Origin of the sequence: Rhodanobacter sp. AS-Z3 (assembly GCF_029224025.1) — a bacterium.
In the GTDB taxonomy this organism is placed as follows: Bacteria; Pseudomonadota; Gammaproteobacteria; order Xanthomonadales; family Rhodanobacteraceae; genus Rhodanobacter.
Window position 1 is genome coordinate 277208 of the sequence record NZ_CP119392.1, and the last position, 115293, is coordinate 392500.

Below are 115293 nucleotides of genomic sequence, written 5' to 3' on the forward strand. Positions count from 1 at the left end.
CTGACCCAGCACCGCGCGATCGGCATAGCACGCTGGCAGGCCGTGGCCGTCCATGTAGCTCCGGAACCGCCGCAAAGCGGGCGTCAGCAAGGCATCCCGCCGCCATAGCAAGGCACGCAACGCGTCGGAATACGGCAACAGCGACCGCCCGCTCCAGCGCGAAAACTCACGCGCCAGGCAATGGTCAAACCACATGTCGAGCAAAATGCCGGCATAACGGCGATAGGGCACGGGCAACAACGCCTTGGCTGCCAACACGTCGAGATGGGCGTCGGTATAAACGTCAATCGCCCGATGCAGGCGGATGCCGGCAATCACCCGCGGCGAATACAAGGTCTGATCCGGCTGCCCGTGGACGAAGTCGCCGAGCATGCCGCCCAGTTGCAGTTCCTCGTCATCACCGGCCAGCAGGGTGTGCGCCAGATGGTTCACCCGCGGCTTCCGCAGCAACCGATGCGCTCGGCGGTTATCATCCTAGCCATGAATCCCACCGAACTCCCCGCCGCACCGGCCAGCTTTCCCGATATGCCGGCCAGTTTCATGCTCGACGGCCCGGTCGGCAAGCTGGAAGCGCTCAGTGACGTTGCCGAGCCGAGCAGCGCGCGCCGTGGCGTGGTGGTGCTGTGCCATCCGCTGACGGTGGAAGGCGGCAGCATGCACAACAAGGTCGTGGTCATGGCCGAACGCGCGCTGCGCGAATCCGGACTGGACACCGTGCGTTTCAACTTCCGTGGCGCCGGCAACTCGGCCGGCGAATTCGACAAGGGCGTGGGCGAAAGCGCAGACCTCGCCGCGGTGGTCGCGTGGGTGCGCAAGATGCGCCCGCACGATGCGTTGTGGCTGACCGGCTTCTCGTTCGGCAGCTACGTCACCATCAACAATGCGCTGCGCCTGCATGCCGATGCGCTGATCAGCATTGCCCCACCGGTCGGTCGGCGGGAGTTCGAGCCGACCTCGCTGCCAACTTGTCCTTGGCTGGTGATTCAGGGTGAGGCCGACGAAGTGGTCGAACCACAGGCGGTGTTCGACTGGATCGACACGCTGGAACACCAGCCCGAACTGATCCGCATGCCCGACACCAGCCACTTCTTCCATCGCCGATTGATGGACCTGCGCGGCGCGATCAAGCATGCCGTGCTCGGCTGGCTGCCGCCGCTGCGGCAGGCCTGACGCCTGCTCTCACCTACCTCACGACTGCCTGTTCCATGAGTGCAAACCCCTCGCTCGCGCCCAGCGCGCGTTACCTCGAAGGCGTTGCCGCGCATCGCTGGGAGTCCGACCCGACGCAGCTGGCGTTGCTGCCCGAGTTCGACCGCATGCACGCGGCGCTGTGCGCTGCGCCAGCCAGCGAAGGCGGCCTGTTCGGTCGACTGAAATCCCTGCTGGGCAATGATGACCCACCGGTTGCCGTGCCCGGCCTGTACCTGTGGGGCACGGTCGGTCGCGGCAAAACCTTCCTGATGGATCTGTTCGCCGCCAGCCTGCCGCACGGCGTGGTACTGCGCCGGCATTTCCATCGCTTCATGGGCGAAGTCCACGACAGCTTGCGCGAGCTGGGCGAACGGCAGAGTCCGCTGATCGAGGTTGCCGCCGGCATCGCCGCGCGCTGCCGCGTGCTGTGCCTGGATGAGTTTTTGGTCAACGACATCGGCGACGCGATGATCCTGGCCAACCTGCTCGACGCGCTGTTCGCGCGCGGCGTCACCCTGGTCACCACGTCCAACACCGCGCCGGCCAATTTGTACAAGGACGGCTTGCAGCGCGCGCGCTTCCTGCCCGCGATCGCGCTGATCGAGCAGCAATGCCACGTGGTGGAGATGGCCTCGTCGCGCGACTGGCGACTGCGCGCACTGACCCAGGCGTCGGTTTACCTGACGCCTCCAGGCGCTGAGGCACACCGCGCACTGGAAAAGATTTTCGCCGGCCAGGCTAGCGGCGATGTCGAGCTGGATGGCCAGTTGCACATCAACAACCGCGACATCCCGTTCCACAAGCGCGCCGACGGCGTGCTGTGGTTCGAATTCACTGCGCTATGCGAAGGCCCGCGCGCAGTCGCCGACTACATCGCGCTGGCCAAGGCCGGGCCGACGATCCTGATTTCCAACGTGCCGCAATTCACCGTCTACAGCGAAGACGCGGCGAAGCGCTTCGTGCAATTGGTCGACGAGTTCTACGACCGCCACGTGAAACTGGTACTGTCCGCCGCCGCACCGATCACCGAGCTGTACGACGGCGAGCGCCTGCGTGCCGAATTCGGCCGCACTGAGTCACGCCTGATCGAGATGCAGAGTGAAGAATATCTGGCGCTCGCGCACCTGCCGGAATAAGCCGCCCACACAGGGCGGAATCAGCTGGAATGTATGGCGCGCCAGCGCGACTCCAGCACCATGATCGTGAATACATAGATCACCACGATCACCGCCGGAATCACCACGAAGCGCTGGGTCGGGAACAGATACCACGCTGCCAGCACCAGCACCGTGCGGCCCACGGCATGCGCGATGCCGATCCAGTGGCGAATGATCCATGACACCGGCAACCACATCAGTCCGGTCAGTATGCCCACGCTCAATGGCAGCGAGCTGTAGTCGCGCAGGAAGAACGGCAGGGCGATCGCATACACCAGCACCGACATCAGCACGGTCAGCATGAACAGCGAATCGAACGCATTCTTAGGCCGCGACTTGTCGAGAAAATTCTCGCCGGTGAAGCGAGACAGAAATATGCCGAGATAGGCAATGCAGCCGGTGGCGATGAACAGCGCCCACACGGCATACAGCGGTGAAAGACAGGCGCCAGCCACGCCGGCAACCAGCCACGCGACACACCCTGCCAGTGGCATCGCCAGCAATCGCCGCCGCGCGAATTCCTCGCGCTGCTGGTCCAGCGAACGCGTCAAACCTTCTACATTCCGACTCATGCCGACTCCACCGAAGCGATCAAGCTGAAGGGCTTCATTCGAAGCGGGCTGTCGTTCCTGCAGACTGCGCACTCAAGAAGCGACGGTGATGAACCAGCACGCCGCTGTAGTAGACGATGTAGTAACCCACCAGCAAGCCGATCACCAGCATCGTCAACGGGCTGGAGGCATAACCCATCGGCCCGGCGTAGGCAGCGCCTGCCGAAGCGCCCTGGATCTGTGGCAACAGCACCATCAGCCGCCAGCCCAGTCGACCAAGCAGCAAGGCGGTAAGCAGCGCACCGACCCACGGATTGGGCACGTAGCAATCGCCCTTGACCGAATCAACCTCGAACCGGGTCAGGCGCAAACCCACCAGACCGATCGCGCTGCCGATCATGATGCCGCCCAGCAAGCCTTCAGCCAGCGCCAGCTTGTGCAGGCCACTGAGTGCCAGCAGGCAACCGATGAGTACAAACATCACGATGCGCGCGATCATCCGCTTGCGCCGGATCGGCTGGCGGCCGAACTGGCGGCTGACGCGCTTCCAGATGATCAAGGCCAGCAGCGGCAGCATGATCAGATAGCTGGTGAGATGGGCAGGCATGAGCATTCCGTTGACAAGGTTCGCAGGCAGCTTAGTCCAGCGACCGGGCCTATGACGACTGACGAATGTCATCCATCCGGTGTGGTGTGTGGGCGTGCGCTTAAGCCCGCACCGAGCTGTTGCGCAATCGAGCGCGTGCGGTCGGTGATCTGGTTGCCGGTATGCAAGGTCGATTTGCGTTCGATCAGCAGGATCAGGCATTCGGCGGCGGCCACCGGATTGTGACGAACACCCTTGGGCACCACGAACAGCTCGCCCTGATCCAGCTCCACCGCACCGGTTTCCAGCTCGATGCGCAGGTGGCCATCGAGGATCAGGAACAACTCATCCTCGTCCTCATGACTGTGCCAGCCGAAAGTGCCAAGCACCTTGGCCACCTTCAGATAGCTATCGTCCAATTCGCCAACGACGCGCGGCGACCAGTATTCGCTCAACGCGGCGGCGGCTGCCTTCGGCGAAACGGCCGGTGGCATGGGACTACTTCGCCTTGCCCTGATTCGCCACCGCCGCCATCTTCGCGGCGATCGCCTCGGCGTCGCCGAGGTAGTAGTGGCGCAGCGGCTTCAGTTCGTCGTCGAACTCATAAACCAAAGGCACGCCATTGGGGATGTTCAGCTCGACGATGGCTTCATCGGAAATGCCATCGAGATACTTCACCAGCGCGCGCAGCGAATTGCCGTGTGCCACCACCACCACGCGCTGGCCAGCACGAATCGCCGGCGCCAATACTTCATTCCAGTAGCGCTGCACCCGCACCACCGTATCCTTCAGGCACTCGGTATCGGGGATGTCGCTCGGAGCGAGTGTGGCGTAGCGCGGATCGCTCACCGATTCGTTCGCGGCACGATCCAGCGGCGGCGGCGGAATGTCGTAGCTGCGACGCCATATCTTGACCTGGTCCTCGCCGTACTTCAGCGCAGTTTCGGCCTTGTTGAGGCCGGTCAACGCGCCGTAGTGGCGCTCGTTGAGGCGCCAGTCGGTGACCACCGGCAACCACATCAACTCCATCGCATCCTGCACGCCCCATAGCGTGCGCACCGCGCGCTTGAGCACCGAGGTATGCGCCACGTCGAAACTGAAACCATCAGCCTGCAGCAGGCGGCCGGCTTCGCACGCTTCGGCCACGCCTTGTTCGGTGAGGTCGACATCGGCCCAGCCACTGAAACGGTTGTCGAGGTTCCACTGCGATTGGCCGTGGCGGATCAGGACGAGCTTGTGCATGGGAATGCCCGGAAGGTGGAATGAACGGCGAATGGTGAAGCCACGCTCCGACAGCGTCAAATGCGCCCCCTGCCACAGGTCATGGCAAACCGTTTGGCCGCGGGCTGCATCTCAAGCTCACTAACCCCTTCAAGGAGATTGCCATGCGTCGCTTCCCCACCCTTCTGATGTTTGCCGCCCTGAGTGCCAGCCTGCCCCTGCTGGCTGCCGCACATGACAATGACATCGACAAGGTCAACGGCGCGGTGCGGGTGGAAGCCGGCCAACAGGCTGGCGACGTCAGCACCGTCAACGGCGCGGTCTACGTCGGCGACAACGCCACCGTGAAGGAAGCCAGTACGGTCAACGGCGCGGTCGAGTTGGGTGCGAAGGCGCAAGCCACTGAACTGGGCACCGTCAACGGCTCGATCAGCCTGGGCAACGGCAGCCGCGTCAGCGGCAAGGTCGATGCAGTCAACGGCGCGATCCATCTCGACCCGAACGCCGATGTTGGCGGCCGGGTCGAGAACGTCAACGGCGGCATCGTGCTCGACGGCGCCCACGTCGGCGGCGGCATCGGCACGGTTGCCGGCGACATCACCGTCGGCGCGAACTCGCGCGTGGAAGGCGGCATCCTGGTCGACAAGAGCCACAGCTGGTTCGGCGGCAACCAGCGCATGCCAGTGGTGGTGATCGGCCCGCACGCCGTCGTGCAGGGCACGCTGGAGTTCAAGCGCGAGGTGGTGCTGAAAGTCAGCGACAGCGCGCAGATCGGCCCGGCAAAAGGCGCCACGCCGGTGAAGTTCAGCGGCGCGACGCCGTAGAAGGCAGGAACGAGTGGGGAGGAGTGAGAAACGAGAGTGGCTGCGGTGGGCTCACTCGTTTCTCACTCCTCCCCACTCATGTTTCCTCTCTACAGCCAGTCGCGCGGCTTCAGGTAATCAGCCAGCTTCGCTTCGGCAGAGTCTGCGTCAGGCGCGTACGCATATTCAAAGCGGACCCGGGGCGGCAGGCTCATCAGAATGGATTCGGTGCGACCACCGGACTGCAGGCCGAACAACGTGCCGCGATCGTAGACCAGGTTGAATTCCACGTAGCGACCGCGCCGGTACAGCTGGAATTCGCGCTCGCGTTCGCCGTAGGTCATGCCCTTGCGACGTTCCGCGATCGGCAGATAAGCGTCGAGGAAACCCTGACCCACGTCCTTGGTGAAGTCGAAGCAACGCTCGAAGCCGCCTTCGTTCAGATCGTCGTAAAACAATCCCCCGACGCCCCGAGTCTCATCGCGGTGCTTCAGATAGAAATACTCGTCGCACCACTGCTTGTAGCGCGGATAGACGTCCGCACCGTAGGGCTCGCACAAGTCGCGCGCCACCGTATGCCAGTGCCGCACGTCCTCGTCATGCGGATAGAACGGGGTGAGATCGAAACCGCCACCAAACCACCACACCGACTCCACGCCCGGCTTGCTCGCTTCGAAGTAGCGCACGTTGGCGTGCGTGGTTGGCACATGCGGGTTCTTCGGATGCAGCACCAGCGACACGCCAGTGGCGATGAAGCTGCCACCGACCAGTTCCGGTCGGTGCGCGGTGGCGCTGGGCGGCAATTGATGACCGGATACGCGCGAAAAATTCACTCCCGCCTGCTCGAACACCGCGCCATCGCGCAGCACGCGGGTGCGCCCGCCGCCGCCTTCCGCACGGGTCCACGCGTCCTCCTCGAAACGCGCACTGCCATCGACCTTTTCGATTGCACTGCAGATGCGTTCCTGCAGTTCACGCAGGAAGGTTTCGGCACGGTCGGCTTGCTGGCTGCTCATCACGGGACTCATCGCGGAAAGGTGGCCAGCTTAGCAAGTGCGCCCGCCGCCAGCGCTGCGACGCGGTGCCGCGGAAGCCTGCGCTGCATCAGGGTAGCGGCGGCGCATCAGCTGATCCTCGCCGTCATCCGCGTATTGCCGACGAGTGCAGCCCAGCGCAAGCCAAGATCAAGCCACATCAGGTAGCTGGCCTCGGTCAGCAAGCGGGCGAGATAGCGTGGGCGCAGCGGCAGTGTCGGCTCGGCAGCGATCGGCAGACCCTCAAACCCCAGCCTTCGCGCCAGCATGCAGCAGCGCGCGAGATGATAGCGACTGGTCAGCAGTACCACCGGTGGCAGGCTGGCGTCAGCCTGCAGCAACTGACGGGCATGCCGCAGGTTTTCCAGAGAATCCACCGAGTCCTGCTCCAACTCCAGCTGCACCTCGCCACGCAGGCCCTGCTGGCGCAACCACTGCGCACCGGCCGCCGCTTCGCTTTGCTGTCCACCGCTGCGACCGCCGAGCAACAGCAGGTGATTGGCATGGCCTTGTTCGACCAGTGCCAGCGCGCGCGCGAGGCGCTGCTGATAGTCCGGCCCCGGCGCATCGCGCACGAGGTGGCGACCAAACACCAGCACGATCATTCGCCGCGATGGCACCAGCGGGCTGCGCGCCGCAATACGCCAGACGTGAATCACATAACCCAGCCAGACCAGTCCCGCACTCAGCAGCAGCACCAGCACGGTCACGGCGGCCGCGACCTGTACGTCGCGATCGCGCAGGTAGCGCCATGGTTTTGCCGTCATCGAACGGTTCATCGGAAAGGACGGGGGACTCGGTCAAGCACGCAGCTTAGCGGTCGCGACCTGTTCGCAACACCTTCATGTGCGCCCCCGCACTCTTTCCGCTTGTCGACTTACAGGCTAGGCATTCCGCCGGGCCACCGTTAGGCTTTCGCAATGCCCATCAAGATGACCCCTCTGGCGATCACCGCCCACACCGCCACCTCGGCGCTGGGAAACGGCCTGACCGCCCAGCTCACCGCGTTGCAAAGCGCGCGCAGCGGACTGCGCCCGAACGACATCAGCAGCGTGCCGCTGGCCTGCTGGATCGGCCGCGTGGACGGCGTGGAGGCGGTGCAACTGCCGGCCGACCTGCAAGACTGGGATTGCCGCAATAACCGGCTGGCGTGGCTGGGCCTGAATCAGGACGGCTTCCTGCAGCGGGTGGAAGCGGCACGCGCACGCTACGGCGCCAATCGCGTGGCACTGCTGCTGGGTACGTCCACCGCCAGCATCGGTGCGACCGAAGAGGCCTACCGTGCGCTCGATGCGGACGGTGGCTTCAGCGACGACCGACTGTATGCGCCACTGCACGCGCCCCATTCATTGACCGCCTTCGTCGCCGCTGCACTGCAGCTGGAAGGTCCGTGCCTGACGGTTTCCACTGCCTGCTCGTCCAGTGCAAAAGTGTTTGCCAACGCCGAGCGGCTGATCCGGCTTGGGCTGGTTGATGCCGCGGTGGTCGGCGGCGTGGATAGCCTGTGCGACAGCGTGCTGTTCGGCTTCAACGCACTGGAACTGATTTCGGACGAACCGTGCCGACCGTTCGATGCGGCGCGCAACGGCATCTCGATCGGCGAGGCCGCCGGCTTCGCCCTGCTCGAACGCGCCGAGGCGGCACCCGACGCGCTGCAGTTGCTTGGCTACGGCGAAGCCAGCGACGCGCATCACATGTCGACGCCGCATCCGCAAGGCTTGGGTGCCGAGCTGGCGCTGAACGATGCGCTGGCACGTGCCGGGCTGGATGCCGGCCAGGTGGACTACATCAACCTGCATGGCACGGCCAGCCAGAAGAACGACGAAGTCGAGGCCGCCCTGGTAACCCGCGCGTTTCCGGCACGCACCCGCGCCAGCTCGACCAAGGGCTATACCGGCCACACGCTCGGTGCGGCCGGCATCATCGAGGCGACCATGGCGATGCAGGCGATCGAACACGGACTAATCCCCGGCAACCTTGGCGGCGACACCCCGGACCCACTCTGCGGCGCGCAATTCAGCTGGCAGAACGAGCATCAGCGGGTGGACGTGGCGCTCAGCAATTCGTTCGGCTTCGGCGGCAACAATGCCTGCCTCGCCTTCGCCCGTGCGGGGTTCGTCGCGTGAGCGCGTTGCAGGTTTTTGTCGACGGTGTCGGTGTGTGGTCGCCGCAGCTGGCTGATTTTGCCAGCTTGCGCAGCGTGCTCGAGGGCCAGTCTCCCGAACCACCAGCGCGCCGACCGGCTGCCGCCACGCTGCCGGCCAACGAACGCCGCCGCGCGCCGGAAAGCGTGCTGCTGGCGGTGGAAGTGGCCGGTCAGGCCATCGCCATGAGCGGTCAGGACGCCGCCAGCGTGGCCTGCGTGTTTGCTTCCTCGCATGGCGATCAGGCGATCACCGATTACATGTGCGCCACGCTGGCGAGCGCACCGACAGAGTTGTCACCGATCCGCTTCCACAACTCGGTGCACAACGCTGCCGTGGGTTACTGGACCATCGCCACCGGTTGCCACGCGCCATCCACGGCGATTGCCGCGCAACGCGCCAGCTTTGGCGCCGGCCTGCTTGAAGCCGCCAGTCAAGCCTGTGCCGAGCAGCGTCCCGTGCTGCTGGTGTGCAGCGATTTCACCGGCACCGGCCCGCTGCTCGAAGTCACCGGCTGTGCCCAAACCTTCGGCTGCGCGTTGCTGCTGAGTCCGCAGCAAAGCGGCCGCAGCATCGCCCGTCTGCGTTTGACCCTGACCAGTACGCGCCCCTGCAGCACACTCGGCCAACCGTTGGCGGACTGGTGCGAAGCCAACCCCTCCGCTGCCGCCTTGCCGTTGCTGGCATTGCTGGCGCAAGGCGCGGGAAGCTGCCAACTTGACGCAGCCGCCCAGCTTGGGTTGCAGATCGACATGGAGCCGGTCATTTGAACACCGCCATTCCACGCTGGTGCGTGTTGATTCCCTGCCTCAACGAAGAGGCCGCAATCCATTCCGTGGTCGAATCGGTGCTGGCGCTTGGCGCACCCGTCATCGTGATCGACGACGGCTCCGATGATCGCACCGCAGAGATCGTGGCCACGCTGCCGGTAACCCTGCTGAGCCACGAACGCCGCTGCGGCAAAGGCGAAGCATTGCGCCATGGTTTTCGCGAGGCGATGAAACTCGGTTACGACGCCGTACTCACCATGGACGGCGACGGCCAGCACCTGGCCGAGGACATTCCACGCATCGTGGCAGCGGCGGCGCAGTATCCCCGACACATCGTGATTGGCGCGCGTCTGCTCGACAAAGACCAGCAACCGAAGGGGCGGCGGCGCGCGAACGCGGTCGCCGACTGGGGTATTTCATGGGCCTGCGCGCAACCCGTTGCCGACACCCAGAGCGGCCAGCGCTGGTACCCGCGTGCCGCACTGGAACTGGTCGACCTGCCGGCAGAAAATTTTGTATTCGAAGCCGCCATTCTGATCGCCGCCTCGCGCGAGAAGAAGCTCGGCGTGGTTTCGGTGCCGATTGCCTCGCGCTACCACGGCAGTTTTCGTCCCAGTCACCTGAAGCCCGTGCACGACGTCACCCGCATCACCACGTACACGATTGGCCGCGTGGTCCACTACGGCAACATCGTGGCGAGCTATCGTCGTTCGCGCAAAGCGCCTACCCTGTTCGAAGGCAGTTCGACGCGCTGACGCGATCGAGCCACGCCTGACGGAGCACCCGTTCGATGCGCGACATGCAACATGAAGTGGTCATTCTCGGCGGCGGTCTCGCCGGGCTGTGCCTGGCGCTGCAACTGCGCGGCGAGTTCCCCGACATGGACATCATGGTGCTGGAGCGCAAGCCGCACCCGGTGACCGCGTCCGCGCACAAGGTGGGCGAGTCCACCGTGGAAATTGGCGCGCACTATTTCGGACACACGCTGGGCCTGCGCGGGCATCTGGAAAGTGCGCACATCCGCAAGTTCGGCTTCCGCTTTTTCTTCTGCGACGGCCGCGAGGATCTGGCCGCTGTGACCGAACTGGGCGTGCGCAAGGTATTGCCCACGCCGAGCTATCAGATCGATCGCGGCATCTTCGAAAATTTTCTTGGTGAGGAGGCGCGCCGACGCGGCATTGTGTTCCGCGACAGCGTGCGCGTGACCAAGTTCACCTTGGGCAGCCAGGGCAATCTGCACCGCGTGCACTTCAGCGTAGCCGATGGCAGCGAGCACGTGCTCGACGCACGTTGGTTGCTGGATGCCTCCGGTCGCGCCGGACTGATCCGGCGCAAGCTGGAACTCACTCGCGACAACGGCCATCACGCCAACGCCGTGTGGTTTCGGCTGGATGACCGGATCAGCATTGACGGCTGGTGCGACGACGCCGAGTGGCAGGGCCGCTGCACACCCGCCGAACGCTGGCGTTCGACCAATCACTTGTGCGGCCCGGGCTACTGGACCTGGTTGATTCCGCTGGCTTCCGGCGCCCACTCGGTCGGTATCGTCGCCGATGCGGCGATGCATACGCTGGAATCGATGAACACTTTCGAACGTGCCCAGACGTGGCTGACCCAACACCAGCCCGCGCTTGCGCGCGAGGTGGCTCAGCGGCAGGACAAGCTGCTCGACTTCGCCTTCTTCCGTGATTACTCCTACAGCTGCAGCCGCATGTTCAGCGCCGATCGCTGGGCGCTCACCGGCGAGGCTGGCGCCTTTCTCGATCCGTTCTATTCGCCCGGCAGCGACTTCATCGCAATCAGCAACACCTACATCACCGAACTGATCCGGCACGATCGCGCAGGCAAACCGCTGGCACCTTACGTGCGCCTGTACGAGCGCCTGTTCTTCTCGTTCTACGAGAGCACGCTGGCGCTCTACCGAAATCAATATCCCTTGCTCGGCAACGCCGAGGTGCTGCCGATAAAGGTGATCTGGGATTACACCTATTACTGGGGCGTGCTGTGCCAGTTGGTGTTCCAGCAGCGACTGACCGACGCGGCGCTGTTCGCCGAACTCGGCGCCGAGCTGGATGGTGCGCGCCTGCTCAACGAACGCATGCAGGCGTTCTTCGGCCGCTGGCACGCCTGCTCCGCCGGAAGCAATCCGCGCGCGATGCTCGACCAGGGCGACTTGCCGTGGTTTGCGGCGATGAACGCAACCCTGCACGACAGCCTGGACGATGCCGGCGTGCGTACGCGTCTGCGTGAAAACGTGGCGTTGCTGCAAGGTTTGGCCGCGACCATCGTTGAACGCGCTGCTGCCGATGGCAACGATTCACTACGCGACGAAATGAACGACCTCAGCCACGCGCAACAACGACCGGTATTGTTCGAAGCGGCCTGAGCACCGTCGGCAAAACGCGGTCAGCCCATGCCGCCGTTGACGCCGATGACCTGGCCGTTGATATAGCCCGCTGCGTCCGAACACAGAAAGGCCACCAGAGCGGCAACCTCTTCCGGCTTGCCGGCGCGCTGCGCCGGGACCACTTCGCGGATGCGCTCGGGCGGAAAAGCCGCCTCGGCCATGCGGCTTTCGATGACCCCCGGCGCGACCACGTTGACCGTGATGCCGCGTGAGGCCATCTCGCGTGCCAGCGACTTGCTGGCGCCATGCAAGGCCGCTTTCGCTGCCGCGTAATTGGTCTGCCCACGATTGCCCAGCTGTGCCGCCACCGAACTGATCGACACGATGCGACCGAAACGTTGCCGCGACATCGGCAACAGCAGCGGCTGGGTAACGTGAAAGAAACCATGCAGTGAGACGTTGATCACGCGATGCCACTGCTCGTCGCTCATGCCAGCCATCGGTGCATCGTCGTGGATGCCGGCATTGTTGATCACGGCGTGGATCGGGCCTTCGGTCAGCAGCGTGTCCAGCGCGGCACGGGTTACTTCCGCATCGGTGACGTTGAACGCCAGCGCCTGCGCGCTGCCACCTGCTGCATTGATGGCGGCGGCAATTTCCTCGGCGCGGGTCAGGCTGTGATGGCCGTGCACGATAACCTGCCAGCCGGCCGCTGCCAGCGCATGGCAGATCGCGCCACCGAGTTCGCCGCTGCCACCGGTAACCAGCGCGCGACGATGTTTGATGGTTTCTGCCATGGCACTCGCTCCTGATCAACGCGCCGGATGGATGACCGCGGCGCGACCACGGGCCAACAACTGCCCGCGATGCTCGACGATAAACGCATATTGCGCCCCGCCGTCATCGGCATAAAGGCATTCGCCGTGCACGTCGATCGCGCCTTCCAGCTGATCCACGTATTCGGCGAACAACTGCACGTCGCGCAGGCTGACCAGCATGCCCGGCCGCACTTGTTCGTCGCCACGCGAGCGCGCCAGCAGGGCGCCATGAACCGCCATCGCCTGCGCGCCGTATTCAGCCATGTGCACCGCATGCAGTCCATGCTCGCCGCGCAACGGATTGTCGGCGCGCGCATGCCCCGCACTTTGTGCGTGAATGTGGCGCTCGTCCCATGCGCATACCGCGTCCAGCAGACACATCGTGCCCGCGTGGGGAATCAGCGACGCCCAGTCAGTCTTCGGCAACATGGGGAGCCATCAGGATCGACAGACAAAAATGGAAGGCCACGCCCAGACTCACGGTAAGGCCAATTGCGCGCAACACGGGAATCGTCGCCCATGCCAGCATGCCGAACACCAGCAGGGCGGACAGCACGCAGACGATGGTGGCGTGCAAGGTGCGCCGCTGCTCAGCCGGGTCGCCGGTATCGCGTTCGAAGAACAACGCGTAATGCAGGCCAAGGCCGCCGGCAAGAATCAGCGCCACCAGATGGAACAGCGAAATCTCGATCCCCATCATTCGCTCGACTGCCAGCACCAGAAACGTGGCCAGCGTCATCGGCGCCAGCACATGCCACGCGCGTCGCACGCTGCGCAGGGCGAACGTAATCGTCAGCACCAGCAGCAAACTAGCCGCCAGCAATGCCTGCAAGATGCGCGTGCGGTAATCCACCACCAGTGATTCGGAAGCAGCCTTCAGATCCAGCAGGCGCACGCTGCCGTGGCTGTCTTTGCCCAACGCCTGCAGTGCGGCCACGTCATGCACGCCGCTGACCGTGCCCAGACCCAGCCAGTGGCCGTCGCGCTGCATCAGCATCGCGGCGAGGCGCTGGCCCAGTGGCGTCTGTGCATACCGTTGAGGCGTCAGTGGCGCTAGCTGGCGCGCGGTCTCCACGTCAGCGACAAACGGTTGAAACAACTCGGCGCGGAACGGCAGCCCCTGCAAGGCTTCGTCCAGTGCGTGTTGAAGGGTCGTGTGATCAGGCAGTTTCTGTTGCCGCGCGCGTTGCACGGCCACGCTCGGCAGGTAACGCGAAGGCAGTTCCAGCGCATCGACCGCATGCTTCGCCACCAGTGCATCGACTTGCGGCTGCAGTTGCTCCGACAAGGTCAGCACGCCCTGCTCGGTGGGTGCCTGCAATACCAGCAGGTAGCGTACGTCGGGAGCGCCCAGCGCCTGCCGCAAGCGAGCGTCGTGCTGCAACAAGTCCAGCGGCAGCGGTGTCAGTGCGGCGAGGTTGTTCTGCCAGAACGAACCGCGCGCCAGACCGAGCATCGCCACAATCGCCACGGCAACCAGCAACGGAATCCAGCGCGGTCGCGGCAGGTGATCCACAAAATGCCGCGCCCTTACCAGCCACGCCATGTCAGCCACGTCACGCACCCGACGCGGCAGCAAATGCGGCAGCAGATAGCGCGTGCTGAAACCGGCAACCAGCAAGCCGACAATGGTGAACACCGCCAGCTGCTTCAAGCCGTTCACGCCGGAGGCGTAGAACGCTAGATAGGCGATGCAGGCCGAAGCGATCGCGGTCAGCAACAGCGGCCACAGGTCACGCACGCTTTGCACCGCGTCCTCGCCAGCACGCCGGTGGCTGAGCACGCGTATCGGGTACTCCTGCGCCACCCCGAGCAAGGTGAAACCGAACGCCAGGGTGATGCCATGCACTTCAGGGAACGCCAGGGTCAGCACGGCAATGCCGGCCAGCGCCGCGCTGGCGATCGGCAGCGCACCCAGCAGCAGCGAACTGAAACTGCGATACGCGAGCAGCAGCAACGCGATGAAACCCACGGTGGAAATACGCCCGATCCAGTCCGCCTGATGCCGCGTCTGCGCGCCGACCACCACACTGAAATAGCCCGGGCCGCTCAGTTCCAGTTTCGCGGACGCACTGTCCGGCAGTGCGGCGAATGCCTTGCGAATGCCATCGATGGATTGTTCCTGCGCACCGGGGTCGAACCCGGCGGCGACGGTTTGCACCAGCAGCAGCGCTTCATTCTGCGGTGAGAACCACACCCCTTCGCGTACTTCAGGCGACTTTGCCGGCGCCCATAACTGGGCCAGCTTGAGCACCTCCAGCGTGGGGTCGCGTGGCAACAATCCTTTCAGCAAGCTGGCGGCCGGCGAGGACAAGTCATCCAGCCGCTGCTGCAACTGATCGGCAAGATACGCTTCGTCCAGCGGCTGCGTATCCAGCGTCGGCGACAGCAGGAAGCGGTACGGCAACAAGCTTGGATCAAGCGCGCCCAGATCGAAGCTGCCGTTGATCACCTGGCTGTAGCGCGGGTCTTTCTTGAGCGCGCCGGCAAGCCCCTGACTCAGCGCGGCCAACTTTTCATCGGACGCACCACCGCCGGCCATGGATGGCCCAGCACCACGAGCGCAGGATGCGCAGGAGCGGCTGATCGATAGCAGCAACAGGCGCGAGCCGGGACCTTCGCCCACCTGCTCCATCAGCAGGCGCTGATCCGGCGTCGTCGGCGCCGGCATGAAGCTGCGCAAATCGGTACTGATCTTCAGCCGCTGCGCGACCATCCAGCCCAGTCCGGCCAGCGCCAGCAACCAGAGGACCAGCAAGGTCGCGCGGGCGCCCCGACCCATGCTCAGGGAGCGCTCTGGCACAGCGCCTGCAGCGCTTCGCGGGTCGGCTCGGCGGGCATCTTCGTCGCCAACGGACCGAGCAGGTCGACCGCCACGTCGCCATCGGCTTCCTGCATGTGCATGCAGCGCGACTGATTGCCGGCGCCATCGATGCGAATGCTGGCCACCGTCTTTGCCACGCGCGCATCACGCGGCACCAGAGTCAGCGACCAGGCACCGTCAGCGTTGCCGGCCTGGGTGATCTCGAAGGACTTTTGCAGACGCTCCGCATCACCACTGAGCAAGGCCACGAAACTGTCCAGCAACACCTGCAACTGCGGCGCACGCTTCAGCGAAAAGTGCCGCGCACTTTTGCCCTCACGCTGCTGAGTGACCTCGCCATCAGCGATCGTGGCGGTCTCGCGCTGCGGCTGATCCACGCGGCGCTGCAACTGGTCGCCACCAAGCCATGACAATTCACCCGAGACCACCAGCGGCTTCTGCAGAATTTGCAGGAAGCGCGCTTCCGCAAACGCCGTATGCGCTGGCGCGGGCTGACCCAGCGCGGCAATCAGCGCGTGCGTTGCGGGAACCGCAGGTACCGACTCAGACGCCGACGCGCTCGCGCACAGCGTCAGCAGCAGGCTCGGCAGCAGGAGGTGCGTCTTGCCAGAAATCATAGAAATTGAACCAGTTGTAGGGAGCAATCTTGATGTAATGCTCGAGTCGTTGGGCATAGCGCGCAATCAGCGCATCCAGTGCCGGACCCCGATCATGCCGGGGAATCTCCACCCGTTCGCTGAACGGCTCGAACACCAGCCGGTAACGGTTGCCGCCCAGATACAAGCCGAAGCATAGAACCACCGGCGCTTTCAGCGCATGCGCGAGCAACCACGGGCTGATCGGGAACGGTGCCGGGGAACCGAGAAATTCGGTATGGCGCAGCACTTCGTGACCACGCCCGCGATCAGCCAGCATCGCCACCAGCGCACCACTCTGGCAGGCCTCGGCCATGGCCAGTGCGATGCTGGTGCCATCCTGCGATGCGTCGATCACGCACTGACCGACTTCCGGTGCCAACGCTTCCAGCAACTCGGTCATCGCCGGCGTCTTCTGCTTGTCCAGCACCACCCGCAGCGGCATGTCCGGGCGGCGCGCGCCCACGGCACGCAGCGCCTCGAAGCTGCCCTGGTGCGAGCCGAACAGCAACACGCCACCGCCACGCGCGTGGCGTTCATCGAGCAGATGCAGGCCGACGGTCTCGATCTCGAACGGCGTCTCGCCGCGTGCGAGGAGAAAGATCCGGTCCATGCTGCTGGCGGCGAAGCAGTGCATGTGCTTGAACACCTGCCAGGCCGTCACCGGTGCGCCGAAAACACGGTTGAGATACTGCCGTGAGGCCAGCCGCTCGGGCTTGCGGCGCAGATAGAAGTACAGCGTGATCGGATACAGACACGCGCGCGCGAGCCGGCGCCCGCCGTACAGCGCAATGGTGCGGATCAGCCAGATGGCGAAGCGACCGCCGCCTTCGGGCCGGCTCTGCCAATGCTCGTTGCTACTCATGTCGCCCCCTCGAGCATCCCGCGTGCCAGTAGTTGATCGCCGCGGCGGATCTCGAAACGCACGCGCGATCCACTCGGCGCGGCTTCGCTCAGGCTCAGCGTAGCGGTTTCCGCCGGCAATAGCGGCGCGACGAATTTGGCCTCGATCAGCCGCGCCACGCGCTGTCCACGCCAGGCACGCAAGGCCAACGCCACCTGTTCCAGCAAGACCACGCCGGGAACCAGCGGATGGCCGGGAAAGTGGCCGGGCAAGGCCGGGTGCCCGGCATCGATACACAGGCTCTGTTCGTAGCGCTCACTCATCAGCGCGCCACCCGCTCGCCACGTACCAGTTGCGGCCAGTGCAGCGCCAATCGCAGCAACATGTCGTGCAGCCCCGGATGTTTGAGATGGCGCAGTCGCCAGCGCCGAAAGAGATATTCCAGCAGGAACGCCACGCCGAGCATGATGTAGCTGCCCATGTGCAGCCAGATCGCGGCCCAGCGCTCGGGCACCGGCAGCGGTGACACCATACCGAAACGTTGCAGCAGGCCGCTGTGATCGGCACAAAGCAGCAGCACCATCAGCAGCAACGCCTGTGCGCCAAGCAGTAGAGCCCAGAACCAGGTGACCTGACGCGCATAGGCTTTCACACCCGGTTGTTGCAGTCGTTCGGCACCTTCGATCGCGATGATGAAACGTTCAACCAGCGGCTCGGGGGTAGCCAGCGTGCGGCCGAACCAGCTCGCCAGCAGTGCGTTGATCAACACCGGCACGGCCTCCAGCAACAAGCCGGCAAAACCGCTCTTCCAGAGCAACAGCAAGCCGACAAGCACAGCGCACCACGTCAGCCATGCGATGCCTCGACGTGCCAGCAGGTGCGGCAACAGCAGCACGGTCGCCAGCAGCGCCAGCGCCAGCAGTGAATAGATCTGCCGATGGCTCCACGCGCCGGCGATCGCCAGCAAGGGGTAGACCGGCAGCAGGCACAGCGAAGCGCCCCGCGCACGGTCAGGCAATGGAGAAGATGCCGTCATGCCGGATTCCGGGTCGGCTCACTGGAAACCGCCAGACTGCCAGTCGCGCGGGAAAACAGCGTGAACCGGTTGCGGCCAACGTGAACCAGCGCCGCGCTCAGCTGGCGCGGTTCTGCTCGACGTGCTCGGACAGATTGCGCAAGCTGGCGAAGATCTGCCGGTTTTCCGGATTGTCCGAGCGCAACTGGAAGCCATAGCGCTTGGATACGGCCAGGGCGATCTCCAGCGCATCGATCGAATCCAGCCCCAGCTCGCCACCGAACAACGGTGCGTCCGGATCGATCTGGTCCGCCGTGACGGATTCGAGATTCAGGCATTCGACCACCAAAGAGGCCAATTCGTGCTGTGCTGTGGTTTGCTCTGCCATGCTCGATTCCGTACGATGATTTCATTGCCTCCCCCCGGTGGCAGTGGGCGCGGAGTGTAACATAGCGGCCTTGTCGTTCCCGGTTGCAAAGCATGGTTCAAGGATGTGAAAGCCCGCTGATTGACCCGCTCGCGCGTCGCGCGCCGCAGGTGTCCTATCGCGTGACGCCAACGGCGTCGGTACTCGCTGAAGCGGGCACGCTGGCGGTCTTCGGTTTCGGCCAGGCTGCCCCGCACAGCGATGATCCGCGCTATCTGCGGGTGCCGCTGGAGGCTCTCGACGGCCCCGCGCCGCTGGAGCTGTGGCAAGTCGACGCCACGGTCAGCAGCGGGCAGGACGGCGCACTGCGTTGGTCAGCCGGCGGCGGCTGGCTGTTCGCGGCCATTGAACTCGACGAGGACGAACACGGCGGCGCCACCACCACGGCCCAACTCGCCTATGCGCGCCTGCACCAGTTCGTGGCCTCCCGCAGCGAGCAGCACGTGCTGCGCGTGTGGAATTATCTGGGCGCGATCAACCACGGCGACGGCGATGCCGAGCGTTACAAACACTTTTGTGAAGGCCGCGCCAGCGGCATGGGCGACTTCTTTGCGGAAGGTTTCCCTGCCGCCACGGCAATCGGTCATCTAGGCGAGACGCCGCGACTGCAGGTTTATCTGCTCGCTTGCGACCGACCCGGACAGCGGATTGAAAACCCGCGCCAGGTCAGCGCCTGGTGCTATCCGCGCCAGTACGGCCGCACGCCACCCAGCTTCGCCCGCGCCATGAGCCTTCCGGGCGGGGATGCACTGGCCATTTCGGGTACCGCGGCGGTGGTCGGCCATGCCTCGGCGCATCAGGACGATCTGGACGCCCAACTCGGCGAAACCATGCTCAACCTCGACGCGCTGCTGGCCAATGCCGGCATGAGCAGCGGTTTCGACAGCCAGTCGCCGCTGAAGGCCTATGTCCGCCATCACGCGGATGCGGCACGTGTGCGTGAATTCCTGGACGCGCGACTTCCGGGCGTGCCCGTACTCATGCTGCACGGCGATATCTGCCGCAGCGAACTGCTGTTCGAAATCGACGGCTGGCGCTACGCCTGAGAGCGAACAGTGAGTGCGGCGAAGTGAGCAAAGAGCAAGTACCCCCTCCTCTCGTTTCTCACTCTTCGCTCTTGCTACTCATTTCTGCTTCACCGGTCGCTGCCAGCCCTCAAATGTCTGCTGCTTGCCACGCGCCACGGTCAGTTCGCCGTCCGGCGCGTCACGGGTAATCACCGATCCGGCACCGATGGTGGCTTGCGCACCGATGGTGACGGGTGCGACCAGGGAGCTGTTCGAGCCAATGAAGGCGCCATCACCGATCCGCGTGAGGTGCTTGTTCACGCCATCGTAATTGCAGGTGATGGTGCCAGCGCCGATGTTCACGCCACTGCCCACTTCGGTATCACCGAGATAGGTCAGGTGATTGGCCTTGCTGCCCCGGCCGAGATGGGTCTTCTTGGTCTCAACGAAATTGCCCACGTGGACGCCCGCTTCGAGCTCGGTGCCGGGACGCAGCCGCGCAAACGGGCCAATCGTGCACGGCCCATGGGTAACCACGCCCTCCAGGTCACAATGCGATTGCACCACTGTCCCAGCCGCCAGCTGCACGTTCTTCAGGCGGGTGAACGCGCCCACGCGCACGTCATCGCCCAGCACCACCGTGCCTTCCAGGATCACGTTGATATCCAGTTCCACGTCGCAGCCGGCGGTGACCGCGCCACGCACGTCGATCCGTGATGGATCGGCCAGCCGCACGCCATCGGCCAGCAGTGCCTGCGCTGCGCGTTGGCGGTAAGCCGCCTCCAACTCGCAGAGTTGCAGCGGATTGTTGGCACCGGCCGCCTCGATCGGATCGGCGCATTCGACACTCAACGCAGGTGCATTCTCGTCTGCTGCCATGCGGAAGATATCGGTGAGGTAGTACTCGCCTTGCGCGTTGTTGCGATCCAGCCGGGCGATCCAGCTGCGCAAGGACTTGGCGGCGGTGACCAGGATGCCGGTATTGACCAGATTCACCGCGCGCTGCACGTCGTCGGCGTCCTTTTCCTCGACTACCGAACGCACATGGCCGTTGCCGTCGCAGAGCACCCGGCCGTAACCGCGCGGCGCATCCAGGCGCATGGTCAGCAGGCTGAAGCCGCCTTCGGTGCCCACCAGTTGCTGCAACGTCTCGACCCGGGTCAGCGGCACGTCACCGTAGAGCACCAGCACGCGCGCATCGTCTGGCACGTTGGCCAGCGCCTGTTCCACCGCGTGGCCGGTACCCAGACGCTCAGCCTGCAATACCCAACGCAGATCAGTCTGCTCGGCAAACGCCGCCTGCACCTGGTCGCCACAATGGCCATAGACAATGTGCAGCGCGGCCGGCTGCAGTGCGCGTGCAGCGGCAATCACGTGCGCCAGCAGCGAGCGGCCCGCCAGCGGCATCAATACCTTCGGGCGATGGGATTTCATCCGCGTCCCGGCACCGGCGGCGAGGATGACGACGTGCAGCGGAGCTGGATTCATGGGTGTCGACCCTGACGTGTTTCAATCAAAAAGCATAGCAGCCGGCTCGGCCTTGGCGCAGGCCAATCAGCCTCAGGACTTTGCCGCCGCAGCGGAAACCGTGGATTTCCCGGCGTGGCATTCGAAGCGAAATACATAGGTCAGGCTGAACGGCCGAGTCTCGCTATCCACGACATGCGTATTGCCGTCGGCATCGGCGGCCCAATGGTTGATCTGCAGTGGACTGAATTGCCATTGCAGCGCGGCTGCGCGCACGGCGCTGATGAAGCCCTGTCGGGCAGGGTCGGCTTGCGCCTCGTCAGCAATCCGCACGTCGGAGACCGCACCCTTTACGTCCACGACCAGCAAGGCCGATATCTCCGCAGGTGGCGGACAGCTGGCCAACTGGGCGGGCGGATACACCGGGCTGACGCGCTGGAACGGCGTGGCACCGCTGGAGACTTCACCCAGCGCCAGCTGATAACGCGCGGTACCGGGCGGCACTTCCATGCGCCAGGATGCATCGCCGATGGCAGGCGGTGGGGGTTGGGGCCGGCTGGTGGCGCAACCGCCAAGACTCAGCAGGATCGCCGCACTGGCGTATCGCAACACTGGCCCCGATCTACGCATCGCACTTTCCCTGTCGTCGACATGCGTTCATCGTGCCGACACAAGAACGCCGGCACAAGGCCGGCGTTGAATGACTGGGACACACAGCGGCGGTTCGTTCGAAGAGGCCGCAGCAAGACCGCGCAGACCGCTGCAAACGAACGCGCGTCAGCTACTCAGTGCTTGAGGTTCTTGCGCAGACGCTCCAGCGCCTGCAGCTGGGTCATTGCCTGCGCCAGCTTGAGCTGGGCTTCGGCAATATCCATCGCATCGGTACGATTGGCCAGCGCGTCCTCGGCTTCCTTCTTGGCCGCCTGCGCGGCAGCTTCGTCGAGATCGGAGGCGCGCGCAGCGGTATCCGCCAGCACGGTGATCACCTGCGGCTGCACTTCCAGAATGCCGCCGGATACCCAGAACTGCTGACGCTCGCCACCGTCCAGCAGCACGTCGACGTGACCGGGCTTGAGACGGGTGATCAGCGGTGCGTGGCGCGGCGTGATGCCGAGCTCACCGAGTTCGCCGGTGGCAACCACCATCGTGGCGTCGCCGGAGAAGATTTCGGCTTCGGCGCTGACAATGTCGACGCGAATGGTTTGAGTCATGGGGCTTGTCTCGCTTTGCTCGACGGGAATCCCGCAAGGGGACTACCTTGCGGTCGCAGGGAACAGGTAACAGGGAATCAAGAGCCGGGGAGCCGAAGCAACGCTGCTTTTGTACCCTGTTCCCCGCTCCCGCTTCTATGAATCAGGCCGCCTTCTTGGCGCCCATCTCCTCGGCCTTCTTGATCGCTTCATCGATCGTGCCGACCATGTAGAACGCCTGCTCCGGCAGATGGTCAACGTCGCCGTCAACGATCATCTTGAAGCCGCGGATGGTTTCGGCCAGCGACACATACTTGCCCGGCGAGCCGGTGAACACTTCAGCCACGTGGAACGGCTGCGAGAAGAAGCGCTCGCACTTGCGGGCGCGCGACACTGCCTGCTTGTCTTCCTCGCTCAGCTCGTCCATGCCGAGAATCGCGATGATGTCCTTCAGTTCCTTGTAGCGCTGGAGCGTGCCTTGCACGCGACGGGCCACGCCGTAATGCTCTTCGCCGATCACCAGCGGATCAAGCTGACGGCTGGTCGAAGCCAGCGGGTCCACCGCCGGGTAGATACCCAGGCTGGCGATATCGCGGGACAGCGCCACGGTGGAGTCCAGATGCACGAAGGTGGTCGCCGGCGACGGATCGGTGTAGTCATCGGCGGGCACGTAGACGGCCTGGATCGAGGTGATCGAGCCAGTCTTGGTCGAGGTGATGCGCTCCTGCAGCACGCCCATTTCCTCGGCCAGCGTCGGCTGGTAACCCACGGCGGACGGCATACGCCCCAGCAGCGCGGACACTTCGGTGCCGGCCAGCGTGTAACGGTAGATGTTGTCGACGAACAGCAGCACGTCCTTGCCCTTGCCGGTCTCGTCCTTCTCGTCGCGGAAGTACTCGGCCATGGTCAGGCCGGTCAGCGCCACGCGCAGACGGTTGCCCGGCGGCTCGTTCATCTGGCCGTAAACCATCGCGACCTTGTCCAGCACGTTGGAGTCTTTCATCTCGTGGTAGAAGTCGTTGCCCTCGCGGGTACGCTCGCCCACGCCGGCAAACACGGACAGACCCGCGTGCGCCTTGGCGATGTTGTTGATCAGCTCCATCATGTTGACGGTCTTGCCGACGCCGGCGCCGCCGAACAGGCCGACCTTGCCGCCCTTGGCGAACGGGCAGATCAAATCGATGACCTTGATGCCGGTTTCCAGCAGGTCATTCGCGGCAGCCTGCTCGTCGTAGCTGGGCGCCTCGCGATGGATGACCCACTGCTCCTTCTCGCCGATCGGGCCGGCTTCGTCGATCGGACGGCCCAGCACGTCCATGATGCGACCGAGCGTCTCCTTGCCGACCGGGACCTTGATGCCTTCGCCGGTGTTGCGCGCCTGCAGGCCGCGCTTCAGGCCTTCGGTGGAACCGAGCGCGATGGTGCGCACGATGCCGTCGCCGAGCTGCTGCTGAACTTCCAGCGTGATCTCGGTGCCGTCGATTTTCAGTGCGTCATACACCTGCGGCACCTGGTCACGCGGAAATTCCACGTCGACGACTGCGCCGATGATCTGAACAACTTTGCCCTGGCTCATGCTGATAGCTCCGGATGAATCTCTAAGGTTTATTGCGGCGCCGCTTCGCGTCGCCAAGAATTTTTCAAGAACCGCCGCGGTCAAACCGCTGCGGCGCCACCTACAATTTCGGAAATTTCCTGGGTGATCGCGGCCTGACGCGCCTTGTTGTAAACCAGCGTCAATTCACCGATCACCTTGTTCGCGTTGTCGGACGCGCTCTTCATCGCCACCATCCGGGCAGCATGCTCACTGGCAAGGTTCTCCAGCGCGGCCTGGTACACCACCGACTCGATGTAACGACCCAGCACGTGCTCCAGCACGGTCTGCGCATCGGGTTCGTAGATGTAGTCCCAATCGTGGCTCGACTCCAGCTTCACACCGGCATAAGCCGATTCGCCAGCCGCCTGATGCGCTTCCATTTCCGTCGCCACCAGCGGCAGCGGCAGCAGCGCGTCGATGGTCGGCTTCTGCGTCATGGTGTTGACGAAGTCGTTGTACGCCAGAAACACGCGATCCAGACCGTTGGACGTATAGGCGTCCATCATCACCTTGATCACGCCAACCAGCTGCTCCAGCTTGGGCTTCTCGCCCAGGTGCGTGACGCTGCCGATCAGGTTGACGCCCTTGAGGCGACGGAAGAACGCCACCGCCTTCTGACCCACCGCCACCACATCGACCTGCACACCCTTGTTCTGCCATTCGAGAATGGCCGGCAGCAGACGACGGAACAGGTTGGAATTGAGGCCGCCGCACAGACCACGATCGGTCGACACCACGATGAAACCGACTCGCGCCACGTTGTCGCGCTGAGTCAGAAACGGATGGCTGAAATCGGTACTGGCCTGGGCGACGTGCGCGATCACTTTACGCATCGAACGGGCATACGGACGCGAGGCCTTCATCAGGTCCTGCGCACGACGGATCTTGGCGGCAGAGACCATTTCGAGCGCGCGCGTCACCTTGCGCATGTTCTGCGTGCTCTTGATCTTGGTTTTGATTTCGCGTCCGCTGGCCATCTAGTCTCGCTCGCTTTGCTCACTTCGGGGAACGGGGAACGGGAAACGGGGAACGGAAAGATCAGGTGCGGAACGGGCTTGCTGTTGTTCCCAGTCCCTGTTCCCCGTTCCCGGCTTCACCAGCTACCGGTTTTCTTGTACTCGTCCAGCGAAGCCTTGAAGGTGGCTTCGATGTCCTTGTCCCAGTTGCCGGTGTCGACGATGGTCTTCATCAGGTCGGCGTGGTTCTGGTGCATGAACGCGTGCAGGCCCTTCTCGAACGCCAGCACCTTGTTCACCGGCAGGTCGTCGAGGTAACCCTTTTCAGCGGCGTACACCGACAGCGCAAGCTCGGCGATCGACAGCGGCGCGTACTGGCCCTGCTTCATCAACTCGACCACGCGCTGACCACGATCCAGCTGGGCGCGGGTGGCCGGGTCCAGATCCGAGGCGAACTGCGCGAACGCAGCGAGCTCGCGGTACTGCGCCAGTGCCAGCTTCACACCGCCGGACAGCTTCTTCACGATTTTGGTCTGCGCGGCGCCGCCGACGCGGGACACCGAGACACCGGCGTTCACCGCCGGACGGATACCGGCGTTGAACAGATCGGTTTCCAGGAAGATCTGGCCATCGGTGATCGAGATCACGTTGGTCGGCACGAACGCCGAAACGTCGCCGCCCTGGGTCTCGATGATCGGCAGCGCGGTCAGCGAACCGGTCTTGCCCTTCACTTCACCGTTGGTGAACTTCTCGACATATTCCTCGGACACGCGCGATGCGCGCTCGAGCAGACGGCTGTGGAGATAGAACACGTCGCCCGGATACGCTTCGCGGCCCGGCGGACGCTTCAGCAGCAGCGAGATCTGACGATATGCCACGGCCTGCTTGGAAAGATCGTCATACACGATCAGCGCGTCTTCGCCACGATCGCGGAAGAACTCGCCCATCGCGCAACCCGAATACGGGGCGACGTACTGCAGCGCGGCCGACTCGGAAGCCGAGGCCACCACCACGATGGTGTGCGCCAGCGCGCCGTGCGCTTCCAGCTTGCGCACCACGTTGGCTACCGACGAACGCTTCTGGCCGATGGCGACGTAGATGCACTTAACGCCCGAATCCTTCTGCGCGATGATCGCGTCGATCGCCAGCGCGGTCTTGCCGGTCTGGCGGTCGCCGATGATCAGCTCGCGCTGGCCACGACCGACCGGAATCATCGCATCGACCGACTTGTAGCCGGTCTGCAACGGCTGGTCGACCGACTTGCGCCAGATCACGCCCGGCGCGACCTTCTCGACTTCGGCCGTCAGCTTGGCGTTGAGCGGACCCTTGCCATCGATCGGGTTGCCCAGCGCGTCGACGACGCGACCAAGCAACTCGGGGCCGACCGGCACTTCGAGGATGCGGCCGGTGGTCTTGGCGGTGTCGCCTTCGCGCAGATGCTGGTATTCACCCAGCACCACCGCGCCGACCGAGTCGCGCTCCAGGTTCAGCGCCAGTGCAAACGAGTTGCCCGGCAGCTCGATCATTTCGCCCTGCATCACATCGGCCAGGCCGTGGATGCGCACGATGCCGTCGGACACGCTGATGATCGTGCCCTCGTTACGCGCTTCCGCGCCGAGCTTGAACTGCTCGATGCGGCTCTTGATCAGTTCGCTGATCTCGGACGGATTCAAAGTGGTGCTGGACATGGTCATCGATCCCGAAATTAAAGTCTTTTTCAAGAGTCCGACCATGGATGGTCGGGTTTTGCTCTTCGCGAAACGGACTTCGCGTGAAACCAAATTGTCCGGCCCGGATGGCCGGTCTTGCTCTTCGCGAGATGGACCTCGCGTCTAACTAATCTGTCCGGCCATGGATGGCCGGTTTTTGCTCTTCGCGAAATGGACTTCGCGTAAATCTTTAGTGGCTGAGGGCGCCGGCCAGCTGCGCGAGACGTCCGCGCGCCGAACCGTCGATCACTTCCGTGCCGGTATCAATCACCACGCCGGCCAGCAGCGAGGCATCGACCGTGGTTTCCAGTTCGATCTCACGCTTGAAACGGCGCTTCAACGAAGCCTTCAACTGCTCGGACTGCGCCGGATCCAGAGTCATCGCGCTGGTCACCTTGACCAGCAGCTGCGACTCGGATTCGCGCTTGAGCATTTCGAACAACTCCGCCACTTCCGGCAACAGAGCCAGACGACGCTGCTCGGCCATCTCGGTCAGGAACTGGCCGAATGGCGCATCGACGGTCACACCGGCCGGCAGATGCAAGGCCACCAGCTGAGCGGGCAGCACCCGCGGGTCGTTACCGAGACCGGCGACGAGCGCATCGCCTGCCACCGCCGCCGCAAACGCCAGCGACTGCGACCACGAAGCCAGCGTACCGGCCGCATGCGCCACTTCAAACGCGGCGCGGGCGTACGGACGGGCGAGAGTGATTGCCTGTGCCATGGATCAGAGACCTGCGGCGAGCTGGTCGAGCAAGGCCTTGTGCGTCGAGGCATCTACCTCGCGCTGCACGATCTTGCTGGCACCCTGCACGGCCAGCGCACTCACCTGCTCGCGCAGCTGGTCACGAGCACGCTGCGCCATCGAGGCGATATCGTCCTGCGCCGCAGCCTTCAGCCGGTTGATCTCGCTGACCGCTTCGCCACGGGCCTTGTCGATGATCTGATTGGCCTGTTGCTGAGCCTTGTCGATGATCTCCGAAGCCTGCAGGCGAGCCTGCTTGATTTCGCCAGCCACCTTTACGTCCGCGCTCTTCAGCTCGGCATGGGCGCGCTCGGCGGCATTCAGGCCTTCGGCGATCTTGACCTGGCGGTCTTCAATGGCCTTGTTGATGTGCGGCCAGATGAAGTGGACGCTGAACCAGATCAGGATGGCGAACGAAATCATTTCGCCAATCAGAGTGCCGTTGGGAAGCATCGCTGCGTTACCTGTAAATGCGGAACAAGACAAACGCGGGTACAAAAGACCCGCGCCAGATACGCGATGACGCCTTTGCGGACGCCATCGCGAAGTTGTTTCTTACTGACCCTTGCCAGCAGCCGTCAGCACGGCGCCCAGCAGCGGGTTGGCCACGGCGAAGTACATCGCCAGCGCCACACCGATCAGGAACGCGGCGTCGATCAGACCGGCCAGCAGGAACATGCGGCCCTGCAGCAGCGGCACCAGCTCCGGCTGACGCGCAGCGGCTTCAAGAAACTTGGAACCCATGATGCCGATACCGATACAGGCGCCGAGCGCACCAAAACCGATGATCAGGCCGAGCGCGATGGCGGTGAAGCCCTGGATTTGTGCAAACTGGACGAGATGTTCCACGGTAGTCTCCTGAGAAATTCAAACTGGAATAGATAAAACGGTTGCAACAGGTGATTCGAGTACGCCGATCAGTGGTGCTCGTGCGCCATCGAGATGTACACAATCGTCAGCACCATGAAGATGAATGCCTGGATCGAGATGATCAGGATGTGGAAGATGCCCCACACCGTGTAGCCGATGATGCCCATGCCGTACAACGCCCAGCCAGCCGCGCCGGCACCGGCGCTGAACAGGCCGGCGATCAGCATGAACACCAGCTCGCCTGCATACATGTTGCCGAACAGTCGCATCGCCAGGCTGACCGGCTTGGACAGCAACTCAACCAGATTCAGCGCGAAATTGGGAATCCAGAGCAGTGGATGCTTGCCGAAAGGGGCGGTGAACATCTCGCTCATGTAGCCGCTGAAGCCCTTCGCCTTGAAGCTGTAGAAAATGATCAACACGAACACGGTGATCGACATCGCGAACGTCATGCTGGTATCCGCGGTGGGTACAGCACGAAAGTGCTCGACGCCAAACATTTCGGTGATCCACGGAATCAGATCGACAGGCAACAGATCCATCGCGTTCATCAGGAATACCCAGACAAACACGGTCAGCGCCAGCGGACCCAACACGCGGCGATCGCCGTGGAACACGTCTTTGACCTGGCCATCGACGAATTCGAGGATGATCTCGACAAACGCCTGCCCCTTGCCTGGCACGCCGGCCGTGGCCTTGCGCGCCTTCAACCAGAACCACGCGCAGAACAACACGCCCAGCGCCAGCGACACGGTCATCGAGTCGATATGTACCGCCCAGAACCCACCCTCGCTGGCATGCGGGGTCAGGTGCGTGAGATGGTGCTGAATGTAGTCGGTAAGACCGCCAGTCGGCTCGCTTGCCATGGATCAACCCTTGAATCTGAACGCCAGCAGATAAACCGCGTAAGCCGCCGCCAACCCCGTAATGGCGGCCAGCGGTGGCAACTTGAGTTGGAACAGGATCACGACCAAGCCCCCGACGATCACGATCCATTTCAGGAGCACGCCCGTCAGCAACCGGCCAAACGCCTGGCCCGCGCCTGTCACGCCGCTGAAGAATCGCGCCGACATCAGCGCGGTACCCAGCGCCACCATCGTCGCGCCCGCAGCAGCCGAAACCGCTTCACGCGGCCCCAGTGCGAGAAACACGAGACCTACCAGCAACGCCACCAGCAACTGCAGCAGAACAATGCGCAGCGCGATGCGTCGACCAGAGGCAAGACTGTTAAGCAACGTAGCTTCTCCGCGCGGCCTGCACCAGGCGGCACCGAAACAGCTGCGGGCCACTATCCAATCCGTAAAAGTATAGCAGTTGCAAAGTTGCGGGGACAAGCCGCAAAAGCTGCGACATCGTGTCCAGGGAGACACTTAACGTATTGAAATGTGAGCCGGTCCGGTGCGAGACCACTATTTCTTTCGACGCCATATACAAGCAGGGCCGAACACGAAGTCCGGCCCTGCTCACGTCACGTGAAACGCAACGATGCCGCTTGATTACTTGGCGGCAGCCTTCTTGGCGGCCACCGGCGTGGCAACCGCGTCATTGGCAGCCTGACGCTGTTCCTGCACGAGCGCATTCAGCGACTCGGTGGTCTTCTGGGTCACCGCAATCACTTCCTGCGACACGGCCACAGCACGCTCGGCGTTCTCGCGGCTCAGGCTGCTGCCCTTCTCCCACAAGGTACGCAGACCGTCCATGTCACGGGTTTCCATCGCGTCGGCGACGAACTGGGCGGAGATCCTGGACTGCTCCTCGAGCGCCTTGAGCTGCAGCTCGGCGACCGTCTCCAGACCCTTCAAGGCCAGCGACTGCGCCTTGAACGCGCTATCGGAGAACTGCTTGGTGAAAGCGAAAAGCTGGTTGTTGAATTGCTGAGTCATGGCTTTGTCCTCGTTGAGGATGGGGTAGTGGCAGGAACTTTACCAAGAACTTTGCTGCAGTGCAATATATATTTTGATCGGCAGGCAAGCCATTGCGGAAATATTCATCAAAAACTATCGCTTGCCGCTGCGACAGGGCGAATTGCGCCGCGTCAAAGAGCCTCGAGCCAAGGGGTAGATCGCCGCCCGGCCGCGCTAGTTGCCGCGCCTTCCGCGGCACCGCGCACTGCCGGGCCAGCGCAGCTCCAGCCACGGCGGGCCCGCGGTGCACCGGCCGCCTCAGTGGCCGGCAAACGCTCGGCCCAGGAAATCCGGCACCTTGGCAGCACTTTGCCGGTTGATCGCCTCAAGCAGACTCGGCGCAATCGCCTGGCAGCGGTAACGACGCTGCATGGATTCCCCGATATGCAACAACAAGCGGGTAGACACTTCGGCATCGGCCTCGGCTCGGTGAGCCGCACCGCGATAGCTGATGTTCAAGGCGTGCGCCAACTCACCCAATTTGTAGCTACCCCGCCCCGGCAACATTCGGCGCGCCAGTTTCAGCGAGCAGATCAAACCACGATGACGCGGCGACAAACCCAGTCGCTCGCTCTCGGCCAGCAAGAACCTGGCATCGAAGCCGGCGTTGTGCGCCGCCAGCGCATCGTCACCGATAAAATCCAGCAACTGGGGCAACACTTGAGCGACGGCCGGCGCGCCATCGATCATCCGCTGCGAGATGCCTGTCAACGCGGTGATGAAGGAGGGAATGCGCACACCACAATTGACCAGCGTCACATAGCGCTCGGCCACCACCCCGCCGACAATCCGCAACGCTGCCACTTCAGTGATGCGATCGCCCGCCACCGGGCTGAGGCCGGTGGTCTCGAAGTCGAGCATCACAATCGGTTGGTCGAACAAGGCAGACCCCTGAGGGTGCGGCGGACAAGACGTCGCAAAGGTGCGGCGATACGACGAAGCAGCTCAGCCGGCGCAATCCACCACGCCGCTTCCTACGCTCCGCGGTAGCGACAGCCCGACGTGCAGGTTTCATGCACCACCACTTCAGACAGCAGTGGCAGCGCCGGCTTCAGCCGATCCCAGATCCACACCGCCAATCGCTCGCTGGTGGGATTTTCCAGCCCGTCAATGTCATTGAGGTAGTGATGGTCCAGCTGATCGTAGATCGGCTGAAACACTGCCTTTACATCGCCGAAATCCATCACCCAACCCGACTCCGCACCGATATCGCCAGTCAGATGCAGCTCGACCCGGAACGAATGCCCATGCAGGCGCGCGCACTTGTGGCCTTCCGGCACGTTCGGCAGCCGATGGGCGGCTTCCAGAGTAAATATCTTGAATATCTGCATGACGACATTCTACCGGATGCACCGGGTTGGCCGGCATCATCGCACTGGCGCGAGCGAGACATGGCTCGCCAGCACTGACTGTCCTCATCGCGAACAACTCACGCGATCACGCTACGGCGTAGTAATCCTTGTACCAGCGCACGAAATTCGCCACGCCCACCTCGACCGGTACCCGCGGGTTGTAACCCACCGCCGCCGCCAGCGAGGACGTGTCCGCTTCCGTGTCAGGCACATCACCCGCCTGCAGGGGCAACAACTCCATCTGCGCCTTGCGGCCGAGGCATTGCTCCAGTATCTCGATGTAGCGCAACAGCTCCACCGGTTCTTCATTGCCGATATTGAAGATGCGGTAAGGCGCCGCGCTTGAGGCTGGATCGGGCGCCATGCCATTCCAGGCAGGATTGCCGGCAGGAACGTCATCCAGCGCACGGATAACTCCCTCCACGATGTCGTCGACGTAGGTGAAGCTGCGTCGGTGATGACCGTGGTTGAAGACCTTGATGGGCTCGCCGGCAAGAATCGCCTTGGTGAACAGGAACAAGGCCATGTCCGGCCGGCCCCACGGGCCATACACCGTAAAGAAGCGCAACCCGGTGCACGGCAGGCCGTAAAGATGCGCATAACTATGCGCCATCATTTCATTTGCTTTCTTGGACGCCGCATACAGGGTAAGCGGATGCTCGGTGGGTTGATGCTCGGAAAAAGGCATCTGCGTATCGGCGCCATACACCGAGCTGGTGGACGCATACACCAGATGTTCGACGTCATGGTGACGGCAGCCTTCGAGCACATGCAGGAAGCCGGTGACATTGGTCGACACATAGATATGCGGATTCTCCGCCGCATAGCGAACCCCGGCCTGCGCGGCCAGGTTGATCACCCGCTGCGGCCGATGCTGCGCAAATACCGACTCGATGGCCGCGCGATCGGACAGGTCCGCCGATACATGCGTATAGCTTGGATGTTCGGCGAATCGCGCCAGGCGCGCCTTCTTCAGATGGACGTCGTAGTAGTCGCTGAGATTATCGATGCCGATCACCTCGTCGCCACGCTCGAGCAAGCGCAGCGCGACGTGTGAGCCGATGAAGCCGGCAGTACCAGTAACGAGAATCTTCATTGCAGGGCGACCCGATAGCAGTTCAATCTTTCCATGATACGCAGTAGCACAACCGAGGCGACCGCCCGCAGACCGGCGGTCGCCTCGTCAAGCGTGGTGACAGCTTACAAACGGCCATCCACCGCATCGCGCGGTAGCACGTATTTCACGTCATACAAGACGCTTTGCGGCTTGCCGAAAGCTCGGATGCCGGCACTGCCCAACTTGGCGAACTGTTGGTGACCCACCGCCACGATCACCGCGTCATACGTCGCCAGTGCCGGCTCATCGATGAGCTTGATGTCGTATTCGTGCGCGGCAGCCACGGGATCAACCCAGGGATCGAAGATCTCCACTTCGGCGTTGTAGCCGTGCAGCGCCTGCACGATATCGACCACGCGAGTGTTGCGCAGATCCGGGCAATTTTCCTTGAATGCCAGGCCAAGCATCAGGATGCGCGCGCGCACCGGATTGATGCCCTTGCACACCATCAACCGGATCACCTCGCCAGCGATGTACTCACCCATGCTGTCGTTGGTGCGCCGGCCCGCAAGGATCACGTCCGGGTGGTGACCCACTTCCTGCGCCTTGTGGGTCAGGTAGTACGGGTCCACGCTGATGCAATGGCCGCCGACCAGGCCGGGCCGGAACGGCAGAAAATTCCATTTGGTACCGGCCGCCTCCAGCACCTCCAGGGTGTCGATGCCAAGCTTGTTGAACAGCTTGGCCAGATCGTTCACCAGGGCGATGTTCAGATCGCGCTGGGTGTTTTCGATCACCTTGGCCGCTTCGGCCACTTTCAACGAGCTGGCCTTGTGCGTGCCGGCGGTAATGATCGAGCCGTACAGGGCGTCCACGAAGTCGGCTACCTCGGGGGTCGAGCCCGAAGTCACCTTGAGGATCGAGGTGACCCGGTGCAACTTGTCACCCGGATTGATTCGCTCGGGACTGTAGCCAGCGAAAAAGTCGCGGTTGTAGACCAGGCCAGAGACCCGCTCAAGAATCGGAACACAGACTTCCTCGGTGCAACCCGGGTAAACGGTGGATTCGTATACCACGATGTCGCCCTGCTTGAGCACCTTGCCCAGCGCTTCGCTGGCCTTGATCAGCGGGGTGAGATCCGGTCGCTTTGCGGTGTCGATCGGGGTTGGCACGGTGACGATGTAAACATGGCAGTCGCGGATATCGTCCAGCGCAGCGCTGAAGCTCAACCGCGACGCTTCGGCCAGTTCATGCGCATCGACTTCCAGCGTGTGGTCGACCCCACCGCGCAATTCCTCGACCCGTGCGGCGTTGATATCAAAGCCCACGGTGTCATAACGCTTGCCGAATTCCACTGCCAGCGGCAGTCCGACGTAACCCAGCCCTACAACGGCGATCGTGGTGTTTTCAAGTGATTGCATGTGACAAATCCAACGGTAGGTTTGCTTGCTTGATGTGGTGTGGAATCACGGCGGAGGACCCATGGAATTGCCACGACAATCCCGTAATCCGCCAGGGCGACAACGTTGCGGACAACATCGTGGTGATCCCGCGTGGAGACGGGACCACCACGATGTGAGGACGCTCAAGACTGATGCTACTTGGCTGATCCACCGGCGCCGCCCAGCTCGCGGTACAGCTTTTCTGCTGCCGCCTTGCCTTCGAAATCGGCGCCGGATTTTTGCAGTACCTCGAGCGTCGTTCGCGCGCCCGCTTTGTCACCCGTGCGCGCCTGAGCCACGGCCAGGTGATAGTGAATCGACGGCTCTTTGGGCGCCGCCTTGGCTGCCTGAACGAGAAGGGGCAACGCCTTCCCGACCTGATTGCCGGCAACCAGCGCCCACGCATAGGTGTCTTGCACGCTGGGCGAGGTCGGCGCCAGTTTATACGCGCGTTCGGCTAACTCCAGCGCCTTGGGATTGCCTTGCGCGGTATAGGCCCACGCCAGGTTGTTGAGTGCACCCACGTCGGAAGGATGGTCCTTGACGACACGCTCGTATTCCGTCACCGCCAGCGCGTTCTGCTTGTGGGTCAGGTAGTACTCAGCCAGCAGCGCCCGCGTGCCAGCATCATCCGGATGCTTGGCCAACCAGTCGCGCAGGACCGTTTGCGGCTCGCTGGAGCCATCCGCACTCATCGCCTGAAACACCTTGAGTACCAGTGGTCGCTCATATGCAATCTTCAAACCCTGCTGGTAGGCATTGACTGCTTCATGATGGGACTGGTTTGCCGTATACAGATCTCCTTCGAGCATGAAACCTGCAGCCTTGGTGGCAGGCTGCCCTTGCAGCGCGCGCGCCAGCGAGAGCGCACCGGGCATATCCTTGTTCTGCAACTTCACGAAGGCCAGCAAGTTCACCGCCTGAACCTGGCCGGGATCTGCCTTGATAACCTGCTCTAGATTGTCTTCGGCCTCCTTGGTGTTCTTGCCCAGAAGCTGTGCACGCGCTAGGTTGATGCGATACATCGGCGCCTGCGGAGCGAGCTTCACGGCCAGTTGCAGTGGCTTAAGTGCTTCGCTGGAATGGCCGGCATTGAGTTCCGCCGCACCTAGCGCATTCTGCGCGGCCGGGTTGTCAGGTTCGACATCCACCAGTCGCTTGGCGACACTCACCGCCTCGTCGAATTGACCCGTTCCGCTGTACAGCATCACCAGCCCGATGTACGCCGCCGGGGACTTTGGTGCTGCACCGATGGCCTGGTTGAACCACTTGATTGCAGCCGCCTTGTCGCCTTGCAACATGGCGAGCCGTGCCTGCGCCGTCATGGCGGTTTCGTTGGCGGGGTCCTGCTTCAAGACGCTGTCGTAACGACCGGCAGCATCCTTGTAGTTGCGTTCCAGCGAATCGAGGCTGCCCAGACTCAGAAGCGCGGCGATGTTCTTCGGGTCCAGTTTGTAAGCTTCGTCATACTGGACACGCGCCTTGGCGTGCTCGTTCGCCGCGACCAGTGCGGTTCCATAAACCAGATGCGCTGCACTGTCCTGCGGATGCGCGGAAACATAGTTGGCCGCGGCCTTGACCGCCTCGTCCGTGCGTTTCGAGCGCACATACGCCATGACCTGCAAGCTGTTGCGCCGCGCCTCAATGGCAGGATCACCTGCTGGAATCGCCTGCAGCAGACGCAATGCGGCTGCCCCGTCCCCGGACGCGATGGCTTGATCGACGTGTGCAAAGGCTTCGTCAGCGGGTGCGTTGGCAGCGACCGCAGGCACCTTGGCTGAGGAAGAAGCGATACCTTCGGCCGCCGCACTTTTCAACATGGTGAGCAGATCGGCATCGGATGGTGTGCCCTGCACGGCAGGCCGCAACATGCTCACGGCCTGGCTCGAACGCCCTTCGCGATAGAAGGTGAGCGCCAGCAAGCGGCGCGCTTCGAGATTGTCTGGCTTCAGGCCAATGATATTGCTGAGGTACATCTCGGCCTGACCATAGTTGCCCTGCGCGTAGTTCACCGCGCCCATGAGCATCTGCGCCTGGTCGTTATTGGGCGCACCCTTGAGTACCTGCTGCAATTGTGAAATGGCATCATCCAGATGCCCCTGCTTGTACAGAACCACCGCATGCAGGTAGTGCGGATAAGGCTGTCCAGGCGACATCTTTTCCAGTGTCTGGATGTTGCCTAGTGCTGCGTCAAGTTTGTCTTGCTGCGCCTGGGCATTGGCCAGACGCGTCAGCGCGTAGAAATGTTCCTGCGGCAACCAGTCCGCTTTTTTGAAGGCCAGTGCTTTCTGATAGTCCGCTTCGGCAGCCGCAAGTTGATGGGCGTCAAAGGCGAGGTCACCTTTCAGTACCCAGACCTGGGGGCTTTCGGGTGATGCGGCCAAGGCCTGCTGCACATAGTTGTCCGCAGCGGCCGGGTCACCGGCAATGGTGGCCAGCTTGGCTAGCCCCAACAGCGTTTCGGAGTCCTTCGGAGCAAGTGCCAGCGCCGCCTTGTAAGACTGCTCGGCCTGATCGAACTGCTTCAAGCCACGGTAGGCATCGCCCCGCAGTCGCAGCACATCCGTCTTGACCCCGGTGTCAGTCAGAGGTTCAGGCAACAGCGTCTTGAGCAACTGGTCGTATTGCTGGGTCACCAGCAACGCCTGTCCCATGGGCACCGCCCATTGGGTTTCCGGAACGCCATTGGCTTTGGCATTCTGCAGATCGTTCAAGGCGTCCTTCACATCGCCAAGCATCAGTGAAGCGCGACCCAGCAGCAGCCACGCCGCACCGTTCTTGTTGTCTTGCTGCAGGACTTTCTTGGCTTCGATGTAGGCAGCGCGGTACTTTCCTTCGGCCTGAGCCTTGGCACCTGCAGCCAGCCCGCCTTCCCGACCCGCCAGGCCGCAAGCACTCAACATCAGGCTCACGCAAAAGACCAGCAAGCCCTGATGGATGGCCTGGGTGTTCAACTTGATTTTGCGCATTCTCTCAACCCCTGTGGCACATCGAAACACGTGGAATCAATCGGCGTCTGCCGTCTTCTTCAAACCGTACTTTTCCAGCAGATCGTAAAGCGTCGGCCGGGTGATACCGAGCAATTCCGCGACGCGCGAGAGGTTACCGCCCGCCCTGGTCATGGCGTGCTGAATGGCCTGCTTTTCGGCGTCAACCCGCGCTTGGCGCAATGTCTGAAATTCTTCGCCACCGGCCGTCGCCAGGTGCAACTCGGCCAGCCCGATTTGATGGGTATCAGCCATGATGACCGCGCCGTTCACCGCATTTTCCAGCTCGCGCACATTGCCAGGCCAGGGATGCGCTTCAATCGCCTTGAGTGCCTTGGCGGAAAAGCCACGAATCGTGCGGCCATGGCGAGTGGCTGCCTGCGCCAGGAAATGGCGAGCAAGCAGCGCCGCGTCACCGACGCGGTCCCGCAGCGGCGGCAAGCGGATGCTGACTTCACTGACGCGGTAGAACAGATCCTCGCGGAAGCGCCCTTGCTGGATCAGCGCGCGCAAGTCGTGGTGAGTGGCGCAAATGATCCGGATATCCACCGGGATCGACTCGCGCCCGCCGATCCGCTCAATCACCCGCTCCTGCAGAAAACGCAAAAGCTTGGCCTGAAGCGCCGGCGGCATGTCGCCAATCTCGTCGAGCAACAAGGTTCCATTGACGGCCAGCTCGATCTTGCCCTTGGTCTGCTTGTGGGCGCCGGTGTAGGCACCTTTTTCGTAGCCGAACAATTCGGCTTCCAGCAACGGCTCGGGAATCGCCGCGCAGTTGATCGCCACGAACGGACCATCGCGCCGCGAACTCAGTCGATGCAAGGCGCGTGCGAACAACTCCTTGCCGGTACCGGTCTCCCCGAGCAGCATGACGGTAGCGTTCGAGGGGCCGACTTTTTCTACCAGTCGACACGCAGTCGCCATGACTTCACTGCTGCCGATGATCCCCTCCAGCAGGGTACTCGACTGGGTTTTGAGCGCGCGGTTCTCGGCCTCCAGTTGGTGCATCCGAAAGGCCCGACTCACCAGCAGGCGCAGCACTTCCAGATCCAGTGGCTTGGAGCAAAAGTCGAACGCACCGCAGCCGATCGACTTGACCGCATTGTCGCGGTCGCCGTTGCCGGTGACCACAATGACCTTGGTGTGTGGCGCCTGTTGCAGAATTTCCGCCAGCGTGGCGAACCCTTCGCTGGTTCCACTCGGATCGGGCGGCAACCCAAGATCCTGCAGCACCACGGCCGGCTGGTGACGAAGCATCAGGTCCAGTGCCGACGCCCGGTCACTGGCAAAGACAACGTTGTAGTCCTCGAAGCTCCAGCGCAACTGGGTTTGCAGGCCGGTGTCGTCTTCGACGATCAACAAATAGCCCTGTGGCGTACTCATGAAGTTGCCGCCAGCGGGCCTGGCCGCAGCGAATTTTCATCACGGTCAGCCAGCGGCAAGCGAATAGTGAACACCGTGCCCTGACCTGGCACGCTTGCCACGCTCACCGCGCCGCCCAGCGAACGCACGTATTCGCGCGCCTGATACGCACCGACACCCATACCCTTGCTCTCCTTGGTGGAGAAAAATGGCTTGAACAGCCGATCGCGGATGAATTCCTCGTCCATACCTGCCCCATCGTCCTCAATCTCGATCGCTGCATCCCCCGCCACACGTTTCAGCGTCAACGTCACATGGCCGTGGGCTTGCGCCGCGTCCTGAGCGTTACGCAGTACATGTCCCAGCACCGTGGCGAACTGTTCCGGGTCCGCCTGCACCCAGAGCCTTTCCTGCGCGGGCTCATACGTCGGCCGCGGCAACTGCGCCTGACATTCGGCAAGCGCCTTGTCGATCACCACATCCAGCTGCACGCGAGCCAGCGTGGCAGGCGTCACGCCTCCGCGCAACTGCTCAAGCAGTCGTGAAATGCGACCTACCGCATTTGCCACCGTGGTGAGCATGTCGTCGACGAACGCCGGGTTGCGCTTGTGCCGTTCGGCGTTCTGCAGCAGCAGCGATTGCTGGGCGGCAACATTCTTCAGATCGTGCATCAAAAAGGCAGTAAGTCGATTGAAGCCCTCGAATTGACGCGCCTCGGCGAGGCTGCGCGCATTCATGGCCTGCGCCAGCGTGCCGCTCACTTGACTACCAGCCGCCCGCACCAGGTCGATGTCCTCCCAATCGAAGCTTCGTTTGGCGCGCGCCTGCGCCAGCACCACCAGGCCAACCAGCCGCTGCTCCTGCACCAGCGGAACCAGCAGCCAGACACGTGGCAACGCCTGCAGCTCGGCTGGTGCACGCAGCTTCGCCTCACCCAGGGGCGGTGCATCATCCAGGTTGTAGATCCACTGGCGCTCACGCATGAACTCGAGCGCCGGCAGTTCGGTGGAAAGCTTCAAGTCGGCGGGTACCGGCATGTTCCAGCGGGCCTCCGGCACAAGCTGACCCTCGTCATCGCAGATCAGCAACGCACCCGCCGGGCTGTCCAGAATCTGCGCCAGCGCGCGAACCGCACGCAGCGGCAATTCGGTATCGCTGGCCGACAGCGTGGTGGTCAGACGCAGCCATTCCTCGCGATAGTCATAGCGAAAGCTGAAGAAATTCTTGTGCAGGAACACGCGCAGACGCGAGCGCGCCTGTCCGGAAGACGCGATCAACAACACCGACAGCAGTGCGAAGCAGGCCAGCGTAATCTCCGCCACGCGCCCCCAATCGCCGCCGTACAGGCGTACGTAATACCCGCCCATCGCCGTGGCAATGATGTAGAACGCGACCACCAACAGGCTGGTGGAATAGAACACCACGCGCCGAGACACCGCGACCTCCAGCGACCACACCGGGTTGCGCGCCGCCGCCACCAGTAACAGCGGTACCAACGTGGCAACGATGAAGCCGCGAGCTGCCCAGGCGCTCAGATTGAAGCGCTGATACAGCACCGCGTAGGAATACAAAAAAATGTCATAAGCGAACATCACGCCAAGGGCGATGACCAGAAACTTCATCGCCCAGCGGCGTTCCGGGCTGATATTTCGGTAAATCTGCTCAAGAAACACCACGCCAATCAGCGCCAGTACCAACATGCCAACCAGCGGCAAACTGATAGTGAACGGCAGCGCCGCCGAGCGCGCCAGGCTCGTCCCCGGCAACACACAGTAAAGCGCGAGTGCAACCCACAATACGTGTGCAGTAATACGCAAACCGCGCAGCAAACCGGCCATCGGCGATGCGCCGAACAAAGCGCTCAAAAATACCAACCAGGCGCCGTAACGCAGAACCTCGGCCAGCATGACCCAGCTGATCGCCACCGTGCGCTGCCATTCTGCGTAGGCCAGAAACACACCCCAAGCAGTCATGGCCAGGGCGGCCACAACCAGCAGGGCGCCGGTGCGCTGGCCGCGCCAGCTGACGCCGAGCAAGACCGATCCCACCAGAAACGCGGCTGCGGCGATCAAGTAACTGGCAATGACGATGACGTGCATGGTTTGTCGCCCCTGTCGCGCAGCCTGCTGCCTGCATTCAACCGGCAACGCCCCAAGGATTCGGGCGTTGCCGGCAGCCATCACACGGCGGCGCCGGACTCGACCACCGCTTCGGCAGCCAGCGGTGGCTCAACGCACAGGCGGCGACGTATGTCGGCTGCCACGCGCGATGCGGTATGACCATCCCAAAGCTCGGGCTTGCGGCCATGTGCTTCGTGACCTGCAAGAATCTGGTCCACGGCCGACCCCAGCGTGCTGACCGTCACCAGTTGGTTGGTGCCTTCGGTAATGGTGATCGGTCGCTCAGTGGTGGTGCGCAAGGTCAGGCAGGGTATGCCCAGATAGGTGGTCTCTTCCTGGACGCCACCAGAATCCGTGATGGTCAAACGCGCTCCACAAACCAGGTTCATGAAATCCACGTAGCCGAGTGGCTCGACCAGCTGCACGCCGGGCGCCTTCGACAGGCTTGCCCATAGCCCAAAGGCTTCAAGATTCTTGCGCGTGCGTGGGTGCACCGGGAATACCAGCGGTAGCCTGCTCGCCATGTCGGTCAATTGATTGACCAGCGCGGTGAGTGGCTCGCGCTCATCGACATTCGACGGCCGATGCAAGGTCACCACCGCGTATTCGTGATTCTTCAATCCAAGCCGCTGGCGCTCGCCGCTGGCCTCGATGCGCTCGCGCATCAACTCGTAGGAGTCGATCATGATGTTGCCAACCCGCGTGAACTTCTCCGGCGCCACACCCTCAGCGGTGAGATTCTCGTCGGCGTCGGGCGAGGGCGTCCACAGAATGTCGGCGATCGCATCGGTCACCAGGCGGTTGATCTCCTCGGGCATACGCCGGTCGCGGCTGCGCAAACCAGCCTCAAGATGTGCCACCGGTATATGCAACTTGGTACCCACCAGGGCGCAGGCAACGGTGGCATTGACGTCACCGACCACCACGATCAGATCCGGCCGCTCCGCGAGACAGGCCGTTTCATAGGCAAGCATCACGTTCGCCGTCTGCACGGCGTGGCTGCCGCTGCCCACACCAAGGTGCAGATCGGGCGACGGCAAACCCAGATCGTCAAAGAAGGCCTTGGACATGTTGTGATCGTAGTGCTGGCCGGTATGCAGCAGGCGCACTTCGCACCACGGTTGCGCGTGCAACTCATGAAAGAGCGGCGCAACCTTCATGAAATTGGGCCGCGCGGCCGCAATCAAATCAATCCTTAGCCGCTGCATGACGAAGCATCTCCCTTCAGTTTCAAATCGCATTCAGTGTAACAGTCAGCTTGTCTGCGGCAGGCTTTTTTGCCATCGCCGGAAGCTGCAGGCGAAGCCATCCGGAAGCTGTGGTCGGATGTTCATGGAGCCCAGGCAAGACAGAGAAAAAATTGGCCCGCCACAAGGGCGGGCCAATTCATATTCGTGCAGCGTTTGCAGGTTGCAAGTTCGCAACCGCTACCTGATTCAGGCATTTTCGCGGCGGCGACGCAGCCCGGCGAACAGGCCGATCAGCAAGGCGCCCGCGCCAAACATGCCCAACGCGCCCGGCTCCGGTACGGGGTGAACAGACTCCACCATGACCACAAAGTCGTTGTAGTCGAAGTCGGTACCGTCTTCCCACGCCTGCAGGTATTCGCCCGGAGTGAACCAGCCATGGGTCAGCGCGATCTTGTTCGATCCGTCGCCTGCGTAGGTCACGACACGCGGGGTGCCGTTGCTGTTCAGCGATTTGTCGGAGTAATAAAAGGTGTTTCCAACCTGCAGGTAGTAACCGAAAAGATTGCCGCTGTTGAAGGTGGCTACGGCGTGGCCGCTTGACGGGTCCAGCGGGTTCGAGGACGCGTAATACGTTGCAGCAAAGCCACCGGCGCCATTGGTTTTCAGCGACGTGGTGTAACCAGCCGCACCACCATTGAACAGCATGAGCTTGTTGTTGACGTCAGTCGGGTCAAAAATGCCGTACTGCAGGGTCGACGCGTTGCCCGTCAGGGTCAGCATGACCGTGTTTTCGCTGCCGCCGGTGCCACCAACACTCCAGTAGCTCGACGGATTCAGCTGCTGCGTATACGGGTTGATGCCGTTGCCCGCGGAAAAAATGCTGCCATGGGTGCCCGCGGCACCGAGCGACTGTTCCAACGTCGCCTCGCCATAAGCGTTGGTCGTGGCGATGCAAGTGGGCTGGCCGTGGAACCCCATCGGGCACATCGAGGCAAAAGCTTGGGACGCGAACAGACTTGCAGCAGCCAGCCCTGCGAGTCCGAGATATTTGATGGTCTTCATGACATGACACCTGTAAAAAAAGTGATGCAAACATATGGATTGCCAAAGCCCTAAAGCAATGCTCGTGCCATACATTCAACTTATTGTTTTACAGCGATATTATCTTCCGACATCCCCCGATCATGGCCGGGTGTGTAAAAAATATCGACGGTGATTCAAGGTCAGGTCTGTTCAATTTGCAGCGCTTCCTTCCCCCTGCCTTGTGCGTACCGCCTGATACCCACCACGAGCCTGGCAAGCGGGTCTCCGTTCCCGGTGCATGAATGCCTCCCACAGGAAGTGCAACGGAATCACGGCGTCCATTGGGCACGCCCTGACCAGCCTGATCGGCAGGCGTTATCTGCAAGCGGGATGCAACCTGGCGGGCAGGCAGTAGAAGGTGGCCACGCAAGAGCGCCATAAGTGTGCATGCCCAGCTCCATTCGTCCGCCGGCCTTTTCACCGGAAGGCGCGTTACCAAGGACACGCAGAAACAGCCGGGTCATCAGCCAGGCGAAGCTTCTTCGCTGCACGTGGCGCATGACATAAGCACGCAGGGCACGGACTGGGCAGCGTCGCCGCCAGGCAGTAAACGCTCCACAACGTATCGGTATTTAGCGGAAATCTCTTCGCCGAAACACCGTCGATATGGCAAGCATCGCGGCGTGCAGGCCCGCCATCGTCAACACGAACCAGACGCGCAGCGCCCCGAACCAGCAGCTCGGCGGTCTTGACGAAGCAAGCGTCGAAGACTCACGGGCAGGGCAATTCCGGCTTGAGCCAGCAACGCGCCCCTGCTGCGGATAGCCGCTCAGCCCCGATCGGCTTCGTGGACGGACCTGCATCACATTTCCGAACCATCCAGTACCGCCTTGTGACGAGCAGCACATCGCCGGCATGAATGTCAAGGGTACCTTGCATCCACGGTGACAACGGAGACAGCCGGCGCCAACGCCGCTCCGACATCGCACCGATACACCTCGAACAAAGTCATGTGATCCAGCACGGGTCACGAACAGTTGCAGCCAGTTAGCCGGACTTCGCATCGGATGCGCTTCCAGCCACCCCATCGATGCGGAATCAGAGAACACGGCAATGAAGACAAATCTACAATCACAACTACCAGCGCGCGGATATCGGCACCTGCGGGCCACCAAAACATTGATGAGCGCATCCGTCGCGTTGGCCTTGCTCATCGGCGCACCATCGCTTTACGCAGCGACGGTGGTGACGAACAACGTCGTCAGCCAGGCCTCGCAGGCGCAGAACAACGTACCGGTCACCTTTGGCCAGGTGTTCAAGGCGGGTGACGTGCCTGCCGGCACCACGCTGACCGCCAGCATCAACGGCCAGCCGGTCACCCTGCAAGTCGATAGCAAAGCAACCAACCCGGACGGTAGCCTGCGCCACGCGGTGCTGACGGCAATCGTTCCGTCGCTGCAGGGAAGCGCATCGCAAGCGCTGACGCTTGCTTCGACAGCCAGCCCTGCCCGGCAGAGCGCATCCATCGCGCTGTCGCAACTGCTCGCCACCAACTACGACGCCCAAGTTGCACTAACCGTCAACGGCCAACCGTACACCGCCAGCGCACGCAAGCTATTGCAAACAGCCGCCAGCGCCAATGCATGCGCGTCGTGGAATACGCAGTGCAACTTGTGGCTATCCGGCCCACTGGCCAGCGAGTGGGTCGTGAACGGTCTGGTGACCGCCGCCGATGGCACGCCCAATCCCAACCTGCGTATCTACTTTTCCGTACGTGCCTATGCCGGCACTTCGCCCGGTAGCGTGGGTGACGTGCGCACCGACATCATTGTGGAGAACACCTCGGCCTTTGCACCGCAGGCCCAGCCGCAATACACCGCCACCCTGACCTCCGGCAGCGCCAGCTACACCAGCCCCGCACTCACCCAATATGCCTACACGCGCTGGCACAAGCAGCTGTGGTGGAACAACGTCCAGCCGCAGGTCTATCTGCAGCAGGACACGCAGTACATCCAGGCAAGCAAGGCCGTGTCGCGCTACATGCCGTTGACGCCTGACGAATCATTCCTCGCCGGACTGCGGCAGTCCTGTGCACCGCTGGACAACTGCGATCAGACCAAAACCATGGCGAACACCGGCGCGCAGGCGTCGATAGGTCCGCTGCCACGCTGGACCAGTGTCTATATCGTCCACCCCGATGTTCGTGCTTACAACTGGATGCTGGCCAATACCGACGCGCTGGGCGCATACAGCATCCACTATCGCGACCAGACGACTGGCTTGCCAGTCAGTATCCAGAAACATCCTTACGTCACCGTTGCCGACTGGTCATGGGCGAATCAGGCATCGGCCGAAAAGAGTACGAAGGGCGCGGCCTACAAAGCGGATCTATTGCAAAACTGCTTCAACAACGCCGTGATCAGCAGCTGCCTGGCGGGTTCGTACGGAACGGGAAATCCCAACGTGTGGGACGACGCGCACCAACCAGCGGCAGCGTATGTTCCCTACATGGTCACGGGCGATTACTACTACATGTCGGAGCTCGCTTTTGGTGCGTCACACAACGAACTCTGGTCGAACGAAACCTATCGCGGATTTTCCCAAGGCCTGATCGACGGACCCCATGGTCAAGTACGGGGCAAGGCCTGGGTGCTGCGTGAGATGGCCGATGCCGCATGGCTGTTGCCCGATAGCCACCCCTTGCAAAGGGAGTTCACTACTAACGTCGAGAACTCCCTCGCCGACTGGAATACGAAATACACCGGCAATCCGAACGCCAATCCGCTTGGTGTGATGACCGGTGGCACCGTTTACAGCATGAACGGCGGCCACTCCAACGGCATGGCACCCTGGCAGCACAACTTCCTGACCTGGTCGGTCGGGCATGCAGCCGAACTGGGCTTCACCGGTGCGCCGGAGTTTCGCAACTGGCTGGCAAAGTTCGAGATAGGGCTGATGACCGACTGGCAGCACAACAACGGTGGTTATTGCTGGCTGGATGCCTCGGCTTACAACATCCAGGTCAAAGACTCCTCCGGTAACTGGCTGCCTTCGTATACCGCGGCCTATGCTGCAACTTATCCAACCCTCAAAGCCCTGACCTGCAACTCGCCGGCCATGGTGGCGGCACTCGGCAGCTTGACCGGCAGGACCCTGCAGTCCAACGAAATGACCGGGTACCCGGCCGAAAACACCGGATTCCCTGCCAATTTTCAAATTGGCGTCGCGACCGCAGCCGATAGTGAGTTGCCAGACGCGCACGCCGCGTGGACCCTGTTTGATTCGCGCAGCGTAAAGCCGTCCGGAGCTGGCTCTTATAACAACTTCCCCAACTTTGCTGTGATACCGCGTTTCGCAACCTCCGCCAGCGCTGATACACCTCCTGCCCCAAATCCGACACCACCCACATTCACTCCACCCACACCTCCGGCCCAGCCGACCACCCCGCCACCATCCACCACGCCAAGCGGCCTCGTGCAAACGCTCACCGCCAGCGAGAAGGTGATCGTTGTTGGTGACACGTTCACTGTCGCCGGAGCGCTCAATTATCCTGACGGAACAACCAAACCAGTCAGTGCGTATCGCATGTATGGATACAACACGGGGATCGTGAGTTCTGCAAATAGCTACAGCACCACATTCGTCGCGCACGCCGTTGGCACCACCACCATCAGCAACGACAATGGCGGCGTTACTGGGCATCTGACTATCACAGTCGTGGCAGCTGCGAGCCTCCCGGCCGTTCCACCCAGCTTGATTGGACAGACCATCACGATCAGCAAGCAAGTGATCCATGTTGGCGATACGTTCACCGTGACAGGGCTGCTCAATTACAGCGATGGCAGCACTAAACCAGTCTCTGGCTACCGCTTGTACGGTTTCGATAGCAAGGTCGTCAGCACACCAACCAGTTACACCACTACGTTCGTCGCTCGTGCAGCTGGCACCACCATCATCAACAACGACAATGCCGGCCGCACGGGGCACACCAGCGTCACCGTCTTGCCGGCAGGAGTTTGACCACGCCCCAAGAGGAAATTCATTGGGGTAAATCCCAGGCACCACCCAAACCGTTTGCTGCCATCTGAGCCTTTACCTGCAACGTCAGCCAAATAGCTTTAACTCTTGCAGGCGGGTTCAAATTTTCCAAAGTGCGCCCTTTCGAGGGCGCACTTTGCGTTTGCCGTCGGCAACCACACGGAGTCTGGCAATGACCAATTCAGTGTAGTGAGCCACGCTGCCAGGTTGCAGCCACCCGGCTCGCGTTAGCCGATGTGGTGATACCGCTTGCTCCCGGCATCCTCCTCTCAGGCAGGACTTCGCACCTGAAACCCCTGTTTCCCCGTCTCGATCCGCTGAACAACCTCGCGCCCGCGTGCAGGCGATCGACCGTAACTTGTGAAGCTACCGCGAAGCTGCGAGAGTTTTCGTCTGGAACCGTTGCGCGCGCCCCCGGCTGGGCGACAACAAGCTTTCGACAAAACAGCTGCAACGTCTCATTGGCAGCATGTTTCAATGGCCGCGTTGGCGTAACCACACCATCAGGCAAGCTGATATCGAAGCAGTTCACAAGAGCTGGGAGCGGCGAGCTGAAATGGATACGATGAACAGAAAGGCATTCATTACCGGCGCTTGCGGCGCGTTGCTTCTGGCTGCGGCGCAGGCCTGCTCAACGACAGTCGTGACGAACAACGTGGTGAGTCAGACATCGCAAGCACAAAGCAATGTCTCGGTCACCTTCGGCCAGGTGTTCAGGGCTGGTGACGTGCCACGGGGCATGACTCTAGCCGCCACCGTCAATGGCCAAGCGGTGGCATTGCAAGTGGATGCCAAAGCGAAGAATCCTGATGGAAGTTTGCGTCACGCGGTACTGACGGCGAGGGTTCCATCACTAACAGGCAAAGCCAGATTGCCTTTGACGCTTTCCGCCCAGGCCGCACCGGCAGTGACTGAACATGCTGAGCCGGTCGCCTTGGCGCAACTGCTCGCAACAAGTTACAACGCCAAGGTTGCCTTCAACATCGGTGGCACAAGCTACACATCGGACGCACGCTCTCTACTGCAGACAGCCAGCAAGACACATCCGTGCAAACCGTGGAACAACCAGTGCAACCTGTGGCTTTCCGGGCCTCTGGCCAGCGAGTGGGTGGTGAACGGCGTAGCGACTGGCGCTGACGGAGCGCCCAACCCGGCCCTGCGGGTCTACTTCGCGATACGTGCCTATGCGGGTACCACGCCAGGCACCGTGGGCAATGTGCGCACGGACATCATTGTCGAGAACACGTCGGCGTTTGCGCCCCAAGCGCAACCGCAGTACACCGCCACATTGACCTCGGGAAGTGCGAACTACACCAGCCCGGCGCTCACGCAATACGCCTACACGCGCTGGCACAAGCAGCTGTGGTGGAACAACGAGCAGCCACAGGTCTATCTGCAGCAGGACACGCAGTACATCCAGGCGAGCAAGGCCGTATCCCGCTACATGTCACTGACGCCCGATGAAAAGTTTCTCGCGACATTGCGGCAAACCTGCGCACCGCTAGACCACTGCGACCAGACCAAAGCCATGGCCAACACCGGCGCACAGGCTTCGATCGGTCCGTTGCCGCGCTGGACCAGCGTCTACATCGTCTATCCTGACACTCGCGCCTACCACTGGATGCTGGCCAATACGGATGCACTGGGCAGCTACAGCAGTCACTACCGCGACGAGAAAACGGGGTGGCCGGTCAGCATTCAGAAGCATCCGTATGTCACCGTGATGAATTGGTCTGGAGCCCATCAGATCGCGGGACAAAGTGGGCCAGAGAGTGCGGCGTACAAGGCGGATACCTTGCAGAACTGCGTCAACAACGCCGTGGTCAGCAAATGCTCCACCGCGTGGTATGGCACAGGAAATCCCAATGTATGGGACGACGCACACCAACCATCGGGTGCGTATGTGCCCTACATGGTGACCGGTGACTATTACTACATGTCGGAGCTTGCCTTCGACGCGTCATACAACGCGCTCTGGTCCAATGAGGCGTATCGAGGCTTTTCGAAGGGCTTGATCGATGGCGCACACGGCCAAGTCCGCGGGAAAGCCTGGGTGCTGCGGGAAATAGCTGATGCAGCCTATCTGCTTCCAGACAGCCATCCTTTGCAGCCGGAATTTGTGGCTGAGGTCGAGAACTCACTCGCCGACTGGAATACGAAATACACCGATAATCCGAACGCCAATCCACTAGGACTGATGAAAGGTGGCGCCGTGTATGGCGTGCACGGCGGCAGCAGCAACGGCATGGCGCCCTGGCAACACAACTTCCTCACCTGGTCGGTTGGGCATGCCGCTGAACTCGGCTTCACCGGCGCGGAAACATTCCGCAACTGGTTAGCGCAGTTCGAGGTTGGGTTGATGACCGACTGGCAGCACACTAGCGGTGGCTACTGCTGGCTACAGGCATCCTCCTACAACATCCAGGTCAAAGACGCTGGAGGCAACTGGTTGCCGTCGTACAGCGCAGTTTATGCCGCATCCTTTCCAACGCTTTCCGGCCTCACCTGCAACTCGCCACCCATGCTGGGAGAGCTTGAGAAGTTGCGGAAGAGGCCAGCAAAGTCCGGTGAAATGTCCGGCTATGCTTATTCCAACACGGGATTTCCGGCGAATTTCCAGATCGGCGTTGCCACCGCCGCCGATAGCGGGTTACCAAACGCACACGCGGCTTGGGCGCTGTTTGATTCCCGCAGCGTCAAGCCCTTGGGTAGTGATGCCTACAACAACTATCCCAACTTCGCGCTGCTCCCTCGCTCAGTGCAACCTTGACGTCGCAACTGCCTGGTCACCTTCAGCGCACTTCACTTAAAACAAGACATCTAATGTGACTTGTCGCGATTCGGTAGGCTCGGTCAAGGTGCAGCCCCGCCTTGCAGAGCGCGGCGATGAATGCATTGAATTGAGACACTTGACCCTGCCATAGTCAGGTCCGCCCACCGCTCCCTGGCATGCCCTGCAAGCCATCTCCATAAAATCGACGCGGTAGCCGATGCATGTCAAAATTCCCAACTTGTGATTTGAGCTCGGGTTCCCGCCAAAGATAGGATGCGCAGCCTGACGTTTTGGCTGTCTGCACAGGGCGGAAATCCATCTCGGATATCCAGTCAGACACACCCACGTGCCAAGTTGGACTTATTTCGAATGACTCTACGTAATGACGTCCTTCATTCGATGAAGTGGCTGGCCGGTGTACGCTTCGCCGGCCAGTTCATCGCATGGGCAATAACACTGGTCGTAATCCGCATCCTCAAGCCGTCCGACTATGGCTTGATGGCGATCGCCGAAGTATTGATCGGTTTTGCGGCGCTGTTCCAGGAACTGGGCCTGTATTCGGCCATGGTCCAGAAGCGCGACTTGACTGAACGTCAGGTCGAGCAGGCATTCGGGTTTCTGATCATCGCCAATACCGGCATCTACGTGCTGCTGTTTGCCATGGCCCCGCTGCTTGCGGCTTTCTTTGATGATCCACGCCTCACCAATATCGTGCGTGTGCTTGGCATCCAGTTTCCACTGGCATCCATCGGTGTTGTGCAGGATGCCATGCTCAGTCGCAGCATGCGTTTCAAGCAGAAGTCGCTTGCCACCCTTGCCATCACTCTCGTCAACGGCATCACAACGCTTGGTTTTGCACTGGCAGGCGCAGGGGTTTGGGCGCTCGTATATGGCAGCCTCGCAGGGTCTCTGATACGTCCCGTCGCGCTAAGCCTGGCAGCTCGACATTGGTGTCGACCGAGGTTTTCTCGTGCTGGCATGGCAGAAATGCTGAATTTCGGTGGCTTCATCACGGCCAGTGGTTTCATTTGGTATGTGTATTCGCAGTCGGACGTTTTCATCATTGGAAAAGTGTTGGGCAAGGAGATTCTTGGCTTCTACTCCATCGCCATGCAGTTGGCGTCGCTGCCCCTGCAAAAGATCGGGGAGACTCTCAATCAAGTCGGGCTTGCCGCGTATTCCTCCATCCAGCACGACATGGCCGCGATACGCTTTCATTACCTGAAGGTACTCAGGCTTCTCAATTTCTTTGGCTTTCCCATATTCTGGGGTCTTTCAAGCATTGCCCCGGAACTGGTTTCCGTCGTGTTGGGCGCGCGCTGGGAGCGCGCGGTGATCCCCTTGCAGCTCTTGAGTCTGGTCATGCCGTTGCGACTCGCCGGTCACAGTGGCTCACCGTTGTCAGCTATCGGGAAGCCGCAAGTCGGTACGCTGAACCACCTCATTGCCTTGATTCTGATGCCGCCGGCATTCTTAATCGGTGCCTATCTTGATGGCTTGGTCGGCGTCTCCATGGCGTGGGTAGTCATGTTCCCCATTGTCACGTTGATCCGACTGCGTTTTTCGTTGCGTCCGTTAAGTTTGAACAACCGTGATTACTTCAAAACCATGGCAGCGCCGGCAGCCGCTAGTGCTGTCATGTACATCATGGTCATTCTCGCCCGCCACACGATTGTTGATCATCTAGCCAGCCCAGCCATAGGACTGGCGTTTCTGGTCGCGACCGGCGCGGTGGTCTACTGTGCATACATGTGGTTGTTCCACCGCAAAGACTGCCGCGAAATCATTGCGCTGACCAAAAGGTGATCGTTATGTATGCCTATAAGGCTGTGCGACCGTTTTACCGGACAGATATTCCGTGACCGTCGAGCGAGCGTATCGCCACGATCCCGCTAACCCAACGTACATCCTTGTACAAAAGCGCGGTGAAGCGGTTGAAGTACGCGGCCAGGCGAGTGCGGAATTTGGTCACCAAATATCTTCAATGTCCCACTCGACGGCGGACGGAGTATTTGCGTGCTGGCACTGGGATGGAACACGACTTGTGGTCAACAACGACCGCTATGGCTTCTATCCCCTGTTTTGGTTCAGTCCTCCGGGCGGAGGAGTATGCGTATCACCTTCGCTCACTACCCTGATCGAACAAGGCGCGCCTACCAACCTTGACGTCGAAGCGTTGGCTGTCTTCTTCAGGCTTGGCTGCTTCGTTGGCGAGGACACACCGTTTTCGGCGATCAAGACGGTGCCGCCGAATGCCCTGTTCGAGTGGACGAACGGAAGGCTGGAGTGCCGTGGCCAATACCCTTCAGTGATCCAAACGACAACGCTTTCGCGCGACGATGCCATCGACCGGTATATCGAATTGTTCGCGCAATCCATGGCAAGGCGCGCGCCAGGTGCCGGCGCGTCGGTTGTTCCCATCAGTGGCGGCAGGGACTCGCGCCACATACTGCTGGAACTGCACCGGAGTGGACTCGAACCGAGCCTGTGCGTATCAGCCCTGGACAATCCGCCTGATCCCAATGAAGACCCGAAGGTGGCCGCAGCCCTGTGCCGGGAGCTCGGTTTCAAGTACACCGTGGTCAACCAGCAACTGTCGCTGTTGTCAGCAGAGCTGCGCAAGAACAGTGAAACCCACTTTTGCGCGGCAGCCCACGGCTGGTACCTCGCTCTTTCAGACGCTTTGAATGGACAGTTCGATTGCGCCTATGACGGCATCGCAGGCGACGTGCTTTCCCAGAGCAAATTCCTGAGACCGGACCTGGATGCGGTATTCCGCTCCGGGCGGGTCAAGCCTATTTGCGACATGTTGTTCGCACAGGGTGCTTCGAGCTTTGGAGGACTGCAGAGCCTGCTCAAGGGCGAGCTGAAGATGGCTGCCATGCATGAGGTCGCCACGAGGAGGCTTGCGGTGGAACTGGAAAGACATCTGGACTGCCCCAATCCCGTAGCGTCTTTCATCTTCTGGAACCGCACACGTCGAATGATCGCGCTTACTCCGTATAGCTTGCTTGCAGGAATACCCCGGGTCTATTCACCCTTTCTGGATCACGACCTGTTCGACTTCCTCACAACGCTACCGACAGACATGCTGATGGGACACTCGTTCCACGATGACACGATTGCTCGCGCTTACCCCAAATTTGCGCATATTCCCTACGTCGACAAGGATGCGCCTGCCAGAGACGATAGCGGGGTTCGAGCACGCTTGTTGAACGAGTCCGCCCAACGATTCCTGCTGAAGAGGCCTTCACGACTGATGAAGAACCTTCGCCCGAGGGCAAAAATGCTGGCGGGCGTTCTATCCGGTGGTCGGATCAACCCGTGGATTTCACCGCTTGTCATCTATCTGGATCAGCTCGAATCCATGATCGACAAGCACCATAGCGGCTCTGGCCCAACAACCATTTCCTGATACATCGATAGCTCCGGCTCGGTAATAAAATTATGACAACGCTTGCTGTGCAATTGGTGGTGCTCCTGCTCCTGTCAATACTCATCGGCATGTGGGCAACCCGCTTTCCCTACCCCGCCCCCTGGCTACGCCGTTTCCTGTCGCCAAAGCTGCGTTGGCCAGAGCGTCAGATCCGCGGATGGTTGCAAAACGGCCGCTTTCATCCGGGATTTCTTGGGTTCTTCAATCGGGACCCACATCGCGTGCCACCACCCGAGGCCGGTCTCGTTGCGCCAGCTGACGGCTTGATCACCAGTGCGGAGGTGCGAGATGGCGTCCGATACCTGGTCATCGCGTTGACCTTCTGGGATATGCACGTGCAGCGCAGCCCTGCCGCGGGGAGGGTCGTTACGGTCGAGCCGAGCGGCGACCAGCTCATGGATGGTGAGGGAAGGGATTTTTCCTTCCTGCGTGAAAAACACTGCCCGGTACAAACGCGCATCGTGATTGACACTGAGGAATTTGGACGTCTTGCCGTCCGATTGATTACCAGCATTGCGGCCCGACGAATAGAAGTCTGGCCCGAGGAAGGCAGCATGATCGAACGTGGACAACGGCTTGGACGAATACTGCTCGGAAGCACGGTGGTGCTGGAGATGCCGGAAGCGCTTCCGGTATGTGCTGTCGTTGGTCAGCGTGTGTGCGCGGGAGAAACCCTGGTGACTGCAGGAGCGACGCCATGACCACTTTTTTCTGGTCTGCTGGACACTTTGGTTGGTTATTCTTCGGCATCGTCGTGTTTTCGATACTGTGCCTGCTTGCAGCCGATGTTGCGTGGCGACTGGTTTCCATGTCGTCCCGCAAGCTGCTTGCGATCACGGCGTTGGTATGGGCAGCTGGCGTTACCGCGTTGGTTCTGATCTTGAATGTCTGATTACCATGCCCCGCGTGCTTTGGCACATGACAGGGTATTACTTTCGAGCAATCCGCCAAGCTTCTGTATCCGTCAGCGGCAATCGAGCCTTCTCTATTCGCGGCTTCCTAGGGCAAAGCTTTCGAACTAAGGGTCGCGAAGGTTGCATGGATTGAAGCGCAGAACTGATTGTAAAGTAGCTTTTTGTCGAAACGATTTAGCCCACTCCTTCGAGCACTAGTATCAGCGTCAGAGGAAGCCTCTTCCAGGCGACGCTCCTTACAAAAAGAGGTCGTATGAACGTCGTTCCGGCTACCCACATAGCGAAGAAACTCGCCATTCACATCGGCGCTGGTTCTGCGCTTCAAGTCGGCACGATGCTGGCCCGGCAAAACTTGCGCAATCTGTCTGTCAGCCAGAGAGAGTTGCCTTCCGCCACAATCGGATGCTTGGGTGCTGCGCTGCCGCTGGAAGGAAACGTCTGCTTCTTCACTGGCTTGCCAATCCATGGCCCCGCGATTCGGGACATCGTCGACGCAGAAAGCGCGGCTCGCCTGTTCCCACAGTATGACGGCGCATTTACAGGTGTTTTCTGGGACGCTCAGCAGCAGGTTTTGGTCGTCGCCACCGATTGCTTGGGCATGCAGCCACTCTACGTGCGTTATGCAGATGGTGAGTTAACGCTGACAACCGAGACCAAGGCGATAGCTGGTGACCCAGACTTGGCCGCGTGGGGCGCATTCATCTCGATGGGTCATCCAATCGGCGAGCGCACTCTTATGAGTGGCCTGCGACACGTCCCGCCAGCAAGCATCCTTACTTACGACTACTCAACGCGTCGATTGGAAATTCGTCGTTATTGGCAGTGGCCGACCCCCTCCGATGCGTGGCGCAACTATGACTTCCTGGGGTCGCTAGAACAGGACATGCGCGCGTATGCCGCTTTCGGCAACTCAGGAACGGTCTTGCTCAGCGGCGGATTCGACTCGCGCCTGCTGTTGTTCCTGCTTCGGCGCGCAAACATTCCAGTGGATGCCTTGATCGTCGCCCACGAGGATGAGTACGCTGACGCCGACGGTCGGCTCGCCGAGGCAGTGGCGATGCTTGCCGGCGTTCCGTTTAGAAAAGCGCACCCGGCAGCAGATTTTTTTTCATCGCGTGCATATCTCGAACACTTGCAAGCCAGCGACGCCGGCTACCCCAGTATGGATTTGTTCATAGCAAAGGTCGCCCCGCAAATTGATGCGACAGCTGTCTGGGAGGGCCTGGTTCCTGCGTTCGCGTTCAACACCCCGCACCAGGAGGAAGGTGGCTTCGACAGCTATAAGTTACGCGAAGTTCGGGACCCAACGAGTGCGGTCTGGCGCGCAGCGAAAACTCTGTTCAAGCCCGACGCAATAGAGGCGATGCTCGGGGGATTCTCGGACGATCTGCACAATGAAATCTCGCGAGTACCGCAAGACATGGCGGGAGTGCTGCAGTTCATCGTTGAGCACCGCAGCCGCAACCGTACGGGTATGAATCCGATGAAGGTGTTTTCGAACAGGACAAAGGCCTTTACGCCGGGACTGTCGAAGGACCTGATGGCACATGCGGCGACAATTCCATTCAAAGAGCGGCAAAACGCCCAGTTTTACAAAGGGATGCTTGGAAGACTGGACAAACGCATGCTAGCAATTCCGTTCGTCAGTGGAGGGGAACTGGTGAAAGGCGTCAGGTTCAGCCCCTCGTATTATCGCGAGCGTGCCCGGGCAGAATATTTGGGTTACCGCGCACGCCACCCGCGTCTCTTCATTGGAAGTCGGGAGCGTCAGCCCGAGTACTCCGCATTCCTCGGCGCAAATCTTTTTGAAGAAGATGACAAGTGGCTCAATCCAGGAGCACGAGAGCAGATGAAAACAGTAAGTGCAGACAACTACCTCGCATGGAAGCTGCTATTTCATTGGAAAACTTGGCAATGGGTCCACAAGGGAACATTGGTGCCTATGCTTGGAACTTACGCGAGTCGAGGAAGTAACCACGCCTTACCCGAATAGTTACCGTCTTCTTTTTTTGTCCAGCTCAACCCAGTTTGAGCTGCGACTGCGACTCGCGGGTTCATCGGCGATCATGTCGTTTGCTTTCTAGTTGGAACTTGCCGATGAGTGGTGACTAATATATTCGCCGGTCAAAACGTTCTTCAGTCCTGAATTGCACACTCGGCCATTCTGGGTGCGCATCACCATGGCGACGCAGCGAGATCTATGGCCGGGGAGTTTGGTCAGCGATTTGATCTAGTAGATTCGCCAGCAACGATGCTCCAGCTTGCCGGGAACGTTGCGCCACAAAGTCCTGGCTGGCTTTCGGAGCCGCTCCTTCGCGGATGTCATGAAGGAACGCGGCCAGATTTCTACTGATGTCGGCCACGTCGTCGGGTGAAACCAGGGTTGCGCCGCCAGACTCGCGCAGTACCGCGGCCGTATCACCCTGCTCCCCGACCAATGCAAAAATGGGCCGAGCTATGCGCAGGTATTCGTAGAGCTTGGCAGGAATCTGTCGATCGAACTTTGGTCCCTGGAATAACAGCAGTGCATCGGCCTTCGCTTGTTCGATCAACGCTTCGCTGCTTGAGATCGGTGGCGCCAACACCACGATATCTTCCAGACCCAGACGGCGTATTTCTTGTTCATAGACCGCTTCGGAGCCGCTCGCCCGCAGGACAATTCTTAGATTATCCGTAGACGCGGTTCCTGCTGCTTTCAGGTTCGCTATGGCGGCAAAGAACGGGAATGGATTGCGGCCATCCGGGTACAACAGACCACTGTGCAACAGCACCAGGGGTCTGCCACTCGGAATGGAAGGCGCCGGCGGCAGCCCTGTAAAGGCGGCCTCGTCGTAGCCGTTCTCGATCACCGACAGCCGCCCCTCGCGATACGGTTCTGGATAGCGCGCGGCGTAGTTGTTCAGCGCGCCGGGCGTTGTGAAAACAGTGCGTGCTGCTCGGCGAAGTACCCGACCTTCCCAACGGTGTTGTGAAGCAACGGCGAAGCGATTCGCCGCCGACACCGAACTTGCCACGGGGTCCCTGAAGTCTGCAATCCATGGCAACTTCGTCATGCTGCTCAAGGTATGGGCAATGCAATGCGAAGTCATGATGGGATACGTAGACCAGATGGCGCTGATCTGGTGTTTGCGGATCAGGTGCAGACCTTGTGCCACGGCTGCGGGCCACCAGGAACTCCAACGATCCGGCTGAGCCAGAACCCCCGGATACTTCCCAGCGATAGCCATGTGCCGGCTCGCATCCAGTGCAAATGCACGGTGCACTTGGCAACCTTCAGGAATCAGCTTGTTGTTTTCCACATCGGTACGCGGGAACGCCATGGCGTTTGCCGACAAGACTATCGGTTCCCAACCCAGCGGCGGCAGGTAGCGTACGAAGCCCAAGGTCCGCAAATGTCCGCTACCCATCGCGACGGGAGGAAAGTGGAACGCGATCATCAACACCTTGTTCACGGCTTCACTCCGGCAGCGCGTTTTGCATTGGGTTCGGTCGCGCAGGCAAGCCGTCACCGTAGTGGCTTTCTTCGGCAAGCGGACTCGCCTTCTGCAGTCCGTAATACTCAAGAAGCACGCAAAGAGCCATGAGCTGATAGGTAAGGTCGAAGTAGGTCATTGGCAGAAACGCGCCTGCCGCGAGGTACGCCACCAACGCCACTTGCAACATGGACGCCAGATCGAACGCCCATCTTTGCTCCGGCGAATTGCGCGTTTTCTTTCGGATACGGTTGCAACCGCGCCAACTCGTAACGAAGAGAGCAAGGAACAGAATCAGTCCCGGAAAGCCCTGCTCACTCAACACCCGAAAGTAGATGCTGTGTATGGCGCGTTGCTTGGCGCCTTCCGGGGCGAAGGCTTCCCAGAGTGATGTGCTTTCATAGTCGTTGAAACCACCACCCAACAGGGGATGATGGATGGCCACGTTTGCAGCGAACTTCCACGACTGTATTCGCGACTCACCGGAATCCGTCTGGCTGGCATTTTGCAATGTACCCATACGCGCCGTCCATTCCGGCGGCATGAAGTGATAGGCGACGAACCCGATAGCGACAGCGATCACGATGACCGCAAGGCGACCACGGCTCTTCAGGAACAAGGCCGCCGAGACGATGGCCAGCGCTATCAGCCCGCCACGGGAATAGGTGCCCAATACCGCGATGCCGGTGAACAGCATTCCCGCAGTCAAGCCGAGGCGAACGAACTTCCGTGACGAATGCAGTTGCAGGTAACGCATTAGCGGCAGCGTCATGCATAGCGCAAGTGCGAGGGCGTTGTTGTCAGTAATGAAACTTCCGGGCGGGCCAACCACATGGTCGGCCCCGCCACCGAGGATCGTGAACAGGCCGCCCCTGAAACCGTAGTACCCCAGTGAGACCACCATGATCCATACGAGCCCGTGCATACGCTCGCGAGTGGTGACCAATGCCAGCGTCACAAACACCATCACCAGAATTTTCGCGAATTCCAGCCACGCATCCCAAGCCGAACCGGGCACTACGGCAAATGCCGTTGTCAGAGTGGTCCAAAAGAGGAACGTCACCAACAGTACGCTTGTGGTGGACCACGGAATTTTTTTGCTTTCCTTGCTCAACAGGAAACTTAGAAGCGTAACGAGGGCAACCAGTTGTACCCACGGAAAGCTGATGGCGAAGCCGTAGCACAGTCGATTCGGATTCATATAGCCCAGCCACGACCATATGAGAAGGCCGACGTATGGACGTACCAGAACGTACGGAAGCATCCCGAAAATGAACAGGGCCAGGAGGATGTCGCGCATTGCGCTAGCTCGCTTCCAGTTGCAGCATCAGCGCGTCCATGAAGAATTTGGCCGCCCAATTGGGATAGCGATTTTTCATGTAGCCACCCGAGTGCGGATACGAACCAGGCATGCCGCCTCGTGCTCCCGCGTCGGCAGCGGACAGGTCCTGGATCGACAGGTTGAAGCGAATAGCATTTTCTGCCGCTGGCCTCCAACTGGTGTCACCGGTTTCAGCAGCCAGACGCTGCCAAATGATGGCCATCTGCGCATTGCCGGTCACGCAGGTCCAACGGGCTGCCGCGCGCCAGTCGGAATCGAGCCGGCCAGGTAGGGCGCCATCATTGCGCTGGCTTTGTGCTACCGCGCGGGCCATGCGCGTCGCCACTTCCACGAAACTGCTTTGGTTGGCGATCAAACCAACCTCGAGTATCCCGCGCGTCGCGTAGGCGATGGTATGCGTGAGCGGGCGTTTGTTATCTTCCAGATCGTTGTTTTCCAGCCAGCCATTCGCGTGCACCTGGGTGAGCGCCCACTGCACATTGCGCACGGCTGCTTCGAGATAGCGCGGCTCGTGCAGATCGCTTCCGGCTTTGGCCAGTGCGAAGGCCACACGGGTGTTGTAGGTATTGAGAGCGTGGGACGCGAACGGCGAAGCGAAACGCCGCCAGGCCCCGTCCGGATCTTGTGCCGCCACCAGCCAATCGGCGGCGCGCGTGGCAGAGTCGCGAAAACGTATGTCTCCCGTTTGCTTCCACGCCGCCAGCCAGCCAAACAATACCTGGCCGGTGTTGAATATAGTCGGCACCACCTGAGTCGCATCCATGGTGCCGGCGCGTACGCCACCGTCGGCTAGCTGGATGTCGGATTCCCATGCAGTCATGCGGATGGCCCGTTGACGATACTCATCGTCGCCCGAGAAATCGGCGTAACGGAAAAACGTCGGGATGATGTATCCCGTGGTCTCCGGATAGGCGCCGGTCCATTGCCGTTTCGTTGCATCGTAGGCAGCACTGACCCCGCCGCAACCACTGGCATCCTGTGCGCGCGCCAACCATTCAGCGGCAGCTTGCAGACCCTGGCGCGCGTCGATTGGGGCGTGCATCCGCCTTCCACGGAAAAATCTGGCGAAGACACTCACGACTTGCTCCCTTTAATTGACGACCCACCCAGCATTTTCGAGGTTCGACGGTGTAGTGCATCTCGCACGCGTCGCCCGTTTTCCCATAGAGACGGCATCGGATCCTCCCAACGCCACAGTGCATCGGTCACACGACTGCCACGCGGATAGCCTTGCATGAGCGACTGGCCCTGTGCCGCCGCTGACTGCATATCCTCGGAGCGCACCCGCCAGACCACCGGGCGGTCGTTCAAAACAGGTTCGGGGACAACATGATCGAGCTCGGAACACCACGCCGCATACGGCAGATTGACACCATTCAAGGTTGCCACTTCTTCCTGATAGTCCGTGCGCCCCACCGTAGGCTCCACCATCAGGAATTCGTTGGTGCGCACGTCGCGCTTGTATTCCATGCTGGCCATGCCGATAACGCCCGCGGCCTGAAAGAATTCTGCAGTCATGGCGGAGAGCTTTTCATGGACTTCCGGGGCAGACACGCAGCTCGCGGTGCCGCCAACCTGCGGTGGCCATGAACGGATTTTTTGGCCCGTGAATGACGCGACGACGCGCCCCTGGCGCCCGACGTACTGCAGGCAAAAGTAGATGCTTGAATCCGGCCCCTCGATCCACTCCTGCACAACCACATCGGACATGACCGTCAGAATGCGGCGAATCAACTCAGCCGCAGCTTCAGCACTATCCGCGCGATAAGCTTTCTTGAACTGCCTGGAATATTCGGTGTGTCGCACGCCGGGCTTGATCACCACCGGATAACGCAGGCTCTCGATCGCCGGAAGATCCGCCAGCGAGCAGACGTGGACCAGTGGTGGAATGGGACTACCTAGTCGTTCGGCGAGACGTTGAAAGCCTTCCTTGTGTTGCAGTGCATCCACCAAGCCGATGGTCGGCAGACTGAAACGGTACAGAGCGGATAATTGGTCGCGATGGTGCGAAACCGTCTTGACGCTTTCCTCCTGAGTCAGGAACAACACTGGACGCGTGCCTGCAAAGTGCGTCGTGGCGATGTATGTCAATTCTTCAACCAGCGTCTCCCCATGCAGGGAACGCACCATCACCGGCTTTGCAGCACGGGTATGCATTTCCGGGCGTCGCGCGTCGGAATCCAACAACCAGACCGGCACGCCCGCACTGGCCAGACTGCGTGCCACGCCCACACCGTTGATTCCGGCACCCAGCACCACGGCTGGTGTATTAACGGCCATCAGATCCTCCTCGCCTCAGCCGGGCACGCTCTAGCGCATGGGCATAAACCTCACGGTAGCGTGCTGCACTTGCTTGCCAGTTGCGCTCGTTGGCGACATACGCCTGTCCATTGGCGATGACTTCAGGCCAAGCCTCCGGAGTCTGCAATTGCTTGATCAGGCAACGCGCCAGCGCCTCAAACGAACCGGCCGGAAAGAGGTGTCCATTGTGACTGTCGCGTATCAACTCCTTGTGGCCACCCACATCCGAGGCCACGACCAGTTTGCCCATGGCCATCGCCTCAAGCGGTTTGAGCGGCGTCACCAGATCGGTCAGCCGCATCGATGTCCGGGGATAGACCATCACATCCATGGCGCTGTAGTAACGCGTCATTTCACTGTGCGGCACGCGGCCGGTGAAGTGCACGACATGATCCAGACCAAGCTCAGCCGCGAGGGCGCGCAGAGCAGCCTCCTGGGGCCCACCACCCAGCAACAACAGGCGCGCTTTCGGTACCGCACTGATCACAGCAGGCATGGCGCGCAGCAGCAGATCCAGCCCTTCGTAGGCATAGAACGAGCCGGCAAACCCCAGCGTGTTGCCACGCGTGAGTCCGTATTGCTGCAGCAATTGCGGATCGGCGGTTGCCGTGAAGCGGAACTCGGATAGATTCACCGCGTTGGGGATCACCGTGATCTTGTCGGCAGCAATGCCGCGCTTCAACATGTCGCCGCGCAAGCCGTCACAAATGGTGGTCACGGCATCTGCCCGCTTCAACGCCCGAGTCTCCAGCGCCCTCGTCAAACGGTATCGTGGTCCCCATTCGCGCGCCGTGCCCTGATCGACTGCCGCATCTTCCCAGAACGCACGAACTTCATAGACCACCGGAATGCCAGTGGAACGACCCACTGCAAGCGCCGGCAGCGCGTTCAGCACCGGCGAGTGCGCGTGAATGATGTCGGGGCGAACTGCTTCCACCACTTCAGTCAGCCGCGCCTGCAACGCACGCATCAGGTAGCGGTATTCCACGATGGGCAACTTCGACAGCAGTCCCGATGCTGGCGGCGTGCGATGAAAAGTCCATTCGTCGATATGTTCCTCGCGCTGCTGACCACTCCCCTGCTTGGGACCGGTCACGTGGAACGTCTGCCATCCCATGGCGCGTTGCTGGCCAAGGATGGAAAGCGTGCGAAACGTATATCCGCTATGCAGCGGCAACGAATGATCAAGCACGTGCAGGATGCGCAACGGCCGGTCTGTGGCCGTTGATTGGGTAACGTGGTTGGGTAAAACGTCCAATGTGTCACTCATGCTGCTGATCCCGTTTTTGCATCGTCAGCACCCGGCGAGAGCACGCGCGCATACAACGCGCATTGTGCCTCGATAACAGGCTGCCATCCGAGGCACTCTGCAAATTGTCGCGTGACGGCCCGATCGGGCTGGCGCGCCTGCAACGTATTCCATGCTCGCACCAGTGATTCCGGACTGCGTTCTCGCATCAATTCCCCCGCTTCGGGAGCCGTGATCAATTCGGGTATGCCGCCAACTGGCGTGGCCACCACCGGCGTGCCGCACGCCATCGCCTCAAGCACTACGTTGGGCATGCCTTCGCGGCTGGAGGCGAGCATCATCACATCGGCTGCATTGTAGTAATCGCACAAATTCGTCTTGGGAATGGCCCCCAGGAAACGAACTCGCGTAGCCAGACCAAGTCGTTCGGCCAGCCCCAGCAAGCTGTGATGCTCTGGTCCATCGCCAGCGATCAACAGCGTGGTATCCGGCACCTGCGCGAGCGCTTTGATGACGATGTCTACACCCTTCAGTTCAACCAGATTACCCACGGTCAACCAGACTGACCCCTGCAAACCCATGCTGGCTCGTATCCCGGCACGCTCGCGCGGCGCAAAACATGCGAGGTCAACACCGTTGCGTAAAACCGTAACCTTCTCGGGATTCGCGCCAAGGGCGATCAATCCGTCTTTCAGCGATTGCGACACAGTCAGCATGGCTGCCGCACATCGTGCGGCTTCCTGGATCTGCCGCCGCGGTCGGCGGAAGCGCGGTATCCAGGTGACATCGCTGCCGCGTGCGGTGATCGTTACCGGTTTGCCGACGGCTGCACCCAGGCGTGCAGCCGCCACACCGTCGGGATAGAAATAGTGCGCGTCGATAAGATCGAATTCGTTGCCTTCGGCCTGCAGTTTCCGCAACATCGGAAGTAGCGCGCGATACATCAAGAACGGCGCGATGCTCATGCCGATTTTTGGAAGTACCGGATAGCGAGGATGCAGAATCTTGATGCCGTGGCGTTCTTCGACGTCAGGTACCGCGGCGTATTTTGCGTATGCCCCGAACGCTGGATTTCGGAAGGGAAACCAGGGTACTGGCGCGATGACGGTGGCGGCAATGCGACCGGAAGCCACCAGGTGACGCAAGCGTTCTTCGACAAATACGCCGTGGCGCGGCTGTATGGCGTTCGGATACAGACTGCTGAGCACCAACAGGCGAATCTTGCGTTCGCCGAATTGTTTGACCTCGACACCCGCTTGCGACGCGCTCACCGGTGTCGCCACCGGCAGCGTCCCGGCAGCAGCGGCGTGGGTCGTCACCACCGTCACGACAAGACTCCGTGCGGCAACAAAAACCGGCAACTCATGCCAATGATCCGGCCGGCGAGACCTTGCTCGGCGGCTGGGCTGGAGTCGCCACAGCGGGCTCCTGCATACGGCGCAGGAACGCATCAAGCATCAGCAGGCTCCACAGCGTCGCGCTGTGATCGCGCCGTCCTTCCGTGTGCTCCCGCACCAGCTTGCCCAGCATGTTCGGATCGAAATATCCGGACCTGGCCACGGCGCCATCGAGTAGCGCATCGCGAACACGCTTTGCCAGCGGTCCCCGCAGCCATGCCGCCAGCGGCACGCTGAAACCCATCTTGGTTCGATAGAGCACGTCATGCGGCAAATCGGCTTCAAGCGCCTTCTTGAAAATGTACTTGCCGATGCCGCCTTTGAGCTTCAACGCGGGCGGCAATGAGGAAGCCCATTCAACCATCCGATGATCGAGTAGCGGCACGCGCACTTCGAGGCTGTTCGCCATGCTCGCGCGATCGACCTTGGTCAGGATGTCACCAGGAAGCCAGGTCTTGAGGTCCAGGTATTGCGCCAGCGACAGCGGATGTTGAGTCGGCGCGTGCTGCGCATGGCCACGAAACACCGAGAGTGCGTTGTAACCCTGAAGTTCGCTTTTGAAAGAATCGCTGTAGAGCTGCTGACGCATCGCTGTCGAGGTGATGCTGACACTGCGGAAATAGGCTTCCACATCGTCACAGGCCAGCGCCTGGAACGTGGTTTTGGCGCGCAGCGGACGCGGCGCCCAATCCGCCTTGGGATAGATCTTTCCCAATAGTCCGAACAGCGGCTTTCGCACCGCCAGTGGCAGACGCGCGCGCAAGGCACTTTCCCACGCGTGCAGGCGATAGCGCCGGTAGCCGGCGAAATTCTCGTCACCGCCGTCACCGGAGAGCGCGACCGTGACGTGCTTGCGCGCCAGTTGGCAGACGCGCCACGTGGGCAGCGCAGAGCTGTCGGCGAACGGTTCGTCGTACATGCCGGCCAGCATGTCCAGAAAATCGTAATCCTCGGAACTGACGCGCTCTTCGAAGTGCCGCGTGTTCAGGTGCTTGGCGACCTGTCGCGCATAGGCGGTTTCATCAAACCCGGCATGGTCAAATCCGATGGAACAGGTATTGACCGGTTCGGCGGCTATCCGAGTCATGCTGGCAACGACAGCGCTGGAATCCACGCCACCGGAAAGAAATGCGCCGAGCGGCACGTCGGCGACCATCTGGCTGGATACGGCATCGTCCAGCAGCGCGCGCAGTTTTGCGGATGCCTCGGCTTCACCCATGCGCGGATCGGTATTGAATGGGACGTCCCAATACTGATGGGTCAGCGGCACCGGTTCGCCCGCATGCCAGCTCAGCCAGTGTCCCGGCGGCAGCTTGAAGATGCCCTGATAGATGCACTTGGGATCGGGCACGTAGCCAAACGCCAGATAGTCTTCCAGCGCCTGCGGGTCGAGCTTGCGTTCAAGCTCGGGGTGCGCCAGCAAGCCCTTCAGTTCGGAAGCAAACACCAGGTCGCCGGCTTGGGTGAAGCCGTAATGGAGTGGCTTGATACCGATCTGATCGCGCGCCAGCAAGACCCGCTGGGTGCGCATGTTCCAGATGGCAAACGCAAACATGCCGACGAAGCGTGACAAGCACGCCTCCCCCCATTGTTGCCACGCGCGTAAAACAACTTCGGTATCGCCATGACTGGCGAAGACGATACCCAGCGCTTCCAATTCCGCCCTGAGCGATACGAAGTTGTACAACTCGCCGTTGTAGATAAGCGCCAGACCGGCCTGCTCATCCACCATCGGTTGCTGGCCGTGGGTCAGATCAATGATCGACAAGCGGCGATGCGCCAGCCCCACACCTTCGGCCAGATAGATGCCGGCTTCGTCGGGGCCGCGATGACGTTGCACGTCACGCATCGCCAGCAGCGTCTGCTCATCCGGATGGCCCTGGTGACCCAACACGATTCCTGCCAGACCGCACATCTCAACTCTCCTTGTGCTCAGCCAGCCCGGACACGATACGCGAAGCCGTCGTATGTGACCGACGACCGAGCAGGCCGTCGTACAACGCGACGTATGCGGCGACCATGGCGTTCAAACTGAATTTTTCGGCGACCCGAGCGATGCCCGCATCGCCATGCCGCCGACGCAAGGTGGCGTCTGCAACATAGGTGCTCATGGCCGCAGCCAAGGCGCGTGGATCGCTGGCCGGTACCAGCGTGCCGGTTACCTGGTCTTCAACCACCGAGGCAATGCCACCGACCTTGGTTGCAACTACCGGCAGCCCGGCTGCCATGGCTTCCATCAAGGTGACCGGCATGCCCTCGGCGATGGACGACAGCACAAACACATCAGATTCGGCCAGCAGTTCTGCCACGTCGTTGCGATTGCCGAGCAGGCGCACCGCATCCACCAAGCCCAGTTCAACAATTTGTCGTTCCAGGGCCTCGCGCTGTGGCCCCGCTCCGGCGATGATCAAGCGGCAGGAAGGATAGCCGGCTTCTTCACGCAGATACTTGAACGCCGTGATCAAGCCGGCTTGATCTTTGACTTTGTCGAGCCGCGCAACATGTGCGATGAGCACGCTTTCCGGCGGCGCAAAGTCGCCCAGCAAACGACGTGGCGCAAACGCGACGCGCGGCTCATCGAACGCCATGGCGTCAATGCCGTTCGCGATATAGACAACCTTGGATGGTCGAATCCGCGCATGATCGACAAGCCAGCTCTGCAGGTCGGCAGACACGGCAACGTAGCGATCAATCAACGGTGCCATCCAGCGACGCAGCCGCAGGTACGTGGGATTTTCACCTTGCGGATCAGTCGCATCCCGTCCGTGTTCGGCGTGGACCAGGTGACGGACACCGGCGAGCTTCACGGCCAACGCCATATCCAGAGTGCCGATGTTATAGGTCTGCACCAGATCCGGTTTCAGCGCGCGCAGTGCGCGCCACAGTCGTCCATGGCAGGCCCAATCCTTGCCCGGCTTCTTTTCGAGCGACACGCACTCGGTAACCACGCCTTCGATTTCGTCGCGCAAAGCGCCAAAGCCGGTCAAGGCAATCACGGCGTGCCGATAGCGATCAGCAGTCGCATTGATCAGCGAAACCACGATGCGCTCCATGCCACCGGTATCCAGCCGGTAGAGCACGTGCACGATCAAGGGCTTCTCTTTCACGGCTTGTTCTCGGCGGCGGCGGGTGCATGCGTGGTCTGCGGCTCGACCATGGTTTGCGCCGGAAGCGCTTGCGCAAAGGCACGCAGGTTCGCCTGCACTCGCTCGACACCGCCGGCGCCAACCGACGATGACAATGCCCACACCGAGGATTGCGGCACATCCCCTCGCAGCACGTCCCACGCTTGCAGCAACTTGGTGACCATCGGTGAGCGGGTGCAGCGCTGGTCCACGCAATACCAGAACCAGACGAGCCGCGAATCAGTCTCGCCACTCAGCCGCAATTCGCCGGCGGTCAGAGCTCGCCCATCGGCCAGAAGGATCGGACGGCTGGCGCTACTGAGTATGTGCGCCCGCGTCGAGTCGAAGAGCTGGTTTTCGAAGGTGATCAAGGTGTGCCCGCGACGCGGCTTGCCGGTGTAGACGGCATGGAACAGCTCGACCACCTGATCTCCAGTGTTCGCGCGATAAGCTGCCTTTACCTGTCCGGCCGCCCCGCTGAAGTTCGGGTGCCAGTTGTCTGCTGCCGCTTGCGCCGCACTCCAGCCTGCAAGGTTCGGCGCGGTCACCTGCAGCTCGCCCACCGGCGTGGGCAACGAGACGCTGGCTGCCAATACCGGGCCAATGATCAACAGCACGATCACGGCCGGCCAAACCGTCATGCGCGGGCCGGTCGGCCTGCTGTCATTGGCAGAAGCTGGCTCACGCGCGTCCACGGGGTCGCGGAAAAACCAGCCGACCAGCAACAACAACACCAGCACCGTGCCGAAGAACTGCCAGCCGAAAATCAGGTGGTCCAGCCCGGTCGCGTAATGCAGGCCCCAGGTGTCGCCGATCAAGATGGTGAAATACACGCGCAGGCCGTTTGCAATGATTGGCACGATGGCGGCCAGCAGCACAAACACCACGCGCTTTCGCCAGCGCTGGTACATCAAGTAGGCATACAGACAACCGAGTGCGCCGCAGGCGATGAAGAATTTCACGCCGCTGCAAGCATCCGCCACCATCCAGGTTGCCGCCGGCGTGGTGATCTCCCTGCCGTTGAGCAGCGCCGGCGTGCCGGTCAAGCCCAGCGCGTGCACCGCGAAATGCGCGGTGATGTCCTGCAAGGGACCCACCAGTCCATCACCCCACGGCACCGCGAAAACCACCAGATAGGCGAGCGGGAAGGCCAACACCCACAGCGCTCGCCAACCCCAGCACCCCAGTACCAGCGCGGGAATCAACGCCACTATCGCCACATGCTGCAAAAGATTGACGTCAAGCAGATGGCCGGCGTACCAGACAAACACCAGACCCGCTACCGCAAGCAAACCCCATGCACTGGGCATGGGTGGATGGGCGCGCACTTTGCCGCGCAGATCGAACGCTACCCACAGGCTCAAGGGCGGAATCAGGAACGCGTACTGGTAGGTGCCGTCGTGATCCCAGACTGACACCAGCGAGACCACCGCCTGCCAGTAGCAGAACAGCAAGACGGCAACCGCAAGGCCGAACGCGACGGTGGCCAGGGTCCAGCCGGAAATGCCCGTGGTACGGGCGGCATTGTCGGGCGGCACGTGATTCACGGGCATACCTCCAAACCGGCAGTGCCGCCAGTATGGACGGCGGCGGCGGGCACTGCATCGGCGAGCACCCGTTCGTAAGTGTCCAGATTGCCGACCCAGTCAAAGCGCGACAGCACCAGTGCGCGGGCCGCCGGCACGCGCGTGATCTCCGGCATGCCCAACCAACGCAGTGCTTCGGTGGCCATGTCCGCGGGCGAGTCGCTGATGCAACCCTGCCGTCCTTCAAAATCTTCGATGCCCTCCCACGCTTCCGGTGTTGCCAGCACGACCTTCTCCATGGCCAGCGCTTCCAGCACCTTGTTCTGAATACCGCGCGCAATACGCAACGGCGCCGCTACGGCATGCGCGTGTGCCACGTATGGCCGTACATCGTCGACGCGCCCGGTCACGGTAATGCCTTCGATCTGCGCCAAGGCATGGACGGCCGCGGTCGGCTTGCTACCCACGATGTAGAAGCGCGCACCCGGGCAGCGAGAAATAACCTGCGGCCAGACTTCGCGCGCGAACCATTGCACCGCGTGAACGTTGGCGCGGTAATCCATCGCACCAACGAACACCACGACCTGCTCGGCTGAGCGGTAAGGGTTCGCGTGCGTCTGCGCGGGGTCCCAATACGCGCCGTCGACACCATTGGGAATGCCATGGATCTTGGCGGCAGCGCCAGGCACCTGCTTGCGAAAGAATGCCGCTTCCGTTTCCGAGACCAGCACGCTGGCGTCAAACGCTTCGGCCACCGCGCGCTCGAACTGGGCCAGTCGCCTGGCTTCGCGCTGATAAATCATGCGCTTGACGCCGCGATGGGCGTGCGCGTATTGCCGCCACTTGTCCGAATCCACATCGACGAAATCCATGATCCGCCGCAGTTCGGAGTGTTCCATCACGAGCGGCGCCACGCCGGACGAATAGCACACCACCAAGTCAATCTTGTGCTCGGCCAACAGGCCTTCGATCCAGCGCCTCATCACACGGTCGCGGTAAGCGCCGATCGTCAGCGGCTCACCCCGGAGCAACGAACCCAGCGCCCGCCAACGCACTGACCAGGGCGACAACGGTCGCACACAGACCTCGGCGCAAAGGCTCTCGACCGGCGCAAGGTACTGCCAATCGTGAGGATCATCCACGAAGGTGCCGAGGTACACGCGATAGTGTTCTGCGAGCCGGCGCAAAACATGGAACGAGCGAATTTTGTCGCCCTTGCTGGGCGGCCAGGGCAGGCGGTGACAGAGCAACAGTACCGAGCGCATGCGCTACACCAGATCCCGCGCGAGCCAGGGGCCCACCGCGCAACTGACCGGCAACGGCAGACGCTGCCAGGCCTTGATGAACAGGCTGTACTTGCGGTTCGTGGGACTGAGATTGGGCACTTCGCTGGCGCCCACCAGATGGTAGGCATAGGGCAACGGCTGCGGCTCGAAGCCCCAATGCTTCTTGAAGTTATACGAACCGGTACCCTGCTTGCTGCGGCCGAAGTCGAACACCCGCGCGCCGCGATCCACCGCGCGCTGCATCACCGACCAGTACATGAAATCGTTCGCCGCCAGATCACGGCCGCGCGCCACGCTGCCGCCGTAATAGGGATGCACTTCGTCGCGGTAGTACAGACTCATCACCGCGGCCACTGGCTGTCCCTGATGAGTGACGACGGTAATTTCGCAATCGTCGCCGAAGACTTCTTTCAGGCGCAGGTAGTACTTGCGCGACAACACGGGCGTACCCAGATTACGCACGCTTTCGGCGTAGACCCGATAGAACTCGGCAACCGTAGCGTCGTGCCTAGCCTCAAGGCCCAGCGTAATGCCCTTGCGCACCATCGCGCGCTGCTTGCGCGGGATCGCCTTCATGTTCGTTTCGTGGTCCGGATCAATCGTCTTGCGGAAGCTGACGTACAACTCTTTGACCGGCCAGTCCGCGTGGCGCAACTCACGATCACGCAATTCGAGATAGTCCACGCGCAGTTCATCGGCCAGCGCAGTGGCGGCGCGCGTAAGTTGCGCTTCACTCTCCGCGTCATCCGCCACGATGCCGCCGTACACGCAGAGCGGCGTGGAAATCAACGAGTGACCGAACAGCCGACTGCGTATTTCCGCCAGCGGCAGTACGCCGGTGATTACGCCGTCGCGCTCCGCGTACAGGTAGTGGCAGCGGTGCCCTAGCTGCTGCTCGATGATGTTGCGCCAGGCCGCACGATGGAAAAACGTGGCCTGCGGCGCGTTCTGCGCGAATGCATCCCAGCGTGTTTCTTCACCGATACCCAGACGCTTGATGGCGCAAGTGTCGGCAGAACGACTGTCGTCCGCTTGATCCAGCATGTCCTTTGATCCTTCAGTCGGCGCCGCGTTCGGTGGCCTGCAACGCCACCGAGGGATAGTCGGCATGCCCTTCGGCGAGAAATATCCGGTCCATGCGATCGAACCGGAAGTCGTGCATCAATTGTTCGAGTCGGGGCACCGTGCGCGTCAAATTCAGATAGTGCCGCACGCGGTTTTTCAGCGTGACGCCCGGAACGCGCGGCTGCTGCGGATCGACTTCCCACGGATGGAAATAGAACACACCCGAAGCTTGTTCCTGCTCGTTCACGTGACGCAGGCCGCGCTTGAACAACGCGTAGGGCAGCAGGCGAAAATACCCGCCGCCACCGCAAGGCCAGTTGCGTCGCCAGCGCTGCGCGGTGGTTACCGGAATCTCCAGCAGCCCCGAAGGCTCGGCGAAAAAGGCGAATCGCGGCGCCTCTGGCATGCCGTACAAGTCGTGATGCAGCGGCACGATGCTGGAACTGTAGCGATAACCGGCTTCGCGCAATTCCTGGTGGGCCCAGAGGGTTCCGGGGCCGACGGAGTAACTCGGCGCGCGGTAACCAACCACCGCAGCACCGGTCAGGTCTTCCAGCAAATGCTTCGTACGTACAATTCCGTCGCGAAACTGGTCGGGCGTCAGCGTGGTCAGTCGCTCGTGACCGAAGCCGTGGCTTGCCACTTCATGGCCGGCTGCGTTGATGTCACGCATCAAGGCCGGGAAGCGCTCGGCCACCCAGCCAAGGATGAAGAAGGTCGCGTGTACCTGATGACGCGCGAACAAATCCAGTACGCGCCGGGTATTGTCTTCAACGCGCACCGGCCATTGCGGCCAATCCTCGCGCGCAATGCATTTTTCGAAAGCGGAGACCTGGAAGTAGTCCTCGACGTCCACCGTCATGGCGTTGATGATCGGCTCGGCTAGCGGCGACAGCGAGCTCATTTGTGCTTGCGCCTGGATCGTCCGTCGTCGAGGTTGGACGCCTCGTCACCCCTGAACGACGCTGACGCAGGCGCGGTTTTCAGCATCTCCCTGAGCTGGATGTTCTCATGCATCAACTGCAACAGGATGTTGTTGCGTTGCTTGAGATCAAGCTCGGTAAAGCCGACGTCGCGCTGGGTAGGGGCAGCGACCACTTCGGGTTCCTGGCGCTGGGTGATGACGGGACCTTCCAGCGTCTGTGGCACGTCGGCCATCTCGTCCTCGATTTCATCGAGCACGACGTTGAGTGCTGTCTGGTCCAGGCTGTGCAGTTCTTCCAGGTACCCGTGCAGCAGCAGGCGGTCCATGATCAGGTTGACCTTGCGCGGGATACCACGACCTGCCTGATGCACGCCGGGGAAAATCTCGGGTGCCAGCTCCGGGTCGTGATCCCAGCCCACCGCATGCAAGCGGTGCAGGATATATTCGCGGCACTCTTCCACACCCATCGGATCGAGTTTGTGCGAGGCAATGATCCGCTGCCGCAACTGTTCCATATGGTTGTTGACGATGGTGGCCTGCAGTTCGGCCTGACCGATCAGAAAAACCTGCAGCAACGCCTGACCGTCAACCTCGAAATTCGACAATATGCGCAACATTTCCAGCGCGGTCGAAGTGAGCGTTTGCGCTTCGTCCACCACCAGCAAGGCATGCGAATAGCGCCCGCGCAACCGGATGAGGTGCCGCCGCACATCCTGCAGCAAGGATTCCTTGCTGCGACCCTCGTAGGGCAAGTCAAACGCTGACGCGACGGCTGGCAGGATGTCCTCGCCATCCAGGTTGGCCGAGGCAATACCCGCGCGGGCTATGTTGCGATGGGTGAGTTCTTCGAACAACTTCTGGATCAGCAACGTTTTGCCGGTACCGACTGCACCGGTAATCATCACAAAGCCCTCGCCCTGCTCCAGTCCGTAGAGCAGGTAGGACATGGCACGCTTGTGACCCTTGCTCGGAAACAGCATGGCTGCGTCCGGAGTCAACTGGAACGGTTTGCCGCGAAGTTTGTAGAACGCCTGATACATACGGATCTCAGAACAAATGGGTCAACTGCAGGAAAATCACGTTCGCGCCGTACGTGCGCGCGCCCACAACCGGCAATGCGTAGCTGACGTTGTTGGAGTCATGACGCAGTCGCAAAGCTGCGAAGTTCTTGGGATTCAGTTGATGCGCCAGCACCACTTGCGCGTAGCGGTTGTAGCGAGTCTGTCCGTCTTCAAACTGATACCGCTGCCAACCCACGGTGGGTGTCAGCGTGGTGAACGGTCCGATGTTGAACAGCCAGTCGACATTGCCATTCGCCACCTTTTCCTGGTGGTTGTCCAGGATGAAGTAGGTGCGCCGCTCGTCGTATAGCGTGACTTGCAGTCTGCCTGTAGGCATTTCATAGCCCACCGACGCGGAGCCACGCTTCATCAGGTAAACCTGTTGCTGCCTGAGCGATGGAAGCCCGTTGATGCCCGTAGACAGTGGAGCCGATTGTGCGAGGTTTTGTCCCAGCAACTGCTGGCTGAGATCGGTGGGCTGTTCCACATAGCTGACCATGGTTGTCAGCAACGCTGCCGAGCGCGTCCACGAAAACTCGTAGCTGCGTCCGTAAAACCGATGTCCGACCAGCAATTTCAGATGGTCGCGCGTGTTCGATACGCTGAAGCCGGCATCCCAGAAACTGGCACCCCATTTTCGCGACGTGCCATCGGGCAGGAACCGGGTTTCCTTGCCCACGTCGGCGAGCAACCTGGTGGCGTTGCTGATTTGCCAGGAGGTGCCCAGCTTGGCCAGGGCATATTCGAAGCTGTTGCCGACATCCGGATCGATGCGCTGGTCGGAATAGCCAATGTTCCAGCCCAGGGTTTGAGACTCGGGACTCACCAGGTTGAACTGCACGCCCTGACTGGTGATATCGGTCAGCCCGTTCAGCAGGCCGGCGCCTTGTTGGGGAATGCCGTGACTGTCATACATCACGCGACCAAAGGTGTAGCGCAAGGTTGCCACGCCAACATTGCCGAGATCCTGAATCCAGTAGGGACTGAGCGAGGCCGTGGCAACATTGGCGCTGTTGTTGTTCAGAAAGAACGTGCCTTGCCCGCTCGCCAGTTCGTTGTTGATCAGCTCGCGTCGATAGCTGGCCATGCCGTCGACAAACAAATGTTGTTCAACAACGGCCAGGGTTGCGCGGGTTTTCAGATCGTGAGCCAACTGATTGGAGCGGGATTGACCTGCGTAGAGATAGCCGGTCATCTTGTAGTCAAGCATGCCGGAAAGTCGCGGACCACTTCGCGCCCACTTGAAGAACGGCTGCACCTGGGTAACCCAACCTGATTGTTGCGGCGAACCGTTGGCCGCGAGTGTCAGGTTATCGGTATAAAGTTCGCCCAACGTGATGCCCGCAACCATACCTGGCGATTCGGCACTCGGTTGCGGAATCACACCCACAGGTACGTCGCCGGCGTCTGAGACGGAGCCATCCTGAGCGGAATTCAGACCACCGAGATTGTCTGCTCCCACGCTTTGGGCAGCGGCTGTCGTCAGCCATCCGCTCAGGACAAGCGATGAAAACAATGCGGACCTCACTAACGGGCGCATCTAGGCGCCCCCTTTCAGAGCCTTGAGGTAGTAGCTGTGGCTGTTGTTGTAACTCTCGGCCGCGGGCAGGCGACTCATGTTGAGCAACAAGCCGACGTATTGAAGCTCGTTCAAGCGGCGCAGCGCTGAGGTAACTGTCTGCCGACGAGTGCGGCTGGCTGCCACCACCATGACAATCTGGCCCATATGGGAAGCCAGCACTTGCGACTCCGAGGTTGCCAGCAGCGGCGACGAATCAAAAACCAGCAAGCGTCGGCGATTACGGCCATCCAGTTCATCCAGCACGTGTTCCATGCGCCTGCTGCGGAACAGTTCGGCGGCGAGTGGATGGTATTTTCCCGCAGGCACGACCAGCAGATTCGGCACATCGGTGCGAAAGATGACCTCAGCAGGAGCCATGCTTTCGTCAGCCACCAGATCCATCAGACCGGGCTTTTCGCTGAGCCCGAAGGCGTGGGTAACGTCGGATTTCGGTATGTCGCCGTCGACCAGCAGCACTTCGTAGTCGGTCTCGCGCGCCAGACTCAAGGCCAGATTCACCGCGGTGAAGGTCTTGCCCTCCGCGGGTTCGGCACTGGTCACCATGATTCGCTTGCCGCGGGCAAACGTTTCCGAACCCTTGCCAATCGCGTTGGCAAGCAGCGGACGTTTGACGGAACGCAATTCATCCGACAACTGGCGTTCCGCCTCATCGTCCGACGGAAGCAAGCCGATGCGCTTGAGTGCTTTGATATCCACATGCGACGGCGCCGCCGTGATCACCGGCTGAGCAGACTCGCGCGCGCGTTCCTGGGCACGCTCTACGGTCGGCACGGCTTGCTGCGGCCTGGGCTCATCCGGGATCGGAGCGGACGACTCTACCGGCAGGGTTTTAAGCTTTGCGACTGCTTTCTCGACGATGCTCATGCGCCACCCATGACAAATAATTGCTGCACCACGCGCGCAAGCTGGCCATTGAACACAAAGGCAAACGCCAGTGCCATGGGCAACAGGCTCGCCCCCGCAAGAAATCCGATGACATCACGACGCTGTCGCCAGCCGCGCGCACCCGAGACAATCAAACTGATGGCGCCAATGACCGGATAGCTGCCGTACGCCTGCAAATCCCTCAGGCTGGTGAATACCGGCGTCAACTTGTGCAGCAGATACCCAAACCCGGCACCAGATGCCAGCGCAAAAGCGAACACCAGAAGCAGCAGCACGCCGCGGTTCGGGCTCACCGGCAGCAACGGCACCAGCGGTGGATTGATCACGCGGAACTTCAGGTTGTTGCCGCTTTGCGTGGCGTCCTGAGACAGTTGCGCGGTGTTCAAACGCTCCAGCAACTGGTCGTACTGCTTCTTGGTGACGTCATAGTTGCGGGTCAACTGCTGCAACGTGGCCTGCACGTCGGTGATCCGGTCTGCCCCGCCCTTGAGATCGGAAATCTGCCGTTGTTGAAGCGCGATCTGGGTAGCCAGCGTCTGGATGCTGACCTGGGTGGTGTACATCGACTTCTGCATCTCCTGATACACCGGATTGTCCGAAGCCACACCCATCATCGAACCACTGGCGACATTCTTTTGCAGCGCCGCGCGCCGCGCCTGAAGCTGGGCAATCATGCGGCGCGTGGAAATCACGTCCGGATATTCGTCGGTATAGCTCAGCAACAGCGTGCTGAGCTTCTGCTGGTACGTCGCGATCTGACTGTCGACATCCTGGGTGCGCGGATCGATGCCCGAGGATGCAGAACCCGTGGCCATCGCGCGCATCTGCTGCTGCGTGGTCGCGCGGCTGGAAATGGCCGTGTCGTACTGGGCCTGCAATGCCTGCAACTGCGTCTGGGCAGCCTGCAGCCGCATGAAGTAATTGCTGCCGCCCTGGGTCGGAATGAAGCCGACGTTGGCTTTCTGGAAGTCGGCGAGCTTGGTTTCCGCCTCGCTCAGCCGCTTGCCGTAATCCTGAACCTGCTGTTCCAGGAAGTTCTGCGCCGTGGTGGTCGAAGCGGTATTGGCGCCTACCGTATCGTTCATCAGGATCTGCAGAAACGCCTGCACGACCCGCTGGGCCATTTGCGGGTCGGAATCGTTATAGCTGAGATTGTAGAGATTCTGCGTACCCGCGGACTTTATCTGCACCGCCTTGCCCAACCGCAGCAGCAATTCGTCCTTGCCGGCCGGCGTCGACACGCGCACCGACAAGCCCGTCTTGTCCGCTACCGTTTCAAGATTGGGCTGCGACAGCAGCGTATGGGTAACCACCTCCAGGCGCGCGCGAACGTCCGGCTGCACCGCAACCCCGCGCAGTAGCGGGTTGGTCAGCGCATCCGTGTCGGCATACACCTGGGCGCTGGCTTCGTACTTGTTGGGAAGGCTGAAAACAAGCAAGGCGCCCGCAATCATCACGCACCAAGCCACAGCCAGTGCACGCCAGCGGTAGCGCCATGCGGCGCGTGCCTCCAGCAGCACGGTCTGGAACAGCTCATGTAAATCGAATGATTCGTTCTGCATTACGTTCTTTTCCGAGGGCGCCAGCCGCAGGCGCATGCGCGCCTGGTCGTATCAAAACAAGGACTGGGGAATGATCAGGATGTCCCCGGGGCGCATGACGACGTTGTTCTTGATCGAGCCACCCATCAGCTCGCCGAGCCGCACCGGGATGCTTTGCTCCGTGCCGTCGGGCAGATGACGAATGATCTTGGCGCTGTTGCCAGCGGCGAATTTGGTGAGGCCACCGACATCGATCATCACGTCCAGCACGGTCATGCCGCTGCGATAAGGCACGGCCTTGGGCGTGGCCGCCTGCCCGACAACACGCACCTGCTGGCTGTAAGCGCCAACGAAACTCTTGACGATCACGGTCACCAGCGGCGAGCGGATGTAGCGACCCAACTCGGTTTCAAGATCCTTGCCCAGCTCTTCCGGAGACTTGCCGGCGGCCACGATGGACTGCACCAGCGGAATCGAGACGCGCCCATCCGGGCGCACCGGAACGGTGGTGGTCAGCGTCGGATTGTCACGCACGAAGATTTCCAGCGAATCGCCCGGCCCGATGAGGTAGCGCTCTGCAGCTTGCGGCGCCGCAGATGCCGCCGTCTTCGGCAGGGGCGCCGTGCTGCAACCGGCAAGCAACACAAGACCTGCCGCCATGGCCAGCCAGAGAACAAAGTTTCTCGATAACGATTTCACTGCTCTTCTCCTAAATTTCAGCGGGCGCCGCGTCCGAACAGCACCACTTCCACCGTCTGGATGAGAATGGTCAGGTCGAACACCAGATTCTGGTTCTTCACGTAAAACAGGTCGAACTTCAGCTTTTCCTCGGCATCCTCCACGGAGGCTCCGTAGGTATAGCGCAGCTGCGCCCAACCAGTCAGCCCCGGCTTGACGCAATGTCGTAGCCAGTAATACCCAATGCGAATGTTGAAGTCGTCGACAAAATGCGGCCGTTCCGGGCGCGGGCCGATGATACTCATGTCGCCACGCAACACGTTCCATAGCTGCGGCAACTCGTCCAGGCGCACCTTTCGGATGAATCGCCCCACCCGCGTTACCCGATCGTCGTCCTTGGTGGCCCAACGCGCCACACCATCGAGTTCGGCGTCGGTACGCATGCTGCGAAACTTGATCACCTGAAACGGTTTGCCGTTCTCCCCGACACGCTCCTGGCGATACAGAATGGGCGCGCCGCGACCTGACTCCAGCCGGATCGCCAGCATCGTCAACAGCATGAATGGCCACGTCATGAGCAACACCAGCAACGCGACACACACGTCAAAGGTGCGCTTGGTCAGTCGACGCGACATCGAAATGCTGAAGCCTTCGGAAAAGACCAACCACGACGGATTGGTGAGATCCATCTTGATTTTGCCGGCTTCACGTTCGAAGAAATCGGCAAGTTCGGTCACCGCGATGCCACGTTGCTTGCATTCCAGCAGCGCGCCGATCGGCAAGGTGCCGCGCCGGTCATCCGGCCCCACCACGATTTCCTCGACGCCGTGCCGAGTCGCCCACTCGAACAGCGCCTCGTCCGGGTGCCCCAGCAACGGGACGGAAACACATACCGGGTCGTCGCCGACAGGTATGCAACCGAGAATCTTGAATCCACGCTGGTCGGACTTGCGGCGCATCATGCGGATGACTTCAGCAGCACGTTCGCCGGCACCAAGCATGATGACGCTACGCTTGAACAAGTCAGCGTCTACAAGGCTCAGGAACAGTATTCGCCACAACGCCACCACGACGTAGCCCAGCAGCAACGCCAGAATCAGCACGCCACGACCAAGGTAGGCCGGCGCAAACAGGTAATACAACACGGTCAGCGAAATGCCGCCCAGCAGGAAAGCCACGCCCTGTCGGCTCAGCCGGCCCAGCCAGCCCGCACGCAGATGAACCTGATACAGGCCCAGCGACGCCATGGAGAAAATCAGCACCCCCGCCACCAGCAGCGAACGCCAGTGCAGGCTTGCGCCAAACACCTCTTGCGCGTTCGCGTCTCCCCAAAAACGTATCCTCAAGGCGGCGTGAATACACGCCTCCAGCAGCCCAAACTCGATTACCACGAGCAGCAGCTGCCAACGGACCGCTCCCTGTCGGAACATTCGATTCACATCGCACTCCTCTTTCTGACGAGTCCTTCTGTCAGTCCACCGCTTCGCAAAACAGCCGCTTACGTTATCACGAAGTGTGACCGAGTTCAGGTTTATGAAAAGGTGGAGGTGATAAAGCACGAAACATGCCCGAACTTGGAAGCGGCCTGGCCGAAGACTCGCTCAGCCTCGCCCCAGTAATCCGGCCGCGCGGCGGCCACGGGAAGACAAAAGGCGGATCTCACACGAGTGAATTCCTGAAATCGTCAACGATTCAGCCGCCCACCGGGTGGACGCCCATGATCACCGGCGTTTTCGCCGGAGCCTCCCCGAGCGAGAGCTTCACCAGGCTTCACCCGCGGCCTTCACACGGTTCAGAGCTGGGCTCGTTCAGGTCCAGCCTTCGCGTCACCGCCGTCGTGAGGCGCAACATGCGTGGCAAATTGTCACGTTGTAGCTGGCAAGGTCACTTCCTGACCACTTCATGCTGCACCGGCAAGACGCGTTTCTCCATTCCATTCAGGAAGCCTGGGCCGTTGGACCGGCGAAGTTCGGCCTGGCCACGCAGGATCGAGCCTGCCTGACCCTGGCGGGCACCGCAGAATCGATCGCGTGAGCGCCACACCGGCACGTATGGAATGCGACGACGACTTGAAGACTTGCTTCAGAAGCCCACCCCCAGGGTTTGCGGATACCCGGCCCGCCATTTCAACAAGGCTGGCAACTTCCAAGCCAAGGCAGATGCGGGCACGTTGAGCAGTTCCTGCAACACCCACCGGCCGCAGCACCGAATGGCTGGGCTCGCAGCTTGCCAGCAGCGCCACGCGGTTCGTTTTCTCGCAGCGGCTATTTGCTGGAAACCAGCGGCCAGGTTGTCGGTACTGGTCAAGTAACCCGCAGCGCAGCGGCTGTCGTCTTCGCGCTGTAAGCACCGCTGTTGCGAAGCGCGGCAGGACCACATCGCCTTCGGCAGTGGCTGACGACTACACTCGTCGCTCGGCTATGAGTCGTATGCCGAGTTCAAAGCCCATATCGCCCGCGCCTTCGGTGCCCGTGTCTTTGAACGAACCCTCACCGTTCCGGTCCCGCACATGAGCACATCAGCATGAATACCATCCTCGTCACCGGCGGCGCCGGATATATCGGCAGCCACGTCGTCCAGCAGCTCACCGAACGTGGCGAGCGGGTGGTCGTACTCGACAATCTCACCAGTGGTTTTCGCGAAGCCGTGGGTAGCGCCGAACTGGTCGTTGGCGATGTCGGCGACCAAGCGCTGGTCGCGCGCGTGCTGAGTGAACACCGGATCAGCGCCGTGCTGCACTTCGCAGCGCACACGGTGGTACCCGAGTCGGTCCGTGATCCGCTCAAGTACTACGGCAACAACACCTGCAAGACACGCAACCTGCTGGCCTGCTGCGTCGACGCCGGCGTGCGCCGATTCCTGTTCTCGTCGACCGCCGCCGTTTACGGCATGCCCACCAGCGGCATCGCCGACGAGGACACGCCACTACAGCCGATCAATCCGTACGGCATGTCCAAGCTGATGTCCGAGACCATGTTGCGCGACCTCGGCGCCGCCGGCGCGATGCAATACGTGATCCTTCGCTACTTCAATGTCGCCGGCTGCGACCCGCAGGGCCGCATCGGCCAGTCCACGCCCCACGCCACGCTGCTGCTCAAAGTTGCCTGTGAACATGCCGTCGGCAAGCGACCCAGCCTGTCCATCTTCGGCACGGACTACGACACCCCCGACGGCACCGGCATTCGCGACTACATCCACGTCGAGGACCTTGCCGCCGCCCATCTGCGCGCGCTCGATCACCTTCGCGCCGACGGCGAATCACTCACCCTGAATTGCGGCTACGGCCACGGCTACAGCGTGCGCGAAGTCATCGACGCCGTGCAGCGGATCAGCGGACGCGCACTGACCGTGATCGAACAACCGCGCCGCGCCGGCGACCCCCCCATGCTGATTGCCCGCGCCGACCGCCTGCGCGAACGCCTCGGCTGGACCCCGCGGCACGATGATCTGGATTTCATCGTGCGCACGGCGCTGGCGTGGGAACAGAAGCTGGCGGCGGACGCTACGCCGGCGTGATTTCGCAACAAAGGCCTCGCCGGCAGCGATAAAGCGGAGGCCGCTGGACGCGCGCCATGCGCAACTCAACTTATCCGGGGTTGATGATGTCCGATACGAAGCGGCTTGCCTCTGAACAAGCCCGCGAGCATCCAGGATTTGATAGAGAGCCGCGCTACCCCGACTTGATGGGTCCCCGTCCAACGCTCAGCCACAAATCCAGCTACGAGGCCGCACGGCCTGGCTGAGCTACCTCGGATTTGGCCCGCAAGGCTTCATACAGTTGTGCCGGACCCAGCAGTATGTCCTTCAGGCCATTGCGCACCCGCTCCGAACCCAGCGCCTGGGTACTCATGGTTGAATGTGCCTCCAGCGCATCCATGATCGCCTGCATCAACGCATGCTTCAGGTCGGGTGAGTTGGCAAACTGTTCCTTGCTGTTGTTGCCGGCCTGCTGCACCAGGGTTTCGTTCTCCAGCAGCTTGCCCTTGAGCACGCCGTTGACGTAGACCAACTGGTCGTCGTCGGTCAGTTGTCCCTCGAACAGACCATTGACCTTCTCGATGATCTCGGCCAGCAAGGCGTGCTGCTTGTCCTGCAACGCGCCACTACCGACTGCGTCCATGGCCGGAATTTTGTAGCCACCCTTACCGTCGTCCTGGAGGTTCATCGGCTGCCGACCCGCACTGCGCACGGTGTGATGGGTCAGCACCACTTTCGACAAATCCACGGTGTCACGCTCGCGGCCAAACTCCAGCAGGGGGATCAGCCGCTTGTAGAAGATGAAGCGTTTTTCGATATCGGTATTGCCGTAATCGAATACCTGCGACAGAAACGCATACAGGCGCACGTAGGCGCCCATGTCGTTCTTGAACAACACCAGCGCGTCCAGTGTGTCTTTGCTCGCCTCGGCCGCCTTGTCGTCGCCGTCCGCCGGTGCGCTCGACCGCGCCTGCTGCGCGGTCTTGTAACGAGTCAGCAACCGCTGTGCGACGGGAGCAATCGCGGCGCTCAGCTGCGCCTGCGTTCCGTGCAGATCGGTCTCTACCTGCGCCACACGATCGACCTCGAAGTCGTCGTAGTGGCCGCTGGCATCGAGCTTGGCGCGCAAGTCGAAAACCAGGTGCGGATCGGTGACCGCTTCCAGTTCGGCGGTGGCGTAGTAGGTCTTGAACGCCTTGAGGATTTCCGCCGCGTCGTTGACGAAGTCCAGGATGTAGGTGGTGTCTTTACCCGGATGCGCGCGATTCAATCGCGACAAGGTCTGCACCGCCTGGATGCCGCCGAGCATCTTGTCTACATACATGCCGCACAGCAAGGGCTGGTCGAAGCCGGTCTGGAATTTGTTGGCAACCAGCAGCAGGTGATAGTCCGGCTGGGCAAACGCATCGCGGATATCGCGACCCTTCAGACCCGGGTTCAAGTCGGCGCTGGTTTCGCTCACCGGTGCAGGGAAACTCTCCGGATCATTCACCTCACCGGAGAACGCCACCAACACACCCAGCTGGTAGTGCTGTCGCTCGATATAGCCGCGGATCGCTTTCTGCCAGCGCACCGCCTCCTTGCGGCTGCCGACCACCACCATCGCTTTGGCCTTGCCGTCGAGCAGCGGCTGCACGTTCTCGCGGTAGTGCTCCACCACGATCTGCACCTTTTGCGCGATGTTGTAGGGGTGCAGGCGAACCCACTGCATGATTCCCTTCATCGCCGCACTGCGTTCGACCTGCGACTCGTCGTACTCCTTGCCGTCGTGCGCCAGACGGAAAGCCAGCTTGTACGGCGTGTAGTTCTTCAGCACATCGAGAATGAAGCCTTCCTCGATTGCCTGACGCATCGAGTACACATGGAACGGCTGCGGCAGGCCGTCCGCACCGGGCCGGCCAAACAGCTCCAGCGTCTTCTGCTTTGGCGTGGCAGTGAAGGCCACGTAGGTCAGACCCTTGTTGCCGCCGGCACGCGCGGCCATGCCCGCGGCCAGCAGCGTCTCGGTATCAATCTCGCCGCCGTCCTCCAGCTCGGCCCGTTCCTCGGCACTCAACAACTGCTTGAGCTTGGCTGCTGCTTCGCCGGTCTGCGAGCTGTGCGCCTCGTCGGCGATCACCGCGAAGCACTTGCCTTCAGTCGCAGCCAGCTCCTGCACCGCCTGCAACGCGAACGGAAACGTCTGGATGGTGCAGACGATGATCTTCTTGCCAGCCTTCAGCGCCTGCCCCAGCTGCGCGCTCTTGCTGCCGTGCTCACTGGTGATAGTTTCCACCACGCCGGTGGTACGTTCGAAATCGAAGATCGCTTCCTGCAGCTGTGCATCAAGCACGTTGCGGTCGGACACCACCAGCACGCTGTCGAACAGCTTTTTGTTTTCCCCGTCGTGCAAGTCGGCAAGGAAATGCGCGCTCCAGGCAATCGAATTGGTCTTGCCCGAGCCTGCTGAATGCTGGATCAGGTAACGCTGGCCGGCGCCTTGCTCCAGCACATCGGCGACAAGCTTTCGCGTGGAGTCGAGCTGGTGATAGCGGGGGAAGATCACGCCTGTGAGGTTCTTCTTGTCGTCGCGCTTGCCGATCAGGTAACGCCCGAGAATCTGCAACCAGCTGTCGCGCGCCCACACGTCTTCCCACAAGTACGCCGTGGCGAAACCAGCGGGGTTCGGCGCATTGCCTGCCGCGCCGTGGTTGCCGCGATTGAACGGCAGGAAACGCGTGGTCGGCCCGGCCAGTCGCGTCGTCATCATGACCTCGGCCTGGCTCACCGCGAAGTGCACCAGCGCACCACCGGGAAAGCCGAGGATCGGTTCGGCCACGCCGCCCTTGGGCTGCGGATGCCGATCGAACCGGTACTGATCCACGGCGTCGTTCACGCTCTGGGTGAAGTCAGACTTCAGCTCCACTGTCGCCACTGCGATGCCATTGACGAACAGCACCAGATCCAGCGCATCGTTCGGATGATTCGGTGAATGCCGAACCTGCCTCACCACGCGCAAGCGGTTCGCCGCATAGCGTTGCTGGATCGCCGGATTGATCGCCAGCGCCGGCTTGAACTGCACCAGCGCCAGCGGCTCCTTCAGCCCCAGCATCTCCACACCACGGCGCAGCACCTCCAGCGTGCCGCGCTCATCGAGGCTTTTGCGCACGCGCTCGGCGATGCGCTCGCCGACCATCGGGCCATGGGTCTTGCCGAGGCGCTGCCAGCTGTCCGGCTGGGTCGCTTCGATCCACGCCAGCAGGTCGGGCAGATACAGCGCGTGCTTGCGGTCGTAGTGGGCAGCATCGCCATCGGAGTACAGCCAGCCATGAGCGGCAAGGTGCTCGCAGATCGCCGTCTCGAAATGGATTTCCTTATGCAGATTCATTCATCCCCCGATTCCTGATCCGGCGTGCCATCGTGTGGCACTGCATCGGCTTTCTAGTTTTTTGTCGGTTCACTCATACGGCGCAAACGCTGTTCAACGATACCGGCGCGCTCGGGCTCGGCGATCAAGCCCGGCAGCACGTTGGCGAAATCCGGGCGAGCCAGCAGATTCGCGAACGCCCCACCCACAACCTGTTGCAGCAAAGCCGGTGCGGCCAGCAATTCATCGGGAAGCTCCTCGCGGCCATCGACGATGTTCAACACATCCTCCAGATCGTGGCTGCCCAGCATGTCACCCGCACCACGATCGGCAAACGCCTCCAGCTTGGTTGCGACGAAGGCGACGGCGCTCACCAGACGAATGGATAGGCCAGGCGCCAGCTCGACCTGCTTGGCGCTCGCCACAGCATAGGGATACCAGCGGTTGGAGAAACCCAGCACATCGCCATCCACCGGCATCAGATCGAACAGCACGCCGGAGTCCTTATGCACCCAACGACAGATCACATCGCTAGTCATGTCTTGCGTGAAACCCCGCTCCGCAATCCGCGCTTCGATACGACGAAACTGCACACGCGCCGCCTCGACCACCGCATCCACATCACGGGTGGCGCGCACGCCCTCTGCCACCGGGTCGGTAACCAGCAGTCCAGCGACTGCGCCGCCGATAAACACCACCTGCTCGCGCAAGTCGCCAAGCGCCTCGGCTACCAGACGCAGATACGGCAGGTTGGGATCATCACGCCGCATCCGCGGCCTCCAGTTCCTTCGGCAACAACTGGGCAGCCAACGTCCGCTCGCGCGCACGGCCGGCACGCAAGGCATCCTGCAAGGCAAGCAAGCGGTGCAACGCCGGATCGGCCAACGCAGCCAGTGGTGCCGTGCGATAGATCGGCGACAGGCTCGGCCCCTTCGCGCTGCCGCTGGCGTGTGCCCATACCGGCGCCTCGCCCGGCACCGCCGTGATCTTGCCGGCCAGTGGTTCGGCGCCGAACCCGGTAGGCACACCCCGCTTCACCGGCCCGGCCACGGCCGGCCACACATAGCGCACGCCATGCAGGGCGAATTCCAGAAGTGCCGGACGTACCGGCGACCAGTCGCCGCGACCACGCACCACGGCCAAGCCGGCACCGACCGCGCGTTTGACGCTGGCGTGCACTTCCGACGCGCTCATCGACAAGGCTTCGCCCAGCGCCGCATACGTCCAGCGCTGCTGCGGGTGTGCAGCCACCTTGAACAACACCAGCAGGTCCTGAGGCTTCAATTCCATCACGGGACTCAATATTCGCTATTCGCGAATTGCGAATATGGAGGAATTGAAAGCAGGGAGCAAGTGCGCTGTCGGTGGAAAACAGACTCCACCCATCAAGCCTGATCCAACCACGGGTTGATCAACGCCACGCCAGCAGCCTCGAAATCGGAGGTGTTGCGTGTCACCACGGTCAATCCGTGCACCAACGCCGTCGCCGCGATCAAGGCATCGCCATGCGCCATCTGATCGGGCACATGCAGCACTGCACAACGCAGCGCGATCGCGGTATCAATCGGCAACGCCCGACCGGCAAAGGCAGGCAACAGCTGTTTGTCCAGCCAGTGACGCAGCGCCGCACCCTGCCGTGCATCACGCCGCTCGATGCGCAACACGCCAGTTTCCAGCTCCATCACACTGATGACAGACAGGTACAAGCTGGCGGTCGACACGCTGGCGGCCCAGCGCTTCACTTGTTTGTCCGGGTGGGACTTGCGCAGCTCGGAAACCACATTCGTGTCGAGCAGGTACATCAGCCCAGCTCAATCGCGCGAATCAGCTTGTCACGCATCCGCGGGGGATCGAAATCGATGGCGTCGCCTTTCGGCATCACCAGCAACTCGACGATATTCGCCTGATGGCCGGCGAGCTGCGTGTAGTCTTCGATGCTCAGCAACACATGCGCCGGCTGACCGCGGTCGGTGATGAACACCGGCCCCCGCCTGGCAGCCTTCTTGGCGCCACTGGTGTCCTGATTGAACTCGCGACTGGATAACGTGGTGATGGTCATGGTCGACTCCCATGGCGATGAATGTAGAAACATTACTACAACAATAAAGAGAGAGCCAGCCGCATCAAGCAGCCATCAAATAACCAGTGCACGCAAATTTGTCTGCAAGCGACTGGTTCATGGTCATTTTCCCTGCCGGACTTGGCTCCCGCCTCCGCGCTGTCAAATAGCCATCAAACAAACCAGGCGCAGAGCGGCAGGCCGCTTGCGTTCTTCTTGCGCAGATCAGGGCCATACGGCGTGAAAATCTCTCCGCCCATCGGCCTCAGCTTTCGCCGTAGCTACGCTCAATCAGCGGTTTGGCTCGCTCGAAATCCGCCATGCTTCGCAGACACAGTTCAAGGTCACCGGTGCCCCACGTGCCGATATTGCGCACATCGCGGCTGAAGCCATTCTCCAGCGCAACCGTATCGGGATCCAGCTTAAGCATGACCAGCAACTTGTCCTTGTAGGGAATCACGCAGGCGAAGTTCTTCAGTCGACGGAACGCGACGTACAGCTTCAAATGCTTTTCTTGCACATCCTCGCCCAGCGCCAGCAGCTGCCCGGACAACGCTTCGTACATAGCGCGGATTTCGGGTTGCGCGTGTTCCAGTTGCTCTTCCGCCGTCTTGTCCTTGCCGACCGGCTTGCTCTTCGCCAACGTCGTCGAGCCACCGATGTCAGCCTTGGCCGCGGTGGCGTCGTCCACGCTGACACTGTTGACCAGGTCGAGTAGCAACAAGTCATCGGCGAACAGCTTGTAGCGGATCAGTTCGATATTGCGCGGAATTTGCTGCACGGCGTGCTGGTCGTAGCGGGTGAAGTCGGCGGCGATACATAGCAGACGCGTGCCGGCCCAGTCGATCTGCTCAGCTACATCCTTGCCCAGCTTCTCCATCACCAGCCACTGGAATTCGGCACGGTGATCCATCAGCCAATCAAGGTAGAACAGCCCCTGGTTGATCACGTTCTCGTTGGTATGTCGCTTGTACTCGATGATCACAGGGCAACCATTTTCGTCCAGCCCCAGCGAGTCGATGCGGCCCTTGTGCGTCTTGCCGGTGGTGTACTCGGTGGCGAGAAAGCGTACGCCGAGGAAGGTCGGCATCTGCGCCTCGATCATGGACTGCAAATGCTTCTCGACTGCCGCCGCACGGCCGGACAATTCGACAGCAGTTGTGCTGCTCAAGCGAAATAGCTGGATGTCACTCATTCCTTTCCCCATCCAAAGTCTTGCAATAAAAATGCGAGTGAATTCACTGCCAACTCTGCATCTCGCCTGGAGACGGGTCGCGTCCCACGACTAGCTGCGGCATTGGCCTTCGCGCGACTATGCAAGCTGTTGATCAGGTTGCCGGCGGAGCCACATGACTCTCTCTCGTTTTTCGCGAGCCAGCCAACAAGTTTGCCAAGGTCTTGCTTGCCACCTGGGTTGGACGCAGGAAACTTTGCGCTGATCAGATGGCATGCCGCATTGCGGCAGGCATCAATGACGGATTGAGGCGCCTGAATCGAAGCCGCATCAACAACCGCGTCCATCGATCCCAGCACATCATGTCGATTGGACTCCGGAATCTGATCAGGAAGTAGCTCAGGAAGAACGCCGAAGAACGTCTTCGACTTGAGCGTGACGTAGTACCCCTCAAGACCCGCTTTCTCGGAGAGAACAACGATCCAACGTGACCTTGCGCCGTTGTCTCCGAGTTCAACTTCATCTCCAACACCTATCTGGAAATCTGCCGTCTTGTACGAACGATTGACGTCGAAACGATTCACATTGTTGTGCAGATCGCGATTGGGGAAACGCGAGACAACATCGGCTGGCCAGCTATTGCGCATGTCCTTCTCGAACAGCCGCCCTCGCCGAATACGTGTTGCGGAGTTGAAATAGTCTTCAAGGAACAGTAATTCTTGGCCTACTGGCTTTCCCAAGACGGCGAAGGGGAGAATGATCGGATGGCCCTGAATTCGCTGCAGCCAGGACTGGCTTCCCTCGTACCAGAGCCCTTGAGCCTCCGCGATGAAATGGATCATGCGACATGCCTCACATCGATCTTCCCGGTGACGGCGGCGGCAATCAGGGCGCTGCGGCGCTCCTTGAGCAAAATAATGGCGCGTTCAACAGTACCGGTCAGCTTGTTGAAGTCTGCGATTTCCTTGGTAGCGGCAGAAAGGATTTCGTCCTGCTCCGCCACCGGGGGCACGGCTATACGGATGTTCTTGAATTCCTCCCAATACAGACGTAGACGGAACTCCGTGATTCCGCGCGAATAGCGGCGAACTTGCTCGATTGCTTGCGGCGTGCGCAACAGCTGCTCGACAAACATCGTGCGAATTTCACCAAGAGGTCTGGCCACTACGTATGCCGGGCTTACCTGCCCGTGAACCATCACCGTTCCGAAGCTACCCTGCCAAGCCCGCATCATGTTGTACGTAAGGTCGTTCGGAGCGACGCGCTTGTACTTTGACCTGTCGTCGCTTCGGGTGACCTTGCGATCCATTTCGGCGTCACCCAGTTCTTTGTCGGAAACGCCGTCGTGAATTGAAACACTGAGAATGGGAAGCTCGTCATTTCCAAGTTCTGCGATCTCTCTGTAGACCGACGCCAAACGCAGTACATACCAATGTGCCGGCACTTCGCCCAGCCACGGCACGCCGGAGTCTTGCATCGGGGCGCTGGGGTTGAGACCGCGGGTGACGGCGTGAGAGATGGTGGCCTGGCGCTTTTCGGCCAGCAGCGTCAGCAGCTTTTCCTGCTCGGCAATCAGCGCATCGATCTTGCCGGTCTCGCGATCGAGGAAGGCGGCGATGACTGATTGCTCAGGTAATGGAGGCAGCGGGACTATTGTCCCAGCAAGGTAAGCGTGCTCGATGCTCTCGACTGTCGCGCCCTGCTTTGCCCATGCAAGCAAAAGTACGTCATTCAATCCCTGAACCCATCGTAGGAAGAAGTCACTGGTCGCCAACTGCTCGGAAAAACGAAGAGCTTTCATGTCTTGATTCAGAGCAACCGGCACATCATTGATAGCTACCGGAATCGTGTGCTTTAGGATTCCCGAGCGGACGACCATGAGCAATCGTCCTGGATCGACGAGTGAGGATGAGCTACTCGATAACCCCTCGTCGGTGATGCACTCCTCTGCACCCTTGATCCTCTCGAACTTCATATCCTTCGGCGAGACCCACGGAATATCTCCGTTCCAGAACGCCAGGTTGTCGCGACTCGGCGTGCCGCCTCCGCAGAACTGGGTGAACTCCCTCACTTTGTACGGCATCCAATGTGCGGGCACTTCACCAATCCAAGCCACTCCGCTGTCTTTGTAATCCGCATACCTTGGCAAGCTCATCGCATGCACCACAAAGCGCAAAGCCACTGAATTCCTGCTTTCACGGGAATGACTACGGGCGCGTTGACCAACGCCGTTGAGAGCGTGGCTTCGATGAAGTGGCTCATTCAGCCAACTCCCCTAGCATCGCCATGATTCGCGCCGACACCGCCTTCAACTCTTCGTCGATCGCATGCAGATCACGCGGCGGCTCGAACACATAGAAGTGGCGATTGAACGGGATCTCGTAGCCGACCTTGCTCTTGGCTTCGTCGATCCACGCGTCGGGCGCATGCGGTAGCACTTCGCGTTCGAAGTAGGCCTGGATGTCCTCGCCCAGCGGCACGTTCTCGGTGTCGCGCAATGAACTATCCGGCTGCGGTTTGCCTTTGAGCTTGCCCTTCTGGCCAAGCACGATGTTACCGGCCTCATCGCGCAGCGGCCGCTCGACGGTGATCGTGGTGTAGCCAAAATCCTCGTTCTTGAAGATGCGCGCCAGCGGCGCGACTTTCAGCTTGCCGCCTTCCGGTGGTTCGAGTGCGAACTCGGCGGCGGCGATCACCTGGCGACCCACTTCCTTGCCGTTAGCATCGAACACGTTGGCCAGTTCGGCTTCGGCGAAGTCACCGAACAGACGGGTGACGGTGGCGATGTGTTCGTCGCTCATTTCCTTGCGCTTGCTGCCGAGGCTTTTGCGCATTTTCTGCCAGAAGCTGCTGCCGTCGATCAGTTGCACGGTGCCCTTGCGGTCGTCGGGCTTCTTGTTGGAGAGAATCCACACGTAGGTGGCGATGCCGGTGTTGTAGAACATGTCGGTGGGCAGGCCGATGATGGCTTCCACCAGATCGTTCTCCAGCACGTAGCGGCGGATCTCGGACTCGCCACTGCCGGCGCTACCGGTGAACAGCGGCGAGCCGTTGAGCACGATGCCGAAGCGACTGCCGCCGTCGACGGCCGGGCGCATCTTGGCGATCAGGTGCAGCAGGAACAGCATGGAACCGTCGGACACGCGTGGCAGACCGGGGCCGAAGCGGCCATCGAAGCCTTTCTGTTCGTGCTCGCTGCGAATCGTCTTCTCGACCTTCTTCCATTCCACGCCGAACGGCGGGTTGGACAGCATGTAGTCGAACTTGCGCCCGCCGTGGCCGTCTTCGCTGAGCGTGTTGCCAGCGATGATGTTGGACACGTCCTGCCCGCGGATCAGCATGTCGGCCTTGCAGATGGCGTAGGACTCGTCGTTCAACTCCTGCCCGAACAGGGTGAGCCGCGCGGCGGGGTTGTGCTGCAGCAAGTGCTCGGCGGCGACCGAGAGCATGCCGCCGGTGCCTGCCGTGGGATCGTAGATGGTGCGTACCACGGCGTTGCCGGAGGCCAGCACGTCATCGTCCTCGATGAAGATGAGGTTGACCATCAGGCGGATCACTTCGCGCGGGGTGAAGTGCTCGCCGGCGGTTTCGTTGGATAGCTCAGCGAACTTGCGGATCAGCTCCTCGAACACCAGACCCATCTGCGCGTTGTCTACCGCGTCCGGATGCAGATCAAAGTTGGCGAACTTCTCGGTGACCAGGTACAGCAGGTCGGCCTTGGCCAGCCGCTCGACCTGCGCATGGAAGTCGAAGCGCTCGAAGATGTCGCGCGCCTCGGGCGAGAAGCCCTGGATGTAGCTGTAGAGGTTCTGGCGGATGTGGTCCTGATCGCCCAGCAGTTTGGGCAGATCCAGCGGCGAGGTGTTGTAGAACGACTGCTTCGCCTTGCGCAGCAGGAATGGATCGGGGTTCAGACCCGTCTTGGTCTTGGCCTCGAACTCGGCCAGCACCGCCGGCTTGGTCGACGCCAGCACGCAATCCAGACGACGCAGCACGGTGAACGGCAGGATCACCCGCCCGTATTCGGATTGCTTGTAATCACCGCGCAACAGATCGGCGACGGACCAGATGAGGGCGGAAAGGGAGGTTTGGTTCATGCGGTGCAGTAGTCTCGGAGCGACAGAACAGGTACCCGCTAAATTACCACCGTGCGGGCAGTCAGCTGCGATGCGCGAGCTGCATCCAACGCAGATAGGAGCCGAAGCTCCGCCAATCATCTGAGGAATGGGCATGACCAGCGTCGTCGAATCACTTTCCGGGTGGCAGGAGGGTGATCTGAAGAATCTTGCCTCGCTGCTTGAGATCAAGGGCGCCGTGAGTGCCGACTCGTTGGCTTGCGGACTGAAGTGGCTCTTTCACTCCAAGGTAGGCGCGGAAGCCGAGGCCGCCAGCAAGAACACATGGGCGAAACTGCGCAAGGATGGCACGCGAGTCACCGCAGACTCGCTACGGTCCACACCGTCGTTTGAAGAACTGCTTGATGGCGCCTGTCAGCATCTAAAGGCTTTTGAAATGAATGCGTCCACGGCCGAGAAGGAGGTGTTCCTGTCTCAAGCGGTGATCATCGAGGCGCTGCAGGGAATGAAGCCGCGCGAGCGGGTGACCTTCTTCGCGACGCTGGTTGACGTTGACTCAATCGTTGGTGGGGTCAAGCTCAAGGGGCAGAGCTTTTCCGGACCCATGACGTCAATGGCCATGATGGGCGCCGCACAGGCATCCGGGTTTGGGGTTTATCTGGCATCGACGACAGCGCTGGGATTTCTGACCCACGCGGTGGGCGTCACCCTGCCCTTTGCTTTCTACGCAGGCTTGTCCAGCAGCATCGCATTCGTGATTGGTCCGGCCGGATGGTTATCCATCGCGGCATGGAGCTCCTGGAAACTGATGCAGCCCGAGTGGAGGAAGATCGTCAAAGGGCTCATTTACATCATCGCGAGGAATTCGCGGGGCCAGTCTTTGTGCCTCCCCGACCCCGGGCTTCCCCGCTGAGCGACTGAGCGACCGGGAACACGAGCTCAGATTGTTTCTGGCTGCGTCGCAGTGAACCAACGAGAGCCTGCACGAGATCGCCAAGCGACAAGGTGTTGACCGGGATGAGCGAAACGCGATCTGACCGCGGCCATCTACCGTCATACCTACCGTAAACAATGGCTGGCTACATGGGCTGAAGTGGCCCAGTGACTAGCCAAAGAGCCCGGCACCTGTGCTGTTGCAAGGTCTGCCGAGCGGCGTCAATGTTCCACTGAGATGTTTGGTGGCTATAGGTGGACTCGAACCACCGACCTCGGCATTATGAGTGCCACGCTCTAACCAGCTGAGCTACATAGCCATTTGGATAACCGCCGGGCTGGATCGAAAGGATCACCGCCGGGGCGCGGAAGTGTAGTGGGAAGGACGCGTTCGTTCAAGTCGGCAGCTTGCTGCTGGTTCGCGGGCTGTGGTTGAATCGGCTTCAGGGCTTGGGTGTGGTTGGCAGGATTACCGCGCCGTTTGGCTGCAGGAGGCGACATGATTGATGTAGATGGCTACCGTCCGAATGTCGGCATCGTGCTGCTGAACGCAGACGGGCAGCTGTTCTGGGCGCGCCGGGTCAATCGTGATGGCTGGCAGTTTCCGCAGGGCGGCATGCGCACGGATGAGACGCCGCTGGAGGCGATGTACCGCGAGCTTGAAGAAGAAACCGGGCTGGCGGCGCACCACGTAGAGGTGATCACCGCCACCCACGGCTGGCTGAAGTACCGCCTGCCCAACCGGTATGTGCGCCATCACCAGCGGCCGACGTGCATTGGCCAGAAGCAGGTGTGGTTTCTGCTGAAGCTGGTGGGTGGCGAGGAGTCGCTGAAGCTGGACGCTTGCGACAAGCCGGAGTTCGACATCTGGCGCTGGGTGGATTTCTGGTACCCCGCGGCCCACGTGGTGAACTTCAAGCGCGAAGTGTATGAGCGCGCGCTGCGCCATTTCGCGCCGCTGGTGGAGAATTTGTTCAGCGTTGAACTGGGCACCATACCGCCGCGCGACGAAGCCGGCACGCCATCCACACCACCGAGCGGACGCGCGGTGGCCTGAATTCGCTGGCTGAATATCAGAGTACTGGTCGCAGACTGATTGTTGACAATCATTCGCATTCGCGTTCTCATGCGCTGCATGTATATCTGCATGTGCAATGCCGTTACCGATCACGACATCCGCCGCGAAGCAGCGGCTGGCGTGCAGACGTTTGCCGAGTTGCAGGCGCGCACCGGTTGTTCGGACTGCTGCGGCAGTTGTGACAGCGAAGCACGCGCCACGTTTGACCAGGCACGCTCGCAGGTCATCTGCCAGCTGCCGCTCGTCAGCGCCTGAGTCTTTCCCATCGCGTTCCTCTTGATCCGGCCGGAGCCTGCTCCGCATGCTGGATCAACGGCGTTCCATTCTCATTCCCTCACTGGCGGCACAGAGTTTGTATAGTCGGGGAAGTTTTCGATTGGAGTGGAAGCCATGAAGGGTGATGCCAGGGTCATCGAGTTTTTGAACAAGGTGCTCTACAACGAGCTGACCGCGATCAACCAGTATTTCCTGCATTGCCGCATGCTCAAGGATTGGGGCTATACCGAGCTGGCCGCGCACGAATACAAGGAGTCGATCGAGGAGATGAGGCACGCCGATCACCTGATTGAACGCATCCTGTTCCTCGACGGCCTGCCGAACCTGCAGCACCTGGGCAAGCTGCGCATCGGCGAGAACGCGATCGAGTCGATGCAGGGCGACCTGGATCTGGAGCTGGCCGCGGTGAAGGACCTGCGCGAGGCGATTGCGCACGCCGAAGGCATCGCCGACTACATCAGCCGCGATCTGTTCAAAGACATTCTGCATGACGAGGAAGAACACATCGACTGGCTGGAGACTCAGTTCAGCCTGATCAAGGACATCGGCGCGGAGCGCTACCTGCAAAGCAAGATGGCGAGCTGAAGCCCACTGCTGCAAGCGGGAGATCACGCGATTCGTGCTCCCGTTCCTTGACGCTTCCGTCACGCGGCGGCTATACCTTGGGTTTTCCCCGGATGCCACTGCATGGCTTCACGACCACCACCGCGTTTCGTCGTGCGTCGACACGACGACACCGGCCATCGCCGACATTGGTGGTGGCTGGGTCTGGCGTGGCTGGGCAGTCTGCTGGCGGTTGGCTTGGTGGTGACGGCGTTCAACCGGCATGGCAATGCGCCGGCCGCCGTGGAGAGCAAGCAGCAACGCGCCCTGCTGGCCCAGATCGACGACTTGAAGCAGCAGCTTGCCAACCTGCAACGCTCGGCCCAGGTTACTGACGTAGCCACGCGTTCGCTGCGTGGCACGTTGGCGCAGCGCGAGGAAGAACTCAGCGGGCTGCGCGCGGACCTTGGGTTCTATGCGCGACTGGTCGGTGGCGATGCCCAGCGGCAAGGACTGAAGCTGCAGGAAGTGAAGCTGCAGCCGATCGTCGGTTCACGTGGCTGGAACCTCAGCCTCAGCCTGACCCAGAATGCGAAGCGCGGCGACGAGCTTTCCGGCCATGCGACTGTCAGCGTGGAAGGGCTGCGCGGTGACAAGGTCGCCCGATTGGACTGGCCCGAGTTGGGCGATGCCGCGCAGAAGGATGGCATCCCGTTCCAGTTCACCTATTTCCAGCAGTTGCACGGCACCATCGTGCTGCCGGCGGGTTTCCGCCCGACGCGACTGCGTATCACCGTGAAGCCCGCCGACGGGGACGCGGTCAACCGTACCGTCGCCTGGGGCGACGCACTGAGCGGCAACATCACGACTGCCCAAGGGGACCACGATGCTCAACCGTAGACGCAAAGACCGCAATGAGCAGGCGACTCGCAACAACGAAACCAGCCTGATTGCACGCGGCACCTCGATTCGCGGCGACGTGCAATTCAGCGGCGCCCTGCACGTGGACGGCCGTATCGAGGGCAGTGTGATCGGCGACGGCGAGAACGCCATGTTCACCCTCAGCGAGCACGGTCAGGTGCATGGCGAAATCCACGTGCCCCATGCGGTGATCAACGGCCACGTGACCGGCGATGTGCATGTGACCGCGCGGCTGGAACTGGCGGCGCTGGCACGCATTGACGGTGACTTGCGTTATCACACGCTGGAAATGGCGGCCGGCGCCCAGGTCAACGGGCGCATCGCACGCCAGGCCGACGAAACCCAGCGCAACCTGCCTGCACCGGCGCAAGATGCCGACACGGACGAGGCGACAACCGCCTGACGCGCTATGCTTGGCTATAGCTCGCCACGCCCCCAGTTAGAAGACCATGGAAACTTTCGTCCCGATCCCCGACTACCAGAGCAGCGGCACCCCGCTGATCTTTACCGCTGCGGCCGCGCACAAGGTCCATGAGCTGATTGCCGAAGAAGGCAACCCGGCACTGAAGCTGCGCGTATACATCTCCGGCGGCGGTTGCTCGGGCTTCCAGTACGGCTTCACCTTTGACGAAGCGCAGGCCGAAGACGACCTGGCGGTGGAGCGTGATGGCGTCACCTTGCTGTGCGATCCGTTGTCACTGCAATACCTGGGCGGCGCGCAGATCGACTACGCGGAAAACCTCAGCGGCGCGCAGTTCGTGATCAGCAATCCGAACGCGAAGACCACCTGCGGTTGCGGCTCGTCGTTCTCCGCCTGAGGTAACCAGCGATGGACCGGGCCTGGCTTTCCCCCACGAATACCTTCGCCGGGCTCAGTCTGGTGCTCGACCGTGTCGCCGAGTCGCGCGATGACTCGACCTGGATTCTCGCCCAGGCCCGCCTGCCGCAAGCGCGCTACCTGCTGCTCGATAGTGCCGGCGAAGCGTTCCTGCGACGCGGTAGCGACGAGCTGCGCTGGCTCAATGTCGATGAACGCGAGCAATGGCTCGGCGACACGCGCGCCAGCCTGCTCGGCAACGCCCATGGACGCCCGCACTTCCTGCTGGTGGTGAATGACGCCGAGCGCATCGGCGACATGGAAAGCGCGCTCGACGCCCGTCGTGCCAGCCTGCGCAGCGCCGGCTTGCAGCTGGCCGCCGACGAGGCCGGCTTGTTCGCCTATGCCAAGGGCTTGTCGCACTGGCAACGCGAGACCCGCTTCTGTTCGCAATGCGGCGCCGCGCTGCTGTTGGTAGCTGCGGGACACCGCGCGCAATGCACCAATGTCGACTGCGCGCGCCTGCATTTTCCGCGCACCGACGCAGCGGTGATCATGCTGGTCGAACAGGACGGCGCCTGCCTGCTCGGCCGTCAGGCCGGCTGGCCGCCGGGTCGCTATTCCACCCTCGCCGGCTTCGTCGAGCCGGGCGAGGCGCTGGAAGACGCGGTGCGCCGCGAGGTGGCCGAGGAAGCGGGCGTGATTGTCGATGAGGTGCGTTATCACTCCTCACAACCGTGGCCGATGCCGGCATCGCTGATGGTCGGCTTCATCGCCACCGCGCGCTCTTCGCATATCGCCAAACGCGATCACGAACTGGAAGATGCGCGTTGGTTCACACCGCAGCAGATCGTCGACGGCATCGCCGATGGCAGCTTCGTGCCGCCCACCCGGCTGTCGGTGTCCTATCAATTGCTGGCGTACTGGCTGAGGGAGCGCGCCGGGATCGATCTGGGCGAGCTTGTCGCCACCGCCGCATCGCGCTGAGCCATCGCTAGAACCAATCGCCCGCATCCCGGTCTGAAGCGTCGTACCCAAGCAGGGAAACGGCGATGGCGCAGGGAAGCACGCAACGGCAAAGGCAGAAGACGCCCGGCCCTCGCCACGGCAGGTTTGCAGCGGCGCGGCGCGGCGTCGTTCTCGGTGCGGTCACCGCGCTGCATCTTGCTTTGATCGCACTGTTGTTCGGGCCGGTCACGCCCCGCTGGCCGAGTTCCGTTGAGCAGTCTGTACATCACGACGCGCTGAGCATTCGCCTGGTGGCGGCGGCCACCAGAGCACGCCGCACAAGTTCGGCATCCAGAGCACCGGCACCGATCAGGCTGCGCGCACGCCAGACTCTGACGACGATGGCCAGCCCGGACGCCATGGCAGCGCCGGCGCCGAGCACTGCAACTGTCGCGCCGCCAGTGGCTGCTGCAGGCAGCTATCACTCACCCTTGCTGGGCGGCCGCTCCAGCATGACGCTGTTGCCAACCCTTCCGCGCCTGCCGGGCAGTGATGTCGCACGCGTTCAGGGCATCACGCTGCAGACCAGATCGAGCGTGAAGCAAGTAGTGCGCGCGATGACCAAGAGCAACCGCTGCAAGTACACGCGCATGAAAATGGCGGGCATGGCGAACCAGTTCATCACCGCGCAGCTGATGGATCGCGCGCTCGAGGCTGATGGCTGCGGCCCGCAAGTGCCGCATACCGCTGACGACGAAACCGTCAAGGCGCTCTCGCATCAGGCGATCTTCGGTGACTGACGAGCGTGCAGCGCGCGATGCACGCAAGCGGTCGCATACAATGGTGGCTAAACCTTGCGAAGCTGTTTGCTTATGGCCATCCGTCTGCTCATTGTCCTGATCGCTCTTGGCTTGCTGCTCGTCGCGCCGCAGCTGGCACGCTGGCGCGATGACCGGTGGTTCCGGCGCTGGGTCGCACAACTGTCTGACACCAGCGGTGCCGCACGCGTTGTGTTGGCTCTGCTGCTGCCCACTGCGCTGTGCGCGCTGATTGTCGGATTGCTCGGCTGGTCGCCTTTGGGTGAGCTGCTGCGTTTGCTGTTTGCACTGGCGGTGCTGCTGTATTGCCTGGGCCCTCGCGAGTTCGAGACCGATCTGGAAGCCATCCTGCACGCCAGTGACGACGTCAGCCGTGAGGCGGCAGCACAGAACCTGGCCGATGATGGCCAGCCGGTTGCATGGAGCGCACCGGCGCTGGGTGAAGCGGTGGCCTATGCCGCGCTGCGCCGGCGCTTTGCGGTGCTGCTGTGGTTCTTTCTGCTCGGTCCCATTGGCGCACTGCTGTATCGACTGGCGCAGACGCTCGGGCGCAACGATGCGATACGCCTTGATCCTGCAGCGCAACGCGCCGCCGGCTATGTCGCCAACGCGCTGGACTGGCTGCCGGCACAACTGCTGACCTTCACCCTGGCCGTGGTTGGCCACTGGGACGCGGTGATCGACGCATGGCGTCGCTGGCACGCCCAGGCACCAGCTACCAGTTGGTACAGCGCTGGCCCGGGCTTTCTCGGTGTGGCGGCCAAGGCTGATGTACTTAGCGACATCGAGGCCGGCGATGGTTATGCCGAGGAACACCACGACCCGCTGGGTGAATTGCAGCGACTGCGCGGCGCCCTGCAGCGGGCCTTGCTGGCATGGCTGAGCGTGGTGGCACTGGTGGTGATCGGCGGCTGGATCGGCTGACTCGCCTCAAGGCTACGCCGCTTCCGGGCAGGAGCCCGCTCGCGGGCGCTGCGTTTGTTCCAAGGCGCAACCGTAGGTAAAGGCAAACAGTTCGCCCGCCAGCGGGCTCCTACGCCAGATCGCCGCGCAACGCGCGTACCCGCGCCTCCAGCGCCACGGCATTCGCCTGCTCCGGCGGCCGCGGTGCGTCGACAACCAGCTCCACTCGCGCGCGAAAGCGGCGTGGCAGGCGCGAGCGACCCAGCATGGTGTCGCGTCGACTCCACACACTGCCCCACAGACCGCGCAGGGCCATCGGCACCACCGGCACCGGCCGTCGCCCAAGAATCTTCTCGACACCTGGGCGGAACACCGATATCTCGCCATTCGCGGTGAGTGCACCTTCCGGAAAAATGCACACCACTTCGCCGTCCGCCAGCGCAGCGTCAATCGCGTCGTAAGCCTGCTGCAGCACCGCCGGATCTTCCTTGTATCCGGCGATCGGAATGGCCTTGGCCGTGCGGAACACAAAGCTCAGCAGCGGAATGTTGAATATCTTGTAATACATCACGAAGCGCGCGGGACGGCGCAGGTTGGCCATCAACAACAGTGGGTCCATGAAGCTGACGTGGTTGCACACCAACAACACCGGCCCTTCCTCCGGAATCTGCTCAGCGCCGTCCACCCGCACCCGGTACAGCGTGTTCACCAGCACCCAGGTGATGAAACGCATGATGAATTCAGGCACCAGGGTGAAGATGTACGCCGCCACCAACACATTGAGCAAGGCGGCGGCGAGGAAGATTTGCGCCGCGTCCAGACCCAGTGCCCCCAACCCCAGGCCGAAGCCGGCCGCCAGCACAATCAGCACCGCATTCATTATGTTGTTGCCGGCAATGATGCGTGAAAGCTTTTCGCGCGGCGCGCGTGACTGCACGAAGGCGAACAGCGGCACCACATAGAAGCCGGCAAACACACCGATCGCGGTAAGGTCGAGCACGATGCGCCAACTGCCGACACTGTGCAGGAAGGCCAGCCAGTCCAGCCCGCGCACCGTGGCGATACCATGTCGCGCGAAGTACAAATCGACACCGAACGCAGTCAACCCGAATGCGCCCAGTGGCACCAGACCGATTTCCACACGCTTGCCCGACATCTTTTCGCACAGCAGTGCACCGATGCCGCTGCCGATCGAGAATAAGGTCAGCACCAGCGTGTAAACCGAACCGTCGCCACCGAGCGTGCTGCGCGCGTAGATCGGCAGTTGCGCGATCAACACGGTGCCGAAGAACCAGAACCAGGAAATGCCCAGCACCGCATTCCATACCGCGCGATCGGCATGCGTGATCCGTAGCACGCTGCCTGTTTCAGTGAACGGGTTGGCGTTGAACTTCAAGTCGGGCGCCGTCGCCGGAGCCAGCGGAATCCGTCGGGAAACCAGATAGCCGACTGCGGCCACCGTGATGGTTACCGCCGAGGCCAGCAGCGGCCCCATGCCCGCCACCCGCATCAGCTCGCTGCCGGCAATCATGCCGATCAGCATCGCCAGTTGCGTACCCATTTCGACCAGGCCATTGCCGCCCACCAGCTCTTGCGGCCGCAGCGCCTGCGGCAGGATCGCGTACTTGATCGGCCCGAACATGGTGGAGTGCATGCCCATCATGAACAGCACCAGCAGCAACAACGACAGATGATGCGTGTAGAAGCCCACCGCCGCCACGACCATCGCGGCGATTTCAAACAGCTTCACCCAGCGGATGATCTGCGTCTTCTCGAACTTCTCTGCCAGCTGTCCCGCCGTGGCAGAAAACAGAAAGAACGGAATGATGAACAAGGCCGGTGCCAGATTGGTGTACAGCGAGGCGACGTGATCGCTCAGGCCCATCTGGTAGGCCACCAGCATCACCAGCGCGTTACGAAACGCGTTGTCGTTGAAGGCACCCAGGGCTTGCGTCCAGAAGAACGGCGCGAAACGACGTTTGCCCAACAACGCGAATTGACTCATGCAGTTCCCGAATTTGATGTGCAGCTTGCCGCGGAGCCTTGACGCCCAAGCGGGTGCTGCGTGGATTGGCTACCGCCGCAGCTTACAAGACGAACGCCATGGCACCCAAAAAAAGCTGCCGGCAAGGCCGGCAGCTTTTGGTCAAACCACAGCGGTGCACTGCTGCTTGAATCGAATCGTTCCGCTGGATCAACCTGCCGGACCATTACTGGCCCGGCAAGGTCTTTCACACTTCAAGACATCAGAAGTCGTAGCGAACGGTGAAGCGCACGGAGCGCGGGGCGTCGTAACTGATGACCTGGAAGCGGTTCTGGGCAATCACGCCCAAGCCACCGTTCTCGCCGCGCTCTTCCACGTTCTGCGCCACCTGCTTGTTCAGCACGTTGAAGACGTCAACCGACATCTTAAGCTTGCCATCGGCCCAGTTTGGAATGTACGCCGCATTCAAACTCAGCTGAGTGTCGAACGGCAGGCGACCCACGCTACCGCGTGGCACGGCTTCGCCACCGCAGAAGTGGTAGTAGCGACCATAATCCAGGTTTTCGGCCCAGAACTGGCTGTACTCGGGCGATGACGGCGGGAGATAACCCAGACAACTCTTCGGACGACCCGTCTTGGCGACCACCGCGGCACCGACCTGCCACTCCGGGGTGAACTGGTAGAAGCCATAGGCCTTCAGCACATGACGACGATCGTTCGGCAAGTTGCCGCCGCCGTAAGCCATCAGCTCCTTGTGGTCGAACAGCACGGTCTGCGACACGTCGCCCTGGCCGATATCCGAATTCAGCTGACCTTCGTCGTTACCGAAGTTGTGCGAAATCGTGTAGTCGATACGGCCGAACCACTGGCCATCGAACGGATGTTCCAGCGACAGGTCAAGGCCGATGTACTTGCGCTTCAAGTACATGCCCATGTCTTCCTTGGAATACGGCACGGCGACCAGGTCGGTGCTGCCGGCAGCATCCGGGATATCCAGCAACATGGTGTTGTTGACACCCGGATTGAACAGGCGGCAATCCGGCGAGTAGCTGTAGTTCGGATCCACGGCAATATTGTTGGCCGCCATGTACTTCAGCATCGGGCGGTTGTCGCACTGGTCATCAATCGCGGACTTCAGGTCGCGATACTGCAGCCGTGCGCCCCAGTTCCACTTCGAACCAAGCGCCTGCTGCATGCCGAGGATCATTTCGTCCTGGTAATGCGACTTCAGGCCCTTCGCCGCCACGGTGCGCGGGTCAGGTGCCTGGCCGAACTCGTTGTTCGACGAGTAAGGACCAGTGCCCAGCGGTGCGCCAATGGTCGGCACACCGGTGACCGGATCGATACCGGTGAAAGTGAAGAACTCGGTGGTGTAGGTAGAGCCGGAAGCGCCACGGACCGCCACGTTCAACGGCATGGCCAGGAAGTAGCGGCCAGCGTTGCCGAACACCTTCAGGCTGGAATCACCAAACACGTCCCAGGTGAAGCCCAAACGCGGAGCCCACTGGTTCTTCTGGCTGACGTACTCGACGCCATCGGAGTTGTAGTTGGTGAAGCTGTCATTACGCAGGCCCAGCGACACCAGCCAACGATCGGTCAACTGCCAGCGATCCTCGACATAAAACGCCTTCTGCTTGACCTTGAAGGTGCCGCCATTGGTGAAGATGTAACGATAGACATAGTCGCTGTTCGGCGCGGTGGTCAGGCCGCCACTGCTGGGGATATCACCCAGATCGGTATGCGCATAGAACCAGGCGTAGCCCGGGCCGGACATGATCGTGCCGGCCTCGGATTCCGAGTTGGAAACGTCATAGCCAAAGCTCAGGTCATGGTCACCAAGATGCCACTCAAGGTCGACGCGATAACCATCGGTCTTGTCATAGGCATTGGTATCGTCCAGCGTGGTGTAGGGCTGCAGGCCCGTGACCGTGCCACCGGGACGGTTGTCGTTGATGTTCACCTTGGTCGGATCGTAACCATCCGGCGCGGAGTAATGCAGAACCTTCTGCTGACCGTACATCGCGGTCAGAGTCAGGTCATCGGTGAGATAGCCCGTGTACTTGCCGATATAGGTCTCGCCGCCGTCCTTGTAACGGAAGCCACCATTCTTGGTGTTGCCGTGAGTGCCGTCGACCTTGTTGTAGGAATAGCGACTGCGGTTAGTACCGGTCTTGTCGGAGATGCCGGTGAATTCAAGCAGGTTGCTGTCGTTGATGTTCCAGTCAATCTTGGTCATCCAGCGCGGCGACTTGATGCTGTCCGCGATATACCCCGTTCTCGGCGCCGCAGTCACTGACTGGTTCTGATTGAAGTCCCGGTTGGTCCACTCACCAGTGGCATAGATGAACAGGCGATCCTTGATCAACGGACCACTCAGATAAGCGCCGTACGTGAGCGAGTCGTCCTCAAAATTGGTGCGGTCTGTGAAGACCTTGCCCGCATTGGAGGCGCCATTGTCCTTCGGGTAGTAGATGCTCTTGCGGGTCGAGCGCAGGCTTTCCGGCGTCCAGGTGGTGAGCGCACCGAATTTCCATTCGTTGCTGCCGGCCTTGGAGGTGATGCTGATCACGCCACCGGTCGAACGCCCGTAGCGTGCGCTGTAGCCGCCGGTGATGACCTGCTCGGACTGGATGGCATCAAACGGCATCGTGGTCGAGCCGATGTTGGTCAGCGCGTTGGTGACCGGGTAGCCATTGATGAAGTAGGCGTTTTCGGATGCCGCGGCACCGCCGAAGGACACCGAGTTGCCGTAGCGCGAGTCGGCCGGAATGACGCTGGGCGCGAGGATCGCGGCCTGAGTCACGTCGCGAGCGACCGGAACGTTGTTCAGGATGGTCGCGCTCAGTTCGGTCGCCGTGTCCGTGCGGCTGACGTCGATGGACGGCAGCGAGTTGGCCGATACCGTCACAGCGCCCAATTCCTGTGCAACAAAATCAACTTCGGTACCACCGGCACCGACGTAGACTTTGCGATCGCCACCGGCAGAAGCACCGTTGTTGTTGGCGGAAACAGTGTAGTTGCCGATCTGCAGCTCGTTGGCGCGGAAGCGACCCTTGGCGTCTGCGGTGATCGTACGGGTCTGGCCGGTATCGGTGTTGACGATGGTGATCTGGCTGCCTGCAGCGGCATCACCGAAGATGGCACCGGCCGAACGCGACTGCGCGAAGGCCGAACCACCAACCAGACTCAAGGCCAGACCGATGGCCAGAGCTGATCGACGCAGCTCAATGCGATGACTCGTATTTCGAAGTTTCATTTTAATAGTCTCCCCAATACTTCCTGAAAACGGACTGCAAAAAGCCGGCAACATTGAGAAAAGCCCCATAGCCGGCGGGACGTATCGACGCACTGACGCAATAACTTGCGCCTTCTTCCGTGTGCCAAGTTTTCTTCCGAAGCCTTTCGCACCCTGCGAAAGCCTTTGTACAGCTCACAATTTGTGCAGCAATCCAAGCGAAGCGATGCCTGCTTTCCATGACGCTACCCGGCGACGTAACATTTTGTCAACAAGTTCTTACGCCTGTATCTTGCGAACGCAACAACTTGCATGCGCCCGAACTGGCTGCACAGCGGCCTGGCTGGCGCTTCCGTCAGCGTTAAAAGATGTGCGCAAAGAGCTGGGCGACGGCTGTCTTTCTCAGCCAACGCGAGAGCGAGGCGTCAATTCGGAAGTGGCGCGTGCCCGCGTGGCAGCCCACCGGGGGGAATGCCGTTCTGTAGCGATCGAGCCCAGGTCAACGCAGAATCGTCTGGCCGTTTCGACGTGCGGCGCATGTCGAAACCTCAACCAGCAATCGGGGCCAGGGGTTGGCAGGGTGTAGCCGTTCTCGTCCGGGTAAGGTCGGCACGCTCTGCGGAATGGATGCAAACGGACGCACACTGCTGCGGTTGCCCACGCTGGATACCATGGCGCGCACCGGCAGAATTTGTGGTGGTCATGACAAACAGGAATGGTGATTCGCTTCAATCCGTTCGTGCGCGCGGAGTCTTTGCCGTCGAAAAAGCCGGCAGGGTCACACCACGCACCTCCAGAACGAGTTCAGCCAGTTGCCGGCCTATCCTTCGCCGACACCACCGATGGGATACCGGGTCGGTGTACTCCGTGCCGAACTGCAAAGCGTCGACGCTCGCACCAGCAGCATGAAAACCAACGCGAACGCGACTGGAGGCCCATTTTGTGCTGCTCAAGAAGCCTGCCCTCTGCGCCTTGCCTAGCGATTTACAGAATTAACCTGAACCCGTGAAATTATTTCGCTTGCGCGGTGTCTAACCGGCTAACTCAAGGGAACTGTCCTCTATCGCCTTGGCGATAGTTGATTTACCACAAGTTATTACGTCATTAAGACGCATTTAATTTCGTTTTTCGGCAAAATCCTGTACCTCTTTCCTGCCTTCGGGACACTTTAAGGTGTTCCCTTATCGCCTTGAGGCGCTTAAAATTCGGGCTGCAAATCCGGCGCCCCTCCTCAACTTACTCGGCAAAGCCTCATGAATACGCCAATTGTGGAAAGCCAGCCAGCCACCACTTCGTTCTCGGATCGAATCAAGTTGCTCATACAACGCGTGGGCAGTGCCACCGAGATCGCAAGGATGTGCGGATTCTCGGAAGGCGTGGTCCGCAGCTGGCGTGATGGCAATACCGACCCATCCCGGGCCCGCTGCGTGACGCTTGCTCGCACGCTCGGCATCTCGCTGGTTTGGCTGGTTGCCGGCGAGGGTGCGCTGCAAGGTGAGGTAAACGTCACTGGGTATGACGAACAGCACAGCGCGGAAAAGATCACTCCGCATCGACCATCGAATCGTTCACAAGGACAATCCTTGCTGTCCAGCGATGCACTCGACACTCAGCGACTGAATACCGCCGTACAGATATTGCAGTCCGAGCTGAGCCTGACCGACAGCAAACTGGCGTTGTCGGAAAACGCCGATCTGATCGCCAAGCTCTATGAAATTCTCGGACCGCAAGGTTCGCATGTGGATCCCCTGGCAATGGTGATATTCAACCGCAGTCTCAGTGAGCGTATTCACAAGGCCCGCGAGACAGCCTGAACAGTACGATAGGCATAAAAAAAAGCGCGGCAGCCTTTTTGGCTGCCGCGCTTTTTTTGTGACACCGTTCAGAGCAGAGCAATATCGGCGACGGCGCCAAACTGTGCCTTCAACTGATTGAGCAAGGCCAGGCGATTGGCACGCACGACGGGATCGTCGGCATTCACCAGCACGCTTTCAAAAAACGCGTCGACCGGCGCCTGCAGGCGAGACAGCCGTGCCAACACGGCGGCGTAGTCGCCCGCCGCCCGCGCTTCGGCGTTATCATGCTGGGCGGAGGCGAGCGCTTCGGCCAGATCACGCTCGGCGTCCGTCTCGAACAACGCGGGGTCGACCACGCGACCGATGGGTGATGCGCCAACCTCTTCAGTCTGCTTGCGCAGGATATTGGCGACTCGCTTGTTGGCGGCAGCCAGACTGACGGCTTCATCACAGCGGCCGAATTCGGCCACCGCGCGCAAACGCCGGTCGAAGTCGGCCAGACTGGCCGGTTGCACCGCGAGTACTGCCTCGAACTGGTTGTGGTCGAAACCTTGTTCGGCGTAGTAACCGCGCAGACGGTCGAACACGAAGTCGCACAGTTCGTCGAGCAGGATCGCCCGCCGCTGACCGGCATTCAGCACGGGCGGCTTGCCGTCCTTGCCCGGCTTCAAACCGGCAGCGAGGGCCGAATCCGGAATCAACTCCAGCGCTTCAATGAAACTCCCACGCAAGTCGAGTTCGAGACCACCTTCGATCAGGGTACGCGCCAGACCCAGCGCTGCGCGTCGCAAGGCGAACGGGTCCTTGTTGCCGCCCGGCTTCATGCCGACGGCGAAGATGCCGGCCAGCGTGTCCAGCCGTTCGGCCACCGCCAACACCTGGCCCAGCTTGTCGGCAGCAATGTGGTCACCACCAAAACGCGGCTGGTAATAGCTGTCCAGCGCCTCGGCAACGCTGGCCGACTCGCCATCATGGCTGGCGTAATAACGCCCCATCACACCCTGCAATTCGGGGAATTCGCCGACCATGCGGGTAAGCAGGTCACACTTGGCCAGACTGGCCGCACGCGTGGCCGAGGCGGCATCGACACCAACCCGGTTGGCGATGATCCGTGCCAGTTCCGCCACCCGCACACTCTTGTCCCACAGGCTGCCCAAGGCTTGCTGGTAGGTGACGCCTTTGAGTTGCTCCTGATAGCTTGCCAGCGGCGTCTTCAGGTCTTCATCCCAGAAGAACTTGGCATCAGCAAAGCGTGGCCGGATGACCCGCTCGTAACCCTTGCGGATCTCGGCCGGATCACTGCTTTCGACATTGGCGATGCCGATGAAATGTTCGGTGAGCTTGCCGTCGGCACTGAAGACCGGCACGAACTTCTGGTTAGCCACCATCGTGGTGACCAGTGCCTCCGGCGGCACCGCGAGAAACTCGCGCTCAAATCTACAGGCGATCGCTACCGGCCACTCGGTAAGATTCGCCAGTTCGTCCAGCAAGGCATCATCCAGTCGTGGCACGCCACCGGTGGCACCGGCGACCTGGTCGATCTGATCACGGATGCGCTGCCGCCGCTCGACCGGATCGGCCAGCACATTGCATGCGCGCATCGCGTCCAGCCAGCCATCGGCATCGGCCACATGTACGGGTCGGGAGTGCATGAAACGATGACCGCGTGACTTGCGTCCACTCTGCAGCCCCAACACCTCACCGTCGATGATTTCTGCACCATGCAATATCACCAGCCAGTGCACCGGGCGCACGAAGCTGTAGTCATGATCGGCCCAACGCATCGGGCGCGGAATAGGCAGCGCCTTCAGTGCTTCGTCGATGATTTCCGGCAACAGCGCGGCGACTGGCTGCCCCGGTTTCACGCTGCGCCAGACAAACCAGCCACCTTTGTCGGTTTCCAGTTTTTCCAGTTGCTCCACACTGACGCCGCACGACTGCGCGAAGCCAAGCAGCGCTTTGGACGGCTGACCTTCAGCGTCCAGCGCCGCCCCAAGGGCAGGACCTCTGCGCTCGATGGACTGTTCCGGCTGGGCCGCTACCACCTCGGGAATATGGACGGCCAAACGGCGCGGCGAGGCATATGCCCGCGCGCCATCAAGGTTGGCATCGACACCACGTTTGGCCAGCCCATCACAGATACCCCGCAGAAACGCCATCGACAATTCATCGAGGGCTTTCGGTGGCAGCTCTTCGGTGCCCAGTTCGATCAGCAATGATTTGGCGACGCTCATGCGACCTGCTCCTTGTCGGCTGCGGCAGCCGCTTGTTTCAGACCCGGGAAGCCAAGCTTCTCGCGTTGCGCCACATAGGTTTCAGCGACGCCACGTGACAACGTGCGCACCCGCAGAATGTAACGCTGGCGTTCGGTGACGCTGATCGCGCGGCGCGCATCGAGCAGGTTGAACGTGTGGCTGGCCTTCATCACCTGTTCGTAGGCCGGCAATGGCAGATTGGCCGCGATCAGTTGATTGGCGGTGGCTTCGCAGACATCGAACCAGCGTAGCAACTCGGCCACATTGGCATGTTCGAAGTTGTAGGTGCTCTGCTCCACTTCGTTCTGGTGGAACACGTCGCCGTAGGTGACCACACCACGCGGACCGTCGGTCCAGACCAGGTCGTAGACGTTGTCCACGTTTTGCAGATACATCGCCAGGCGTTCCAGGCCGTAGGTGATCTCGCCGGTCACCGGGCGACACTCGAGTCCGCCCGCTTGCTGAAAGTAGGTGAACTGGGTGACTTCCATGCCGTTCAACCAGACTTCCCAGCCGAGACCCCAGGCACCGAGCGTGGGCGACTCCCAGTTGTCCTCGACGAAACGCAGATCGTGCACCTGCGGGTCCAGACCCAATTCTTTCAGCGAGCCGATATACAGATCCAGAATGTTTTCCGGATTGGGCTTCATCACCACCTGATATTGGTAGTAGTGCTGCAGGCGATTGGGGTTCTGCCCGTAGCGACCATCGGTGGGACGGCGTGAAGGCTGCACATAGGCGGCGGCCCACGGCTCCGGGCCCAGTGCGCGCAGGAAGGTGGCGGGGTGGAAGGTGCCGGCACCGACTTCCGTATCAAGTGGTTGCAGCAACACACAACCCTGCGCCGCCCAGTAGCGGTTGAGGGTCTGGATCACATCCTGAAAGGTGCTTGCGGACATGGTTTTCCGTGACCTTGATTAAAGCGCGTTAGTATAGCTGCAGCTTGCTTTTGCCACTGGGCTACGCCCGGATTGCAGTACGGGAGATACCACTGGATGGCCGCTTCACCGCAAATCGCTTCGCTGCTTGGCCGCCGAGGACGACTGGAACTGGACGAGCTGCTGGCGACGCTGGTGGTCGATGGTTACCTGCTTGCCGAGGATGCAAAACAGGTTCGCATGGGCGCACGGGCCGGACGCAGCACGGTTGAACTGCATCCGCTGGTATTGATCGCCAACGCGAAGCTGGCCAACCAGCAAGATCCCGGGCGGCCATTGAGCCTGGAAGGGCTGACCGAGTGGCTGGCCGGTCACGCGGGGTTGCCGTACCTGAAGATCGACCCGATGAAGATCAATGTCGCCGCGGCAACGCAGGTGGTCAGTCAGGCCTATGCGAAGCGGCATCGCATCCTGCCAATTGCGGCCACGCCGGGCGAAGTCACATTCGCTACCTGCGAGCCTTTCGAGTCGGGCTGGGCGCCCGATCTGAGCCAGATGCTGCGGCGAGATATCAAGCGAGTGGTGGCCAGCCCGATCGACATCAATCGCTATCTGCAGGAATTCTACGGCGTCCAGCGTTCGATCCAGTTGGCACAAGATGCCAAGATCAATGGGGATGCGTCGGCGGCGATCCTGAATTTCGAGCAGTTGGTTGAATTGGGCAAGAGTGGCGAAGTCGGTGCCGACGATCGTCACGTGGTGCACATCGTTGACTGGCTGTTGCAGTACGCGTTCGAACAGCGCGCTTCGGACATTCATCTGGAGCCGCGCCGCGACACCGGGCATATCCGCTTTCGCATCGACGGTCGCATGCAGAAGGTGTTCGAACTTCCTGCCCCGGTCATGACAGCGGTGACTGCTCGCATCAAGATTCTGGCGCGCATGGATGTGGCCGAGAAGCGCCGGCCGCAGGATGGTCGTATCAAGACCCGCTCTTCGTCAGGCCGCGAGGTGGAATTACGCATATCCAACATGCCTACCGCCTTCGGCGAGAAGGTGGTGATGCGTATCTTCGACCCTGACCTCGTGGTCAAGGATTTCGCCCAGTTGGGCTTTTCGCCCGGCGAGGGCGCGAAATGGCGCGGCATGGTCGAACGTCCGCACGGCATTGTGCTGGTCACCGGCCCGACCGGTTCGGGCAAGACCACCACGCTGTATTCCACGCTGAAGCATCTGGCCACGCCGGAGCTCAACGTGTGCACGGTGGAAGATCCGATCGAAATGGTCTCCCCGGAATTCAACCAGATGCAGGTGCATGCTGCGATCGACCTGGACTTCGCCGCCGGGGTGCGCACGTTGCTGCGTCAGGACCCGGACATCATCATGGTGGGTGAAATCCGCGACCTGGAGACGGCGCAGATGGCCGTACAGGCTTCGCTGACTGGCCATCTTGTGTTATCGACGCTGCATACCAACGACGCGCCCAGCGCGGTCACCCGCCTGCTTGATCTGGGTGTTCCGCACTACCTGATCCAGTCCACGCTGACTGGCGTGGTGGCTCAACGACTGGTGCGCACGCTTTGCCCACATTGCAAACAGCCAGGCATGCAGGACCCACAGGCCTGGAACGTATTGACTCACGACTGGGACATGCCAGTTCCTCAACGCGTATTTCACGCGGTGGGCTGCCTTGAATGTCGCAATACGGGCTTCCTCGGACGCACCGGCATTTACGAGATGCTGATACTTTCCCCGCGCTTGCGCGGAATGATTTCTGCGCAGCTCGATCTGAGTGGCTTCGGCCAAGCCGCCTTGATCGAAGGCATGCGGCCGCTGCGTATCTCCGCGGCCGATCAGGTTGCGGCCGGGCTGACCACGGTGCAGGAAGTACTTACCGTGTTGCCGCCGATCGATGCGCGTGAAGATGCAGCACACTAATTCCTCCACCATTTACGAATACCGCCCCGCATGAAACCTGTCCTGATCATCCGCACCGGCCGTGCGCCCGATGCCATCCGTGCCCGCCATGGTGATTTCCCCCACTGGTTCAGGGTGGGCTCCGGACTGCAACCGGAGCAACTTTCTGTCGTGGATGTCGCGAGTGGCGAGCCACTGCCGCCGCCGAAGGAAGTGGCGGGCGCGATCATCACCGGTTCGGCGGCCATGGTCACCGAACGCGCGGACTGGAGCGAGCGCACGGCCGGCTGGATACGCAGCGCAATGGACATCAGCCTGCCACTGTTCGGAGTCTGCTACGGGCATCAGCTGATGGCACATGCACTGGGCGGCACGGTCGGTTATCTCCCGGGCGGGCGGGAAATCGGCACGCAGGCCATCGAGTTGACGGCAGCCGGCAGGCAGGATGCACTCGCGCGCGGTCTTCCGCCCAGTTTTCGCGCGCATACGACACACGAACAAAGCGTGCTCGAGGCACCCAACGACGCCGACGTTCTCGCCTGCTCGGCCAGGGACCCACACCAGTGGCTCCGTTACGGCTCACATGCGCTGAGCGTACAGTTCCATCCGGAATTCAACGCGGAAGTGATGCGCGCCTATATCCGGCGCAAGCACGCCGACATGCAACGCGAAGGCAGCGACCCTACACAGGCATTCAGCGGTGTGGCCGCCACGCCGTTCGCCCGACGTGTGCTACGCCAGTTTGCGGGAGCCCATCTTCAGGCCATCGACGCGGCCTGAACCATCAGCCACGCAATCGGCGGGCAATCGTATCGCGCGAGAAAAGTGCGAATACCACGCCGAACAGGAATCCACCAATATGCGCCCACCATACGTAGGCGCCGTAGCTGGGGCCTGCATAGCTGAACAGCAATTGCAGCAACACCCATATGCCAATCAGCAGGAAAGCCGGCACCCGAACGAATTCAAGGTACAGACCCAGCGGCAACACCAATCCGAGCCGGGCGCGGGGGAACAGCGCCACATAGGTACCTACAACTGCAGAGACGGCTCCACTGCAACCAATGATGGGCAGCCGTACGCCGGCCAGGGAAAGTGCACCGATCAGGTTCGCCACAATCCCGCCCAGGACGAACAGCACCAGAAAGCGAAACGAGCCCAAAGCCCGCTCTCCTGGTAGTCCAAAGATTGCCAGGAAGAGCAAGTTGCTCAGCAAATGCAGCCAGGTGACGTGAATGAAAAGCGCGGTAAACAGCCGCAATAGGGCTGGATCGGCAAGCTGCGGAAGCAACGCCTTGTGCGGATCGAAGATATTCGCCGGAATCGTGCCCCATTCCAGCAGCAGCGACATGCGTTGCCCTGATGGTGTCAATGCGAGCACCACGAAACACATGACGCAAACCGACACCACCAGCAAGGTCGCCCAATGCCAGCGTGGTCGTCTCCGCGTTTCCACATGAATGAACAAGCTTCGCTCCTGGCGTGCTTCACCGACCGAACCGGGCTTGCATGATAGGCGATCCAATCGCTACAACGAGGCAGGCTCGCGATATCTGCTTGAGGACGGCCTGTTGTGTATAACGAACAAGGCCCACTCTTGGGGAGGATCGCCTCGACAGAGCGAGGGTGGTGAGCTGTTGAAGATCACGGCCTGCGGACCCAGCGCCAAAGAAAAACCCGCACCGTTTCCGGTGAGGGTGTTTCAGGATAAAGCCCCTGGCGGTGACCTGTTGCAGTGTGCGATCTACGATCGCAACCGCCACAGCGCCAAAGAAAAACCCCCACCGTTTCCGGTGAGGGTGTTTCAGGATAAAGCCCCTGGCGGTGACCTACTCTTGCATGGAAAAACCACACTACCATCGGCGCATGCGCGTTTCACTTCTGAGTTCGGGATGGGATCAGGTGGTACCACGCCGCTATGGCCGCCAGGGAAGGGGTGGGAGCAGCGCGTTAGCGCCGGCTCCACATCTTCTTGAAAGGCCCGATCGATACAGCTGATCAGACATTTCCGTGAGTGGAAACTCACGTTATAAATCGTAAACGAGTGACAAGCGTCGAGGTGAATTCGAATCAGAACTTTGACATTGTGCCAAGGAACGCACGAAGCGTCTTGGGGTTATATGGTCAAGCCTCACGGCTCATTAGTATCAGTTAGCTCAATGCATTACTGCACTTCCACACCTGACCTATCAACCACCTAGTCTTGATGGTGCCTTAAGGAGAGTCAAGCTCTCGGGAGATCTCATCTTGGGGCGTGCTTCCCGCTTAGATGCTTTCAGCGGTTATCACTTCCGTTCGTAGCTACCGGGCAATGCCATGGGCATGACAACCCGAACACCAGCGGAACGTCCACTCCGGTCCTCTCGTACTAGGAGCAGCCCCCCTCAAATCTCCAACGCCCACGACAGATAGGGACCGAACTGTCTCACGACGTTCTGAACCCAGCTCGCGTACCACTTTAAATGGCGAACAGCCATACCCTTGGGACCGGCTACAGCCCCAGGATGTGATGAGCCGACATCGAGGTGCCAAACACCGCCGTCGATATGAACTCTTGGGCGGTATCAGCCTGTTATCCCCGGAGTACCTTTTATCCGTTGAGCGATGGCCCTTCCATACAGAACCACCGGATCACTATGACCTACTTTCGTACCTGCTTGATCCGTCGATCTCGCAGTCAAGCACGCTTATGCCATTGCACACAGTGCGCGATGTCCGACCGCGCTGAGCGTACCTTCGTGCTCCTCCGTTACTCTTTGGGAGGAGACCGCCCCAGTCAAACTACCCACCATACACGGTCCCTGACCCGGATTACGGGCCTAGGTTAGAACGTCAAGCACTTCAGGGTGGTATTTCAAGGATGGCTCCACGCAAACTAGCGTCTGCGCTTCAAAGCCTCCCACCTATCCTACACAGAAGAACTCAACGTTCAGTGTAAAGCTATAGTAAAGGTTCACGGGGTCTTTCCGTCTTGCCGCGGGAACGCTGCATCTTCACAGCGAATTCAATTTCACTGAGTCTCGGGTGGAGACAGCGCCGCTGTCGTTACGCCATTCGTGCAGGTCGGAACTTACCCGACAAGGAATTTCGCTACCTTAGGACCGTTATAGTTACGGCCGCCGTTTACTGGGGCTTCGATCAAGAGCTTCGCCTTGCGGCTGACCCCATCAATTAACCTTCCAGCACCGGGCAGGCGTCACACCCTATACGTCCACTTTCGTGTTTGCAGAGTGCTGTGTTTTTGATAAACAGTCGCAGCGGCCAGGTTATTGCAGCCCATCAACGCTCAGTCACGCACGTGACCACGCTAATGGGCGCACCTTCTCCCGAAGTTACGGTGCCATTTTGCCTAGTTCCTTCACCCGAGTTCTCTCAAGCGCCTTGGGATTCTCACCCTGCCTACCAGTGTCGGTTTGCGGTACGGTTTTTCTATAGCTGAAGCTTAGTGGCTTTTCCTGGAAGCGTGGTGTCAGTCACTTCGCCCAAAAGGGCTCGTCTCGGTGCTCGGCATAAAGTATCCCGGATTTGCCTAAGATACATGCCTACCTCCTTTCCCCGGGACAACCAACGCCCGGTAGACCTAACCTTCTCCGTCCCCACATCGCACTATAGAAAAGTGCAGGAATATTAACCTGCTTCCCATCGACTACGCATTTCTGCCTCGCCTTAGGGGCCGACTCACCCTGCGCCGATGAACGTTGCGCGAGGAAACCTTGGGCTTTCGGCGTGGGGGCTTTTCACCCCCATTATCGTTACTCATGTCAGCATTCGCACTTCCGATACCTCCAGCATGCTTTACAACACACCTTCACAGGCTTACGGAACGCTCCTCTACCGCGTACACATAAATGTGCACACCCCGAGCTTCGGTGCATAGCTTAGCCCCGTTAAATCTTCCGCGCAGACCGACTCGACCAGTGAGCTATTACGCTTTCTTTAAAGGATGGCTGCTTCTAAGCCAACCTCCTGACTGTCTATGCCTTTCCACATCGTTTTCCACTTAGCTATGACTTTGGGACCTTAGCTGCGGGTCTGGGTTGTTTCCCTTTTCACGACGGACGTTAGCACCCGCCGTGTGTCTCCCGGATAGTCTGTCCTGGTATTCGGAGTTTGCCATGGTTTGGTAAGTCGCGATGACCCCTAGCCATAACAGTGCTCTACCCCCAGGAAGATTCGTCCGAGGCGCTACCTAAATAGCTTTCGAGGAGAACCAGCTATCTCCGAGTTTGTTTAGCCTTTCACTCCTATCCTCAGCTCATCCCCATCTATTGCAACAGATGTGGGTTCGGTCCTCCAGTGCGTGTTACCGCACCTTCAACCTTACCAAGGATAGATCACTCGGTTTCGGGTCTACTGCCTGAGACTATGCGCCCTATTCAGACTCGATTTCTCTTCGCCTCCCCTATACGGTTAAGCTTGCCACAGACAGTAAGTCGCTGACCCATTATACAAAAGGTACGCAGTCACCCTTGCGGGCTTCCACTGCTTGTACGTATACGGTTTCAGGGTCTATTTCACTCCCCTCTCCGGGGTTCTTTTCGCCTTTCCCTCACGGTACTAGTTCGCTATCGGTCAGTCAGTAGTATTTAGCCTTGGAGGATGGTCCCCCCATGTTCAGACAAGGTTTCACGTGCCCCGCCTTACTCAATTTCACACAAAATGCCTTTTCGTCGACTGGGCTATCACCATCTATGGCCGGGCTTTCCATCCCGTTTGACTAAAACATAATGTGCTTTTGGGCTAGTCCCCGTTCGCTCGTCGCTACTCAGGGAATCTCGGTTGATTTCTTTTCCTCCGGGTACTTAGATATTTCAGTTCCCCGGGTTCGCCCTGCATGGCTATGTATTCACCATGCAGTACTCCTTGCGGAGTGGGTTTCCCCATTCGGACATTGCCGGATCAAAGCTTGTTGCCAGC

At 61.1% G+C, this 115293-nt stretch carries 97 protein-coding genes, 1 tRNA gene and 2 rRNA genes (2 of these 100 only partly in view); 29 read left to right on the forward strand and 71 right to left on the reverse strand.

Annotation, left to right across the window (positions count from 1 at the left end):
• Positions 1-432: the 5' portion of an acyl carrier protein phosphodiesterase gene (locus tag PY254_RS01180; protein ID WP_281013661.1), read on the reverse strand. It extends 162 nt beyond the left edge of the window; 432 of the gene's 594 nt are visible here — the first part of the coding sequence; it begins with the start codon at positions 430-432; its stop codon lies off the left edge, out of view.
• Positions 433-480: 48 nt separating this feature from the next.
• Here PY254_RS01180 and PY254_RS01185 point away from each other — a divergent pair, with 48 nt between their 5' ends.
• A complete protein-coding gene (locus tag PY254_RS01185) occupies positions 481-1170 on the forward strand; it encodes an alpha/beta hydrolase (protein WP_281013662.1) in 690 nt (229 codons plus the stop codon).
• A 35-nt stretch (positions 1171-1205) separates the two neighbouring features.
• Positions 1206-2327 carry a cell division protein ZapE gene (gene zapE / locus PY254_RS01190; protein ID WP_281013663.1) on the forward strand — a complete coding sequence of 374 codons (1122 nt, stop codon included), beginning with the start codon at positions 1206-1208 and terminating at the stop codon, positions 2325-2327.
• Between the two features lie 20 nt (positions 2328-2347).
• Here the strand turns inward: zapE and PY254_RS01195 are convergent, their stop codons facing one another.
• From PY254_RS01195 to gpmA, 4 genes are all read right to left on the reverse strand, one after another.
• Positions 2348-2920 (reverse strand): DUF7010 family protein, encoded by a 573-nt coding sequence (locus PY254_RS01195; RefSeq protein WP_281013664.1) that lies wholly within the window; start codon positions 2918-2920, stop codon positions 2348-2350.
• A gap of 34 nt (positions 2921-2954) precedes the next feature.
• Positions 2955-3506 carry a CcdC protein domain-containing protein gene (locus PY254_RS01200; RefSeq protein ID WP_281013665.1) on the reverse strand — a complete coding sequence of 184 codons (552 nt, stop codon included), beginning with the start codon at positions 3504-3506 and terminating at the stop codon, positions 2955-2957.
• 68 nt (positions 3507-3574) lie between these two features.
• Complete coding sequence (locus PY254_RS01205; RefSeq protein ID WP_281013666.1) at positions 3575-3979, reverse strand: cupin domain-containing protein; 405 nt, start codon at positions 3977-3979, stop codon at positions 3575-3577.
• A gap of 4 nt (positions 3980-3983) precedes the next feature.
• Positions 3984-4727 carry a 2,3-diphosphoglycerate-dependent phosphoglycerate mutase gene (gpmA, locus tag PY254_RS01210; protein ID WP_345781821.1) on the reverse strand — a complete coding sequence of 248 codons (744 nt, stop codon included), beginning with the start codon at positions 4725-4727 and terminating at the stop codon, positions 3984-3986.
• A 143-nt stretch (positions 4728-4870) separates the two neighbouring features.
• Here gpmA and PY254_RS01215 point away from each other — a divergent pair, with 143 nt between their 5' ends.
• On the forward strand, positions 4871-5530 hold the full coding sequence (locus PY254_RS01215; RefSeq protein ID WP_281013667.1) for a DUF4097 family beta strand repeat-containing protein: 660 nt from the start codon (positions 4871-4873) through the stop codon (positions 5528-5530).
• A gap of 89 nt (positions 5531-5619) precedes the next feature.
• Here the strand turns inward: PY254_RS01215 and hemF are convergent, their stop codons facing one another.
• Both hemF and PY254_RS01225 read right to left on the reverse strand, forming a co-directional pair.
• On the reverse strand, positions 5620-6525 hold the full coding sequence (gene hemF, locus PY254_RS01220; RefSeq protein ID WP_281013668.1) for an oxygen-dependent coproporphyrinogen oxidase: 906 nt from the start codon (positions 6523-6525) through the stop codon (positions 5620-5622).
• Between the two features lie 107 nt (positions 6526-6632).
• Positions 6633-7310: a YdcF family protein gene (locus PY254_RS01225; RefSeq protein WP_281013669.1), complete on the reverse strand. Its 678-nt coding sequence runs from the start codon at positions 7308-7310 to the stop codon at positions 6633-6635.
• Positions 7311-7475: 165 nt separating this feature from the next.
• Here PY254_RS01225 and PY254_RS01230 point away from each other — a divergent pair, with 165 nt between their 5' ends.
• The 4 genes from PY254_RS01230 to PY254_RS01245 are packed head-to-tail and all read left to right on the forward strand — an operon-like array spanning position 7476 to position 11843.
• Entirely contained in the window at positions 7476-8669 is a 1194-nt protein-coding gene (locus PY254_RS01230; RefSeq protein WP_281015126.1) for a beta-ketoacyl-[acyl-carrier-protein] synthase family protein, read from the forward strand.
• Positions 8666-9457, forward strand: a complete 792-nt coding sequence (locus PY254_RS01235; RefSeq protein WP_281013670.1) for a beta-ketoacyl synthase chain length factor — start codon at positions 8666-8668, stop codon at positions 9455-9457. Before PY254_RS01230 ends, PY254_RS01235 begins: the two co-directional genes overlap by 4 nt.
• A complete protein-coding gene (locus PY254_RS01240) occupies positions 9454-10212 on the forward strand; it encodes a glycosyltransferase family 2 protein (protein ID WP_281013671.1) in 759 nt (252 codons plus the stop codon). Before PY254_RS01235 ends, PY254_RS01240 begins: the two co-directional genes overlap by 4 nt.
• 35 nt (positions 10213-10247) lie before the next feature.
• The gene (locus tag PY254_RS01245) at positions 10248-11843 is read left to right on the forward strand and encodes an NAD(P)/FAD-dependent oxidoreductase (protein ID WP_281013672.1); all 1596 of its coding nucleotides are present in this window, start codon (positions 10248-10250) and stop codon (positions 11841-11843) included.
• Between the two features lie 20 nt (positions 11844-11863).
• Here PY254_RS01245 and fabG read toward each other — a convergent pair whose 3' ends face one another.
• From fabG to PY254_RS01285, 8 genes are all read right to left on the reverse strand, one after another.
• Positions 11864-12601, reverse strand: a complete 738-nt coding sequence (gene fabG / locus PY254_RS01250; RefSeq protein WP_281013673.1) for a 3-oxoacyl-ACP reductase FabG — start codon at positions 12599-12601, stop codon at positions 11864-11866.
• Between the two features lie 15 nt (positions 12602-12616).
• Positions 12617-13051: a hotdog family protein gene (locus PY254_RS01255; RefSeq protein ID WP_281013674.1), complete on the reverse strand. Its 435-nt coding sequence runs from the start codon at positions 13049-13051 to the stop codon at positions 12617-12619.
• Positions 13035-15404, reverse strand: coding sequence for an MMPL family transporter (locus PY254_RS01260; RefSeq protein ID WP_281013675.1), 2370 nt, complete (start codon positions 15402-15404; stop codon positions 13035-13037). The genes PY254_RS01255 and PY254_RS01260 overlap by 17 nt, the downstream gene beginning before the upstream one ends.
• A 2-nt stretch (positions 15405-15406) precedes the next feature.
• On the reverse strand, positions 15407-16063 hold the full coding sequence (locus tag PY254_RS01265; RefSeq protein ID WP_281013676.1) for a LolA-related protein: 657 nt from the start codon (positions 16061-16063) through the stop codon (positions 15407-15409).
• Entirely contained in the window at positions 15990-16946 is a 957-nt protein-coding gene (locus PY254_RS01270) for a lysophospholipid acyltransferase family protein (RefSeq protein WP_281013677.1), read from the reverse strand. Before PY254_RS01270 ends, PY254_RS01265 begins: the two co-directional genes overlap by 74 nt.
• Positions 16943-17248 carry an ApeI family dehydratase gene (locus tag PY254_RS01275; protein WP_281013678.1) on the reverse strand — a complete coding sequence of 102 codons (306 nt, stop codon included), beginning with the start codon at positions 17246-17248 and terminating at the stop codon, positions 16943-16945. Before PY254_RS01275 ends, PY254_RS01270 begins: the two co-directional genes overlap by 4 nt.
• Entirely contained in the window at positions 17248-17961 is a 714-nt protein-coding gene (locus PY254_RS01280; protein WP_281013679.1) for a COG4648 family protein, read from the reverse strand. Before PY254_RS01280 ends, PY254_RS01275 begins: the two co-directional genes overlap by 1 nt.
• 97 nt (positions 17962-18058) lie before the next feature.
• The gene (locus PY254_RS01285; protein ID WP_281013680.1) at positions 18059-18328 is read right to left on the reverse strand and encodes an ApeE family acyl carrier protein; all 270 of its coding nucleotides are present in this window, start codon (positions 18326-18328) and stop codon (positions 18059-18061) included.
• 92 nt (positions 18329-18420) lie between these two features.
• On the opposite strand from PY254_RS01285, the gene PY254_RS01290 reads away from it, so the two are divergent.
• Complete coding sequence (locus PY254_RS01290) at positions 18421-19413, forward strand: chorismate transformation FkbO/Hyg5 family protein (protein ID WP_281013681.1); 993 nt, start codon at positions 18421-18423, stop codon at positions 19411-19413.
• Between the two features lie 78 nt (positions 19414-19491).
• Here PY254_RS01290 and glmU read toward each other — a convergent pair whose 3' ends face one another.
• From glmU to PY254_RS01395, 21 genes are all read right to left on the reverse strand, one after another.
• Entirely contained in the window at positions 19492-20862 is a 1371-nt protein-coding gene (gene glmU, locus PY254_RS01295; RefSeq protein WP_281013682.1) for a bifunctional UDP-N-acetylglucosamine diphosphorylase/glucosamine-1-phosphate N-acetyltransferase GlmU, read from the reverse strand.
• Between the two features lie 72 nt (positions 20863-20934).
• Positions 20935-21471: a hypothetical protein gene (locus tag PY254_RS01300; RefSeq protein ID WP_281013683.1), complete on the reverse strand. Its 537-nt coding sequence runs from the start codon at positions 21469-21471 to the stop codon at positions 20935-20937.
• Between the two features lie 155 nt (positions 21472-21626).
• On the reverse strand, positions 21627-22052 hold the full coding sequence (locus PY254_RS01305) for a F0F1 ATP synthase subunit epsilon (protein ID WP_281013684.1): 426 nt from the start codon (positions 22050-22052) through the stop codon (positions 21627-21629).
• A 142-nt stretch (positions 22053-22194) separates the two neighbouring features.
• Positions 22195-23607, reverse strand: a complete 1413-nt coding sequence (atpD, locus tag PY254_RS01310; RefSeq protein WP_281013685.1) for a F0F1 ATP synthase subunit beta — start codon at positions 23605-23607, stop codon at positions 22195-22197.
• Between the two features lie 80 nt (positions 23608-23687).
• On the reverse strand, positions 23688-24605 hold the full coding sequence (gene atpG / locus PY254_RS01315; protein ID WP_281013686.1) for a F0F1 ATP synthase subunit gamma: 918 nt from the start codon (positions 24603-24605) through the stop codon (positions 23688-23690).
• Between the two features lie 116 nt (positions 24606-24721).
• Positions 24722-26272: a F0F1 ATP synthase subunit alpha gene (gene atpA, locus PY254_RS01320; RefSeq protein WP_281013687.1), complete on the reverse strand. Its 1551-nt coding sequence runs from the start codon at positions 26270-26272 to the stop codon at positions 24722-24724.
• A 211-nt stretch (positions 26273-26483) separates the two neighbouring features.
• Complete coding sequence (locus PY254_RS01325) at positions 26484-27017, reverse strand: F0F1 ATP synthase subunit delta (RefSeq protein WP_281013688.1); 534 nt, start codon at positions 27015-27017, stop codon at positions 26484-26486.
• A 3-nt stretch (positions 27018-27020) separates the two neighbouring features.
• The gene (locus PY254_RS01330; protein ID WP_281013689.1) at positions 27021-27491 is read right to left on the reverse strand and encodes a F0F1 ATP synthase subunit B; all 471 of its coding nucleotides are present in this window, start codon (positions 27489-27491) and stop codon (positions 27021-27023) included.
• Positions 27492-27593: 102 nt separating this feature from the next.
• Positions 27594-27887: a F0F1 ATP synthase subunit C gene (gene atpE, locus PY254_RS01335; RefSeq protein WP_281013690.1), complete on the reverse strand. Its 294-nt coding sequence runs from the start codon at positions 27885-27887 to the stop codon at positions 27594-27596.
• A gap of 68 nt (positions 27888-27955) precedes the next feature.
• The gene (gene atpB, locus PY254_RS01340) at positions 27956-28774 is read right to left on the reverse strand and encodes a F0F1 ATP synthase subunit A (protein WP_281013691.1); all 819 of its coding nucleotides are present in this window, start codon (positions 28772-28774) and stop codon (positions 27956-27958) included.
• Positions 28775-28777: 3 nt separating this feature from the next.
• The gene (locus tag PY254_RS01345; RefSeq protein WP_281013692.1) at positions 28778-29143 is read right to left on the reverse strand and encodes a hypothetical protein; all 366 of its coding nucleotides are present in this window, start codon (positions 29141-29143) and stop codon (positions 28778-28780) included.
• 261 nt (positions 29144-29404) lie between these two features.
• Positions 29405-29791 (reverse strand): phasin family protein, encoded by a 387-nt coding sequence (locus PY254_RS01350; protein ID WP_281013693.1) that lies wholly within the window; start codon positions 29789-29791, stop codon positions 29405-29407.
• A 279-nt stretch (positions 29792-30070) separates the two neighbouring features.
• A complete protein-coding gene (locus tag PY254_RS01355; RefSeq protein ID WP_281013694.1) occupies positions 30071-30694 on the reverse strand; it encodes a 3'-5' exonuclease in 624 nt (207 codons plus the stop codon).
• Positions 30695-30786: 92 nt separating this feature from the next.
• Positions 30787-31143 (reverse strand): 6-carboxytetrahydropterin synthase QueD, encoded by a 357-nt coding sequence (gene queD, locus PY254_RS01360; protein ID WP_281013695.1) that lies wholly within the window; start codon positions 31141-31143, stop codon positions 30787-30789.
• Positions 31144-31249: 106 nt separating this feature from the next.
• Positions 31250-32260, reverse strand: coding sequence for an NAD-dependent epimerase (locus tag PY254_RS01365; RefSeq protein ID WP_281013696.1), 1011 nt, complete (start codon positions 32258-32260; stop codon positions 31250-31252).
• Positions 32261-32364: 104 nt separating this feature from the next.
• Positions 32365-33642 carry a Vi polysaccharide biosynthesis UDP-N-acetylglucosamine C-6 dehydrogenase TviB gene (gene tviB, locus PY254_RS01370; protein WP_281013697.1) on the reverse strand — a complete coding sequence of 426 codons (1278 nt, stop codon included), beginning with the start codon at positions 33640-33642 and terminating at the stop codon, positions 32365-32367.
• Positions 33643-33818: 176 nt separating this feature from the next.
• The gene (gene prsT, locus PY254_RS01375) at positions 33819-36632 is read right to left on the reverse strand and encodes an XrtA/PEP-CTERM system TPR-repeat protein PrsT (protein ID WP_281013698.1); all 2814 of its coding nucleotides are present in this window, start codon (positions 36630-36632) and stop codon (positions 33819-33821) included.
• A gap of 36 nt (positions 36633-36668) precedes the next feature.
• Complete coding sequence (gene prsR / locus PY254_RS01380) at positions 36669-38033, reverse strand: PEP-CTERM-box response regulator transcription factor (RefSeq protein ID WP_281013699.1); 1365 nt, start codon at positions 38031-38033, stop codon at positions 36669-36671.
• Complete coding sequence (gene prsK / locus PY254_RS01385) at positions 38030-40111, reverse strand: XrtA/PEP-CTERM system histidine kinase PrsK (RefSeq protein ID WP_281013700.1); 2082 nt, start codon at positions 40109-40111, stop codon at positions 38030-38032. Before prsK ends, prsR begins: the two co-directional genes overlap by 4 nt.
• A gap of 80 nt (positions 40112-40191) precedes the next feature.
• Entirely contained in the window at positions 40192-41373 is a 1182-nt protein-coding gene (gene wecB, locus PY254_RS01390; protein ID WP_281013701.1) for a non-hydrolyzing UDP-N-acetylglucosamine 2-epimerase, read from the reverse strand.
• Positions 41374-41568: 195 nt separating this feature from the next.
• Positions 41569-42384: a PEP-CTERM sorting domain-containing protein gene (locus tag PY254_RS01395; protein ID WP_281013702.1), complete on the reverse strand. Its 816-nt coding sequence runs from the start codon at positions 42382-42384 to the stop codon at positions 41569-41571.
• A 1161-nt stretch (positions 42385-43545) separates the two neighbouring features.
• Here PY254_RS01395 and PY254_RS01400 point away from each other — a divergent pair.
• The 7 genes from PY254_RS01400 (at position 43546) to PY254_RS01430 (ending at position 55499) form a co-directional block, all read left to right on the forward strand.
• Entirely contained in the window at positions 43546-46365 is a 2820-nt protein-coding gene (locus PY254_RS01400; RefSeq protein ID WP_281013703.1) for a hypothetical protein, read from the forward strand.
• 487 nt (positions 46366-46852) lie between these two features.
• Positions 46853-49153 (forward strand): hypothetical protein, encoded by a 2301-nt coding sequence (locus PY254_RS01405; RefSeq protein ID WP_281013704.1) that lies wholly within the window; start codon positions 46853-46855, stop codon positions 49151-49153.
• 402 nt (positions 49154-49555) lie between these two features.
• Positions 49556-50962 (forward strand): lipopolysaccharide biosynthesis protein, encoded by a 1407-nt coding sequence (locus PY254_RS01410; protein WP_281013705.1) that lies wholly within the window; start codon positions 49556-49558, stop codon positions 50960-50962.
• Positions 50963-51200: 238 nt separating this feature from the next.
• Complete coding sequence (locus PY254_RS01415) at positions 51201-52571, forward strand: asparagine synthetase B family protein (protein ID WP_281013706.1); 1371 nt, start codon at positions 51201-51203, stop codon at positions 52569-52571.
• Positions 52572-52603: 32 nt separating this feature from the next.
• Positions 52604-53293: a phosphatidylserine decarboxylase gene (locus tag PY254_RS01420; protein ID WP_281013707.1), complete on the forward strand. Its 690-nt coding sequence runs from the start codon at positions 52604-52606 to the stop codon at positions 53291-53293.
• Positions 53290-53484: a hypothetical protein gene (locus tag PY254_RS01425; RefSeq protein WP_281013708.1), complete on the forward strand. Its 195-nt coding sequence runs from the start codon at positions 53290-53292 to the stop codon at positions 53482-53484. The genes PY254_RS01420 and PY254_RS01425 overlap by 4 nt, the downstream gene beginning before the upstream one ends.
• A gap of 275 nt (positions 53485-53759) precedes the next feature.
• The gene (locus tag PY254_RS01430; protein WP_281013709.1) at positions 53760-55499 is read left to right on the forward strand and encodes an asparagine synthetase B family protein; all 1740 of its coding nucleotides are present in this window, start codon (positions 53760-53762) and stop codon (positions 55497-55499) included.
• A 205-nt stretch (positions 55500-55704) separates the two neighbouring features.
• On the opposite strand, the gene PY254_RS01435 is transcribed toward PY254_RS01430, so the two are convergent.
• The 18 genes from PY254_RS01435 to PY254_RS01520 all read right to left on the reverse strand — a co-directional run bounded on the left by PY254_RS01435 (position 55705) and on the right by PY254_RS01520 (position 78372).
• Positions 55705-56958: a glycosyltransferase family protein gene (locus PY254_RS01435; protein ID WP_281013710.1), complete on the reverse strand. Its 1254-nt coding sequence runs from the start codon at positions 56956-56958 to the stop codon at positions 55705-55707.
• A gap of 4 nt (positions 56959-56962) precedes the next feature.
• On the reverse strand, positions 56963-58279 hold the full coding sequence (locus PY254_RS01440; protein WP_281013711.1) for a putative O-glycosylation ligase, exosortase A system-associated: 1317 nt from the start codon (positions 58277-58279) through the stop codon (positions 56963-56965).
• A 4-nt stretch (positions 58280-58283) separates the two neighbouring features.
• Positions 58284-59312: a pectate lyase gene (locus PY254_RS01445; RefSeq protein WP_281013712.1), complete on the reverse strand. Its 1029-nt coding sequence runs from the start codon at positions 59310-59312 to the stop codon at positions 58284-58286.
• 83 nt (positions 59313-59395) lie between these two features.
• Positions 59396-60601, reverse strand: coding sequence for a carboxylate--amine ligase (locus PY254_RS01450; RefSeq protein ID WP_281013713.1), 1206 nt, complete (start codon positions 60599-60601; stop codon positions 59396-59398).
• A complete protein-coding gene (locus PY254_RS01455) occupies positions 60591-61892 on the reverse strand; it encodes a TIGR04063 family PEP-CTERM/XrtA system glycosyltransferase (RefSeq protein ID WP_281013714.1) in 1302 nt (433 codons plus the stop codon). The genes PY254_RS01450 and PY254_RS01455 overlap by 11 nt, the downstream gene beginning before the upstream one ends.
• The gene (locus PY254_RS01460; protein ID WP_281013715.1) at positions 61889-63199 is read right to left on the reverse strand and encodes a glycosyltransferase family 4 protein; all 1311 of its coding nucleotides are present in this window, start codon (positions 63197-63199) and stop codon (positions 61889-61891) included. Before PY254_RS01460 ends, PY254_RS01455 begins: the two co-directional genes overlap by 4 nt.
• A 34-nt stretch (positions 63200-63233) precedes the next feature.
• Positions 63234-65183, reverse strand: a complete 1950-nt coding sequence (locus PY254_RS01465; protein ID WP_281013716.1) for an XrtA/PEP-CTERM system amidotransferase — start codon at positions 65181-65183, stop codon at positions 63234-63236.
• A 1-nt stretch (position 65184) separates the two neighbouring features.
• Positions 65185-66375: a TIGR03088 family PEP-CTERM/XrtA system glycosyltransferase gene (locus tag PY254_RS01470; protein ID WP_281013717.1), complete on the reverse strand. Its 1191-nt coding sequence runs from the start codon at positions 66373-66375 to the stop codon at positions 65185-65187.
• Positions 66372-67940 carry an exosortase A gene (gene xrtA, locus PY254_RS01475; RefSeq protein ID WP_281013718.1) on the reverse strand — a complete coding sequence of 523 codons (1569 nt, stop codon included), beginning with the start codon at positions 67938-67940 and terminating at the stop codon, positions 66372-66374. Before xrtA ends, PY254_RS01470 begins: the two co-directional genes overlap by 4 nt.
• Positions 67937-69184, reverse strand: a complete 1248-nt coding sequence (locus PY254_RS01480; RefSeq protein ID WP_281013719.1) for a TIGR03087 family PEP-CTERM/XrtA system glycosyltransferase — start codon at positions 69182-69184, stop codon at positions 67937-67939. The genes xrtA and PY254_RS01480 overlap by 4 nt, the downstream gene beginning before the upstream one ends.
• 3 nt (positions 69185-69187) lie before the next feature.
• Positions 69188-70249, reverse strand: coding sequence for a FemAB family XrtA/PEP-CTERM system-associated protein (locus PY254_RS01485; protein WP_281013720.1), 1062 nt, complete (start codon positions 70247-70249; stop codon positions 69188-69190).
• A 13-nt stretch (positions 70250-70262) separates the two neighbouring features.
• Complete coding sequence (locus PY254_RS01490; protein ID WP_281013721.1) at positions 70263-71174, reverse strand: XrtA system polysaccharide deacetylase; 912 nt, start codon at positions 71172-71174, stop codon at positions 70263-70265.
• On the reverse strand, positions 71171-72235 hold the full coding sequence (locus PY254_RS01495; protein WP_281013722.1) for an AAA family ATPase: 1065 nt from the start codon (positions 72233-72235) through the stop codon (positions 71171-71173). The genes PY254_RS01490 and PY254_RS01495 overlap by 4 nt, the downstream gene beginning before the upstream one ends.
• A 7-nt stretch (positions 72236-72242) precedes the next feature.
• The gene (locus PY254_RS01500; protein ID WP_281013723.1) at positions 72243-73607 is read right to left on the reverse strand and encodes a TIGR03016 family PEP-CTERM system-associated outer membrane protein; all 1365 of its coding nucleotides are present in this window, start codon (positions 73605-73607) and stop codon (positions 72243-72245) included.
• Positions 73608-73796: 189 nt separating this feature from the next.
• Positions 73797-74702: an AAA family ATPase gene (locus PY254_RS01505; RefSeq protein ID WP_281013724.1), complete on the reverse strand. Its 906-nt coding sequence runs from the start codon at positions 74700-74702 to the stop codon at positions 73797-73799.
• Positions 74699-76285 (reverse strand): XrtA system polysaccharide chain length determinant, encoded by a 1587-nt coding sequence (locus PY254_RS01510; RefSeq protein ID WP_281013726.1) that lies wholly within the window; start codon positions 76283-76285, stop codon positions 74699-74701. Before PY254_RS01510 ends, PY254_RS01505 begins: the two co-directional genes overlap by 4 nt.
• Before the next feature lie 51 nt (positions 76286-76336).
• Positions 76337-76924, reverse strand: a complete 588-nt coding sequence (locus PY254_RS01515; RefSeq protein WP_281013728.1) for an XrtA/PEP-CTERM system exopolysaccharide export protein — start codon at positions 76922-76924, stop codon at positions 76337-76339.
• A gap of 56 nt (positions 76925-76980) precedes the next feature.
• Complete coding sequence (locus tag PY254_RS01520; protein ID WP_281015127.1) at positions 76981-78372, reverse strand: TIGR03013 family XrtA/PEP-CTERM system glycosyltransferase; 1392 nt, start codon at positions 78370-78372, stop codon at positions 76981-76983.
• Positions 78373-79465: 1093 nt separating this feature from the next.
• Here PY254_RS01520 and galE point away from each other — a divergent pair.
• Positions 79466-80458, forward strand: coding sequence for a UDP-glucose 4-epimerase GalE (gene galE / locus PY254_RS01525; protein WP_281013729.1), 993 nt, complete (start codon positions 79466-79468; stop codon positions 80456-80458).
• A 202-nt stretch (positions 80459-80660) separates the two neighbouring features.
• On the opposite strand, the gene PY254_RS01530 is transcribed toward galE, so the two are convergent.
• From PY254_RS01530 to PY254_RS01570, 9 genes are all read right to left on the reverse strand, one after another.
• The gene (locus PY254_RS01530; RefSeq protein ID WP_281013730.1) at positions 80661-83786 is read right to left on the reverse strand and encodes a type I restriction endonuclease subunit R; all 3126 of its coding nucleotides are present in this window, start codon (positions 83784-83786) and stop codon (positions 80661-80663) included.
• 53 nt (positions 83787-83839) lie between these two features.
• Positions 83840-84535: a hypothetical protein gene (locus PY254_RS01535; RefSeq protein WP_281013731.1), complete on the reverse strand. Its 696-nt coding sequence runs from the start codon at positions 84533-84535 to the stop codon at positions 83840-83842.
• Positions 84525-85055 (reverse strand): MarR family transcriptional regulator, encoded by a 531-nt coding sequence (locus PY254_RS01540; RefSeq protein ID WP_281013732.1) that lies wholly within the window; start codon positions 85053-85055, stop codon positions 84525-84527. The genes PY254_RS01535 and PY254_RS01540 overlap by 11 nt, the downstream gene beginning before the upstream one ends.
• 95 nt (positions 85056-85150) lie before the next feature.
• Positions 85151-85567, reverse strand: a complete 417-nt coding sequence (locus tag PY254_RS01545) for a type II toxin-antitoxin system VapC family toxin (protein WP_281013733.1) — start codon at positions 85565-85567, stop codon at positions 85151-85153.
• Positions 85567-85824: a type II toxin-antitoxin system prevent-host-death family antitoxin gene (locus PY254_RS01550; RefSeq protein ID WP_281013734.1), complete on the reverse strand. Its 258-nt coding sequence runs from the start codon at positions 85822-85824 to the stop codon at positions 85567-85569. Before PY254_RS01550 ends, PY254_RS01545 begins: the two co-directional genes overlap by 1 nt.
• A 265-nt stretch (positions 85825-86089) precedes the next feature.
• Positions 86090-87019, reverse strand: a complete 930-nt coding sequence (locus PY254_RS01555; protein ID WP_281013735.1) for a DUF5655 domain-containing protein — start codon at positions 87017-87019, stop codon at positions 86090-86092.
• A complete protein-coding gene (locus PY254_RS01560) occupies positions 87016-87840 on the reverse strand; it encodes a hypothetical protein (RefSeq protein ID WP_281013736.1) in 825 nt (274 codons plus the stop codon). The genes PY254_RS01555 and PY254_RS01560 overlap by 4 nt, the downstream gene beginning before the upstream one ends.
• Positions 87837-89180: a restriction endonuclease subunit S gene (locus PY254_RS01565; protein ID WP_281013737.1), complete on the reverse strand. Its 1344-nt coding sequence runs from the start codon at positions 89178-89180 to the stop codon at positions 87837-87839. The genes PY254_RS01560 and PY254_RS01565 overlap by 4 nt, the downstream gene beginning before the upstream one ends.
• Positions 89181-89256: 76 nt before the next feature.
• Positions 89257-91095 (reverse strand): type I restriction-modification system subunit M, encoded by a 1839-nt coding sequence (locus tag PY254_RS01570; protein ID WP_281013738.1) that lies wholly within the window; start codon positions 91093-91095, stop codon positions 89257-89259.
• Positions 91096-91228: 133 nt separating this feature from the next.
• On the opposite strand from PY254_RS01570, the gene PY254_RS01575 reads away from it, so the two are divergent.
• A complete protein-coding gene (locus tag PY254_RS01575; RefSeq protein ID WP_281013739.1) occupies positions 91229-91987 on the forward strand; it encodes a hypothetical protein in 759 nt (252 codons plus the stop codon).
• Between the two features lie 263 nt (positions 91988-92250).
• Here PY254_RS01575 and PY254_RS01580 read toward each other — a convergent pair.
• Positions 92251-92327 (reverse strand) — tRNA-Met (locus tag PY254_RS01580).
• A 179-nt stretch (positions 92328-92506) separates the two neighbouring features.
• On the opposite strand from PY254_RS01580, the gene PY254_RS01585 reads away from it, so the two are divergent.
• The 9 genes from PY254_RS01585 (at position 92507) to ampE (ending at position 98332) form a co-directional block, all read left to right on the forward strand.
• Complete coding sequence (locus tag PY254_RS01585; protein ID WP_281013740.1) at positions 92507-93064, forward strand: RNA pyrophosphohydrolase; 558 nt, start codon at positions 92507-92509, stop codon at positions 93062-93064.
• A 78-nt stretch (positions 93065-93142) separates the two neighbouring features.
• Entirely contained in the window at positions 93143-93340 is a 198-nt protein-coding gene (locus PY254_RS01590) for a (2Fe-2S)-binding protein (RefSeq protein WP_281015128.1), read from the forward strand.
• A 135-nt stretch (positions 93341-93475) separates the two neighbouring features.
• Positions 93476-93946 (forward strand): bacterioferritin, encoded by a 471-nt coding sequence (gene bfr, locus PY254_RS01595; RefSeq protein WP_281013741.1) that lies wholly within the window; start codon positions 93476-93478, stop codon positions 93944-93946.
• 102 nt (positions 93947-94048) lie between these two features.
• Positions 94049-94804 (forward strand): DUF6776 family protein, encoded by a 756-nt coding sequence (locus PY254_RS01600; RefSeq protein WP_281013742.1) that lies wholly within the window; start codon positions 94049-94051, stop codon positions 94802-94804.
• Entirely contained in the window at positions 94791-95228 is a 438-nt protein-coding gene (locus PY254_RS01605) for a bactofilin family protein (protein ID WP_281013743.1), read from the forward strand. Before PY254_RS01600 ends, PY254_RS01605 begins: the two co-directional genes overlap by 14 nt.
• Before the next feature lie 46 nt (positions 95229-95274).
• Positions 95275-95643, forward strand: a complete 369-nt coding sequence (gene erpA / locus PY254_RS01610) for an iron-sulfur cluster insertion protein ErpA (protein ID WP_281013745.1) — start codon at positions 95275-95277, stop codon at positions 95641-95643.
• An 11-nt stretch (positions 95644-95654) separates the two neighbouring features.
• Complete coding sequence (gene nudC / locus PY254_RS01615) at positions 95655-96629, forward strand: NAD(+) diphosphatase (protein WP_281013746.1); 975 nt, start codon at positions 95655-95657, stop codon at positions 96627-96629.
• 65 nt (positions 96630-96694) lie between these two features.
• Positions 96695-97390, forward strand: coding sequence for a hypothetical protein (locus PY254_RS01620; RefSeq protein ID WP_281013747.1), 696 nt, complete (start codon positions 96695-96697; stop codon positions 97388-97390).
• Positions 97391-97462: 72 nt separating this feature from the next.
• On the forward strand, positions 97463-98332 hold the full coding sequence (ampE, locus tag PY254_RS01625; protein ID WP_281013748.1) for a regulatory signaling modulator protein AmpE: 870 nt from the start codon (positions 97463-97465) through the stop codon (positions 98330-98332).
• Between the two features lie 109 nt (positions 98333-98441).
• Here ampE and PY254_RS01630 read toward each other — a convergent pair whose 3' ends face one another.
• Both PY254_RS01630 and PY254_RS01635 read right to left on the reverse strand, forming a co-directional pair.
• Positions 98442-100316: an MFS transporter gene (locus tag PY254_RS01630; RefSeq protein WP_281013749.1), complete on the reverse strand. Its 1875-nt coding sequence runs from the start codon at positions 100314-100316 to the stop codon at positions 98442-98444.
• A gap of 241 nt (positions 100317-100557) precedes the next feature.
• On the reverse strand, positions 100558-103551 hold the full coding sequence (locus PY254_RS01635) for a TonB-dependent receptor (RefSeq protein ID WP_281013750.1): 2994 nt from the start codon (positions 103549-103551) through the stop codon (positions 100558-100560).
• A 1232-nt stretch (positions 103552-104783) separates the two neighbouring features.
• Between PY254_RS01635 and PY254_RS01640 the strand changes: the two genes are divergently transcribed.
• Positions 104784-105344, forward strand: a complete 561-nt coding sequence (locus PY254_RS01640) for a helix-turn-helix domain-containing protein (RefSeq protein ID WP_281013751.1) — start codon at positions 104784-104786, stop codon at positions 105342-105344.
• A gap of 68 nt (positions 105345-105412) precedes the next feature.
• Here PY254_RS01640 and glyS read toward each other — a convergent pair whose 3' ends face one another.
• Positions 105413-107560: a glycine--tRNA ligase subunit beta gene (glyS, locus tag PY254_RS01645; protein WP_281013752.1), complete on the reverse strand. Its 2148-nt coding sequence runs from the start codon at positions 107558-107560 to the stop codon at positions 105413-105415.
• Positions 107557-108480 carry a glycine--tRNA ligase subunit alpha gene (glyQ, locus tag PY254_RS01650; RefSeq protein WP_281013753.1) on the reverse strand — a complete coding sequence of 308 codons (924 nt, stop codon included), beginning with the start codon at positions 108478-108480 and terminating at the stop codon, positions 107557-107559. The genes glyS and glyQ overlap by 4 nt, the downstream gene beginning before the upstream one ends.
• A 96-nt stretch (positions 108481-108576) precedes the next feature.
• Here glyQ and PY254_RS01655 point away from each other — a divergent pair, with 96 nt between their 5' ends.
• Complete coding sequence (locus PY254_RS01655; RefSeq protein WP_281013754.1) at positions 108577-110397, forward strand: type IV pilus assembly ATPase TfpB; 1821 nt, start codon at positions 108577-108579, stop codon at positions 110395-110397.
• A gap of 30 nt (positions 110398-110427) precedes the next feature.
• Positions 110428-111156 carry a glutamine amidotransferase gene (locus tag PY254_RS01660; protein WP_281013755.1) on the forward strand — a complete coding sequence of 243 codons (729 nt, stop codon included), beginning with the start codon at positions 110428-110430 and terminating at the stop codon, positions 111154-111156.
• A gap of 4 nt (positions 111157-111160) precedes the next feature.
• On the opposite strand, the gene PY254_RS01665 is transcribed toward PY254_RS01660, so the two are convergent.
• The 3 genes from PY254_RS01665 to PY254_RS01675 form a co-directional block, all read right to left on the reverse strand.
• Complete coding sequence (locus PY254_RS01665; RefSeq protein WP_281013756.1) at positions 111161-111844, reverse strand: rhomboid family intramembrane serine protease; 684 nt, start codon at positions 111842-111844, stop codon at positions 111161-111163.
• 348 nt (positions 111845-112192) lie between these two features.
• Positions 112193-112306, reverse strand: a 5S ribosomal RNA gene (gene rrf / locus PY254_RS01670).
• A gap of 190 nt (positions 112307-112496) precedes the next feature.
• Positions 112497-115293 (reverse strand): 23S ribosomal RNA (locus PY254_RS01675); it runs 84 nt beyond the window's last position.

Coding starts and splice junctions, on each gene's coding strand:
- galE (WP_281013729.1), top strand. CDS start 79,466: ATGAATACCATCCTCGTCACCGGCGGCGCCGGATATATCGGCAGCCAC.
- erpA (WP_281013745.1), top strand. CDS start 95,275: ATGGAAACTTTCGTCCCGATCCCCGACTACCAGAGCAGCGGCACCCCG.
- PY254_RS01420 (WP_281013707.1), top strand. CDS start 52,604: ATGACAACGCTTGCTGTGCAATTGGTGGTGCTCCTGCTCCTGTCAATA.
- PY254_RS01325 (WP_281013688.1), bottom strand. CDS start 27,017: ATGGCACAGGCAATCACTCTCGCCCGTCCGTACGCCCGCGCCGCGTTT.
- PY254_RS01510 (WP_281013726.1), bottom strand. CDS start 76,285: ATGCAGAACGAATCATTCGATTTACATGAGCTGTTCCAGACCGTGCTG.
- PY254_RS01255 (WP_281013674.1), bottom strand. CDS start 13,051: ATGTTGCCGAAGACTGACTGGGCGTCGCTGATTCCCCACGCGGGCACG.
- PY254_RS01520 (WP_281015127.1), bottom strand. CDS start 78,372: ATGTTCCGACAGGGAGCGGTCCGTTGGCAGCTGCTGCTCGTGGTAATC.
- PY254_RS01555 (WP_281013735.1), bottom strand. CDS start 87,019: ATGAGTGACATCCAGCTATTTCGCTTGAGCAGCACAACTGCTGTCGAA.
- PY254_RS01640 (WP_281013751.1), top strand. CDS start 104,784: ATGAATACGCCAATTGTGGAAAGCCAGCCAGCCACCACTTCGTTCTCG.
- PY254_RS01535 (WP_281013731.1), bottom strand. CDS start 84,535: ATGCGGCGTGATGATCCCAACCTGCCGTATCTGCGTCTGGTAGCCGAG.
- glmU (WP_281013682.1), bottom strand. CDS start 20,862: ATGAATCCAGCTCCGCTGCACGTCGTCATCCTCGCCGCCGGTGCCGGG.
- PY254_RS01490 (WP_281013721.1), bottom strand. CDS start 71,174: ATGAGCTCGCTGTCGCCGCTAGCCGAGCCGATCATCAACGCCATGACG.
- prsT (WP_281013698.1), bottom strand. CDS start 36,632: ATGCGCAAAATCAAGTTGAACACCCAGGCCATCCATCAGGGCTTGCTG.
- PY254_RS01395 (WP_281013702.1), bottom strand. CDS start 42,384: ATGAAGACCATCAAATATCTCGGACTCGCAGGGCTGGCTGCTGCAAGT.
- PY254_RS01330 (WP_281013689.1), bottom strand. CDS start 27,491: ATGCTTCCCAACGGCACTCTGATTGGCGAAATGATTTCGTTCGCCATC.
- PY254_RS01515 (WP_281013728.1), bottom strand. CDS start 76,924: ATGGCGGCAGGTCTTGTGTTGCTTGCCGGTTGCAGCACGGCGCCCCTG.
- hemF (WP_281013668.1), bottom strand. CDS start 6,525: ATGAGCAGCCAGCAAGCCGACCGTGCCGAAACCTTCCTGCGTGAACTG.
- PY254_RS01290 (WP_281013681.1), top strand. CDS start 18,421: ATGGTTCAAGGATGTGAAAGCCCGCTGATTGACCCGCTCGCGCGTCGC.
- atpB (WP_281013691.1), bottom strand. CDS start 28,774: ATGGCAAGCGAGCCGACTGGCGGTCTTACCGACTACATTCAGCACCAT.
- bfr (WP_281013741.1), top strand. CDS start 93,476: ATGAAGGGTGATGCCAGGGTCATCGAGTTTTTGAACAAGGTGCTCTAC.
- gpmA (WP_345781821.1), bottom strand. CDS start 4,727: ATGCACAAGCTCGTCCTGATCCGCCACGGCCAATCGCAGTGGAACCTC.
- PY254_RS01485 (WP_281013720.1), bottom strand. CDS start 70,249: ATGCTGGATCAAGCGGACGACAGTCGTTCTGCCGACACTTGCGCCATC.
- PY254_RS01270 (WP_281013677.1), bottom strand. CDS start 16,946: ATGAGTAGCAACGAGCATTGGCAGAGCCGGCCCGAAGGCGGCGGTCGC.
- PY254_RS01505 (WP_281013724.1), bottom strand. CDS start 74,702: ATGAGCATCGTCGAGAAAGCAGTCGCAAAGCTTAAAACCCTGCCGGTA.
- PY254_RS01305 (WP_281013684.1), bottom strand. CDS start 22,052: ATGACTCAAACCATTCGCGTCGACATTGTCAGCGCCGAAGCCGAAATC.
- PY254_RS01545 (WP_281013733.1), bottom strand. CDS start 85,567: ATGTACCTGCTCGACACGAATGTGGTTTCCGAGCTGCGCAAGTCCCAC.
- wecB (WP_281013701.1), bottom strand. CDS start 41,373: ATGCGATTTGAAACTGAAGGGAGATGCTTCGTCATGCAGCGGCTAAGG.
- PY254_RS01425 (WP_281013708.1), top strand. CDS start 53,290: ATGACCACTTTTTTCTGGTCTGCTGGACACTTTGGTTGGTTATTCTTC.
- PY254_RS01455 (WP_281013714.1), bottom strand. CDS start 61,892: ATGAGTGACACATTGGACGTTTTACCCAACCACGTTACCCAATCAACG.
- PY254_RS01280 (WP_281013679.1), bottom strand. CDS start 17,961: ATGACGGCATCTTCTCCATTGCCTGACCGTGCGCGGGGCGCTTCGCTG.
- PY254_RS01465 (WP_281013716.1), bottom strand. CDS start 65,183: ATGTGCGGTCTGGCAGGAATCGTGTTGGGTCACCAGGGCCATCCGGAT.
- PY254_RS01215 (WP_281013667.1), top strand. CDS start 4,871: ATGCGTCGCTTCCCCACCCTTCTGATGTTTGCCGCCCTGAGTGCCAGC.
- PY254_RS01195 (WP_281013664.1), bottom strand. CDS start 2,920: ATGAGTCGGAATGTAGAAGGTTTGACGCGTTCGCTGGACCAGCAGCGC.
- PY254_RS01655 (WP_281013754.1), top strand. CDS start 108,577: ATGGCCGCTTCACCGCAAATCGCTTCGCTGCTTGGCCGCCGAGGACGA.
- PY254_RS01620 (WP_281013747.1), top strand. CDS start 96,695: ATGGCGCAGGGAAGCACGCAACGGCAAAGGCAGAAGACGCCCGGCCCT.
- prsR (WP_281013699.1), bottom strand. CDS start 38,033: ATGAGTACGCCACAGGGCTATTTGTTGATCGTCGAAGACGACACCGGC.
- glyS (WP_281013752.1), bottom strand. CDS start 107,560: ATGAGCGTCGCCAAATCATTGCTGATCGAACTGGGCACCGAAGAGCTG.
- PY254_RS01630 (WP_281013749.1), bottom strand. CDS start 100,316: ATGAGTCAATTCGCGTTGTTGGGCAAACGTCGTTTCGCGCCGTTCTTC.
- PY254_RS01275 (WP_281013678.1), bottom strand. CDS start 17,248: ATGAGTGAGCGCTACGAACAGAGCCTGTGTATCGATGCCGGGCACCCG.
- PY254_RS01575 (WP_281013739.1), top strand. CDS start 91,229: ATGACCAGCGTCGTCGAATCACTTTCCGGGTGGCAGGAGGGTGATCTG.
- prsK (WP_281013700.1), bottom strand. CDS start 40,111: ATGCACGTCATCGTCATTGCCAGTTACTTGATCGCCGCAGCCGCGTTT.
- tviB (WP_281013697.1), bottom strand. CDS start 33,642: ATGCAATCACTTGAAAACACCACGATCGCCGTTGTAGGGCTGGGTTAC.
- PY254_RS01230 (WP_281015126.1), top strand. CDS start 7,476: ATGACCCCTCTGGCGATCACCGCCCACACCGCCACCTCGGCGCTGGGA.
- PY254_RS01245 (WP_281013672.1), top strand. CDS start 10,248: ATGCGCGACATGCAACATGAAGTGGTCATTCTCGGCGGCGGTCTCGCC.
- PY254_RS01365 (WP_281013696.1), bottom strand. CDS start 32,260: ATGAAGATTCTCGTTACTGGTACTGCCGGCTTCATCGGCTCACACGTC.
- PY254_RS01405 (WP_281013704.1), top strand. CDS start 46,853: ATGTTTCAATGGCCGCGTTGGCGTAACCACACCATCAGGCAAGCTGAT.
- nudC (WP_281013746.1), top strand. CDS start 95,655: ATGGACCGGGCCTGGCTTTCCCCCACGAATACCTTCGCCGGGCTCAGT.
- atpA (WP_281013687.1), bottom strand. CDS start 26,272: ATGTCCAGCACCACTTTGAATCCGTCCGAGATCAGCGAACTGATCAAG.
- PY254_RS01550 (WP_281013734.1), bottom strand. CDS start 85,824: ATGACCATCACCACGTTATCCAGTCGCGAGTTCAATCAGGACACCAGT.
- PY254_RS01560 (WP_281013736.1), bottom strand. CDS start 87,840: ATGATCCATTTCATCGCGGAGGCTCAAGGGCTCTGGTACGAGGGAAGC.
- zapE (WP_281013663.1), top strand. CDS start 1,206: ATGAGTGCAAACCCCTCGCTCGCGCCCAGCGCGCGTTACCTCGAAGGC.
- atpD (WP_281013685.1), bottom strand. CDS start 23,607: ATGAGCCAGGGCAAAGTTGTTCAGATCATCGGCGCAGTCGTCGACGTG.
- PY254_RS01205 (WP_281013666.1), bottom strand. CDS start 3,979: ATGCCACCGGCCGTTTCGCCGAAGGCAGCCGCCGCCGCGTTGAGCGAA.
- PY254_RS01350 (WP_281013693.1), bottom strand. CDS start 29,791: ATGACTCAGCAATTCAACAACCAGCTTTTCGCTTTCACCAAGCAGTTC.
- PY254_RS01605 (WP_281013743.1), top strand. CDS start 94,791: ATGCTCAACCGTAGACGCAAAGACCGCAATGAGCAGGCGACTCGCAAC.
- PY254_RS01590 (WP_281015128.1), top strand. CDS start 93,143: ATGTATATCTGCATGTGCAATGCCGTTACCGATCACGACATCCGCCGC.
- PY254_RS01540 (WP_281013732.1), bottom strand. CDS start 85,055: ATGGAATTGAAGCCTCAGGACCTGCTGGTGTTGTTCAAGGTGGCTGCA.
- PY254_RS01260 (WP_281013675.1), bottom strand. CDS start 15,404: ATGGGTCGGGGCGCCCGCGCGACCTTGCTGGTCCTCTGGTTGCTGGCG.
- PY254_RS01480 (WP_281013719.1), bottom strand. CDS start 69,184: ATGCGCTCGGTACTGTTGCTCTGTCACCGCCTGCCCTGGCCGCCCAGC.
- ampE (WP_281013748.1), top strand. CDS start 97,463: ATGGCCATCCGTCTGCTCATTGTCCTGATCGCTCTTGGCTTGCTGCTC.
- PY254_RS01585 (WP_281013740.1), top strand. CDS start 92,507: ATGATTGATGTAGATGGCTACCGTCCGAATGTCGGCATCGTGCTGCTG.
- PY254_RS01530 (WP_281013730.1), bottom strand. CDS start 83,786: ATGAATCTGCATAAGGAAATCCATTTCGAGACGGCGATCTGCGAGCAC.
- PY254_RS01500 (WP_281013723.1), bottom strand. CDS start 73,607: ATGGTTGCGGGCATCACGTTGGGCGAACTTTATACCGATAACCTGACA.
- PY254_RS01495 (WP_281013722.1), bottom strand. CDS start 72,235: ATGTATCAGGCGTTCTACAAACTTCGCGGCAAACCGTTCCAGTTGACT.
- PY254_RS01430 (WP_281013709.1), top strand. CDS start 53,760: ATGAACGTCGTTCCGGCTACCCACATAGCGAAGAAACTCGCCATTCAC.
- PY254_RS01225 (WP_281013669.1), bottom strand. CDS start 7,310: ATGACGGCAAAACCATGGCGCTACCTGCGCGATCGCGACGTACAGGTC.
- PY254_RS01285 (WP_281013680.1), bottom strand. CDS start 18,328: ATGGCAGAGCAAACCACAGCACAGCACGAATTGGCCTCTTTGGTGGTC.
- glyQ (WP_281013753.1), bottom strand. CDS start 108,480: ATGTCCGCAAGCACCTTTCAGGATGTGATCCAGACCCTCAACCGCTAC.
- PY254_RS01570 (WP_281013738.1), bottom strand. CDS start 91,095: ATGAACCAAACCTCCCTTTCCGCCCTCATCTGGTCCGTCGCCGATCTG.
- PY254_RS01450 (WP_281013713.1), bottom strand. CDS start 60,601: ATGGCCGTTAATACACCAGCCGTGGTGCTGGGTGCCGGAATCAACGGT.
- PY254_RS01410 (WP_281013705.1), top strand. CDS start 49,556: ATGAAGTGGCTGGCCGGTGTACGCTTCGCCGGCCAGTTCATCGCATGG.
- fabG (WP_281013673.1), bottom strand. CDS start 12,601: ATGGCAGAAACCATCAAACATCGTCGCGCGCTGGTTACCGGTGGCAGC.
- PY254_RS01660 (WP_281013755.1), top strand. CDS start 110,428: ATGAAACCTGTCCTGATCATCCGCACCGGCCGTGCGCCCGATGCCATC.
- PY254_RS01635 (WP_281013750.1), bottom strand. CDS start 103,551: ATGAAACTTCGAAATACGAGTCATCGCATTGAGCTGCGTCGATCAGCT.
- atpG (WP_281013686.1), bottom strand. CDS start 24,605: ATGGCCAGCGGACGCGAAATCAAAACCAAGATCAAGAGCACGCAGAAC.
- PY254_RS01600 (WP_281013742.1), top strand. CDS start 94,049: ATGGCTTCACGACCACCACCGCGTTTCGTCGTGCGTCGACACGACGAC.
- queD (WP_281013695.1), bottom strand. CDS start 31,143: ATGCAGATATTCAAGATATTTACTCTGGAAGCCGCCCATCGGCTGCCG.
- PY254_RS01185 (WP_281013662.1), top strand. CDS start 481: ATGAATCCCACCGAACTCCCCGCCGCACCGGCCAGCTTTCCCGATATG.
- PY254_RS01440 (WP_281013711.1), bottom strand. CDS start 58,279: ATGCGCGACATCCTCCTGGCCCTGTTCATTTTCGGGATGCTTCCGTAC.
- PY254_RS01200 (WP_281013665.1), bottom strand. CDS start 3,506: ATGCCTGCCCATCTCACCAGCTATCTGATCATGCTGCCGCTGCTGGCC.
- PY254_RS01300 (WP_281013683.1), bottom strand. CDS start 21,471: ATGCGTAGATCGGGGCCAGTGTTGCGATACGCCAGTGCGGCGATCCTG.
- PY254_RS01265 (WP_281013676.1), bottom strand. CDS start 16,063: ATGATTTCTGGCAAGACGCACCTCCTGCTGCCGAGCCTGCTGCTGACG.